This is a genomic window from Lysobacter niastensis (assembly GCF_031457115.1).
Classification (GTDB): Bacteria; Pseudomonadota; Gammaproteobacteria; order Xanthomonadales; family Xanthomonadaceae; genus Lysobacter_J; species Lysobacter_J niastensis_A.
Window position 1 is genome coordinate 1514847 of record NZ_JAVDVY010000001.1, and the last position, 114263, is coordinate 1629109.

Genomic DNA, 114263 nt, shown 5'->3' on the forward strand with positions numbered 1-114263 from the left:
CCTCCCTGGTCGGGAGACTGCCGCACCGGCCGGCTGCCGGTCCGATCCGGCTGTATGGAGCGACGTCGGAGGGCAGAGGTCATGCGCATGGGGCGGGTCGTCAGCGGCGATAGAACACGGTGATGAAGTAGGCGTTGTCTTCGTAGCTTCGGCCTGGGGCATTGCTGTCGCGCTCCAGGTAGCGTGCGTCAATGCGGCCGATCCAGTGGCGCGTGAACTGGTTCTCGAGGCCGAGGTTGAAGGTCGTGTTCTTGTCCTCGCGGTCGATGTCGTCGTAGTCGCGGTCCTCGTAACCGGCCACGAACGACAGGGTCAACAGCGGGCGCAACCGGTAGTCGATATCGAGCAGGGCACCGGTGCGGTTCTGGTCCTGGTTAAGCGTCGCGTCGTCGAAGTAGCGCAGACGCCGGTAGTACGGCTGCAGCCGCAGGCTGGTCCGCTCGCTGGTGTACTCATAGGCGAGCTTGGCCATGCGTTCGCGATAGACGTCGGGGTCGACCACGATGTCGGGGTAGTACAGGTAGACGATGTCGCGGTCGGCGAAATCGAAGGTCGGAGTGATCAGGTTCTGGGTGGCGTCGGTGAACTGGTAGCGCGCGGTCAGGCGCAACAGGCTGCGCGACGAGAAGCGCCAGTCGGCCCGCACGCGCGCGAGCGGATCATCGTCGTGGTCCGGGCTGGCCTCGCGGTCCAGTTGCGTGTAGCCCAGGTCCAGGTCGAAGCTGAGCTTGGGCCCCTTGCGCCCATAGCCGACGTACGCGTCGTAGCGCTTGTAATCGGAAGCCGCGCCTTCGCTGTCGTACTTGATGTCTGCTGCTTCCAGGTTGCCGCTGATCTTGGAGGTTGCATCGATCTCGTGCAGAACGCGGGCCGCAGCGCTGTAGCGATCGCCGTTGAACTCATCGCTTTCCTCGGCGTAGCTGTTGCCATAGCGTAGGTCGAACTGTCCGCGCGTCGCAGCGCCGAAGCGCGCATACAGCGTCGGGCCGGTCACGAACAGATTGACCTGCTGCTCGTTGTCGGGGGAGGAGGCGGCCAGTTCGTCGATCTGTTGTGGGCTCATGTAGTCCTGGAATACCCAGTCCAGGCGATCGGGCAACAGCGACCAGTCGACGTTGCCGGCGAACTTGCCGCGGAAGCGGTCGTCGAAGGTGTTGTCCAGGTACATCGGGTAGCGGAAATCGCCCCGTGCCTGCACCTTCACCCGTGGACCGTCCTGTTCGGCCGTGAAGCGCAACAGGGGAGTCACGATGGTGTCGCTGACCTCGTTGTCTTCGGTCAGGCTCAGGTTGTCGTCATATCCGACCGACAGGCCGACGTCGTATTCGAGATCGAGCGCTCCCGCCGTCCCCGGCAGTGCCGCCACCAGTGCCAGAATCAGCGGCGTCCTGGACGCGAAACGGTAGTAGCGATCGAACTGCCCCCTCTTGCGTGCGCTCGTCATGAGATCGGCCTCACACGCCCTGGTTGAATACGACACCGGCGAATTTGTTCGGGTCGAAGTTGGCCGCTGCCTGGGCGATCGCGGCAGGGTTGTCGCGGCCGTAGCCTGCGACCAGCACGACGATGTCGGCCAGGTCGGCCAGGATGCGGGCGTCAGGGCCCGAACTGACCGGCGGTCCGTCCAGCAGCAGGTATCGCGCCGGGTAGCGGTTGCGCAGCGTGTCCAGCAGCAGGTGCATGCGAAACGAGGAGAAGTACTCGCCGCCGAACTCGTCCGGAGTGCCGGCCGGGATCAGGCGCAGCCTGGGCACGCCGGTCTCGTAGACGATGTCGGCCAGATCGGTCTCGGCGTCGCGCAGGTAATCGGTCAGGCCGCCGCGCACCGGATCGATATGCATCGTCGTGTGCTGGCTGGGATGGTAGGGATTGCAGTCCAGGATCATCGCGCTGCGGGTGTCGTGGAAGGCGAATGCGGCTGCGAGGTTGCGGCACACGTAGCTGGCGCCGCTGCCGGGACTGACCGCAGCCACCAGCGTGACGAAATTGTGGCCGTCGGCGGTGGCCTGCAGGCGCGTGCGCAGGTCGCGGAACGCGTTGACCTCGGGGCGCGGCACCAGGCTGTTGCTGATGATCGAGCGCTCCTGCAACTGCGCCGGCGTCAGCGTGTGCCGCTCCACCACGGGGCTGACGGTGTGGTCGGGCTTGGGCCGTTCGAGCTCGTCGTTGTGGGACAGCGTGCGAGGTGCGGTCATTGGGCGAGTATCCATCGAGCGGATAGGGCCAGCCCGTAGGCCAGCGGCACCACCAGGATCAAGATGCATGCGATGCCGAGCTTGCGCTTGGAGTCTTCGCGGCGGCGCTGGGTGTTTTGCATCGGAATCGTGCCCAGCACCGGCAGGCCGGCCAGTTGCTCGACCTGCGCCGGTGAGCGCACGCGATTGTCCATCTTGAGCAGGCCGAACACGAACAGCAGCGGCGCGATCACCGCTAGGAACAGACCGATGCCGGCCACGTGCACCAGGCGCAGTCCGCCGCTGGGCTGCAACGGAATGGCGGCCGGTTCCAGCACGCGGAAGGTCAGTCCGCGCTTCTCGGTGTCCATGCTCATTGCGACTTGCGCGTTCTCGCGGCGCTTGAGCAGTTCCTTGTAGACATCGCGATTGACCTCGTAGTCGCGGGTCAGCTCGGTCATCACGCCGCTGGCGGACGCGACGCGCTCGCTGCGCGCCATCTCTTCCTCGAGCAACTCCCTGCCGAGCTTGATCCGCTCGCTTGAAGCGGCGGTGCGGCCGCTGGCATCGGCCAGGCGGGTGGAAATGTCGCCGTACACGGGGTTGAGCGATGCAGTGCCTGCGGACGCGCCGCGCGGCACCACCAGCGTCGATTCCGCCGCCGCTCTGCTGCGCACGCCACTTTGCAGGTCGCGGATCTGGCTATTGATGCGCACCACGTCCGGATGCTGGTCGGTGTAGCTCAGCAGCAACTTCGCGCGTTCGGCCTGCAGCTCGGCCATCTGTACCTGCATCATGCTGCCGCGGCTCTGCATCACGCCCAGTGGGCTTTGCCGCGACAGTTGCGAGCGCAATGCGCCTTGCGCTGCCTGCGCGTCGGCCAGGTCCAGCCGAGCGTCGTCGACTGCGCGTCGCAGTTCGGCGATACGGCGAATCACGTCGTCGTCCGACCCCGCGCGCGCATCGGGGTTGGCCTTGCGGAAGGCGGCCAGCTTGGCTTCGGCGTCGCGCAGACGGGTGTGGTAGCGCGCCACTTGCGCGCTGGTGAACTCGTAGGCGCTCTTGGCCTGGGCGGCACGGGCCGCCAGGCTTTCCTGGATGATCATTTCGCCGATCTTTCCGGCGACGCGGTACGCGCGCAGCGGACTGCTGTCGCTGTAACTGACCCGCACCAGGTTCGGCATCTGCTTGGACGAGCTGATATCGGTCCGGTTGGCGATCTGCTTGATCAGCTGTTCCTGTTCCAGCGCACTGGGATGGCTGTCCATCCAGCCGCCGACTTTCAGGACCTCGCGCATCACCTTGCGGCTGAACGCCACCTCGCGCGCGATCGCGGACCGGTCCACGACTTCGGCGTTGGCCGGGGACTTTCCGGTCGCCAGGGTGTTCTCGTCCACCATGATCGTGGTGGACGAGGTGTAGTTCTTCGACAGGGTCAGACCGAAGAACAACGCGCCCAGCGCGATCGTCGCGAAGATCGCGGCGAGGAACACCGGACGGCGACGCGTCTCCTCGAAGACGACGGGCAACAGCGTCGCCGTCGTCGGCAGGCGACTCTCGGGGGCGACCCATTCGACTAGCGCTGTATTCATAGGGCGCGTTCAGGCACGGTGATCACGTCGCCCGGGGCCACCGGATAGTTGGTCGCCAGGTCGCCGCTGTTGAGGATGCGGTCGAGCTTGACCGCGTAGCTCTGGGTTTCCTGCCCATTGCGGCGGTACAGACCGGAGCGGTCGGGTGCCGCGAACTCGGTAACGCCGCCGGCGGCCAGCACCGCGTCGAGCACGGTCATGCCCTGGCGATACGGGATGGACACCGGGGTCCGCACGGCGCCGGTGACGCGCACCCTGGAGAGGTACTCGTGGCTGCGCAGTTCGGTGAGGATCACCGTGACCTGGGGCTCGCGGACGTAGGTGGCGAGCTTGCTCTGCACTTCCTTGGCGACCTCATCCGGCATCCGGCCGGCCGCTGTCACATCGCCGACGAGCGGGACGGTGATGTTGCCGTCGGGTCGCACCGGAGCGGTGATGCTCAGCTCGGGGCTGCGCCACACCGACACCTGGACGACGTCGTCGACCCCGATGCGGTAGGCCGAGGCCGTGGTCGGCACATTGGCGGGGGGCGCGGTGGATAGGGCACCGCTGGAGCTCGCGCACGCGGCCAGCAGCAATGACACACAGACAGCCCACAAAGCGAACACGATGCGCATGGCGATTCTCCCTTCTAGCCCTGTTGCGAACGGGGGGGGCGGGGTAACCCGGCCAGCCGGACGCCGTAGCCATGCAACTACGGGGCCAACGTTGGACGGCGTTCAGCTCCCGTGGATCAACTCCCGTAAAAGCCGCGATACCACTCCACGAACCTGCGTACTCCTACCTCTACCGGTGTGGAGGGCGTGTATCCGGTGTCGCGCTGCAGCGCCTGGACGTCGGCGTAGGTGTCGGGCACGTCGCCAGGCTGCAGCGGCAGCATCCGCAGTTCGGCCTTGCGGCCCAGGCAGTCCTCCAGCACCTCGATGTATCGCAGCAACTGGATCGGCCGGTGACTGCCGATGTTGTAGACGCGGTACGGCGCCGTGGAACTGGCCGGGTTGGGGGCCAGCGGATCGAAATCCGGGTCCGGCCCGGGGATGCGGTCGAGCGTGCGGATCACGCCTTCGACGATGTCGTCGATGTAGGTGAAGTCGCGCGTGTGGTGGCCGTGGTTGAAGACATCCAGCGGCTCGCCGGACAGGATGCGGCGCGTGAACAGGAACAGCGCCATGTCCGGGCGGCCCCATGGACCATAGACCGTGAAAAAACGCAGGCCCGTGGTCGGCAGCGCGAACAGGTGGCTGTAGGTGTGCGCCATCAGCTCGTTGGCCTTCTTGGTCGCCGCGTACATGCTGACCGGGTGGTCGACGCTGTCGGCCACGTCGAACGGCAGCTTGCGGTTGGCGCCGTACACCGAGCTGGACGAGGCGTAGACCAGGTGCTCGACGCCGCGATGACGGCAGGCCTCGAGCACGTTCATGAAACCGACGATGTTGCTGTCGATGTAGGCGTGGGGGTTTTCCAGCGAGTAGCGCACGCCGGCCTGCGCGGCCAGATTGACGACGCGCTGGGGGGCGAACTGCGCGAACGCGGCATCCAGTGCCGGTCGATCCTCCAGCGCCGCCCGCACGAAGGTGAAGCCGGCGTGCGGCAGCAGCCGGTCCAGCCGCGCCGCTTTCAGCCGGGGGTCGTAGTAGGCGTTGAGGTTGTCGTAACCCAGCACTTCGTCGCCGCGTTCGAGCAGGCGTTCGCTGAGGCGCGATCCGATGAAGCCGGCGGCTCCCGTGACAAGTACGCGCATGCTTCCGGCCCCTACAGACAGCCGTCGACGCTGGCGCGGGGGAAAGCGCCCTTCACGTCGAACAACACCGCGTCCGGCGTGCCGAACGCGCGGATGCCGTCGATGCCAAGTTCGACGAACTCGCGGTGGGCGACGGCAAGGATGACCGCGTCGTACTGGCCCGGAACGGGGTCGGCCACCAGGTCGATGCCGTATTCGGCATGCGCATGCTCGGCGCTGACCCAGGGGTCGTGCACGTCCACCTTGGCGTTGAAACCGCGCAGCTCATTGACGATGTCCACCACCTTGGTGTTGCGCAGATCCGGGCAGTTTTCCTTGAACGCCAGTCCGAGCACCAGCACGCGCTTGGGCGCGGCCTTGCCGTTGCACTTGGACATCAGCCGCACCAGGCGGCGGGCGACATATCCGCCCATGCCATCGTTGATTCGCCGGCCGGCGAGGATCATGTCGGCGTGATGGCCGATCTGCTGCGCCTTGTGGGTCAGGTAATAGGGGTCCACGCCGATGCAGTGACCGCCGACCAGACCCGGGCGGAACGGCAGGAAATTCCACTTGGTGCCGGCCGCGCGCAGGACTTCATGCGTGTCCATGTCGAGCCGGTGGAAGATCATCGCCAGCTCGTTGATCAGCGCGATGTTGACGTCGCGCTGGATGTTCTCGATCACCTTGGCCGCTTCGGCGACGCGGATGCTGGAGGTCTTGTGCGTGCCCGCCGTGACGATGCGCCGATACAGCGCGTCGACGAAATCGGCCGCCTCGGGCGTCGATCCGGACGTCACCTTCTGGATGGTTTCGAGCCGGTGCTCGTGGTCGCCGGGGTTGATCCGCTCGGGGCTGTAACCGGCGTAGAAGTCCGCGTTGTAACGAAGGCCGGATTCGCGTTCGATGATCGGGACGCACACCTCTTCGGTGGCGCCCGGATAGACCGTGGACTCGTAGACCACGACGCCGCCCGGCGCGATTGCGCGCCCGACGGTGCGGCTTGCCGATTCCAGCGGGCGCAGGTCGGGGCGCTTGAACTCGTCGATAGGGGTCGGCACGGTGACGATGAATACGTTGCAGTCCGCCAGCGTCTCGGCATGGCTGGAGCAGGTGAGCATCGTGGCCGCGCGCAGTTCCTCGGACGAGACTTCGAGCGTGTGGTCGTGATGGCGGCCGAGTTCGGCCACGCGTTCAGCATTGATGTCGAACCCCAATGTCGGGAAGTGGCGACCGAATGCGACGGCCAGGGGAAGCCCGACATAGCCCAGGCCGATCACCGCAATCCTGATCCGATCCATGGAAGGCAGCGGGGCGGTCATCGCGTCACGTTCTCCGGTCTGGGGGGATGCTTCGAGGTCAGAGCACGCGATGCGTGCCCGAAGGCGGACATGGCCGGACACCGGAACGCAGTCCCCTGTACGAAATCAGAACGCAGAACGCCGCGATTACCGGCAAGCGGTGGTTTCTGCGTTGTGACTGTCGAAGGCGAACAACGGAGAGTCCGATGCGTATCCTGGTGACCGGAGGTGCAGGCTATATCGGCGGCCACACATGCGTGGTGCTGGCCGAACGCGGTCATCAGATCGTCATCGCGGACAACTTCAGCAACAGCTCGCCGTTGGTTCTGCAGCGCCTGAGCCGCCTGACCCACAAGGTGATCGCATCGCACCGGCTGGATCTGCGTGACCGCGACGCGTTGTCGTCGCTGCTGGAGACCTATCGTTTCGATGCCGTGATGCATTTCGCCGCATCCAAGGCGGTAGGCGAGTCGTGCGAGCGGCCGTTGGACTACTACGACAACAACGTCGGCGGCAGCGCCGCGCTGTTGCAGGCCATGAACCGCGCCAAGGTGCGCCGGCTGGTATTCAGTTCGTCGGCCACCGTATATGGCGACCCGCAGCGGGTTCCACTGGACGAGAGCGCCCCGCTGCAGCCCTGCAATCCCTACGGGCGCACCAAACTGATGACCGAGCAGATGATCGGCGACCTGTGCGCCGCCGATCCGATGTTCAACGCGGCCTGTCTGCGCTACTTCAATCCGGTGGGCGCGCATCCTTCCGGCATGATCGGCGAGGATCCCTCCGGCATCCCGAACAACCTGATGCCCTACATCTGCCAGGTGGCGGTGGGGCGGCACGAGCGCCTGAGCATCTTCGGCAACGACTATCCGACGGTGGACGGCACGGGCGTGCGCGATTACCTGCACGTCCTCGACCTGGCGCGCGCGCATGCCGATGCGCTGGAGTACCTGGCCGATACCGGTCGCAACCTCACCGTCAACCTGGGCACCGGCCGCGGCGTGAGCGTGCTGGAGCTGGTGCGCGCATTCGAGCGGGCATCGGGTCGCGAAATTCCGTACGACATCGTCGGTCGCCGGCCCGGCGACGTGGCGGCCATGTACGCCGACCCGTCACTGGCCCAGGCGGTGCTGGGTTGGCGAGCCGAGCTCGACCTGGAGGCCATGTGCCGCGATGCCTGGCACTGGCAGACGACGAACCCGGACGGTTACCGCGCCCTCGAACGCATTCGCCGGATTCCCGGGATCCGTCATCGTCGCCGGGGCATCGCGCAGGCGTGATATCGGCCGTCATCTGGCGACGGGTTTGACCGGTCCCCGGGTGGCGGTAGGCGGAATGCGCCGGGCCAGCAGCACGCGCCTGACCTGCAGCGCCGCGATGATCAGGAATACGAGGAACGCCAGGCCCACGGACGCCTGGACGACCTGGGCCTCCGGCCCGGCCGCCAGCGGCTGGGAGGGTGGCACGCGCGTGGCGGTTTCGGTGATGGCCGGGATCATGTGGAAGAACAGCGTCATCGAGTAGCCGACCACCGACACATAGGCGGACAGCCGGCCGAACCAGTTCCCCCGTTCGGCGCTGAACGCGATGGCCATCACCAGCAGGGTCAGGATGCCCAGCGCATGTGGCTTGCCGAAGCCCCCGTGCTGGAAGATGAAGAAGCCGGTCAGGCAGGTCAGGATCGTCATGATCAGATAGATGCGGCCCGACGTGATCCGGGAGTTGATCTCGCCGTAGCGGATCAGGCCGACCACGCCCGCGGCTACCGCGACCAGGCTGATGACCGTATGGACCATCCCGAAAGGGGTAATGCCCAGCATGGGTGCGCTCCTCGGTGCGGATGTCCGGTTCGAAGGGCCGATGAAATGGTCCGTGCCAAGGGGGGAACGTATTCGGGGGCCGCCAGCGGTCACGCGGCCTTCACATCGCCCAGCGCCTCCAGCAACTGGTCGGTGGTCAGCACCGCATGGGCGAATGCCGGCGCGTTGATGTCGTGCGCCGCGTGCATCGCCTCGGCGCTGAAGGCGGCGGTGGCGTCGCGCACCAGCGTGACGTGATAGCCCAGTTCGCTCGCGAAGCGGCCGGTGGACTCGATGCAGGTGTTGGCGATCAGGCCGACCAGGATCACGTGGCTGACGCGGCGCTGCTTGAGCAGCAAGTCCAGGTCGGTATTGGCGAAGCCACTGCCGCCCCAGTGTTCCTTGACGATCACGTCGCCAGGCCGCGGCGCGTAGTCGGGAAACCATTCTCCGCCCCAGCTGCCCCTCGCGAACACCTGGGCCCTGGCAGCGCCGAGCTGGTAGGGCGTCGGATGGTCCCAGCCGGTGAAGTCGTCCGGTTCGGCGCGATGGTGCGGCACGATGAACACCGGCAGCGCCGCCGCACGCACGCGGGCCAGGATCCGCTTGAGGTTGTCGTGCAGCCCCACTGATTGTGCGACCTGCGCGACACGCGGCCACAGCTTGCCGCCCTCGGCCAGGAAGTCGTTGTAGGGGTCGACGAACAGCAGCGCGGTATGGCCGGGGGGATAGGCGGGAAGGGGGATGGCTGACATGGGAACTCCGGCGGCATGCATCGGCGGGAGATGCGCCCCGATCGTCCGGCCGTCGACGGCGGCGGTCTTGTACGCCAGTGCGGCCGGCTCGTCGCGCGGCGATCACGCCGGACGACCCGCCACTTGTTGCTCACGCGGATCTCGCGTGCGCTTGGCGATGATCCTGCCGGGTGCTGCGCGTATTCAGTCGATGCCGAGTGGGAGGTCTTGTCGCAGGCGGGAGAGCGTCCTGACTGCGCTTCCTGGTTCGAAGCGAAGACCCGAGTGGGACTGGCAATCACCCGATGGAGGCAGTGGCAGCACCGGCTTTGCGGTGTTCACTGCAGTGGCAACAAACGCCGAGGCTGGAAGCGCGAGGTGACCATCAAGGAACGATCGGGCGCACACGCGCCGCTCGCTTACGAGGAGGCTGCGATGGACATGATCGAGGTTTCCATGATCGACGCTTCCTGGACTGCGCCGACCGAAGCGCGCGATGCGCTGCACGACAAGGCGCCGCGTGACGATGTGCCGGATGAGGTCGGCACCGCCCTACGCTGGGGACGCGGGCTGCCGCTTGGGACCGTGGCCCGCATCCGCGACTACATGCTCGCCCACATCGGCGAAAGCATCAGCCTGGAAGCGCTGGCTCGAGTGGCCTGCATGAGCCGCTTCCATTTCGCCCGGCGTTTCCGCCAGAGCACCGGATGCAGCCCGATGACGTTCCTGCTGCACGTGCGCATCCAGCGCGCCCGGAGCCTGCTTGAAGAAGGCGAAAGCAAGATCGCCGACATCGCCGCCGAACTCGGCTTCTTCGACCAGAGTCATTTCACCCGCACCTTCCGTCGCAACATCGGCATGAGTCCGCGTGCCTATGCGCGTTCGTGCGCGCGTTGCGCAAAACCGGTTCTCTCGTAAGAAACGATGCTTCCCGCGATCGCGATTTGAACAAAGCGCCTGCGCAGGTCAGCCGAGCAGGCTCGAAACCACCGCCTGCGGCTGCTTCATCCAGGTGTAATGGTCCGCACGGGCGCCAAGCCGCGACTCGTGAAAGACCTCCACGCGACGCGGTGCGTGGCGCATCTTCGCCAGCAGGAAGTTCAGCGAGGACTCCGGTCCGAGCCAGTCGCGGTCGAAGGCGATGGCGTGAGTGTCGACCACCAGGGCGCCCAACGCCGCCTCCAGGTCGATGTCCAGGCCGGCGGCCGCGTAGCGCCCGCTGAGGCCGCTGCGGCTCCAGTCCTCGATCAGTCCGCGGGCTTCCTTTCCGCCAAATCCGATGCGCCGACCGGGCAGGGCGCCTTCGACTCGCGCCAGCCAAGGCAGGAAACGGTAAGCCAGTGGCAGCCAGAGCTTGTTCGGCATCGGGAACACGCGCCAGTAGGGCGAGCCGCTGGCCACCAGCCACAGTCGTCCGGCCGAGTTGGGGGACAGGGCGAGGCGGCAACACGCGATCTGTCCACCGAGGCTGTGCCCGCCGACGATGCCCGGCAATCCGGGAACGTGCTTTTCGATCAGCGTTTCGCTGGCAGGCAGGTCGTGGGTCAGCAGCTCGCGATAGCCCCAGTTGTGGCGGCGGTCGGCGCGCAGGTTGCTTGAGCCGTGACCGCGCCATTCGTGGATGAATACCGCGATCCCCCGCGCCGCCAATGCTTCGGCGAAGGGCAGGTAATGCTTGGCGGCGATGCCGAGCGCCGGCAGCCACAGCAGGCTGGCGGCGGGTGCGGCCGGGATGCGCGCGAGCACGTGCCAGCGGTGGCCGTCGTCGGCCGCGACTTCGAGTTCGAGGGATTGCACGGCGTCAGACATGCGCAGCCGCACCAAGGTGATCGAGCACGACGATGTTGCTGCGACCCGGACGATAGCCACCGCGCAACGCGGCATGCACGTAGTCGGCGGCCACCATGCAACTGCTCTGAAGTGAACGGCCGAGGCACAGGTTGGCGGCCACGGCCGAGGCCAGCGTGCAGCCGGTGCCGTGCGCTTCCAGTTGCAGGCGGGGATGGGCGATGGTCGTCACCCGGGAACCCTCGGCGAACAGGTCGACGATGTCGCCGCTGCCGGGCATGTGGCCGCCCTTGAGCAGCACGCCACGCGCACCGAGGCGACGCAGTCCATCGATGGCTTCGTGCATCGCCGCGACATCGGCAATCGGGCGGTCCAGCAGCAGCTCTGCCTCGGGCAGGTTGGGCGTGATCAGCGTCGCCAGCGGCATCAGTCGGCCGCGCATCGCATCGAGTGCGCTGGTTTCCAGCAGGCGCGCGCCCGAGGTCGACACCATCACCGGATCGAGCACGACGTGCGCGGGACGGTGATGTTCGATCGCCTCCGCCACGGCTTCGATGACCTCGGCGTTGGCCAGCATGCCCAGCTTGACCGCGCCGATGTCGAAATCGTCGAAGCAGGCGTCGATCTGCGCGCGCAGGAAGCCCACGTCGGGCACGTTCACCGCCGTCACGCCGCGCGTGTGCTGCGCGGTGAGCGCGGCGATCGCGCTGAGTCCGTGCACGCGATGCGCGGCGAAGGTCTTCAGGTCGGCCTGGATGCCGGCGCCGCCGCCGGAGTCGGAGCCGGCGATGGTCAGGGCGGACAGGGGGGCAATATTGGCCAGCGGCATGTCGGTCATGACGACAGTGTGCCCGCCGGGCCCCTCCACATGCGATAGCCGAAATAGGCGATGCCGGTGCTGCCGGTCAGGACCGCGGGCAGATAAAGCGTCCGGTATCCGTAATGCGGAAACAGCAACGCGCCGATCACCCCACCGAGCAGGAACCCGCAGATGATCAGCGTGCACAACCACAACCGGCGCTGGTCCACGGCCATGCCACGCAGGCGGTGGCCCAGGAACACGCCCAGGTCGGTGAACATTCCGGTCAGGTGCGAAGTTCGCACCAGTGCGCCGCTATAGGTGGCCGTCATCGCGTTCTGCAAACCACAGGCCATCGCGGCCAACGCCGCACCGGCGATCTGCTGACGTTCGAACAACGGCACGGAGAAGGCGAGCAACACGGCTTCGATCGCCAGCGCGACGCCATAGCGTCGCCCGAGCCGCAAGGTGCTGTCCTGGATGAGCATGCCGCTCAAGGCCGCGCCGCCGACGAAGGCCAGGATCATCACCAGCAGGTGAAAAGAAGCGCGCGACTGCCCTTGGGCGATGCTCGCGCCGAGCAGGCTGGTGGTGCCGGTCAGGTGGGTGACCGCCTGGTGCTCGAAGCCGAGATAGCCGACCACGTTGACCATGCCCGCGACCACGGCCAGGCTGGCGGCACCGCTCCAGACCCAGGTCGGCAATCGCGATATCACGGCGGTCCCCTCATGGCATGGCAACCGCCAGCGGGGCGGTCATCAGTACGTCCCTTTGCGACTCCGGCCCGGACCGAAGTCCGGGCGGAGCAAACGGCTTCCAGCGTTACAGCACTTCCGACGCGTAATCGGCCAGGCGCGAGCGCTCGCCGCGACGCAGCGTGACGTGGCCGCTGTGGTCCCAGTTCTTGAACCGGTCCACCGCGTAGGTCAGGCCGGAGGTGGTTTCGGTGAGGTAGGGCGTGTCGATCTGCTCGACGTTGCCCAGGCACACGATCTTGGTGCCGGGGCCGGCGCGCGTGATCAGCGTCTTCATCTGCTTGGGCGTGAGGTTCTGCGCCTCGTCCAGGATCAGCCAGCGGTTGAGGAAGGTGCGGCCGCGCATGAAGTTGAGCGAGCGGATCTTGATGCGGCTGGCGAGCAGGTCGTTGGTCGCCGCGCGGCCCCAGCTGCCGCCGTCCTGGTTGTGGGTGAGCACTTCCAGGTTGTCGGTCAGCGCGCCCATCCACGGCGTCATCTTTTCCTCTTCGGTGCCGGGCAGGAAGCCGATGTCCTCGCCGACGCTGACGGTGGCGCGGGTCATGATGATCTCGCGATAGCGCTGCTGGTCCATGGTCTGGGCCAGGCCCGCCGCCAGCGCCAGCAGCGTCTTGCCGCTGCCTGCGGTGCCGAGCAGGCTGACGAAGTCGATCTCTGGATCCATCAGAGCGTTGAGCGCGAAATTCTGCTCGCGGTTGCGCGCGGTGATGCCCCACACGGCATGCTGGTTGTGGCGGTAGTCGTCGACGATCTGCAACGTCACGCGGCTGTCGGTGAGCCGAGCGACCTTGAGCTCGGATTCGTCGTCGCCGGGCATGTACAGGAACTGGTTCGGATGCCAGTCGTCGTCCTCGTGGCGCGCGATCTCGTAGAAGGTGCGGCCCTTTTCGGTCCAGGACTTCAGGTCCTTGCCGTGGCGCTGCCAGAAATCCTCCGGCAGTGCGGTGGCACCGCTGTAGAGCAGGCTGAAGTCGTCGAGCGCGCGGTCGTTCTCGTAGTCCTCCGACACGATCCCCGCGATCGATGCCTTGATGCGCAGGTTGATGTCCTTGGAAACGAACACCACCGGCACGCCGGGGTCGGTTTCCTTCAGCGACAGGATCGAGCCGAGGATGTGGTTGTCCGGGATCACCGCGCCGAAGCGCTTGCCGGAGTCGAAGTCGCGCGTCTGGAAGCGCAGCTTGCCGATGCTCTGCTCGCCGCGCAGTTGCAGCCCCTGCGGACGGGCGAGGGTGATGCCGTCGTGGATCCTGGAGGTGCCATCGACCTCGATCAGTTCATTGAGAAAGCGGCTGACCTGGCGGGCGTTGCGACTGGCTTCGGACGTGCCTTTCTTGGCGTTGTCGAGTTCCTCGATGACCTGCATCGGCAGGAAGACGTCGTGTTCCTCGAATTTGAACAGCGCGGTCGGGTCGTGCATCAGGACGTTGGTATCTAGCACGTAGATCCGCTTGCTTCTGGTCATCTAACGCTCCGATGCGGGTTGAACCTGTTGACGGACGGGCACGGCAGCGCCGCCGTGGCCCGCGGGGCGGGACGGCGGTGCGGTTGGAAATACAGGATGGTCACTGCGTTGCGGCAGCCTTGAGCGTGTCGTGGACGGCTTGGGCATGGCCGGTCACTTTCACCGGTCGCCATGACTGTGCGATGACGCCATTGGGGTCTATCAGGAACGTGCTGCGCTCGATGCCCAGCACCTTGCGGCCGTACATGTTCTTTTCCTTGATCACGCCGAAGGCCTGGCACAGGGCTTCGTCGGCGTCGCTGACCAGGTCGAACTTGAAGCCCTGCTTGGTGCAGAAGTTCTGGTGGGACTTGATCGAGTCGCGCGAGACGCCCAGCACGGTCGCGCCGAGTTTCTTGAACTTCGGCAGCAGGGCGTTGAAGTCCACGCCCTCGGTGGTGCAGCCGGGCGTGCTGTCCTTCGGATAGAAGTACAGCACCAGCCACTGGCCGGCGTAGTCCTTCAGGTGCGCGGTTTCGCCGCTGGACAGCGCCAGGGGCAGGGTGGAGACGTTCTTGGGAATTCGGTCGCCGGTGTCGAGCATGGTTCGCTTCGCGCTGCTTGGCTCCGAGTGTGCCGGTAATCCGATGTCCGTGACAAGGTGTCGCGGCAACATGCCGCGACAAGACGAATCAGAACTTCATCGGGTCCATGATGGCGTCGAGGTTGAGGTGGTCGCAGAACTCGAGGAAGTCGTCGCGCAACGCGGCGATGTGCATGCTCGACGGCACGCCGATGGTGACCTGGGCCGAGAACATGTCGGCGCCGGTCTGCATGGCGCGGTAGCGCGAGCAGTGCAGGCTTTCGATGGTGATGCCCTGGCGGTCGAAGAAATCGGCCAGTTGGAACAGGATCCCCGGCTTGTCGGCGGCGACCACTTCGACTATGTACGGCAGCAGGTTGGACTGTACCTGCTTGGCGCCGGTGCGGTACCAGACCAGCTTGAGGCCCTCCTCGCGCTCCAGGCGAGTCAGCATGGCCTCGAGCTTGGCGACCGAATCCCACGAGCCCACCGCCAGCGCGGTCACCGAGACGTCGCGGCCGACCGTGGACAGGCGGGCGTCGACCAGGTTGCAGCCCGAATCGGTGATCCGGCGCGTCACCGACAGCAGCGGCGACTCCGGATGCGTCGTGTAGGCATTGATCAGGAGGTGGTTTTCGTTCGGCGACGGCCGGGCAGCGGGATCGGTCAAGGCGGCGCCTGCTTGGGGGAGCGTCGAGCTCTGATACTGAATGGCGGCCCGCCGGGCGGGACGCAGTTGCCGGGCAGCATACTTGCCCGCGCTTTCGGGCCGCAAGTAACATCCCCGCGTCGTCCCACGCACGAGCGGACGCCAGGCGCGCTGCGCGATGGTGCTAGTGTTGTGCGGCTCGAGCGGACTCCCACGGAACCATCACCTTGCAACTTTTCGGCAGCATCACCGCGCTGGCGACGCCGTTCAACGCGGCCGGCGACATCGATTTCGACGCCTGGCACCGGCTGCTGGCGCAGCAGTTGGAAGGCGGAACCCATGCGGTCGTCGTGGCCGGTTCCACCGGCGAGGCGGCCGCGCTTACCGACGCCGAGTACGATGACCTGCTGAAAAGCGCGGTCGATTACGTCGCGGCGCACGCCGGTGAGCGGTGCGTCCCGGTCATCGCCGGTACCGGCCTGTCCAATACCACCAAGACCATCGCGCTGACCCGCCGCGTCGCCGAACTCGGCGCGCAAGCCGCGCTGGTGGTGACCCCGCCTTACGTCCGGCCGACCCAGGCCGGCCTGATCGCCCACTACCGCGCCATCGCCGACGACGGCGCGCTGCCGGTCGTGCTGTACAACGTGCCCGGCCGGACCGGCTGCGACCTGCTGCCGGAGACCGTGGCCGAACTCGCCCCGCACCCGAGCATCATCGCGATCAAGGAAGCGCGCAGCGAACCCGAGCGCATGGATGCCCTGCTGGCGCTGAAGAGCGACACCTTCGCCATCCTCAGCGGCGACGACCCGACCGCCTGCCGCGCCATGCTGGCCGGCGCCGACGGCGTCATTTCGGTGGCCTCCAACGTGTTGCCGCGCTCGTTCCGCCGCCTCGTCGACCTGGCCCGGTCCGGCCAGCGCGCCCAGGCCGAGGCCTGGAACTCGCGAATGCAGGCGGCCTGCGATTTCATGGGCGTGGAGCCCAATCCGATTCCCGTCAAGGCGATACTCGCGCGCCAGGGGATCGGTCACGGCCTGCGCCTGCCGCTGCTGTCCTTGTCCGCCGCCCACTCCCAAACCGCTGTGACGGTCGATGCCGACGTCCGCGCCCTCGAACTCGAATGCCGCGATACGCTCGCGGCCTGAACCAGCAGGAGATGTCCATGCGTTCCACCGCTTTCTTGTCCCGTGCCGGTGCCGGTCTGTTGCTGGTCGGCCTGGCCGCTACCTCCGGCTGCAGCTGGTTCCACAAGACCAACGACCTGTATGCGCAGGCCCCCGAGGCGCGTCCGCTGGAGGTGCCGCCGGACCTCGACCAGCCCAACGTGGCCAATGCCGTGAACATTCCGGTTCCGGCCGCGTCGTCGGGCGCCCAGGCCAGCGCCGTGGGCTTCACCACGACCGGCACGCGCGACGATGTCTATGCGAAGGTCGGCGAAGCGCTCGGCGCGGTGGAGGGGGTGAACATCGCCAGTCGCGCCGAGGCATTGGGCGTCTATGACGTCAACTACGAGGGCAGCAACTTCCTGGTGCGCGTGGTTGGTGGCGCTGAAGGCGTCTATGTGTCCGCGGTCGATCCGCGCGGCATGCCCGCCAGCGGCGATGCGCCGCGCAAGCTGATCGACTCGCTGCGCACGGTTTTCACCGGCCAGTAAGGCCGGTTCCGGCGCAAACGAAACGGGCGCCAGCGGCGCCCGTTTTTCTTTGGCGGCCGCGAAGGCCTGTGTTGCCCGCCGTCGGGCTCAGCGCTCCAACTGGTCGAGCTTGCCGGTCTTGCCTTCCCAGTCCTTGGCATCGGGCAGCGGGTCTTTGCGCGCGGTGATGACCGGCCAGGCCTTGGACAGTTCGGCGTTGAGGGCCACGAATGCTTCCTGGCCGGCCGGCACGTCGTCCTCGGGATAGATCGCGTTGATCGGGCATTCCGGCTCGCACAGCGTGCAATCGATGCACTCGTCCGGATCGATCACCAGGAAATTCGGGCCCTCGTGGAAACAGTCGACCGGGCACACCTCCACGCAGTCGGTGTACTTGCACTTGATGCAGTTCTCGGTGACGACGAAGGGCATGGCGATATTCCGTGGGGGGCAGCCCGCTGCGGGCAACGGTTAAGTGTAGCGATTTACGGCAGTCGGCCCCAAGTCGCCGTCCGGCACCGGCAGTGGCGGCAGGGGCGTCGGCCATAAAACAGAAGGCCCGCACCGTTGCGCGGGGGCATCCGTCAGAAAGCAGAAGGCCCGCGCATTGCTGCGCGGGCCTTCGGAATTGGTACTCCCAACGGGATTCGAACCCGTGTTACTGCCTTGAGAGGGCGGTGTCCTAGGCCTCTAGACGATGGGAGCATTTGGAGCGGTGAACCCCGCGCTGGGCTCTCAACGCAACGCGGCTTGCTAGTATATGGGCCGCTGTTGCCTCCGGCAATGGCTTTCACGATTCCACGGAAGGCTGCGAACGCCGGCTCGATGCGACCCAATACCCCAAACCTCCAATTGCAGATCATCCCACGCGACCAGCACAACGTCTCGCGCAAGGAGATCAGCCCCAACGCCCTGCGCGTGCTCTATCGGCTGCGCGAGGGCGGCTTTGCCGCGTACCTGGTCGGTGGCGCGGTGCGCGACCTGCTGATCGGCGGCCACCCCAAGGATTTCGACGTCGCCACCGACGCGACGCCGGAGCAGGTCAAGGGCCTGTTCCGAAACTGTCGCCTGATCGGCCGCCGTTTCCGCCTCGCGCACGTGGTCTACGGCCGCGAGATCATCGAGGTCGCGACATTCCGCGCCAACAGCGACGACGGCAGCGGCGACCGCGAACTGCATGAAGGCGGGCGCGTGCTGCGCGACAACGTCTACGGCAGCATCGAGGAAGATGCGGTCCGTCGCGACTTCACCGCCAATGCGCTGTATTACGCGATCGAGGATTTCTCGGTGCGCGATTACCTCGGCGGCTTCGAGGACGTGCGCAACCGCCTGATGCGCCTGATCGGCGATCCGGAAACGCGTTATCGAGAGGATCCGGTGCGCATGCTGCGCGCGGTGCGCCTGGCGGCCAAGCTCGACTTCGAGATCGAGCCGGCGACTGCCGCGCCGATCCCGCACCTGGCGCCGCTGCTGTCCGAAGCCGCGCCGGCCCGGTTGTTCGAGGAATGCCTGAAGCTGTTCCTGTCCGGGCATGCCGTCGCCAGCTTCCTCGGCCTGGAGCGTCATGGCCTGTTGTCGGCGTTGTTGCCGGAAACGGCCGCGGCACTGAAATCCAACCGCAGCGGCGCATTGCGTCGCATGGTGCTGGAAGGGCTGAAGGGCACCGATGCCCGCGTCGCCAACGACGAGCCGGTGTCTCCGGCGTTCCTGTTTGCCTTGCTGTTGTGGCCTGCGTACTGCCGCGCGTTGATGGAGCTGCAGGCCCACGGCGTGCACGAAGCCGAAGCGCAGCGTCGAGCCGCCGACCGCGTCACCGTGCACCAGCTCAACATGATCGCGTTGCCGCGCCGTTTCTCGCTGCCGATGCAGGAGATCTGGCTGCTGCAATCGCGCTTCTCGCAACGCCAGCGCAAGCGCGTGTTCCGCCTGCTCGCGCATCCGCGCTTCCGGGCGGCGTTCGACTTCCTGGTGCTGCGCATGTCGGCATCGGACGAGCATGCCGATGACGTCGCGTTCTGGCGCGAGGTGCAGGACAAGCCGGGCGACGAGCTCGCCGCGCAACTGGACGCCCATGTGGCCCACGAGGACGCCGCGCAGGCGCCCCGCAAGCGCCGGCGTCGGCGGCGGGGACCTCCGGCCAACGGCGAATGAATGCCGCGGTCGATGCGTTCGTAGGCCTGGGCAGCAACCTCGGTGAGAGCGTCGCCACGCTGCGCGCGGCGTTGGCCGCGCTCGATGCGGTCGCCGACACCAGGGTGCTGCGGGCTTCGCACTTCTATCGAACGCCGGCCTGGGGTGTCACCGAGCAGCCCGACTTCCTCAACGCGGTGGCGATGCTGCGCACGAGCCTGCCGCCGACCCGGTTGCTCGCCGCGATGCTCGACATCGAGCGCGCGGCCGGCCGCGACCGCAGTGCCGACGGCAGCGACCGTTGGGGCCCGCGCACGCTCGATCTCGATCTGCTGCTGTACGGTGAGCGGGTCGTCGTCGAGCCCGGCCTGCGCGTACCGCATCCGCACCTGCATGAGCGCGCTTTCGCGCTGGTGCCGCTGGTCGAGATCGCCGCCGATGCCGTCATTCCCGGCATTGGTTCGGCCCGCGATGCCTTGGCCAGGATGGAAACGGCGGACATCCAGGCGTTAACGTATACCGATCCCCCGGCAGACGCCTGAGCCTGCGCACGCAGGTCGGCCAGCCCTTCCAGGTCAGTCCAGCCCATGTACAGCGGAACCCCCCACGACAAGCCCTGGACGGTGCCGGCGCTGGCCGATGCCAAGCGCGACGGGCGCAAACTGGTGATGCTGACCTGCTACGACGCGGGCTTCGCGCGGACCATGGACGCCGCCGGCGTCGACCTGGTGCTGGTCGGCGACTCGCTGGGCATGGTCGTGCAGGGACACGACAGCACGTTGCCGGTGAGCACGGCCGATATCGCCTACCACACCGCCTGCGTCGCACGCGGACTGGACAAGGCGCTGCTGATCGCCGACCTGCCGTTCCAGGCCGACGCCACGCCCGAGCGCGCGCTGGATGCCTCCACGCGACTGCTCCAGGCGGGCGCGGCGATGGTCAAGCTGGAAGGGGCAGGCCACAAGCTGGAGGTGATCCGCTTCCTGGTCGAGCGCGAGATCCCGGTTTGCGCGCATCTTGGCCTGACCCCGCAGTCGGTGCTGCGCCTGGGCGGTTACAAGGTGCAGGGGCGCGACGAGGCCGCCGCAGCGCGGCTGCGTCAGGACGCCCGGGCGGTGGCCGAGGCCGGCGCCAGTCTGCTGGTGCTCGAATGCGTGCCCACGCCGGTCGCCGCGGCGATCACGGCCGACCTGTCCATTCCCACCATCGGCATTGGCGCAGGCCCGCAATGCGACGGCCAGGTGCTGGTGTTGCACGATCTGCTGGGCGTCAACTCGGGCCATCGCCGGCCGCGCTTCGTCAAGGATTTCCTCGCCGAAGGCGGGTCGATCGCCGGTGCCGTGCAGGCTTATGCGCAGGCCGTGCGCGACGGCAGCTTCCCTGACGCCGACCATTCCTACGCCTGATCGACGGCGGTCCTAGCGAGTCACTCGTTGCAATGATCGAAACCATTTCCGAATTGGCCGCGCTGCGTGAACGCGTCTCGCAGTGGCATCGCGAAGGCTTGCGCGTGGGCTTCGTGCCGACCATGGGCAACCTGCACGAGGGCCACTTCTCGCTGGTGAGTCTGGCGCGCCAGCATGCCGACCGCGTGGTGGCGAGCGTGTTCGTCAATCCGACGCAGTTCGGCCCGAACGAGGACTTCGCGCGCTATCCGCGTACGCCCGAGGCCGATGCCAAGGGGTTGGGGGCGGCCGGTTGCGACGTGATGTGGCTGCCGTCGGTGGAGACGATGTATCCCTATGGCGTCGAGGCGACCGTCCACGTGCAGGTGCCGGCGGTAAGCGAAACGCTGGAAGGCGCCCACCGCCCCGGACACTTCGATGGTGTGGCGACGGTGGTGTCGCGGCTGTTCAACCAGGTGCAGCCGGACGTGGCCGTGTTCGGTCGCAAGGATTACCAGCAGCTTGCGGTGATCCGGTACATGGTCCGTGACCTGGCGTTCCCGGTCGAGCTGATCGGCGCCGACATCGTCCGCGAGGCCAACGGCCTGGCGATGAGTTCACGCAATCAGTACCTGTCTCCGCAGGAGCGCGAACAGGCCGCCGCCATCCACCGCTGCCTGCAGGCGATGCGCGAGTCGGTTCAGGCCGGCCGGACCCGGGAGGCCGTGGAGGCGCAGGCGCGAGAGACCCTCGTTACCGCGGGTTTCGAGCCCGACTACGCCGTGGTCCGTCGCCCGGACCTGACCGAGCCCGGGGCCGGAGAGGGCGGGGCGCAGGTCGCGCTGATTGCCGCCCGGCTGGGCCGCACCCGGCTGATCGACAACCTCGAATTCATGGTCTGAACCGTTCCACAGCCGTCGTCAATGGCCGGTCCGGGGTGATGTTGCAGTGCGCCATGCGCTGCTAGACTTTCCACTTCGAACGCCCTCACTCCGCGGGCGGAGCCACCCCCCATGCAACTGAACGTCCTCAAGGCCAAGATCCATCGCGCTACCGTGACCCATGCCGAACTGCACTACGAAGGTTCGTGCGCGATTGACGGCCGTCTGCTCGACATCTCAGGTATCCGCGAGTACGAACAGATCCACATCTACAACGTCAACAACGGTCATCGCTTCGTCACCTATGCGATCCGTGGTGAGGAAGGCAGTGGGGTGATCTCGGTCAACGGCGCCGCCGCGCACTGCGCGCAGCCGGGCGACCTGGTCATCATCTGCGCCTACGGCGTCTGCGACGAGGCCGAGGCGGCCAAGTACAAGCCCACCCTGGTTTACGTCGACCGCCACAACGCGCTGACGCACACCAACCGTTCGATGCCGGCACAGGCAGCCTGACCGGTCTATGGATGCCGATGCCCGTCTGAGCCATCTGCGCGCCCAGGCCGGGCGCGTCGTCCGCCACCCGCTGCAGGAACTGATCGCCGTTGATCCGGCACGCGCTCAGGATTTCTCCCTGCGCGTCGGCCCGATCTACGTCAACTTCGCGCGCCAGCACTACGACCGCGAGGCACTTGCCGCGCTGTTCGCCACGGCGGACCAGGCCGGCGCACGTGCCAGGCTGCAGGCGCAGTTCGACGGCCAGAAGATCAACCTCACCGAGGATCGCGCGGTGCTGCATACCTCGCTGCGCAGCGACCTGTCGTCAGCGCCGGTCGCGCGCGATGCGCACGCGCAGGCGCTGCAGGCGCGGGTCCGAATGCGCGAACTGATCGATGCGCTGACGGCGAGTGAAATCACCGACATCGTCAGCGTCGGCATCGGCGGTTCCGACCTCGGGCCGCGGCTGGCGGTCGATGCGCTGAGCGGCCCTTCGCCGGGCCGTTTCCGTGTGCATTTCCTTTCCAATGTCGACGGCCACGCCGCGCAGCGCGTGCTCGCCGGGCTCGACCCGCGCCGTACCGCCGCGGTGCTGATCTCCAAGACCTTCGGTACCCAGGAAACGCTGCTCAACGGCATGATCCTGCGCGATTGGCTGGGTGGTACCGAGCGCTTGTACGCAGTGTCGGCCAACACGCAGCGTGCCGCCGAGACCTTCGCCATTCCCGCCGATCGCATCCTGCCGATGTGGGATTGGGTGGGTGGGCGCTATTCGCTGTGGTCCGCGGTCGGTTTCCCGATTGCACTGGCGATCGGCATGGATGCGTTCGAGCAGATGCTGGCCGGTGCCGCCGAAATGGACGAGCACGTGCTGCACACGCCGCTCGAACGCAACCTCGCGGCCTGGCATGCGCTGACCGCCGTGTGGAACCGCAATGCATTGGGCTATGCCACGCAGGCCGTGCACGCCTACGACGAGCGGTTGAAGCTACTGTCGAACTACCTGCAGCAACTGGTGATGGAAAGCCTGGGCAAGTCGGTGCGTACCGATGGCTCGCCCGTCGGCGTCGAGACCGTGCCAGTGTGGTGGGGCGGGGCGGGCACAGATACGCAGCACAGCTTCTTCCAGGCGCTGCACCAGGGCACCTCGATCGTGCCGTCGGACTTCATCGGCGTGGTGCGCTCCGATGCGCCGTTTGCCGAAAACAACAGGGCGCTGCAGGCCAACCTGCTGGCGCAGACCGAGGCATTCGCCAACGGCCAGGCCAGCGACGATCCGCATCGCGCCTATGCCGGCGGCCGCCCGAGCACGACGATCCTGCTCGATGCGCTGACGCCGTATTCGTTCGGCGCCCTGCTCGCGCTGTACGAGCACAGCGTGTTCCTGCAGTCGGTGGTGTGGGGCATCAATGCCTTCGACCAGTTCGGCGTGGAGCTCGGAAAGCAGGTCGCCAGCCGCTTGTTGCCAGCATTGGCCGGCGAAGCACAGGCCGACGATCCGGTGACGCGCGAGTTGCTGCAACAGCTGCGGTAGGGCGGGCGTGGGGCGGGCTTAAGCCCCGCCGAATTCGCCCCTCCGGGCGACGCGCAATGGTGGGCCAAGGCCCAGCTTATGAACTGCGTTGAGTACGTTGCATCGCCAGGTGTCTCCCCCGTTCACCCTTCGACTTCGCGGCTACGCCGCTACGCTCAGGGCGAACGGGGATTGGCTTCGCGGCCGCCAGATCCAGAACCGGTGTCTTGGCCCTCACTGCCCATTCGAAACCGGATTGGCCTCACGCATCCCTATTCCGCGAAGAGCTCACACCGTTCGCCCTGAGCGTAGCTCCGCAGGAGCGAAGTCGAAGGGCGGGGCGGGTATGTCGAAGGGTGTGAGGCGAGCCGAGCCTCATGCCGCGTCGTGCCGCCGCAGGGCCCACTCGATGTGCTCGCGCACCATCGGGCTGGCCGACTCGCGACGAGCGCGCAGTGCGTCGATGACCTCGGGCGTGCCGGGCGCATTGCCCAAAGCGACCGCGATGTTGCGCAACCAGCGCTCGTGGCCGCTACGGCGGATCGCCGTGCCTTCGGTGCGCTGCAGGAACTCATGCTCGTCCCACGCGAACAACTCCACCAGCGTTGCCTTGTCCAGATTGTTTCGCGCACGGAAATCCGGCTCGTCGGTACGCTTGGCGAATTTGTTCCAGGGGCAGATCAGTTGGCAGTCGTCGCAACCGAAGATGCGGTTGCCGATCGGCTCGCGCAGGTCCTCGGGAATCGCACCCTCATGTTCGATCGTCAGATAGGCGATGCAGCGACGCGCATCGAGCCGGTAGGGCGCGGTGATCGCCTGGGTCGGGCAGATGTCGATGCAGCGACGGCAGGTGCCGCAATGCTCGCTGGCCGGCTTGTCGACAGGCAGCGGCAGGTCGACGTAGATCTCCCCAAGGAAGAAAAACGAACCGCCGTCCTTGTCGATCAGGCAGGTGTGCTTGCCGATCCAGCCCAGGCCGGCATTGCGCGCCAACGCGCGTTCCAGCACCGGCGCCGAGTCGACGAAAACGCGATGTCCGAACGGGCCCACCACCTCGGCGATGCGGTCGGCGAGGCGTTGCAGGCGCTGGCGCATCAGTTTGTGATAGTCGCGACCCAGTGCGTAACGGGCGACGTAGGCGCGCTCGCCATCGTCGAGCGTCGCCCAGGCTTCGTCGCTGTCGCGTCCGTAATCCAGGCCCACCGAGATCACGCGGACCGTGCCGGGGTGCAGTTCCTCGGGGCGCCCACGCATTTCTCCATGCCGGGCCATCCAGTCCATCGAGCCGTACAAGCCCTGCGCCAGCCAGTCGCGCAGGTGGGCTTCGTCCGGGGCCAGGTCGATGCCGGTGATGCCGCAGCGCTGGAAGCCGAATTCCTGCGCGAGCGCGCGGATGCGGCCGGCCAGTGCGACGTAGTCGGGCGTCGTGGCGGGCAAGGATTGGGACGGGGCGGGCGAGGCGGGTTTCACGATATGGCAAGTATAGAATCGCGCGATGCCCCACGATGCCGAGCCTTTCGCCTCCACCCTGTATGACTCAGCCGCATTGCGCGAAGTCGAGGCGCGGGCGGCCACGGCGCTGGGCGATGCCTTTGGACTGATGCGGCGCGCCGGACAGGCCGCCTGGCGCGAATTGCTGCGGCAATGGCCGCAGGCGCAGCGCATCGTCGTGGTCTGCGGACCGGGCAACAACGGCGGCGACGGTTACGTGCTGGCCCGCCACGCTCATGAATCGGGGAGGCAGGTTCGCGTCGTGCGACTGCCCGGTCATGCGCCCCAAGGCGAACTGGCGCGGCGCGCGGAGCACGAATATGCCGCCAGCGGAGGTGCGGTCTCTTCGTTCGAGGAAGTGTTTCCGCCGGCCGACGTGGTGGTCGACGCGCTGTTCGGGATCGGCTTGTCGCGTCCGCCCGACGACACGACGGCGGTGATCATCGAAGCGATGAATGCACAGGCGGCGCCGATATTCGCACTCGATGTGCCCAGCGGCGTCGATGCCGACCGTGGCGCTTCGTACCAACCGGCGGTCATCGCGACGCGCACCATCGAGTTCATGGCCTGCAAGGCCGGATTGCGCACGGGTGCGGCCCTGGATCATGCCGGCGCGACTTCCCTCGCCGCGCTGGACTTGCCGGCGTCGACCTTCGACGGCAGCCGTGCGGCGGCGCTGCGACTGTCGGCGATGGACCTGTCGCGCTGGCTGCCACCGCGTCGGCGCGACAGTCACAAGGGCAGCAACGGACGCGTGCTCTGCATCGGAGGAGAACACGGCAGCGGCGGTGCGATCATGCTTTGCGCGCAAGCCGCCCTGCGCACTGGTGCCGGGCTGGTCGAAGTCGCCACGCGCGAACGCCATGTCGCGCCGTTGCTGTCGCGACTGCCCGAAGCGATGGTGCATGAAGTCGAAGACGGCGCTTCGTTGCAGGCTGCGCTCGATCGCGCCGATGCGATCGCACTGGGGCCCGGGCTCGGACAGCAGCCATGGGGCCTGGCGCTTTACGAACGTGCCATCGCCAGCGCCAAGCCTTTGCTGCTGGATGCCGATGCGTTGAACCTGCTGGCCGCGCATCCGTTCGCTTTGCCGGCCGACGCGGTCATCACTCCGCATCCTGGCGAAGCGGCGCGCCTGCTGGGCATCAGCACGGCGCAGGTGCAGCAGGACCGTTTTTCGGCGGCGAAGGCGCTATGCGAGCGGTATGCGTGTGTCGTTGTGCTTAAAGGCGCCGGCAGCATCGTGGCCGCTGCGCACGAAACGCCGCGCGTGATTGCAGCGGGTAATCCTGGCATGGCGGTGGGAGGAATGGGCGACGTGCTCAGTGGCGTCATCACCGCATTGCGGGCGCAGGGTGTGGATGCATTCGAAGCCGCGAGTTGTGGCGCGCTGCTGCACGCGTGTGCAGGCGATGCGGCCGCGCATGAGGGCGGCGAACGCGGGCTTCTGCCCAGCGATCTGATGCCATGGTTGCGCCATTACGCGAACCCGGAGCATGTGCAATGAAGGCGCTTTTATTGGCCGATGCCGATGCGACGGACGCTTTGGGCGCGGCGCTCGCACGCACGCGCCCGCCGCGCGCGGTCGTGCACCTGCATGGCGATCTCGGCGCCGGCAAGTCGACGCTCGCGCGTGCGTTGCTGCGTGCGCTGGGCGTGCGTGGCGCGATACGCAGCCCGACCTACACGCTGGTGGAGCGTTATCCGCTCGATGACGGCGGCGAAGCCTGGCACCTGGATCTGTACCGGATCGCCGATGCGGGCGAGTTGGAATTCCTCGGCCTGGATGGCGACGAGCCGACTTTGTGGCTGGTCGAGTGGCCCGAGCGGGGCGCCGGAGCGCTGCCCAAGCCGGATCTGGTCGTGGACCTGTCCATCGAGGGGGCGGGGCGACGGGCAGGGCTGATTCCCGGCACTCCCGCCGGGCAGGCCTGGGTAACCGCTGTCACCGCCGGCCATGGGGTTGCAGGCCATTCCTGAACGTTCCAGCAGGAAAGGGCGGCAGGTACCGGATTTGTAAAGAAAAAATACTTGCAATCCTCGGGCGCTGGTGCTTGACTACGGCCCATGCGCGTCAAGGCCGCCACCGTCCAGAAAGTTCTGCTCGGCTCAGCCCTGCTGGCTGCGCTGGCGTGGAATCTGGCCCAGGCCTCCGAAATCAACGGCTTGGCGCTGAGCAACGGCGCCACCGGGACCCGCGCCGAGATCGCACTGGACCAGGAAGCCGAGTTCAAGGTGATCAGCCTGCAAGGCCCGGATCGACTGGTCGTCGATCTGCAGACTTCGCGCCTGGCTTCGAACGTCCGCCTGCCGGCGCCGACCGGACTGATCAAGTCGGTGCGCACCGGACAGCCGAGCCCCGGCACGACCCGCATCGTGTTCGACCTGGCGCAGCCGGTCGCCGTGCTCAAGCCGCATCTCGAACCCGGCGCTACCGGCCCGCGGCTGGTGCTGGAGTGGCCCGGCGATGGCGCTGAAAGCGCCAGCGCGCCGGTCCGCCTGGCTTCGACTCCCGCAGCACCGGCTCCCGGTCCGACATCGGCACCCGGTAATGCGGCAGATTCCGTGACTCCGTCGGCGACGCCGGAGGCAGACGCGGCGGCCTCCGCTGCGGCCACCACCCGCCTCATTTCCGAAATCGCCGCGCGCTCCACGGGCTCGTCATCCGCCATGCCTGCGTATGGACCGGCGGGCGCGCCTGCAGGCACCGCGCCGCCGGCCACCGGCACCACGCCCCCTTCGTTGACGACTGCCACAATGGCCGGCAACGCACCCGTCAAGGTCACGGGGCCGTCGTCGATCCCGCCGGCGACGTCCATGACGGCGCCTGCGACCACTATCGCCACCGGCGTTCCGACCCGGATCGCCACGGGCCAGCCCGCCATGCCGCCGTCGGCGATGCCGTCCGGCAACGCAGGCGTACCGGACGCCGTTGGTGGGACTATGCCCCCCGCCGGTGCGGTCAAGACCCTGAAGGACGTTCGCGGCCGTGGCATGCGCCCGCTGGTGATCGCCATCGATGCCGGCCATGGCGGCCAGGACTCGGGCGCCATCGGCCCGAACGGCAACAAGGAAAAGGACGTGACCTTGGCGATCGCGCGCGAATTGGCGCGTCAGGTCAACGCAACGCCCGGCCTGAAGGCCTACCTGACCCGCGACAGCGACTTCTACATCCCCCTGAACAACCGCGCCAAGCTGGCGCGCACCGCCAAGGCCGACATCTTCGTCTCGATCCATGCCGACGCCGCCGAGAACCGCGGCGCCAAGGGCTCGTCCGTGTACGTGCTGTCGCTGAAGGGCGCGTCTTCGCAGCGCGCGCGCTGGCTGGCGGACAAGGAAAACGCCTCGGACATGATCGGCGGCGTGCGCCTGGAGAAGACCAGCAACACGCTGGCTTCGGTGCTGCTCGACCTGACCCAGAGCGGGCACATGAAGGCATCAGAGGATGCGGCCAACCATGTGCTCGACGGTCTCAAGCGTGTGGGCAACAACCACAAGCCGGGCATCGAACGCGCCAACTTCGCCGTCCTGCGCACCTCGGACATGCCGGCGATGCTGGTCGAGACCGCCTTCATCTCCAATCCGGACGAAGAGCGCCGGCTGGTCGATCCGTCCTACCAGCGCACGCTGGCGCGCGCGGTGCTGGATGGCGTCGATACCTATTTCACCCGCCAGCCGCCGCCGGGCACGATGTACGCGGCCAAGGCCGAAGCGAACTATTCGGCTTCTCTGGGCGGGGCCGGCGGCGCGCCCTGAGACAAACCGGCAGGTCCTGGTCGCTGCTCGGCTATCATCACGGCTGAATTCCCCGTGCGGCGCCGACCTGGCGCCGACTGCGGGCCTGGTCCATACGCATCAGCAGGCCCTCGTGACGATCCGCCAGCTTCCCGACACCCTCATCAACCAGATCGCCGCGGGCGAGGTCGTCGAACGGCCTGCCTCGGTCGTCAAGGAACTGGTGGAAAACGCCCTCGATGCCGGGGCGCGACGCATCGACATCGACCTGGAAGAAGGCGGGGTCCGCCTGATCCGCATCCGCGACGACGGCGCCGGCATCCCCGCCGATGAATTGCCGCTGGCGATCTCGCGCCACGCCACCAGCAAGATCGCCTCGCTCGATGACCTGGAGGGCGTGGCCACGCTCGGTTTCCGTGGCGAAGCGCTGCCGTCGATCGCTTCGGTCAGCCGCTTCGCGCTGATGTCGCGTCGCCAGGGCGCCGAGCACGGCGCATCGCTGGAAGTCGATGGCGGACGTGTCGGCACTGTGGCGCCCAAGCCGCATCCGCAGGGCACCACGGTTGAAGTCCGCGACCTGTTCTTCAACGTGCCGGCGCGGCGCAAGTTCCTGAAGGCCGAGCGCACCGAGCTGGGTCACATCGAGGAATGGCTGCGGCAGCTGGCGCTGGCGAGGCCGGACGTGGAACTGCGCGTATCGCACAACGGCAAGCCGTCGCGGCGCTGGAAAGGCGAGGGCGAGCTGCTGTCCGACGTGCGCCTGCACGAAGCGCTGGGCGAGGAATTCGCCCGCAATGCGTTGCATGTGGATCACTTCGGCGCGGTCCACTCGACGGGCTCGGGGCAGGGCCTGCGCCTGCATGGCTGGATCGCCCAGCCGGCCTACAACCGGGCCAGCGCGGACCAGCAGTACTTCTACGTCAACGGTCGCGCGGTGCGCGACCGCAGCGTGGCGCATGCGGTCAAGCAGGCCTATGCCGATGTGCTGTTCCATGGCCGGCAGCCTGCTTACGTGCTGTTCCTCGAACTCGATCCGCGCCGCGTCGATGTCAACGTGCATCCGGCCAAGCACGAGGTGCGTTTCCGCGACGCGCGGCTGATCCACGATTTCGTCTATCGCACCCTGCAGGGAGCGTTGGCCGAGACTCGCGCGGGCGTGTCGATGGGCGTGACGGATGGAGCGCCGAGTCCGGCTTCGCCGACCCGTTTCGCGACCGAAGCCCCGCCCGCATACATCGACTACCGGACACAGTCGCCACTGCCGATGCAGGTCGCCGAAACACGCGTCGGCTATGCAGCGCTGTATGGCGCGCCTGCGCCTGCGATGTCGCCCCCGCCATCGCCATTGCCGGCAAGCGAAGAGGCCACGTTGCCGCCGCTCGGCTACGCGGTCGCGCAGCTGCACGGCATCTACATCCTGGCCGAAAGCGCGCAAGGCCTGATCGTCGTCGACATGCACGCCGCGCACGAGCGCATCGGCTACGAGAAACTCAAGAACGCGCACGATGGCGAGGGTCTGCGCACGCAACCGCTGCTGGTGCCGGCGACGCTGGCCGTGTCCGAGCGTGAGGCCGAGGTCGCCGAACGCGAATCGGCGACGCTGGCGGAACTGGGCTTCGAAGTCACCCGCAGCGGCCCGCAATCGCTGACCCTTCGCAGCGTGCCGGCGCTGCTGGCGCACGGCGATGTCGAAGCCTTGCTGCGCGACGTGCTGGCCGACCTGCGCGAGCACGGCGAGTCCCGCCGCGTGGCAGCGGCGCGCGACGAACTGCTGGCGACGATGGCCTGCCATGGCGCGGTGCGGGCGAACCGCCGTCTCACTTTGCCGGAAATGAACGCACTGCTGCGCGAAATGGAAGTGACCGAGCGCTCCGGCCAGTGCAATCATGGACGTCCGACCTGGGCGCGATTCAGCCTGGCCGATATCGACCGTTGGTTCCTGCGGGGACGTTGAAGCATGTCTATCCGATTCGCCGTTGCATCGATTACCCGGGCACAGCCCCTTCGCCTGGCGGCATTGGCGCTGGTGTTCGCGCTCGCTGCCTGCGGCAAGTCCGCCTCCGACGACGCGCAGGAGCGCAAGATGGCCGAACAGGCAGCCGCCCGTGAGGCGGCATTCGCCGCCGAGCAGAAGGCCTGGCGCGATGACCGCGTGTCCAAGCTGACGCAACCTGAGGGTTGGACCAGCCTGATCGGCCTGCACTGGATCGATCCGGGTTCACATTACCTGGGCAGCGACGCCGACAACGGCATCCGCCTGGCAATGGGGCCGGCGCACCTGGGCCTGCTGCACATGAAGAGCGGCCATGTGCGTTTCGTGCCCGAACGCGGCGCGGCGGTCACCGTCGATGGCACACCGCTGACCGGAAGCGCCACGCTTCGCGTCGACGACGATCCGGCCGGCCCCAGCAAGCTCGGCTTCGACGAAGGCAAGGGCGTCGCGACGGTGATCAAGCGCGGCGACCGTTACGCATTGCGCGTCAAGCATGCCGATGCGCCGACCCGCACGGGTTTCAAGGGCATCGACTATTGGCCGCTCGATGCGAAGTGGAAGATCGACGGACGCTTCATCGCGCACCCGCCGGGCAAGACCATCGCCATTGCCAACATCATCGGCACCACCGACGAGGTGCCCAACCCGGGCGTCGTGGAATTCGAGCGCGACGGCAAGACCTTCCGCCTGGAAGCGCTCGACGAAGGCGACCAACAGTTGTTCCTGGTGTTTGCCGACCGCACCAGCGGGCACGGCAGCTACGGCGCCGGCCGCTTCCTCTATGCGGCACTGCCCGATGCACAGGGCCGGGTGAAGCTCGACTTCAACCACAGCTACAACCCGCCGTGTGCGTTCACGTCGTTCGCGACCTGTCCGTTGCCGCCGCCGGAGAACCGCCTGGACCTGGCGGTCAACGCCGGTGAAAAGAGTTATTCCCACTCCACGCCATGATCCGCATTCCCGAGGCCGCGATGTCGCTCCCCTTCAAGAAGCTGGGCCTGACCGCACTGGTCGTCGCCGCGTTGTCTTCGGCCGCGGCGCTGGCAGTGACGCAGGAAGGCGCTGCGCCCTCCGCGCCGGTGGCCGTTGCGACCGCCGCCAAGGCGCCGCCGGTGCCGCTGCTGTGGAAAGTCTCCGATCGCGACAATGCCGTGTACCTGCTCGGCTCGTTCCATCTGCTCAAGGCCGACGACTATCCGCTGTCGAGCGACATCGATACCGCGTTCACTGCCGTCGACAAGGTGGTGTTCGAGGTGCCGCCGGAGCAGATGACCGATCCGGCCACGCAGGCGAAGTTCCTGGACGCGGCAGGCTTTGGCGATGACCGCAACCTGAGCCAGGTGCTGCCGGCCGACCTGCGCGAGAAGCTGTCGCGCCTGATGGCGAAGAGCGGCTCGTCGATCGACATGGTCGACGGTTACGAACCGTGGTTCGTCAACCTGTCGTTGCTGATCGGCGTGTCGCAGTCGTTGGGCTTCAGCCCAGACAAGGGCCTGGACCAGTACCTGATGCAGCAGGCGGCGGCGACCAACAAGCCGACCGGCGGGCTGGAGACGATGGACCTGCAATTGCAGGTACTTGATGCCTCGCCGATGGCCGAGCAGATCACTTCGCTGCGCGAGTTTCTCGACCGCCCGCAGGACATGCCGGGCCTGCTGACCGACCTGCACCAGGCCTGGCGCGACGGCGACGTTGCCAAGCTCGACCAGTTGACCCGCGAGGAGATGCGCGAGAAGACGCCGCAGACCTATCGCATGGTCAATGTCGAGCGCAACGACGCCTGGGTGCCGCAGATCGGCAAGATGCTCGACGCGAAGAAGGGCGACACCATGGTGGTCGTCGGTGCGCTGCACCTGCTGGGCGAGGATGGCGTGGTCGAGAAGCTGCGCGGCAAGGGCTACAAGGTCGAGCGGGTGTGCTCGGCCTGTGCAGGCGCAGGCGAACAGTCCGCGCAGTCGAAGTAGACCTCGACTCGCGACCGCAGCGTAGGGCTGGCCTTGGCCCGCCGAACTTAGCAGCGGCGTATCGCGGCGGCGCTTGGATAGCATCGCCCGTCCATCCCCTCGACTTCAGCGCTGCGCGCTAACGCTCAGGACGAACGGTGACGCGACGGCTGGGGTGACGGGCCAAGGCCCGCCTACGGGCTGACCGGAGTGGCGGACCGAGGCCCGCCTTACGGCTCCACCAGCACGATGCAGTCGACCGGGCAGGCCGGGACGCACAGCTCGCAACCGGTGCACAGCGGTTCGATGACCGTGTGCATGTGCTTGGCGCCGCCGATGATGGCGTCGACCGGGCAGGCCTGGATGCATTTCGTGCAGCCGATGCAGTCGGCCTCGACGATCAACGCAACTTGCGCGGGCTTGTGCTCGCCACGCGAGCGATCGAACGGCTTGGCCTCCACGCCGAGCGCCCGCGCCAGCGCGCGCGCGCCGGCGTCGCCACCGGGCGGGCAACGATCGATGTCGGCTTCGCCGGCCGCCATCGCCTCGGCATACGGGCGACAACCGGCGTAACCGCATTGGCCGCATTGGGTCTGCGGCAGGATGCGATCGAGGCGTTCGGTCAGGTCGGTGGTCACGTGCTTGCCATGCCGGTCACTCCCGCATTCACGCGAGCGACGTCATCCGGTCACCGGACCGGCATGCCCGGTTGCACGCCGCTGTCCGCATCGAGCAGGTGCAACGTGCCGCCGTCGAAGCCGGCCGACAGGATCATGCCTTCGCTGATGCCGAAGCGCATCTTGCGCGGCGCCAGGTTGGCGATGAACACCACGCTGCGGCCGACCAGCTGATCGGGCTGTGCATAGGACGCGCGGATGCCGGAGAAGATCTGGCGCTTGCCCAGCGGGCCGGCATCGAGTTCGAAGCGCAGCAGCTTGTCCGATCCATCGACGAACTCGCAGGCCAGCACCTTGCCCACGCGCAGGTCGAGCTTGGCGAAGTCGTCGATGCCGATGTGGGCGGCTGCGGGATGCGCATCGGGAGCCGGCGGTTCGGCGCCGCTCTTGTCGGCCGGGACGACGGCCGGGGCCGCGGTCGTGTCGGCGGGCTTCAGTGATTCCTTGGAGGATTCGATCATGGTGTCGATCTGCTTGGTGTCGATGCGGGTGAACAGCGGCGCGTAGCTGGCGATGCGATGGCCCAGCAGCGGCTCGGCCAGATCGTTCCAGCCCGCTACCGGAGCGGCGAGGAAGGCTTCGGCCTGCTCGGCCACGCGCGGCAGCACCGGCTTGAGCGCGGTATTGAGCACGCGGAACAGGTTCAGGCCCTGCGTGCACACGGCCTGCAGTTGCGCATCGGCGCCCTCCTGCTTGGCCAGCACCCACGGCTTGTGCTCGTCGATGTACTTGTTGGCCTCGTCGGCGAGGGCCATCGTCAGGCGCAGCGCGGTGGCGGCCTCGTTGCGCTCGTAGGCCTGCGCGATCGGCGCCAGTTGCTCGGTGAAGCGCGTGTACATCGCCGGGTCCGGCAGTTCCGCGGACAGTTGGCCGTCGAAGCGCTTCTCGATGAAGCCGGCGCAGCGGCTGGCGAGGTTGACGAACTTACCGACCAGGTCGGAGTTCACGCGCGCGGTGAAGTCTGCGAAGTTGAGATCGACGTCGTCGACGCCGCCGGCGGTCTTGGTCGCGAAGTAATAGCGCAGCGCCTCGGGCGCGATGCCTTGGTCGAGATAGGTGCGCGCCATGATGAAGGTGCCGCGCGATTTCGACATCTTCTCGCCGTTGACCATCAGGTAGCCATTGACGTGCAGGCGCGTCGGCGCGCGGAAACCCGCGCCGTGCAGCACCGCCGGCCAGAACAGGCCGTGGAAGTTGACGATGTCCTTGCCGATGAAGTGGTGCATCTGCGCGGTGCTGTGGGGCGTGAGGTAGCTGAAGAAATCCAGGCCTTCGCGCTCGCACAGCACCTTGAAGCTCGCCAGATAGCCGATCGGCGCATCCAGCCACACGTACAGGAACTTGCCCGGGTGGCCCGGGATCTCGAAACCGAAGTAGGGCGCGTCGCGCGAGATGTCCCATGCGCGCAGGCCGCCCTCGGCGTCCAGCCATTCCAGCAGCTTGGCCTTGACGCCCGGCGTGGCGACGTCGCCGGCGAGCCATTGCCGCAGGAAATCGGTGAAATCGCCGACCTCGAAGAAGAAGTGTTCCGACTCGCGCACCTCCGGCGTGGCGCCACTGAGCACCGAGCGCGGCTCCTTGAGTTCGCTGGGGGAATACGTGGCTCCGCAGTTCTCGCAGTTGTCGCCGTACTGGTCGGGCGTGCCGCAGTTCGGGCAGATGCCTTTGACGTAACGGTCGGGCAGGAACATGCCCTTGACCGGGTCGAACAGCTGCGCCACTGCGCGGCGGCGGATATGGCCGTTGTTGTCGAGCTTGGTGTAGATCGCCTGGGTCAGCTCGCGGTTGTGCGCGGAGTTGGTCGAGTCGTAATGGTCGACGACCACGCCGAAGTCGCGCAGGTCGCGTTCATGCGACGACTGCATGCCGGCAATGAACGCCTCAGGCGTAACTCCGGCTTTTTCGGCCGCCAGCATGATCGGCGTGCCATGGGTGTCGTCGGCGCTGACGAAGCGCACCTCGTCGCCGGCCATTCGCCGTGCCCGCACCCAGATGTCGGCCTGGATATAACCGACCAGGTGGCCCAGGTGGAGCGCGCCGTTGGCGTAGGGCAGGGCAAAGGTGACGAGGAGTTCGCGGGACATGGGGGGGATCGGTGCCGAAAGAACGGGGAATTATCGCATGCACTCATGCGAGCCCTCGAACCGGGCAAAAGCCGGCCCGAAAACGACGACGCCCCGGCAGGGCCGGGGCGTCGGAATGAATGATGGCGGCGAAACCGTCAGCGACGCACCCACGTCTGCGTGCGGCCGAGCATCGAGAAACCCATGAAGCCGCGCACGTCGAGCTTCTTGCCGCCTTCGACCGGCGTCACCTTGACCGAGTACGTCTTGCCGTTCTTCGGATCCAGGATCTGGCCGCCTTCCCAGGTATCGCCCTTCTGGCGGATGCCCCACAGGATCACCATGCCCTTGACCGGCTTGTCCTTGCGGTCGCCTTCGCACTTATCGCAGATCGGATTGGGGCCGCGATCGGACTGCAGGATTTCGGTGACGCGGCCGGCGAGGCTGCCGTCCTTGGCCTGGTAGATCTCCACCACCGACTTGGGCTTCTGCGTCTTGTCGTCGATCGTGGTCCAGGTGCCCACCGGCGTGTTCTGCGCGGCCATATTCTGTGAAATCGCGCTCAGCGGCAGGGCCAGCAACAGCAGGGCAAGCAGTTTCGTACGCATGTTTCCCCTCCCAGGGATTTTCGTATGGGCCACGCGCTGTTCGCGCGGTTGCGGCCTGTTATACCAGCATCCGCTTGCGTACGGAGTCGCGTCCGGTCGCATGTTGCGCAGTTGGCCGTTGTATCCGGTCCGACGCGCGGTCCCCTTGGGAAACGTAAAATAAGGGCCCCTGCGCATCGCCAGCCCCTGCAAGGCCCCTTTCGTGACCGAGTCGCTGCAAACCCGTATCGCCGCCCTGACGGTGCCGGAAACCGATATTTCATTGGGCGAGACCAAGGCCCGCATCCGCGTCGTCGAGACCGCCGGGCGGGTCGTCGTCGAACTGGTCCTGGGATTCCCCTGTCAGAGCCTGAAGCCGTGGCTGCAGGCCGAGATCGCGCGCATCGTCGCGGCCGACGGCGGAGAACTGGCGCATCTGGATATCCAGCAGCGCATCGCCACCCACGCGGTGCAGCCGAACGTGTCGCCGCTGCCGAACGTACGCAACCTCGTCGCGATCGCTTCGGGCAAGGGTGGTGTCGGCAAGTCGACGACGGCGGTCAACCTGGCGCTGGCACTGGCGGCCGAGGGCGCGCGCGTGGGCGTGCTGGATGCCGATATCTACGGCCCCAGCATTCCGATGATGCTGGGACTGAGCGGCCGTCCCGACAGCCCGGACGGCAAGTCCATCGAGCCGATGCGCGCACACGGCATCCAGGCGATGTCGATCGGCCTGCTGATCGAACAGGACACGCCGATGATCTGGCGCGGCCCGATGGCGACGTCGGCGCTGACGCAGTTGCTCAACGACACCCGCTGGGACGACCTGGACTACCTGATCGTCGATCTGCCGCCGGGCACCGGCGACATCCAGCTGACACTGGCGCAGAAGATTCCGGTCGCCGGCGCGGTGATCGTGACGACGCCACAGGACGTGGCCACGCTCGACGCGCGCAAGGCGCTGAAGATGTTCGAGAAGGTGGAGGTTCCGGTGCTCGGCCTGGTCGAGAACATGGCCGTCCACGTCTGCTCGAACTGCGGTCACGCCGAGCACATCTTCGGCGAGGGCGGCGGCAGTCGCATGGCCGCCCAGTACGGCGTGCCTTTGCTGGGCAGCCTCCCACTGGAAATCGCGATCCGCGAGCAGGGCGATCTCGGCGCACCGATTGTGACGTCTTCGCCTGAGTCGGTTGCCGCTCACGCCTATAGGACGACCGCCCGTCGTCTGACGGTCGGGCTTGCAATTCGTGCGCATGTCGCACAACCGCTGTCTGTCTCGCTTATAGGGTCCTGAGCCCCCATTTTTCTGCTGCGTCGCAACATGCGAATGGCTGATTGCGCAAATTAGATTCGGATCGCGCGACCACCCGGTCGCGCTCTTTTATCTATTTGTCCATTTGCCGAGGGGTTTTTCTGCATGAAGCACCCGTACCGTACTGCGGCGCTCGCCAGCGCCGTGCTCGTCTCGCTTGGTCTCTCCTCCGCCGCATTCGCCGGCGGCCGTCCCGATCTCGCCATCGCAGGCCTCAAGGCCGGTCGCGCCCATGAGGCGGACCAGCTACTGGTGAAGTACCGCGATGGTTCCACCGCCGCGCAGCAGGCTGCCGTCCGTAACGGCCTGGGCGCGCAGAAGCTCGAAACCGTACGTGGCGGCAAGGGCGAAATCGCCCTGCTGCGCATGCCGGCCGGGCGCGACCTGGCCTCGGCCATCAGCACGCTGAGCAGCAACCCGGCCGTCGAATACGCCGAGCCGAACTGGACCTACCAGCACAACGCCACCTCGAACGACACCTACGCCACCAACGGTTCGCTGTGGGGCATGTACGGCGATGCGTCGTCGCCGGCCAACCAGTACGGCTCGCAGGCCGCTGAGGCCTGGGGCGCCGGCCACACCGACTGCAGCAACGTCTATGTCGGCGTGATCGACGAAGGCATCTACTACAACCACGAAGACCTGACCAACGTCGTGTGGACGAATCCGTACGATCCAGTGGATGGCGTCGACAACGACGGCAACGGTTACGCCGACGACACCCGCGGCTGGGACTTCGACGGCAATAGCAGCAACATCAACTCCGGCGGCGCCAACGACGACCACGGTACGCACGTGACCGGCACGATCGCCGGCGTCGGCGGCAACGGCAAGGGCGTGGCCGGCGTGTGCTGGAGCGGCGCCAAGGTCATCAGCGCCAAGTTCCTCGGCCGTCGCGGCGGCACCACCGCCAACGCGATCAAGGCGGTGGACTACATCACCGACCTGAAGACCCGTCATGGCCTGAACATCGTCGCCACGAACAACTCGTGGGGCGGCGGCGGCTTCTCGCAGGGCCTGCAGGATGCGATCGGTCGCGCCAACACCGCGAACATCCTGTTCATCGCCGCTGCCGGCAACGACGCGTACAACAACGACGCCACCGCCAGCTATCCGTCGGGCTACCCGAACGCCAACGTCATCGCAGTCGCCTCGATCACCAGCACCGGTGGCCTGTCGAGCTTCTCGCAGTGGGGCGCGACCACGGTCGACATCGGTGCGCCGGGTTCGGGCATCTGGTCGACGGTGCCGGTGAGCTCCAAGGGCAACGTCGTGTCGGGTTATGCCAGCTACAACGGCACCTCGATGGCCACCCCGCACGTGACCGGCGCGGCGGCGCTGTACAAGTCCTCGCATTCGGGCGCGACCGCTGCCGACGTCAAGGCCGCGATCCTGGGCTCGGCGGTACCGACGCCGTCGCTGCAGGGCAAAGTGCTGACCAATGGCCGCCTGAACGTCAGCGGCTTCTGATCCCGTCGGTCCGAAAGGCCGATCCGAAGGCCCGGCACGCGCCGGGCCTTCGTGTTTTCTGACCAGGGCGCCGCCCGAGCCAACCGGCGAGCCGTTAGAATCGCGCTCTCCGACCCGCTGGATAGCCAGACCGCATGAGCATCAAGTCCGACCTTTGGATCCGTCGCATGGCCGAGCAGAAGGGCATGATCGAGCCGTTCGAACCGGGCCAGGTCAAGACCGCTGCCGATGGCCAGCGCATCGTCAGCTACGGCACCTCCAGCTACGGATACGACGTGCGCTGCTCGCGCGAGTTCAAGGTGTTCACCAACATCAACTCGACGATCGTCGATCCCAAGCATTTCGACAGCGGCAGCTTCGTCGACATCGAATCCGATGTCTGCATCATCCCGCCCAATTCGTTCGCGCTGGCGCGCACGGTCGAGTACTTCCGCATCCCGCGCGACACGCTGGTGGTGTGCCTGGGCAAGAGTACCTACGCGCGCTGCGGCATCATCGTCAACGTGACGCCGCTGGAACCTGAGTGGGAAGGCCACGTCACGCTCGAATTCAGCAACACCACGCCGCTGCCGGCGCGCATCTACGCCAACGAGGGCGTGGCGCAGATGCTGTTCTTCCAGTCCGACGAGGTCTGCGCGACGTCGTACAAGGATCGCGGCGGCAAGTACCAGGGGCAGGTGGGCGTCACGCTGCCTCGGACCTGAGCTTATTGTCGTTCCGGCGTGAAAAAGGCCCGCGCGAGCGGGCCTTTTGTTTGCAGCAGGAGTGTTCCCTCAGCGACGCACGTAGGTAACGAAGAACCCCTGCAAGTCCCCGTTCTCGGTGTAGCCGACCACGTCGATCACCTGGTAGCCGTTGGCGTTGAAGGCCTGGTGGGCCTGGTTCAGTTCGCCCGCGGAGCCGGACTTGCGCGCACCCCAGTCGACGTCGACGTAGATGCTGACCGTCTGCTGGCCCGAGCGCGCGGCCTCGGCGGCCTTCTTGTCGTACTGGCCCTGGGTGGCGGCGATGGCGGAACCGGTGGCGAGGGCCACGGTCAGCATCAGGGCGGTGGCGAGGGATTTACGCATCGATGGCTTCCTAATGGGTGGCGCCCGCGGCCAGGCGGACATCGTGTTTCACGGTCAGTGCGGTCGCGATCGCCAGGCGCAGTGCCTGGGTCGCCACCGACGGGGGCAGGCTCGGCGCTCCCGGATGGTGCGTCGCCTGCGCTGGAGAATACGGAATGTGGATGAACCCGCCCCGGACGGCGGGCACGTTTCGCAACGCGTGCATCAGCCCGTAGAAGACGTGGTTGCACACGAAGGTGCCCGCGGTCTGCGAGATCTCGGCGGGAATGCCCGCCGCACGCAGCGCCGCGAGCATCGCCTTGATCGGTAGATCGGTGAAATAGGCAGCAGGGCCGTCGTCGGTCACCGGTGTGTCCACCGGCTGCGCCCCGGCGTTGTCGGGGATGCGGGCATCGTCGACGTTGATCGCCACGCGTTCCAGCGAGATCTGGGCGCGTCCTCCGGCCTGGCCGACGCAAAGCACGAGGTCCGGCTGCAGGTCATCGATCGCCGCGCGCAATGCCTCCAGCGACGCGCCGAATTCCACCGGCAGGCAACGCGCGACCACGCGGCGGCCTTCGATGTGCTCGCCATCGAGCACCTGCACGCAATCCCAGCTGGGATTGCAGCTTTCGCCTCCGAACGGAACGAAGCCGGTCAGCAGTACGACGGGGTCTTCGCGGTTCATCGGAACGCCAGCCAGTACATCAGCGCCAGGTTGACCAGCAGCAACGGAATCGCGGTCGGCAGTTGCGCGCGGATCACGGCGTTGGGATCGTCCAGCTCCAGCAGCGCCGCCGGCACCAGGTTGAAGTTGGCCGCCATCGGCGTCATGAGCGTCCCGCAATAGCCGGTCAGCATGCCGAGCGAACCCAGTACGGCTGGCGCCGCCCCGTGCTGCTGGATCAACAGCGGCAGGCCAATGCCGGCCGTCATCACCGGGAACGCCGCAAAGGCATTGCCCATGATCATCGTGAACAACACCATGCCCAGGCCGTAGGCGAGCACGCAGGCCAGGCGGCTGTCGGCGGGAATCACCGAGGACACGATCGCGGCGACCGCATCGCCCACGCCGCTGGCGGCGAACACGCCGCCCAGCGTGGCCAGCACCAGCGGCAACAGCGCCGCCCAGCCCATGGTGTCGAGCAGGCGGCGGCCTTCGTCGGCCGCCTGCAGCGGTCGTTGTCGGGTGACCACGATGGCGGCGATGGCCGACACGACGCAGGCCAGCGCCAGGCCCATCAGCGTCAGGCTGCCCTTGCCGAACAACGCGACGCCGCCGATGACGATGTGGTCGCCGAACAGCACCACCAGCACGGTCAGCAGCGGAATCACCAGCGCCGGCAGGAACAGCCGGTGGCCCAGCCGCTGCGCCGATGCCAGCCGCTCGGATTCCGGCGCTTCGGCGATGTGCTCGCGGCGCATCCGCGTGGCGAGCAGCGCCAGCGCGATCACGCCGGCGCCCGCCCATTGCGAGGGCAGGGGATTGCCGGCTTTGCTTGCGCTCAGCACCGTCTGGCCAGATGCGAACAGCAGGGCGATCAGTCCCCAGAACGCCGCGTGCGCGTAGCGTCGTTCGCGCAGGTTGCGCCAGCCGGCGTAGGCCAGGAACGCGGCCAGCAGCAGGTAGAAATGCTCAATCGACAGCATCGGCGCGCTCCGGTGCGAATGCGGCGCGCCGGTCGAGCGCACGCTGGAACAGCACGATGCGCACGGCGTGAATCACGAACGCAGCGATCGCCGTCGGGATCGCCCAAAGCGCGATCTGCAGCGGTTCCAGCGCGATGCCGTGTTCGGCGTAGAAGCCCTGGATCAGCAGCACCGCGCCAAAGGCGAGGAAGACGTCCTCGCCGAAGAAACGCCCGACGTTGTCGGTGGCGGCGGCCAGCGCATGCACGCGCTGGATCTCGTCGCGGGGCAGGGTGCCGTGGGGTTTCTCCGCCGCCGATTCGGCCATCGGCGCAAGCAGCGGGCGCACCGTCTGCGCATGGCCGGCGATGTCGATCAGGCCGACCGTGCTCAACCCCTGGCGCAGGGCGAGATATCCGGTCAGCAATCGCGCCAGGGTCAGCCCACGCAACTGCGCGATCCAGCGCAGCGCATGCTCGCGCAGGCCGGCGCGCTCCAGCAGCCCGATGGTCGGCAACGTCATCACGAACATCAGCAGGGCGCGGTTGGAGACAAAACTCTCGCCGAGCAAGGCCAGCAGTTCCGGAATCGTCTTGTCGGCGGCGATACCGCTGACCAGCCCGGCACTCACCACCACGATCACCGGGTTCATGCGCAGCACGAAGCCCACGACGACCCACGCCACGCCCAGCAACGGCCAGTAGTTGAGTGCCTCGCTCATGCGTCGGTTCCCACGGGGAGGATGGCGACGCCGTCGGCCTCCAGCGCGCTTCGCACCGCCTGCGCGAACGTTGCCGCGTCGCCGCGGTCGCCGTGCAGACACAGCGTGTCGGCGCGCACGGCGACGACGAAACCATCGTCGGCGACGACCTCGCCACGCGTGGCCAGGCGATGCACCTGCGCGATGGCGTCGTCCAGCGACTCGATCACTGCGCCCGGCGTCCCGCGCGGCAACAGCCGGCCACGGTGGTCGTAGCCGCGTTCGGCGAACACTTCGTGGGCGACACGCAGGCCGTGCGCTTCGCCCGCGGCGGGCAATGCCGAGCCCGACAGGCCGAACAGCACCAGCGACGGATCGAAGGCCGCCACCGTCGCCGCGATGGCGTCGGCCACGGCGCGATCGTCGGCGGCGACGTTGTAGAGGGCGCCGTGCGGCTTCACGTGCGACAGGTGCATGCCTTCCTCGGCCGCGATCGCGGCCAGCAGGGCCAACTGCGCATGCACCATGCGGGCGATGACGTCGGTGCCCATCGGCATGATGCGCCGGCCGAAGTGCTCGCGATCCTCGAACGAGGGATGCGCGCCCGCGGCCACGCCGAACTGGCGGCACAGCCGCAGTGTCGCCCGCATCGTCGCCTCGTCGCCAGCATGGCCGCCGCAGGCGATGTTGGCGGAACTGACCAGCGGCAGGATGGCGGCATCATCGCCGCAGCCTTCGCCAAGATCGCAGTTGAAGTCGATGCTTGCTTTTGGTTGCTCGGTTTTCACTTGCTTGCCCGTCCGCGTGGGGTGGGCGTCAGCCTCGCTTGAACAGCATGCCCAGGCCGACCACGATCAGGATCGCCGGCCACCAGGTCATCAGCATCTTGCCCAGGCTCATGTCGGTGTAGCCCAGGTTGTTGAGCAGGAACAGGGTGCCGATTACGACCAGCACCAGCGCGCCGATGACATTGGATTTCATGGGACTCCGGAAAGGTAAGGCTGACTGAGGAAATTCAGACCGCGGGCAGGCGCGCGTCGATCATCACGCCGATTCTGGCGATCCGGGCCCGTGCCGCGCAAGCCAAACGATGGGCCGTCGCTGCATCGCATGTCTCAAAGTGCAGCCGCTGTCCCGGGACGCACTGCGCCAGGCGCGGCAGATCGGCGGCGATGACATGCCCGAGGCGGGGGTAGCCGCCCACTGTCTGCGCGTCGGCCAGCAGCACGATCGGGCGACCGTCCGGCGGCAACTGGATCGTGCCGGGCGCCACCGGCTCGGAAATGCCGTCCGCGGACGGAGCAGGCAGTGCCTCGCCCTGAAGGCGCAGCCCCTGGCGATTGCTGCTGGGGCTGACCTGCCAGGCTCGAGTCGCGAGCGCGGCCGCCAGCGGATGCGCAGACGCCCGATAGCGGATCGGCGCGCGCGGATCGACGTCGTGGTGCAGGTCGATCCACCAGCCGACGGAGCGGGGCAAGATGGCATCGACGGGGACTGCCACCATTTCGCCCAGCCGAATCGTGTCGTTGGCGCCGAGCGCGCGCCCCGCCAGTCCGCCGAAGCCACCGCGCAGGTCGGTGCTTCTGCTGCCCAGTACCGGCGGCACGTCGAAGCCGCCCGCCACGGCCAGCCAGGCGCGCGCGCCGCGCTGGATCGCGCCGAGTTCGAGCACGCCCGCGGGCAGTTCGACCGGACGGCCCATGGCCACCGGCGTGCCTTCGAAACGCGCAGAGACGGCGGCGCCGGTGATCGCGACGCGCACCGGCACGTCGAATCGCAGTGTCGGTCCGCGCAACACGAGTTCCAGCACCGCGGCGTCGCCGGGATTGCCGACCAGCCGGTTGGCCAGTCGCATCTGGTCGGGATCGAGCGCACCGGCATGGGCGACGCCGAGATGACGCCAACCGCTGCGGCCCAGGTCCTGCACGGTGGTAGACAGGCCCGGCTGGACGACGATCACGCGACTCATGCCGCGAACCCGTCGGCATCGATGGCGACGGCATCGATGGCTATGAAGCGCACGCGATCACCTGGTTGCAGCAGCGTGGGCGGGTCGCGTTGCGGATCGAACAGGACCAGTGGCGTGCGCCCGAGGATGCGCCAGCCGCCGGGACTCTCGCGCGGATAGATGCCGGTCTGCGCACCGCCGATGGCGACGCTTCCGGCGGCCACGCGGGCACGCGGCGTGGCAAGCCGAGGGAGTGCCAGTGCTGGATCGAGGCCCGACAGATAGGGAAAACCGGGCGCAAAACCGATCATCGCCACGGTGTATTCACCGGCCGTGTGCCGTGCGACCAGTTGCGACGATGAAAAACCCAACTCGTCCGCGGCGGACTCCAGATCGGGGCCGTACTCGCCTCCGTAGACGACCGGAATCTCCACTGTGTTGCCGGTCCGCTGCGCGGTCTGCGCGACATCGGCGGCATCCATCATCGCTTCGAGTTCCGCGCGAACCCGCTGCGGATCCGCAGACGGATCAAAGAACACGCCCAGGCTCGCGAATGCCGGCACAAGGTCGCGCAGCCAATGCGGCGCCATCGCGCGGATGCGCGCGGCCACGGCGTGGACATGATGGTTCAGCGCGGGATCGAGCGTATCGCCGAAGCGCAGCAGCCAGGCGTCGTCGGCCAGCGCCTCGATGCCGCAGGCAGGCGAGGTCACGGCGACAGCACGGCCTGCAGCTGCTCGATGCGGTGCACCAGCGCCTCGGTCGTGTAGGGCTGGGCGGAGGCCATGCCCCAGACCGGTTTCGGCCAGGCGATGTCGTCCTGGAAACGGGCGATCACGTGCACGTGCAATTGCGGCACCATGTTGCCGAGCGCGGCGACGTTGAGTTTTTGCGGCTTGAACGTGCGCTTCATCACGTGGCTGACGATCGCGATCTCGTGCATCAGCTCGGCCTGCTGGGCGGGATCGAGGTCGATCAGTTCGACCGCATCGGCCACGCGCGGCACCAGGATCAGCCAGGGATGGTTGGCATCGTCCATCAGCAGCAGATCGCACAGCGCCAGATGAGCGATCGGATGGGTGTCGTCGGCCAGTTGCGGGTGCAACTGCCAGCTGCCGGGAGAATGACCGGGCCGGTTCATCGCAGGTTCTCCCCGAGGAAATCCAGGGTTCGGCGCCAGGCCTGTTCAGCGCTGGCCGGGTCATGGACGTGGTTGTCGACATCGCGATTGAACGCGTGGTCCGCGCCGGGGTAGACATGGACGCGTGCGGTCGGCTGCCTGATGCGGTGCTGCTCGACGACCTCCGGCGGGATGCTGGCGTCGCGCTCGCCGAAGTGGAACATCATCGGTGCACGCAACGGTTCGTCCAGGAACGGCGCCGTGCGCGCGCCGTAGTACGACACGGCCGGCAGGCCCAACCGCGTGTTGGCCAGGAAGCTGACGCTGCCGCCCCAGCAGAAGCCGACCACGCCAACGAGCAGGCCTTCGTTGTGCAGCGCCTCGGCGGCGCTGGCGACGATGTCGATGGCACGGTCGAAGCCGAGCTCGGTGCGCAGGGCGGCGCCGCGTTGGGTGTCGTCCTCGGTATAGGCCAGTTCGACGCCGGGCGCGATCGGGTCGTACAGCGACGGAGCCAGGGCCACGAAGCCGGCCGCGGCGAAGCGTTCAGCCACGCTGCGGATATGGGCGTTGGCGCCGAAGATCTCCTGCAGCACGATCACAGCGCTGTGAGACGGGCCCGTGGGATCGGCGCGCCAGGCGCGGACGGGGCCGTGCGGGGTGTCCAGTTCGGTCCAGTGGGCCATGGCGGTTCGTTCAGCTGGGGGGACGGGAGGATTCTAGCCCCGACGCTATAATCCGCAGCCCTCCCGGACCCCAAGTGGGCCGTCTCCTTGACGGTCGGTCCGGGGTGTTTCCCGTTTTCGCGTCCCTGGTCCGTTCAATGTCCCTTGCCAATCCCAAAGTCGGTTTCGTCAGCCTCGGTTGCCCGAAGGCCCTGGTCGATTCCGAGCGCATCCTCACCCAGCTGCGCGTGGAGGGCTACGACATCGTCCAGAGCTACGACGACGCCGACCTGGTGGTGGTCAACACCTGCGGCTTCATCGACTCGGCCGTGACCGAGTCGCTCGACGCGATCGGCGAGGCCATCGCCGAGAACGGCAAGGTCATCGTCACCGGCTGCCTGGGCAAGAAGCCCGAGCAGATCCGCGAGGCGCATCCGGGCGTGCTGTCGATCAGCGGCCCGCAGGACTATGGCAGCGTGATGACCGCGGTGCACGCGGCTCTGCCGCCCAAGCACGATCCATTCCTGGACCTGGTTCCCGACACCGGCATCAAGCTCACGCCCAAGCATTACGCCTACCTGAAGATCTCAGAAGGCTGCAATCACCGCTGCAGCTTCTGCATCATCCCGTCGATGCGCGGCGACCTGGTGAGCCGCCCGGTCGACCAGGTGCTGCGCGAAGCCGAGAAGCTGGCAATGGGCGGCGTCAAGGAACTGCTGGTGATCTCGCAGGACACCTCGGCCTACGGCGTCGATGTGAAGTATGCCGAGCGCGAGTGGCGCGGCAAGGCCTACCAGACCCGCATGAAGGCGCTGTGCGAAGGCTTGAGCGAGCTGGGCATCTGGACGCGCCTGCACTACGTGTATCCGTATCCGCACGTCGACGACATCATCCCGTTGATGGCGGAGACCGGTGCTCATGGCATGCCCAAGCTGCTGCCGTACCTGGACATTCCGTTCCAGCATGCCAGCCCGCGCGTGCTCAAGCTGATGAAGCGCCCAGGTGCCGTCGACAAGACGCTCGAGCGCATCCAGCGCTGGCGTTCGATCGCGCCGGACATCGCCATCCGCTCGACCTTCATTGTCGGTTTCCCGGGCGAGACCGAAGCCGAGTTCGAGGAGTTGCTCGATTTCCTCGACGAAGCGCAGCTCGACCGCGTCGGTGCGTTCGCCTACTCGCCGGTCGAAGGCGCCAGTGCCAACGCGCTGCCCGATCCGGTGCCGGAAGAGGTCAAGCAGGAGCGCCTGGCCCGTTTCATGGAGCGTCAGGCCGAGATCTCGGCGGCCAAGCTCGAAGCCAAGGTCGGTACCACGCAGCGTTGCCTGGTCGACACGCTCGACGGCGAGCTGGCGATTGCCCGTTCGATGGCCGATGCGCCGGAGATCGACGGCCTGGTGCAGATCCAGAACGGCTTCATGGCCGGCCTGAAGGCGGGCGAGTTCGTCGATGTCGAGATCATGGGCAGCGACGAGCACGACCTGTTCGGCGAAGTGGCATTCGACGACTGAACCCGGCGCTCGCATCGGGGCGATGTCAGTACATCGCCCGCGTCGCCGGCGGGTAAGCAGCCGCAATGCCGGGCCCACGCCGACCGCTGAGTCGGCCTATACGGGAAGGTAACGCACGTCGTGGTGTCATGAATGCGCGCGACGCGCTGATCGATTCGAGATCGGGTAATTCGCGCCCGGTCGTCGCGGATTGTCGCGCGAGGAGGGCTTATGCCTAACAGCGTTGCCGACCGCTTTCACAACCTCCACTTCACCGTCCCCGGTTCGCACATCTCGGGCAAGGCGGTCCTGTACGCAGGACTGGCTGCCGGCGTGGTGTTCCTGGTGCTGGAGTTGATCTTCGCGCCCTTGTTCATGGGCCTGAGCAGCTGGGTTCCGGTGCGGATGATCGCCGCCATCACGATGGGCCCCAGCGCGCTGTTGCCGCCCAACACCATCGACACCGGTGCGCTGATCGCCGCCACGATCATCCACTTCGCATTGTCGCTGCTCTACGCGCTGGTCTTCGCATTCATCGCCAAGGGGCGCTCGCGGCTGACCGACACGATGCTCGGCGCGGGTTTTGGACTGGTGGTGTACCTGGTGAACTTCTACGGGTTCGTGTACCTGTTCCCGTGGTTCGCCGAGGGGCGTCACTGGGCCTCGATCGTCTCGCACCTGGCGTTCGGCGCGGTACTGGGCTACGTCTACGCCATGTATGCCAAGCGCTACGCGAAGTGGGATCACCTTACCCACCCGTAGCCAGGACATTGCGGGAGCGGCGCCGGATCGCGCCGCTCCGCTGCGGGATCCTGCCTTGGATCAGCGGCTGTCGTCGTTGCCGTAGCGGATGTCGACGATCACGAAGCGGACCACGCCCCCGGGCAGGGTCGCATCGAACTCGTCGTCGATCCGCTTTTTCAGCATCGCCCGTGCCAGCGGTGAGTCGATGCTGATCCAGCCGGACCTGGCGTCGGTTTCGTCTGGGCCGACGATGCGGTAGCGCTGGCAGTCGCCGCTGGCGGCGTTCTCGATCTCCACCTGCGCGCCGAAGAACACCGCGTCAGGATCGCTCGGTGTCGTGTCGACCACGCGCAATGCCGGTACACGCTTGCTCAGGTAGCGCACTCGCCGGTCGATCTCGGCGAGTTGTTTCTTGCGGTAGGTGTATTCCGCGTTTTCGGAGCGGTCGCCCTCGGCCGCGGCGGCGGCGAGTGCCTTGACCACCTCCGGTCGCCTGACGCGCCACAGCTCGTCCAACTCGGCCTTGAGGCGATCGTGGCCGGCGCGCGTGATCAGGGCGGTGCTCTTTTCGGGCGGTGGACGCCAGCGGGACATGCAGTGAGAGCCAGGGACGGGTCGTCGTTATCGCAGACAGACCGCCGTCACTCAAGCGGCGGCCGACCGACGTCGGAGGCAGCCATGTTCCATGCACCCCGCTTGTTCGTCGCATCCCTGCTGGGCGCGTGGCTCGCTCTGGCGCCTGCGTGCACGAAGAACGAACCGTCCGCCCCGGCGTCGACGACTGCGGCTCCCGCCGCGACAAAGCACGCACCGGCACCTGCCGCCACGCCTGCGCCTGCTGCAGCCGAGCCAGCCGCCACACCTGTCCCGCCTTCCGCATCGTCCCCGGCCGCGGCCGCGGCGGCGGAAACGCCGGAAAGCCCAGCTATCGCCGAAACCACGACGCGGCAACTCAATCTCGAGAACAAGCCGTGGACCGGCGACTTCGACGCGATCCTCGAGCGCCGGATGATCCGCGCGCTGGTGCCTTACAGCCGAACCCTGTATTTCACCGACAAGGGACGCGAGCGCGGGCTGAGCGCCGAACTGCTGCGGGACTTCGAGCGCTACCTCAACCAGAAATACGCCAAGTCGCTGGGCAAGCGCCCGATCACCCTGTACCTCATACCGACGACGCGCGACCGGCTGCTGCCGGACCTGGCGGCCGGCCTGGGCGACATTGCCGCGGGCAACCTGACCGAGACACCGGCGCGGCTGAAGATCGTCGACTTCGTCACGCCCCGCGACCGCAAGCCGGTACGCGAACTGCTCATCACCGGGCCGCAATCGGCTCCGATCACGCGCCTGGAGGACCTGGCCGGTCGCCGCGTGCACGTGCGGCCCGCCACCAGCTATTACGAAAGCGTCCATGTGCTGAGCGGGAAGCTGGTGCGGGCCGGCAAGCCGGCCATCCGGATCGTGCCGCTGCCGGACGCGTTGGAGGACGAAGACATCCTGGAGATGCTAAACGCAGGCCTTCTCGAATATGTCGTCGTCGACGACTGGAAGGCGCGCATCTGGGCGCAGGTGCTGCCTGCAATCCGGGTGCACGAGGACCTTGCGCTGCGCGAAGGTGGCTACATCGGGTGGGCGACGCGCAAGAACAGTCCGCAACTTGACGCGGCGATCAACGACTTCTACGCCAACTACGCAAGGAAGCAGGGCGTCATCGACTACCGCGTGGCCCAGTTCAACAAGCAGGTGAAGCAGATCACCAACAATACCGGCGACGCGGATTGGCAGCGTTTCCAGACGGTGGTCGAACTCTTCAGGAAATACGGAACCCAATACGACTTCGATCCGGTGATGCTGGCCGCGCAGGGCTACCAGGAGTCCCGCCTGCGGCAGGACGCAAAGAGCCATGTCGGCGCCATCGGCGTGATGCAGGTGATGCCTGCCACCGGCAAGGAGCTGAGGGTGGGCGACATCCGCGAGGTCGAGCCGAACATCCATGCCGGCGCCAAGTACATGGACCAGCTGATGACGCGCTACTTCCAGGACGCGCATTTCAGCGAGGACGTGCGTCCGCTGTTTGCCTTCGCCGCGTATAACGCCGGGCCGGGCAACATCGCCAAGATGCGCCGCGAGGCAGCCGCCCGCGGGCTAAACCCGGACAAGTGGTTCAACAATGTCGAGATTGTCACGGCCGAAAAGATCGGCATCGAGACGACCACCTACGTGCGCAACATCTACAAGTACTACTGCGCCTACAAGCTCGCCCTGCAGCAGGTCGAAGCGCGCCGGCGCGCGCGCGAGCAGGTAGCGGCGTCCGCGCCCGCCGACGACTGATCGGCGGGCACGCCGGTGCCAACGCGGAACAGCGCTTACGGCTTGCTCGCGCGGTCCACCATCTGCGCCGCCGTCAACGGGCCGGCCGCCAGGGTGTCCGTGTGCGAGGCGACCATTGCACGGAATTCCAGCCCGCCCTGTGGTCCGGCCTTAAGACCGCGCTTGCGCGTCATTTCATCGATCTTGTCTGAAGTGGCGTCGTCGACGTCCGGCGAGATCGCGACGTAGTCCCAGCTGTCGCCGCTCATGTGCGCGTACCACTGCGTCGCACCGACGCCGGCTTCGCGATCGATGGCTTCGCGTGTGGCCATCCACTTCAGGAATTCCATTTGCTTGCCCGGAGCGACGCGGTAAATCGCGACGACGACGTGGCCGGGGTCCTGGGCGTAGACCGGCGCGGCGAAGGTCAACGCCGCGGCGGCAGCGAGCGACAGCAGCAAGGGGGAACGAGACATGACGGTCTCCTGGGCGCCGCAAAGCGGCGCGACGGCCTACGGGGACGCATCGCCGCCCGGCCACGACGTCGACACGCTGCACGGAGCCCCCGTCCTGGCGCGCGCTTGGGATAACGCGCCGCGGGGCCGCGGGCGGTCAGCCGCGCAATCGGGTCGAGCGTGTCGCGCTGGTCATCGCGAGCGTTGCGACGCAGCAGTCAACGGCGGCCGCCGAAGATGCTGCCCAGCAATCCGCGCACGATCTGCTGGCCGATGCGATTACCGACGGTGCGTGCGGTTTGCTTGGCCATGGTCTCGACCATGCCCTGGCGGCGCCGGGTGCCGAACACCGCGTCCTTGACCGACTGGCTGAAACCGCCTTCCTCGGCCTCGTCCTGCTCGCGGGTGCGCGCGGGCGGGGCCTTGGCCTGCTCGGCGACCGCTTCGACCTTCTTCGCCAGCATCTCCGCGGCGGAGTCGCGATCGATGCGCTGGTCGTACTTGCCGCCGACCGGGCTGCCGGCTCGCACCTGAGCGCGCTCGGCCTCGGTGATCGCGCCCATGCGGCAGCGCGGCGGCGCGATCAGCGTCTTCTCCACCGGCATCGGAATGCCTTTGTCCTGCAGCGTGGAGACCAACGCCTCGCCGGTGCCGAGCTTGGAGATGGCCTGGGCGACATCGAGCGCGGGGTTGGGCACGAAGGTCTCGGCCGCGGTCTTCACCGCTTTCTGGTCGCGCGGGGTGAACGCGCGCAATGCGTGCTGCACGCGATTGCCGAGCTGGCCGAGGATGTCATCGGGCACGTCATCGGGGAACTGCGAACAAAAATACACGCCCACGCCCTTGGAGCGGATCAGGCGCACCACCTGCTCGACGCGCTGCTGCAGCGCAGGCGGCGCATCGTCGAACAGCAGGTGCGCCTCGTCGAACACGAACACCAGCTTGGGCTTGTCGAGGTCGCCGACTTCCGGAAGCGCCTCGAACAGCTCCGACAGCAACCACAGCAGGAAACTCGAATACAGCCGCGGCTTCAGGATCAGCTGCTCGGCGGCGAGGACGTTGATGACGCCGCGCCCGTCGGTATTGGTGCGCATGAGATCAGCCAACTGCAGCGCCGGTTCGCCGAAGAACATCTCACCGCCTTCCTGCTCCAGCCGAAGCAGGGCGCGCTGGATCGCGCCGATCGACTGCGCGCTGACCAGGCCGTAGGACGTGGAAATGTCCTTGCGTTCTTCCGCGACCAGGCCGAGCAGGGCGCGCAGGTCCTCCAGGTCGAGTAGCAGCAGGCCGCGGTCGTCGGCCAGCTTGAAGACGATGTCGAGCACGCCCGATTGGGTGTCATTGAGCTCCAGCACGCGGGCCAGCAACGTCGGCCCCATCTCGCTGACGGTCGTGCGCACCGGATGGCCGAGCTTGCCGAACAGGTCCCAGAACACGGTCGGGTTGGCCTCGCAGCGGTAGTCGGCGATGCCGATCTCGGCGATGCGCGCCTGCAGCTTGTCGCCGGCGGTGCCGGCGATCGCCAGGCCCGCCACGTCGCCCTTCACGTCGGCCAGGAACACCGGAACGCCCATCCGCGAGAAGCCCTCGGCCACCGTCATCAGGGTGACCGTCTTGCCGGTGCCGGTGGCGCCGGCGACCAGCCCGTGGCGGTTGCCGAATTTCGGGAGCAGGACCACTTGGCCCTGGCTTTCGGGAAGCGAAGTGGGGGTGGTGACGGCCTTGCCGATCAGGATCGCGTGGGTCGGGTCCATGTATGGGGAGCTTCCAGTGAACGTGGGTCGATTCTATGCGCGATTCGGAACGATGTAGCGCGCATGGGGCTCACTGTTTCGGTGGCGGTGTGAAGTCGCATTCATGCTTCGTCGCACCTGCGGCGGCGCACACGGCCGACGCTGCATGAATGCGGACCGCGCGAACGTTGGCGCAATTCGTGCTTGCCGGCCTTTGCATGACACCGCTAATCTGCGGTTTCCCCCTTGCTCCGCTGTGGTTTATGCCCGCATTTGCCCGTGCCTCCGTTGCGCTGCTCGCGCTCGGCTTCGCCTTCTCTCCTGAAGCCCTAGCGCTGTCCAAGCGCGACCAGGCCGCGGTCGATTCCCTCAACCAGCGCATGCAGGCGGCCGAGGCGCGCTATCGCCAGGGTGTCGTCAAGATCGGCAACGCCGACCCCAGCGGCAAGGGCGAGGTCGATGCATCGCTGGAGGACATGGAAGACGTGATGGCCGACTGCGTGAAGCAGAAGGGTTGCTCGGCCACGACCATGCTCACCGCCTACAAGCGCCTGCTCAAGCAGAACGCCGACCTTGCCGCTGGCGACGAGGTGCCCGAGGACGGCGCCGCCGACGATGGCGACATGCTGGGCGCCGACGTGCCGGAGGCCGCCCGTGCCGCTGCGCTGCTCAGTGCCGACGGCGAGCGCTTCGTGAAGATGGTGCAGTACAACCCGGCGGTGCAGGCCAGCATCCGCCGCTGGCTGACCGACATGCGCGGCCCGCTGGTCGACACCTACGAGAACTACCAGTACATGCGCCAACTGATGTGGCCGCAGTTCGAACGCGCCGGGTTGCCGGAAGCGTTGCTGTTCGGCGTGATGGCCAAGGAATCCAACGGCAAGGTGCATTCGACCTCGCGGGCCGGCGCTGCCGGCCCGTTGCAGTTCATGTACGCCACCGGCCAGCGCTTCGGATTGGGCGACGACGGCAGCGGCTTCGATACCCGCTACGACGCGCGCGCCTCGGCGCAGGCGGCCGCGACGTATTTCAACGAGCGCCTGGGCCAGCTCAACCGCAGCATCGAATTGTCGCTGGCCGCGTACAACGGCGGCGAAGGACGCGCGCTGCGCGTCTACAACGGTTCCGGTGGACGCAACTTCTGGGACGAGTCGGTCTACAACCAGTTCCCGGCGGAAACGCGCGACTACGTGCCGATGGTGATCGCCGCCGCCTGGCTGTTCCTGCATCCCAAGGAATACGGCCTGACCTTCCCGAAGGTCGATGCGCATCCGGCGATGCTGCGATTGAACAAGCCAAGTTCGATCTACGAGTTGACCATCTGCCTGGGCAACGGCGGGTCTCGCGACGGCTACATGCGGGCGCTGCGCAACCTCAATCCGCGCTACAAGGCCGAAAGCTGGCTGCCGGCCGGCACCACGCTGAGCGCCACCACGCGGATCGTCGGCCTGTACAACCGCTGGTGCCTGCAGGGACCGCGTGCGGAGCTGGCAAGCACGCTGGTGCGCAGCGACGCAAGTTCCGCCATTGTCCGCACCGGCCCGGTGACGCCGCTCAACGACGACGAGGGCGAGATCGAGGGCGGCGGCGTGGGGACGACGGGCGTGTCGATGCCGCAGGCATCGGCCACGAAGGCCTCCCGGGACAAACCGCGCAAGCCGACCTCCTATACGGTGAAGCGCGGCGAAACCCTCACCGCCATCGCGCAGAAGTTCCAGTGCGACATGGGCGACCTGGCCAAGGCCAACAAGCTCAAGGCGCCGCGCTATTCGATCCGTCCCGGACAGAAGCTCAAGTTGAACGGCTGCGAGGGCTGATCGCTCTCGCCCATCTTCGCCCCGCGCAGGGCGCCCCAAGGAAGGAGGAGTCATGGTGAGCATCGCGGGCAAGCAAGGCGGCAGGCAGCCGGCGTTGGTGGTGGCGGCCTGTGCTGCGCTCGCCATCGCCGGTGCGTACTGGCCCGCGACGCCGTGGCTGCACTGGCTGTTCAAGCCGCTGGCCACGCTGGTCATCGCCTGGACCGTTTGGCGGGCAGACACCTCGCTGCCGCGTTATCGGCGCTGGCTGCTCGCTGGGCTGCTGCTGTCGACCGCAGGCGACGTGTTCCTGATGCTGCCGGTCGATGCCTTCGTGCCTGGACTGGCCAGCTTCCTGCTCGCGCACCTGGCCTATCTGCTGGCGTTGCGCCAGCGCGCGCCGTGGTTCGCCGTGGCCTGGCCGTTGCTGGTGTACGCACTGGTCGCCAGCGTCGTGCTGGGCCAGCTCTGGCCCGGCTTGCCAACGCCGCTGCGGGTCCCCGTGGTCGTCTACGTAGTTGTGCTGGCGGCGATGGCTGCCCAGGCGTTGGTGGCGTGGTGGCGGCATCGCGACGCCGCCAGCGCCAGCGCTGCCTGGGGTGGCGCGTGTTTCGTGTTGTCCGACGCACTGCTGGCGTGGGACCGGTTCGTCACGCCGTTCGCCGCGGCGGCGGCGGCGGTGCTGGCCAGCTACTGGCTGGCGCAGTGGGGGCTGGCGCGATCGCTGCCGCGAGCCGGCGCTCGCGACTGACTGCCTTCGATCAGGCGCGCAGCAGCGTGGCCAGCTTCTGGCCCAACCGCACCGGCGATTCGGAGCCCAATGACGGCTCCAGCGCAGCCACGCCCGGCGGTAGCAGCACGATCACGGTCGAGCCGTAATTGAAGCGCGCCATCTCGGCGAAGCGCTCCAGCGTGATGCCGCCGCTGCGGAAATCCTTGATGTTCACGTCATCGCGGTAGTGCGGAATCTCCACGCCGCTCCACACGGTTTCCACGCCCGAAACCAGCATCGCGCCGACCATCACCATCGCCATCGGGCCGAAGTCGGTGTCGAAATGGCAGACCAGCCTTTCATTGCGCGCGAACAGGCGCGGCACGTGGCGCACCGCCGCCGGGCCGACGCTGAAGAGACGACCCGGCACATGCACGGTCTCGCGCAGCGTGCCGGTCCAGGGTATGTGCACGCGGTGGTAATCCTTCGGCGACAGGTACACGGTCGCGAACACGCCGTTGCGGAACGGCTCGGCCGCGGCTTCATCGCCCAGCAACTCGGCGGCGGTGAACGACTGGCCCTTGGCCTGGAAGATGCGGCCGTTGTCGATTGGACCGCACTGGCTTATGCGGCCGTCCGCCGGCATCAGTAGCGCGCGCGGATCGGGATCGGGCACGCGCGCGCCGGGTTTCAGTGCGCGGGTGAAGAAGGCATTGAAGGTCGGATAGGCAGTCGGATCGGGCTCGGCGGCCTCGGCGAGGTTGACGCCGAACTTGCGGGTGACGGTATCGATCAGCCACTGCTTGACCGCGGGCGAGCGCGAATAAGCCAACTTGCGCGCCATCGTCGAGAGCGCACGGTGCGGAACGATGTAGGTGAGGGCGGTGATCAGGCTCATGCGTTGTGGCTCGTCGTAGGTGCTCGTCATTCCCGCGAAGGCGGGAATCCATCCCTGAGGTGGCTCGACTCCCGCCTTTGCGGGAGTGACGAAAGGTTTGTTGTTATCGGCTGCCGGCCTGCGTCAGCGCCGTCATGTCGGCCGCAATGGCCAGCGCGTCGAACGGGGGCTGGACGATGCCGGCCATGCGTCCCTGCGGGTCGAGCACCGCCATCGAGGCGCTGTGGTCGACGCTGTACTGGTCGGCCGGAACACCCTCCGGCGGCGGCACCTTGGCGAAGACCATGCTCAGCGAGCGGGCAAGGGATTCCAGCGCCGGAACGTCGGCCGTAGCGGCCAAGGTGTCGCGGTGGAAAGCGTGGGCGTACTCGCCGATGCGGTCGGGCGTGTCACGCTCGGGATCGACCGAAACGAACAGCAGGCGCGGGCGCGTCGCCTCAGGCAACTGCGCCCACTGCTTCTGCGACTTGGCCATCTCGGCCAGCGTGGTCGGGCAGACGTCCGGGCAGTGCGTGAAGCCCAGGAATACCAGCGTCCAGTGCCCCTTCAGCTCGCCCGGCACCAGCTGTGTGCCGTCGGACTGGCGCAGCGAGAACGCCGGCAGCTGGCGTGCCGGCTCGAACAGGCGCACGGCCTGGGTCTGCGGCCACTTCGACTCGGCGGCATGGCCGAAATACCGCTGGGAGGCCCACAGGCCAAGGGCCGCTGCGAAGGCGGCGATGAGGACGTAGACCGTGGTGCGGTTGAACATGAGGGTTCCGGCTGGATGTCCCGAAGGCGCGGGCATGATACCGGGCCGCGGCCGGTATAATCGCCGCCCCCACTGCAAGGCCCCGACATGACTGCCGATCCGGTCAATTTTGAGCAGGTCTCGATCATCGACCTGATCCGCTACGGCGGCAGCCGCTTCAACGAGGCCGGGCTGACCTTCGGGCACAGCTACGACAACGCCCTCGACGAGGCCACCCAGCTGGTCCTGCATGCGTTGCATCTGCCGCACGACCTCAGCCCGGTCTACGGCAACTCGCGCGTCACCGGCGCAGAGAAAGCCCGCGTGCTGGCGTTGTTCGAACGCCGCATCGCCGAGCGCGTCCCGGCGGCGTACCTGACCGGGGAGGCCTGGTTCGCCGACCTGAGCTTCAAGAGCGACCGTCGCGCGCTGGTGCCGCGTTCGCCGATTGCCGAGCTGATCACCACCGGGTTCGAGCCCTGGCTCGGCGGCCGCGAGGTCGAGCGCGTGCTCGACCTGTGCACCGGCTCGGGCTGCATCGCCATCGCCACGGCGCACTACCACCCGCACTGGGAGGTCGACGGCGTCGACATCAACGACGAGGCGCTGTCGCTGGCGCAGGAAAACAAGGCGCGCCTGCACGCCGACAACGTCACCCTGCGCAAGTCGGACCTGTTCAACGACCTGGGTGGGCAGGTGTACGACCTGATCGTCACCAACCCGCCTTACGTCACCAACGACGAGACCGATGCGCTGCCGAAGGAGTACTCCTACGAGCCGGAACTCGGACTGCGTGCGGGCGACGATGGCCTGGACCTGGCGCTGAAGATCCTGCGCGACGCGCCGCAGCACCTGAGCGAGCACGGCCTGCTGATCTGCGAGGTCGGCGAAGCCGAGCGGGCGCTGGTCGAGCTGCTGCCGGAGCTGCCGATGGCCTGGGTGGAGTTCAAGGTCGGGCAGATGGGCATCTTCGTGGTCGAGCGCGGCGATCTGGTCGAGCATCACGCGAAGATCAAGGCGCTGGCCGACGCGCGAGGCTGATTCTCGTCCCTTCTCCCGCGGGCGGGAGCAGGGGGGCGAAGGCCGGATGAGGGCGCTTCTGATCCAGCGCGACGCTTACCCCAACCCTCTGCGTGGCATCAGGAGGGGCGAGGAACTCGGAAGAACAAGCGCATGACGGCTCGTTCCACTGGCAACCATTTTTGATTGCTAGAGTGCGACGCTTACCGACTCCAAGGACCCCCAGTGTCCAGCAACACCTTCGGCAAACTGTTTTCGGTGACGACCTTCGGCGAAAGCCATGGACCGGCGATCGGCTGCGTGATCGACGGGTGTCCTCCCGGCATCGCCATCGCCCCGGATGACTTCCGCCACGACCTGGACCGCCGCGCCACTGGCCGCACGCGCCATACCTCGCAGCGCAACGAGTCCGACGAGGTCGAGATCCTCAGCGGCGTCTACGAGAGCGTGACCACCGGAACCCCGATCGCGCTGCTGATCCGCAACACCGACCAGCGCAGCAAGGACTACGCGAAGATCGCCGAGCAGTTCCGCCCGGGCCACGCCGACTACACCTACTGGCAGAAATACGGCATCCGCGACCCGCGCGGCGGCGGGCGCTCTTCCGCGCGCGAGACCACGATGCGCGTGGCGGCGGGAGTGATCGCCAAGAAGTGGCTGGCACAGCATTTCGGCGTGCGCGTGCAGGGCTTTCTGTCGCAGATCGGCGAGATCGTGCCGCACGGCATCGACCTGTCCGTGATCGAGGACAATCCGTTCTTCTGGCCCGACGCGCATCAGGTGGGCGAGCTGGAGCAATACATGGACGCGCTGCGCAAGTCAGGCGATTCGGTCGGCGCGCGCGTGGACGTGGTCGCCACCGGCCTGCCACCCGGCTGGGGCGAGCCGATCTACGGCAAGCTCGACGGCGAGCTCGCGTCGGCGCTGATGAGCATCAACGCAGTCAAGGGCGTGGAGATCGGCGACGGTTTCGCGGTCGTGGCGCAGAAGGGCAGCGAACATCGCGATCACATGGCGCCGGGCGGTTTCGCGTCGAACCATGCCGGCGGCATCCTCGGCGGCATCAGCACCGGCCAGCCGCTGCGCTGCTCGGTCGCGTTCAAGCCGACCTCCAGCCTGCGCCTGCCGGTGGACAGCCTCGACGTCCATGGCAATGTCGTGGAAGTGGTGACCACCGGTCGCCACGATCCCTGCGTCGGCATCCGCGCCACGCCGATCTGCGAGGCGATGGTCGCGCTGGTGCTGATGGACCAGGCGTTGCGTCATCGCGCGCAGTGCGGCGATGTCGGCAGCGTGACGCCGCGCATTCCGGGTTCAGAACCCGGTGGCTGAGACCCGCCCACGCGTGTGGGTGTCGCAGCCGCTGTTCGCCGATATCGTCGGTCGGCTGCACGAATACTTCGACGTCGCCGCCACGGAGCAGGTCACGCAGCACTCGCCACAGGCCATCGCGGCAGCGCTGCGCGAGGTCGACGGCGCGCTGGTGACGCTCAACGATCCCATCGGCGCGGCCGAGATCGCCGGTGCGACGCGTCTGCGCGCGATCGCCAACGTCGCGGTCGGCTATAACAACCTGGATGTGCGCGCGATGAGCGATGCCGGCATCCTGGTCACCAACACGCCGGACGTGCTGACGGAAACCACCGCGGATTTCGGCTTCGCCCTGATGATGGCGGCCGCGCGCCGCATCACCGAGGCCGAGCGATGGTTGCGCGACGGCCACTGGCGGCAATGGAATTTCGAATCGCTGCTCGGCGGCGACATCCACCGGGCCACGCTCGGCATCCTCGGCATGGGCCGGATCGGGCAGGGCATCGCCCGGCGCGCCGCGGGTTTCGACATGCGCGTGCTCTACCACAATCGCAACCGGTTGCCGGAGGCGGTGGAACGCGAGTGCCGTGCCGAGTACACCGATCTCGATGGGCTGCTCGCGCGCGCCGATCATCTGGTGCTGGTGCTGCCGTATTCGTTGCAGGTGCACCACCTGATCGACTCGACCGCGCTGGCGAAGATGAAGCGCACCGCCACGCTGACCAACATTGCGCGCGGCGGGCTCGTCGACGAGGACGCACTGGCCGATGCGCTGGAAGGCGGACGCCTGGCTGCCGCGGGCCTGGACGTGTTCGAGGGCGAGCCGGCGGTGAATCCGCGCCTGCTGGCGCTGCGCAACGTCGTGCTGACGCCGCACATCGCCAGCGGCAGCCTGGCCACGCGCCGGGCGATGGTGTCGCTGGCGGTGGGCAATCTGATCGCCGCGCTGGGCCATGGTCCGCATGCTGGTCGTCCGCCGTCGCCGGTGAACGCGGCCGCGCTGGGATCGAAGCCTCTCCCGCAAGCCGGAGAGGGGTTGGGGTGAGGGAGAGCGGTCGAGTATCTGCTGGGAGCCCGCTGCGAGCCGCCCTCATCCGGCCCTTCGGGTCCACCTTCTCCCGCAGACGGGAGAAGGGAAAAAACGCCACCAGAGCCACGGTTGCCGGATAATCGCAGCGGTGAACGCCGAGGTTCGCAACATCCGCCGGAACGGTTCCGGCGTTTCCCTCCAACCAGGACCATCCAAGGACCAATGAACGCCAAGAACTCCTGCAACGTAGCCATCGTCGGTGCAACCGGCGCCGTCGGCGAGACCATGCTCAAGATCCTCGCCGAGCGCAAATTCCCCATTGGCACCTTGCACGTGCTGGCCAGCGAGCGCTCGGCCGGTGAGAAAATCGAGTTCGGCGCGAAAAAACTGGTGGTCGAGGACCTGGCCACGTTCGATCCGACCGGCGTGGACATCGCGCTGTTCTCGGCAGGTGGCAGCATCTCCAAGGAGTACGCCCCCAAGTTCGCTGCCGCCGGTGCGGTGGTGATCGATAACTCGTCGGCCTTCCGCTACGACGACGACGTGCCGCTGGTGGTGTCGGAAGTGAACCCCGAGCAGGTGAAGAACCGCCCGCGCGGCATCATCGCCAACCCCAACTGCTCGACGATGCAGATGGTGGTCGCGCTGGCGCCGATCCATCGCAAGGTCGGCATCGAGCGCATCAACGTGGCGACCTACCAGTCGGTGTCGGGCGGTGGCCGCTCGGCGCTGGAGGAACTCGGTCGCCAGACCGCCGCGCTGCTGAACTTCCAGGAAGCCGAGCCCAAGCGCTTCCCGGTACAGATCGCCTTCAACCTGATCCCGCACATCGACGACTTCCAGGACAACGGCTACACCAAGGAAGAGATGAAGCTGGTCTGGGAGACCCGCAAGATCCTCGGCGACGACAGCATCCAGGTAAACCCCACCGCAGTGCGCGTACCGGTGTTCTACGGCCACTCCGAGGCGGTCAACGTCGAGACGAGGGAGAAGATCACCGCCGCCGAAGTCCGCCAGATGCTGCTCAAGGCGCCGGGCGTGGAAGTGGTCGACGAGCCCGAGGCCGGCGGTTATCCGACTCCGGTGACCCACGCTTCGGGCACCGATCCGGTCTATGTCGGCCGCATCCGCGACGACTACTCGCACCCGCGCGCGGTCAACCTGTGGATCGTCTCGGACAACATCCGCAAGGGCGCGGCGCTGAACGCCGTGCAGGTGGCCGAACTGGTGCTGGCCGAGCGCGACGGCGGCTGATTTTCGCGTTCCCGTTGGCCAATCGAAAGATTCGCATTGCGCCCCAACCCCGGCGACGGCTAGAGTCGCGCCGGGGAACAGGCATCGAGACCGGCTGTGAAGCGATACGCGCGAACTGCATTGGCATTGGCGCTGGCACTGTCCAGCGGCTCCGCGGCGGCGCTCGGTCTGGGACAGATCGAGGTCCGATCCAGGGTTGGCCAGCCTTTCCTGGCCGAAATTCCCGTCATCTCGAGCGATCCGGCCGAACTGGAGAACCTCCAGGCGGAGCTGGCCTCGCCGATTACATTTGCCCGCATCGGCCTGCAACCGCCGATGGGCGTCGTGGCCGATCTCCAGTTCACTTCGGCGCTGGATGCCTCCGGCAACCCGGTGATCCGGGTCACCAGCCAGCAACCCGTCAACGAACCGCTGCTGACCTTCCTGGTCTCGGTCGACTGGGGGCAAGGCCGTCTGGTGCGCGAATACTCGGCGCTGCTGGACACGCCGCGCACGGTCTCCGCGCCGCTGCAGCCCCAGGTCGAAGAGGCGATGGTATCGGCGCCGAACATCGTCGAGCGCGCTCCGGTAGCCGCTCCCGCGCCGGAACCGGAACCGCAGGAAGCGGACCCGGCGCCGGTCGATCAGGCCCCGAACAATGCCATCGCGGCCACGCCCGAGCCCCGGCCCGAGCCCCGGCCCGAGCCTGTGGCCGTTGCGCCGCCGCCGCCGATGCCCGCACCGGCGCCTGCCGCCGCTGCGCCTGAAGGCGAGCTGCGCGTTCGCTCGGGCGACACGCTGTCGGAGATCGCCCGCCAGGTCGATACGCCGGCTTACTCGCTCGACCAGACCATGATCGCGTTGCTGCGGGCGAACCCCGACGCCTTCATAGGTGGCAACATCAACCGGCTTCGCCAGGGCGCGGTGCTGCGCGTGCCCACGGGCAATGAGCTGTCCAGCGTCGAAGCCGCGCAGGCCAGCCGGCTGATCAGCAGCCAGATGCAGCAGTGGCAGGCCGCACGCCGGCCCATGCCGCAGCCGGCCAGCGCCAGCGCAACCACCGCGACCGCAGGCGCCGTGGGCGCACCCGCAAAACCGGCTTCGGCCGCGCCGGTTGCATCTGCATCGCGCACGGCCGAGGCGCGTCTGGAAATCGTCCCGCCCGGCGCCAGTCGCGCCACGCAGGCGGGTACACAGTCCGGCATCAACGCCGGTGGTGAGGGCGAAATGCTGCGACAAGAACTGCAACAGACCCAGGAATCGCTGGCGGCGCGCGACGCCGAGCTGCGGGAACTCAAGGGGCGCGTGGCCGAACTGGAACAACTGCAGACCAAGCAGCAGCAGCTGATCACGATGAAGGACAGCGAGCTGGCCGCCTCGCAGCAGCGCCTGGCGCAGGCGCAGCAGCGGGCGGGCGAGGGCGGTGGCGCGATGTGGCCCTGGCTGGCCGGCGGCGGCGTGATCCTGCTGGCGCTTGGCGCCGGATGGCTGCTGCGCCGTCGTCCCGCCAAGCCGGTATTCCGTGCACCGGGAGCGACGCCTTCGATTGCCGACGCATTCGCGGCAGGTCCGGCCGCCATGGCCGAGCCTGAGGAGACCTCACCTGCCGCCAAGGGCGCTGAGATCGCGGCCGCGGCCGTGGCGCAGGCGCCGGCCTGGCATGTCCAGGCTGCCGGACAGGGCCGCCAGGAGCCATTGCTGGGCGCCCAGCCGGGTGAGGAGCGCCTGGAGCTGGCGCGCGCCTACCTGGATCTGGGCGATCACGACAGCGCCCGCCAGTTGCTCAGCGACATCGTCATCAACGGCGACCTGATCGCGCGCCAGCAAGCGGCCCGGATGCTGCAAGAGCTGGAATAACGCGTCATGGAACAGCAGTCCGCCGTCGACGCGCCGCCGTCGCGGCGTCATGCGCTGGGCGTCGAGTACGACGGCAGCGAATTCTCCGGCTGGCAGCGCCTGACCAAGCATGGCGAGCCCGAGCGGCCCGGCGAGGAAACGATCCAGGGCGCGCTGGAACAGGCCCTGTCGTTCGTTGCCGGGCATCCGGTCGAAACGGTCTGCGCCGGCCGCACCGATGCCGGCGTCCACGCCTCCTGCCAGGTCGTGCATTTCGACAGCCACGCCCTGCGCGACCCGCGCGGCTGGATGCTGGGTGTCACCAGCCGACTGCCGCCGTCGGTATCCGTGCGCTGGTGCCAGCCGGTGCCGGCGGACTTCCATGCGCGCTTTTCGGCGCGTGCCCGTCGCTACCGCTACCGCATCCTCAATCGCCCGGTGCGCCCGGCATTGGGACGCCAGTACCTGAGCTGGGATCGACGCCCGCTCGACGCCGATGCCATGCACCGCGCCGCGCAGGCGTTGCTGGGCGAAAACGACTTCTCCGCTTTCCGCACCGTGCACTGCCAGGCGCCGCACGCCCGCCGTGACCTGCAGCAGATACAGGTCCGTCGCGACGGCGAGATCGTCGAGGTCGAGGTGCAGGCCAACGCGTTCCTGCACCACATGGTCCGCAACATCGTCGGCAGCCTGCTGATGGTCGGCAGCGGCGAGCAGCCCGAAGCCTGGATCGCGCAGCTGCTGGCTGGACGGGACCGCACCGTGGCCGGGCCGACTGCGCCGTCGGCGGGCCTGGTATTCCTGGGGCCCCGATATCCTGCAGAATGGGGCCTCCCGGCCGAGATATCCCAGTGAACGTCGCCAAGGGGCGGGTTCTGTTCCGCACCCGCATCAAGTTCTGCGGAATGACCCGACCGGGCGACATCCGCCTGGCCGGCGAACTGGGCGCTGATGCGATCGGCCTGATATTCGCTCCAGACAGTTCGCGCCGGATCGAACCCGAGCAGGCCCGCGCCATGCGCGAGGCCCTGTTGCCGATGGTGGATGCGGTGGCGTTGTTCATGGACAACCCGCTCGACGATGTACGCGAGGTCGTGCGCCACGTGCGGCCCAACCTGCTGCAGTTCCATGGCAGCGAGGACGACGCCTTCTGCCGCAGCTTCGGCGTGCCCTACATCAAGGCCATTCCCATGGGCGATGCGGTCACGCAATCGGCCATGTCGCTCCAGGCAAAATATCCCGCCGCCGCCGGCTTCCTGTTCGACAGCCATGGCGCGGGCGGTTCCGGCGGCAGTGGCAAAACGTTCGACTGGTCGCGCATCCCCGACCCGCTGGAAAAACCCTTCGTGCTGGCCGGCGGCCTCACCGCCGACAATGTGTTCGATGCGATCCTGGCAACGCGCCCCTGGGGCGTGGACGTGTCCAGCGGCATCGAAGCCGAGCCGGGCGTGAAGGACGGCGAGTGCATGCGCCGCTTCGTCGAGGAAGTCAGGCGCGCCGATTGTCATCAGTAGATCGCCATCAGTAAGCGCCACACTCCCGCCCGGCACGGGCCGATGTCCTACACTGGCGGCCACGTCGCGCTCGCGGCGCTCCCCCCGCACTGATTCGCGCTGATGGCTTCCGCAGATATCGTCGATTTCCACGCCTACCCGGATGCAGCCGGGCATTTCGGCCGCTTTGGTGGCCGCTTCGTAGCCGAGACCCTGATGGGGCCGCTGGAGGAACTGGCGGCGGCCTACGACACGGCCCGCCAGGATCCGGCCTTCATCGCCGAATTCGATTACGAGCTGGCCCATTACGTCGGCCGTCCCAGCCCGATCTACCACGCCCGCCATCTCAGCGACGAGGTCGGCGGCGCGCGCATCCTGCTCAAGCGCGAGGACCTGAACCACACCGGCGCGCACAAGATCAACAACACCATCGGCCAGGCACTGCTCGCCAGCCGCATGGGCAAGAAACGCATCATCGCCGAGACCGGCGCGGGCCAGCACGGCGTCGCAAGCGCCACGGTCGCCGCGCGCCTGGGCCTGGAATGCGTCGTGTACATGGGCGCCACCGACATCGAGCGCCAGAAGATCAACGTCTACCGGATGAAGCTGCTGGGTGCGACGGTGGTGCCGGTTACCAGCGGTTCGGCGACGCTCAAGGACGCGCTGAACGAGGCGATGCGCGACTGGGTGACGAACGTGCGCGACACGTTCTACATCATCGGCACCGTGGCCGGTCCCGATCCGTATCCGCGCATGGTCCGCGACTTCAATGCCGTGGTCGGCCGCGAGGCGCGCGCGCAGATGCTGGCCGAGTACGGCCGCTTGCCCGACGCGGTGACCGCCTGCGTCGGCGGCGGCAGCAATGCGATCGGCATCTTCCACGCCTTCCTCAACGACCGCGCCGTGCGCATCGTCGGCGCCGAGGCGGCGGGCGAGGGCATCGCCACGGGTCACCATGCCGCCTCGCTGGCGGCGGGCCGACCGGGCGTGCTGCACGGCAACCGCACCTACGTGCTGTGCGACGACGACGGCCAGATCATCGAGACGCATTCGGTCTCGGCGGGGCTGGACTACCCCGGTGTCGGGCCCGAGCACGCCTTCCTGAAGGACACCGGACGCGCCGAGTACCTGGGCATCACCGACGACGAGGCGCTGCACGCTTTCCACACGCTGGCGCGCACCGAAGGCATCCTGCCGGCGCTGGAATCCAGCCACGCGATCGCGCAGGCGATAAAGCTGGCGCGGGAGCTGCCGAAAGACGCGCTGGTGCTGTGCAACCTGTCCGGCCGTGGCGACAAGGACGTGCACACCATCGCCGCGCGTGAAGGCTTGTCGCTGTGAAGTACTCCCTTCTCCCGCTCGCGGGAGAAGGGGCTCAAAGGCCAAGAAAAATCCCGATGAACCGCATCAATACCCGCTTCGCCTCGCTCAAGGCCCAAGGCCGCAAGGCCCTGGTCCCATTCGTCACCGCAGGCGATCCGTCGCTGGAAGCCACCGTGCCGGTGATGCACGCGCTGGCGGCGGCCGGCGCCGACGTCATCGAGCTCGGCGTACCGTTCTCCGATCCGATGGCCGACGGCCCGGTCATCCAGCGCAGCTCCGAACGCGCCCTGGCGCGCGGAGCCGGCCTGGCCTTCGTGTTCGATAGCGTGCGCCGCTTCCGCGAGCGCGATGCCGATACACCGGTGGTGCTGATGGGCTACCTCAACCCGGTCGAGATCCGCGGCGCCGAGCGCTTCGCCCGGGAGGCCGTGGCGGCCGGCGTGGATGGTGTGCTGCTGGTCGACCTGCCACCGGAGGAGGCGGCCGAGTTCCGCACGGCCTTCGTCGCTCACGGCCTGGCGTTGATCCTGCTGGCTTCGCCGACCACCGGCGAGGCCCGCCTGCGCCAGCTCTGCGAGGGCGCGCAGGGTTACCTGTACTACGTCAGCTTCGCCGGCGTGACCGGCGCCGACCGGCTCGATACCCAGGCCGCGGGCGAACGCCTGCACGCCATCCGCGCACAGTGCCCGGTTCCGGTGATGGCCGGCTTCGGTATCAAGGACGCCGCCAGCGCCGCTGCGATGGGCAGTCAGGCCGATGGCGTGGTCGTGGGCAGCGCGCTGGTCGCGGCGCTGGGCGATGCTGCCGATCCGGTGGCCCAGGCGGGCGCCTTCCTGGCGCCGCTGCGGGCGGCCCTGGACGCGCTCCCAGCGTAGACGGCGGCCTGCGCTAAACTGACCCGCTCGGCCGGAACCGTCCGGCCCCAACGAACAAGCCTGAACGGGAACCACCCTAAGCATGTCCTGGCTCAAGAAACTGATGCCCTCCGGTATCCGTACCGAATCCGGAGCGGCCAAGCGTCGCAGCGTCCCTGAGGGTCTTTGGGAAAAGTGCGACCGTTGCGGCGCGGTGCTCTACCGCCCCGAGCTCGAGGAAAACCTCGAGGTCTGCCCGAAGTGCAACTTCCACATGGCGATCCGCGCGCGTGTGCGCCTGACCGCGCTGTTCGACGCCAACAGCACCCACGAGATCGGGGCCGAACTGGGCCCGACGGACGTGCTGAAGTTCAAGGACCAGAAGCGCTACGCCGACCGCATCAAGGCCGCGCAAAAGTCCACCGGCGAGCGTGACGCGCTGATCGCGATGAAGGGCACGCTCAAGCAGCGTCCGCTGGTGGCCTGCGCGTTCGACTTCGCCTTCATGGGCGGCTCGATGGGCTCGGTCGTCGGCGAACGCTTCGCCCGCGCCGCGGAAACCGCGGTCGAACTGGGCTGCCCGATGGTGTGCTTCACCGCCACCGGCGGCGCGCGCATGCAGGAAAGCCTGTTCTCGCTGATGCAGATGGCCAAGACCTCGGCTGCGCTGGGCCGCATGCGCGCCAAGGGGTTGCCGTTCGTTTCGGTGATGACGCATCCAACCACCGGTGGCGTGTCGGCTTCGTTCGCGATGCTGGGCGATCTCAACCTGGCCGAGCCGGAAGCACTGATCGGCTTCGCCGGTCCGCGCGTCATCGAGCAGACCGTGCGCGAGACACTGCCGGAGGGCTTCCAGCGTTCGGAGTTCCTGCTCGAGCACGGCGCTATCGACCAGATCTGCGACCGCCGCGAGATGCGTGATCGTCTTGCTCACCTGCTGGCGCTGATGATGAACCAGCCGCAGCCCGAGGACGACGCCGAGGTGACCGCTTGAGTCGCAAGTATTTCGGAACCGACGGTATCCGCGGCCGGGTGGGGGAAGGCCCGATCTCGGCGGATTTCGTACTTCGCCTCGGCAATGCCTACGGCCACGCGCTGCCGCGACGCGACTGGCGCAACCCGGTGGTGATCATCGGCAAGGACACGCGCATCTCGAACTACATGTTCGAGGCTGCGCTCGAGGCCGGCCTGGTCGCCGCGGGCGTGGATGTGCAGTTGATGGGCCCGATGCCGACTCCGGCCGTTGCCCATCTCACGCATTCAATGCGCGCCGACGGCGGCATCGTGATTTCCGCGTCGCACAACCCGCATCACGACAACGGCATCAAGTTCTTCTCGGCCGAGGGCGAGAAGCTCGACGACGAGACGGAACTGGCGATCGAAGCCGCGCTGGAGCAGCCGTTCTTCACCGTGTCGTCCGAAAAGCTCGGCAAGGCGATCCGCACCCGCGACGCGCTGGGTCGCTACATCGAGGCCTGCAAGGGCTCGGTGCCCAAGGGCTTCGACCTGGGCGGCATGCGCATCGCAATGGACTGCGCCAATGGCGCAACCTACCAGCTCGGCCCGCTGGTGCTGCGCGAACTGGGCGCGCGCGTCGATGCGATCGGCATCGATCCCAATGGCATCAACATCAATGACGGCGTCGGTTCCACCCACCCGGAAACCCTGGCGGCGCACGTGCGCGCCACCGAGTCCGACCTCGGCATCGCCTTCGACGGCGACGGCGACCGTGTGTTGTTCGTCGACGGTGAAGGCGTGGTCTGCGATGGCGACGACCTGTTGTACGTGCTCGCCACCGACTGGCAGCAAAGCGGTCGCCTGCAAGGCCCGGTGGTCGGCACGCTGATGACCAACTACGCCCTGGAGCAGGCGTTCCAGCAGCGCGGCATCGGTTTCTTGCGCGCCCAGGTCGGCGACCGCTACGTTCACCAGCAATTGATCGCCAACGACGGCATGCTCGGCGGTGAGGCCTCCGGGCACCTGCTGTGCCTGGACCGCGCCAGCACCGGCGATGGCATCGTCAGCGCGCTGCAGGTGCTGGAAGTGATCAAGCGTCGCGGTCAGTCGCTGCGCCAGGCACTGGAAGGATTCCGCAAGGTGCCGCAGAAGACCGTCAACGTGCGCTTCGAAGGCGGCGCGCGTCCGGTCGAGGCGCCGGGCGTGCAGGCGGCGCTGGCCGACGCCCAGGCCGCAGTGGCCGGTCGCGGCCGCGCGTTCCTGCGCCCCTCGGGAACCGAGCCGGTCGTGCGCGTTACCGTCGAAGCCGACGATGCCTCCCTGATGCAGGCCACGCTGGATACGCTGGCTGCGGCGGTGCGTGCCGCGGTCTGAGCGGCACGCCTGCAGGTCGATGCCAGGCGGGCTTGAGTCCGCCGCTTTCGACGATGGCGAGCCAAGGCCCGCCTACGGCAAATTCCGGAAAGGATCCGTATCCCCATCGCGCCGGTTACTCCGGCGCGATCGCTCAATGCTTCTGGAACCGCGTCAACATCTCCCATGAGCGCCTGACTGCTCCTGGATCGACCTTCGCGTCCGGGACGGGGCGATAGCGGTGGTCCACCACGCTCGCCGCGCCCAGGTTGTCGAACAGGTAGGTGCGTTCACCGTCGCGAATACCTCTGCTCGACCAGCTCTCCACCAGCAACGGCCGCGATGCCGGCGCCGCATCGAACAGGTCATAGCCTGTGCTGTAGTCGGCGATGTCGCCGTCGCAACCCAGTGCATGGCGCATCAGCGTTGGCACGAAGTCCTCGTGCGAGCTGACCCGGTCGTAGCGTTGGGGCGCCTTGCCAGGCCAGAACACTACGAACGGCGTGTGCAACTGATAGTCGGAGAAGTTGCCGTTGTGGCCCCAGTAGTTCTGCCGCAGGTCGTTGAACTCCTCGCCGTGATCGCCAGTGACCAGCACGACGGTGTTGTCGGCCAGTGCACTGTCCTTCAGCGTCGCCAGCAGATCTCCGATCAGCCCATCGCTGTAGTGCACCGCGGCCAGATAGCGGTTGTGTTCCGGCGTGGGGTCGTGGTCGGGACCCAGTTTCAGGAAGTTCACTTCCTCGGCCATCGGCTGGAACGGCGAAACGAAACCGTGCGGCAGGTGATACGGCGCATGTGGAGAGTCGAGGAAGGCGAATCCGAAGAAGCGCTGGCCGCGCGGATGGGCGCGGATGTCGGCGCGCAGGCGGTCGATCACGTATCGGTCGCGTTCTTCGCGGGGAAGGTCGGCCGGAGCGTTCACGATCTTCTCGCGCACCTGCTCGAACACGGTGCGGTCGAATTCCGGGCTGTATAGCGGCGCGCTGCCGTAGACGTGCATGCGGTAACCGGTCTGCCGCATCCGGTCGACCAGCACCGGGCCGCGTTCCTCGGCCAGCATCGAATGCCAGTAGCCGCCCGGCAATCCGTACATCAATCCGAACAACCCGAACCGCGTGGCATTGCCGCTGCTGTAGTGGTTCGTGAACTGCTGTGCCTGGCGCGCGTACTGCCACGTGTTCGGCATGACGCGCGGATCCAGCGCGTCCGCCCGCAGCGACTCGACCAGCACCACCAGCACGTTCAGCGACGGCGTGCGCGCGCATTGGAGCGGCTGGCGCGGGTAACCCAGGACGCCTTCTCCGACGGAGGGCGGGTCGGAAGCCTGCGCGGTCTGCACGCCGAAGCGGTGCAGGGCGTCCTTCAGCGTGATCGGCTGCGCCCAGGGAATGTAGGTCACCTGCGACACCACCGAGCGGTCGCCGCGCGCATCGTAGTAGGCGAACATGCCCTGGCTCAGCACTAGCAACAGCCCGGCCGCCCACCAGATGTGCTTGACGCGGGAGAGTCCGGGGCACTGCCCCAGTGCGCGCCACCACAACCACGCCACGGCCACTTCCAGCGCCAGCAGCAGGCCCGCCGCCATCGCGATCAGCGCCCACATCGCCGGCGAGAAAGTGACCTGGTCCTGCAGGGCGCCGCCGAACAGCATGTTCAGCACCATGGCATTGAGGTGGAAGCGGTAGAGCGCGAACACCTTGGCATCGGACAGCAGCAGGCAGATCCAGAACGTCTGCAGGACAACCGCGCTGGCGATCATCCAGCGCTCGCTCCGCAGCATTCGACCCAGCATCAGCGCCGGCAGGCCCAGCAGGGCGCCGAAAAAGATGAAGTGGCCGGGAAGCGCCGTAAGCAGGAACAGCACCGAGCGCCCTTCCCAGCGCGTCTGCGCAAAAGGAATGTTGGTGGCGGTGATCAGAATGGCCAGGGCCACATTGACCAGCACGAAGCCGGTCAGCCAAGCCAGGGCGCGCCGCTTGCGGGCGGATGGGGCAGCGACATCCATAAGGCGAACATCTTCCATGGGGCGTAACTCCGGTGTTGGGGGGATGCCGGAATCACCAGATAGGGGTGATATTGCGCGGTAACAATCCCCCCACCTCCGGGATGAAGCGTTCCGTACGGGGCCAGGCTCGGCGGTATCATGTGAAGTTCCCAGATTCGACGCCGACAGGACCCCGTGAGCCAGATTCCGACCCTAGATATCCGCCGCTTCGATACCGATCGCGACGCTTTCGTCGCCGAACTCGGTGCGGCCTACCGTGAATGGGGCTTTGCCGGCATCCGGGGGCACGGCATCGGCAGCGATCAGATCGACGCCTCCTATAACGTGTTCAAGCGCTTCTTCGAACTGCCCGAAGAGATCAAGGGCAAATACCACGTGCCCGGTGGCGGCGGCGCCCGCGGTTACACGCCGTTCGGCATCGAGACGGCCAAGGGTGCCCAGTACTCCGATCTCAAGGAGTTCTGGCACGTGGGCCGGGAGATTCCGCGCGACTCCGTGTACGCCGACGTGATGCCGCCGAACCTGTGGCCCGAGGAGATCCCCGAGTTCCGTTCGCTGGCCTATGGCCTGTACCAGTCGCTCGACGAACTCGGCTCGCGCGTGCTCAGCGCGCTGGCGCTGCACATCGGGTTGCCGGAGAGCTACTTCGCCGACAAGACCGACTTTGGCAATTCGATCCTGCGCCCGATCCACTATCCGCCGATCACCACCGACGACATCCCCAACGTGCGCGCTGGTGCCCACGAGGACATCAACCTGATCACGTTGCTGGTCGGCGCCAGCGCCGCGGGCCTGGAAGTGCGATCGCGCAAGGGCGATTGGGTGCCTTTCACCGCCGACGCCGACACTATCGTGGTCAACATCGGCGACATGCTGCAGCGCCTGACCAACCACGCCTATCCGTCGACGACGCACCGCGTGGTCAACCCCAAGGGCGAGAAGGCCCGCCAGCCGCGTTATTCCACGCCGTTCTTCCTGCATCCGAATCCGGACTTCCTGATCGACGTGCTGCCGTCGACGATCAGCGCGGACAACCCGAACCGCTACCCCGAGGCGATCACCGCGCAGGGTTACCTCGAAGAGCGCCTGCGCGAGATCAAGCTGAAGTGAGCGCGTTGAAGTAAAGCGCACTCAGCGGGCGGTCGCGATGCCGGCCGCCCGCAATGCCTCGCGCCAGGCCTGGCGCTTTTGCTCCGCCCGCAACGAGGCATGGGCCGGGCTGGTCGAGGGCAGGCGCACACAGGCGAATTCCTGGACCGCCAGCGTCGGCAACACGATGCGTCTGAAGCTCTGTTCGGCCTTGCCGCCGTTGAGCAGCACCGTGCGTATGCCCGGCTGGGAAGCGAAAAAACCGGCAAAGTCGTTGGCGATCGCAGTGTCATCGCGTATGCGCGCATCGAGGCTGCCTTCGCGTTCGCATCGCGCCAACACGTCCCACAGCGCGATCCCGGCCGCGGTCAGGCGATCCAGCCGTTGCGCGTAGGGCAGGGCGGGATCTGCACCGACCAGTTCGCCCATGATCGGCCAGAACTGGTTGCGCGGATGCGCGTAGTACTGCGCCGCAAGCAGCGATGCGGCGCCCGGCATGCTGCCGAGGATCAGCACGCGGGCATGTTGTCCCACGACGGGGGCGAAACCCTGCAGCATCGGTTCGTTGGCAGAACTGGGGAGCCGATTTTATGGGCTCTGCGTTAAACTGCCGCCCTTTGAATGGAAGGGCAGGTCATGCGTCGCAAAATCGTCGCCGGAAACTGGAAGCTTCATGGCGATCGCCAGTTCGCACTGGATCTGATGGAGGCGCTGGCCTCGCACCAGGTTCCGGCGGGCGTGGAGCGCATCATCCTGCCGCCGCTGCCCTACCTGGGTGAGCTGGTCGAGCATTTCGGCGAACGCGGCTTCGAGTTCGGCGCCCAGGACGTGAGCGCGCGTGAAAAGGGCGCATACACCGGCGAGGTGTCGGCGGCGATGCTGAAGGACGTCGGCGCCCGTTACGGGCTGGTCGGGCATTCCGAGCGCCGCCAATACCACGGCGAGGGCAGCGAGCTGGTCGCGCGCAAGTTCCTGGCCGCCAGGGAGGCCGGGCTGGTGCCGATCCTGTGCATCGGCGAGACCCTGAGCCATCGCGAGGACGGCCAGACCGAATGGCGCCTGCAGGCGCAGCTGGCGCCGCTGTTCGAACTGGGCGGCGACCAGGTGTTCGAGGGCGCGATCGTCGCCTATGAGCCGGTCTGGGCGATCGGCACCGGCAAGACCGCGACTCCAGAGCAGGCGCAGGCGGCTCACGCATTCATCCGTAGCGAAATCGCTTCCCGCGATGCTAGAATCGCTGGCTCGCTGCCGATCCTTTACGGCGGAAGCGTGAAAGCCGACAATGCCGCCGCGCTGTTCACCCAGCCGGACGTCGATGGCGGTCTTATCGGCGGCGCCTCGCTGGTCGCAGCCGATTTCAACGCCATCGCCGATGCGGCGGCACCCTGACGATTCCGGTTAGCCGGATTCGTCGAACCGGAAAGTAGAGTCTGCCGATGCTGTTGTTCCTCAACGTCATCTATGTGCTGATCGCAATCGCGATGGTCGCACTGATCCTGATGCAGCGTGGCGCGGGTGCGCAGGCGGGCTCGGGCTTCGGCGCGGGCGCGTCGGCGACGGTGTTCGGTGCGCGCGGCGCTTCGAACTTCCTGTCCAAGTCGACCAAGTGGCTGGCGATCGCGTTCTTCGCGATCAGCCTGTTCATGGCCTGGCAGGCCACGCGCAATGCCGGCGGCACCGCGACGCAGGCGCAGGACCTGGGCCTGATGTCGAAGGTCCCGGTGGCTCCGGCCCCCGCGACTGGCAACACCTCGGTTCCGACGGCTCCGGCGGCGGTTCCGGCAGCGCCGGCATCGACCGTGCCGCAGGCTCCGGCGCAACAGGCTCCGGCCCCGGCGACCACGCAGCCGGCGCCGACGCAGCCGGCTCCGGCCGAGCAGGCGCCGCAGCCGGCGCAACCGCCCAAGCCGGCAACGGGCGGCTGACGCCACGCGGGATATCATTCGAGTTACAGCGTCCGGCATGGATGGCCGGGCACCGACGAGGTTGGTCGGGGCGGCTTCGCCGGTAGCGGCGGAGGCGCGGCCAGGAAGGCAAAGGTTTGACAAGCCCAGGTGGCGGAATTGGTAGACGCACTACCTTGAGGTGGTAGCGACGTAAGTCGTGGGGGTTCGAGTCCCCCCTTGGGCACCAGACCTGCAACATCCAGCAACACCCTTTATCGAAGCACGGCCATTACGACGTGCCGTGCGAACGGCGCAACAGATCGCCGAGCCAAGGCCGCTGCGAGCGGCTCAGTAGCTAACACGAAGCCGAGAGAACATCGAGTGCTGGCCGAATATCTGCCGACCCTGCTGTTCCTGATCGTCGCCGGCGGTATCGGCGTCGCCTTGCTGGTGGTGGGCAAAGTGCTCGGCCCCCAGCGCCCGACCCTCGAAAAGCTCTCGCCGTACGAATGCGGTTTCGAGGCGTTCGAGGATGCGCGCATGCAGTTCGACGTGCGCTATTACCTGATCGCCATCCAGTTCATCATCTTTGACCTGGAAATCATCTTCATCGTGCCCTGGGCCACCGTGTTCCGCGAACTCGGTGTCGTCGGCCTGATCGAAATGGGCACCTTCGCCGGCATGCTGCTGCTCGGCTTCGTCTACATCTGGAAGAAGGGAGCGCTCGAATGGGAGTGATCCAGAGCGTTTCGGAATTGATGCACAACCCGCTGCCGGAAGGGCGGCTGGACGACATCCTGCGCCCGGAAGGCGACAACCCGCTGCTGCAGCAGGGTTTCGTCACCACCAGCATGGACGCGCTGTGGAACTGGGCGCGCACCGGCTCGATGTGGCCGATGACCTTCGGCCTGGCCTGCTGCGCGGTCGAGATGATGCACGCCGGCGCCGCGCGCCTGGACCTGGACCGCTACGGCGTGGTGTTCCGCCCGTCGCCGCGCCAGTCCGACGTGATGATCGTGGCCGGCACCCTGGTCAACAAGATGGCCCCGGCGCTGCGCAAGGTCTACGACCAGATGCCCGACCCGAAGTGGGTGATCTCGATGGGCAGCTGCGCCAACGGCGGCGGCTACTACCACTACTCGTATTCCGTCGTGCGCGGCTGCGATCGGATCGTGCCGGTCGACATCTACGTGCCGGGCTGCCCGCCGACCGCCGAAGCGCTGGTCTACGGCATCCTGCAATTGCAGAAGAAGATCCGCCGCGGCACCAATTTCGGCGAGAACATCCAGGGTGTGCGCTGACATGGTCGAGAGTGCTCAGGCTTTCGCAGACCGCCTGACCGCGCGCTTCGAAGGCGCGATGGTCGTCGTGGCGCAGCCGCGTGGCGAAGTGACCATCGACGTGGCTCCGGACCAGTGGCTGTCGACCGCGCTGGCGTTGCGCGACGAGTTCGGCTTCGAGCAATGCGTCGATGTCAGTGGCGTGGACTACCTCAGCTACGGCAGCGACGAGTGGGATACCGACGTGTCGTCGGAAGGCTTCTCGCGCGGCGTGGAAGGCAAGGGCGCCGGCCGCTTCGCCTGGGGCGAGCAGCCCAACGGCGCTGCCGCCGTGCCAGAGCGCCGCTTCGCCGCGGTTGCGCACCTGTTGTCGGTGCAGCACAACCGCCGCGTGCGCCTGCGCACATTCGCCGACAACGACGACCTGCCGGTGGTGGCTTCGCTGACCTCGGTACACCCGGGCGTCAACTGGTTCGAGCGCGAGGCGTTCGACCTGTACGGCATCGTGTTCGAAGGCCATCCGGACCTGCGCCGCATCCTGACCGACTACGGTTTCGTCGGTCATCCGTTCCGTAAGGACTTCCCGCTGATCGGCAACGTCGAGGTCCGCTACGACGCCGACAAGAAGCGCGTGGTCTACGAACCGGTCTCGATCGAGCCGCGCGTGCTGGTGCCGCGCGTGATCCGCGACGACGCGCGCTACCAGACCGCCGAAGGCGAGGCAGCCCAGCGTGCGGAGGTGAAGAAGTGAGCTCCGTGTCCTCCATCCAGATCAGCAACACCTCGGGCCTGCACAACACCGAGATCCGCAACTACACACTGAACTTCGGCCCGCAGCACCCGGCCGCGCACGGCGTGCTGCGCCTCATCCTCGAGATGGACGGCGAAGTCGTGCAGCGTGCCGACCCGCACATCGGTCTGCTGCATCGCGGCACCGAGAAGCTGGCCGAGTCCAAGCCGTACAACCAGTCGATCGGCTACATGGATCGCCTGGACTACGTGTCGATGATGTGCAACGAGCACGCCTACGTGCGCGCCATCGAGACCCTGATGGGGATCGAGGCGCCCGAGCGCGCGCAGTACATCCGCACGATGTTCGACGAGATCACCCGCATCCTGAATCATCTGATGTGGGTGGGCTCCAACGCGCTCGACCTGGGCGCGATGGCGGTGTTCCTGTACGCGTTCCGCGAGCGCGAAGAGCTGATGGACTGCTACGAGGCGGTGTCGGGCGCGCGCATGCATGCCACGTACTACCGTCCCGGCGGCGTGTACCGCGACCTGCCGGACCGCATGTCGAAGTACAAGGAATCGCCGTGGCGCAAGGGCGCCAAGCTCAAGCGCTTCAACGAGTGGCGCGAAGGCTCGCTGCTGGATTACCTGGAAGCGTTCACCAACGACTTCCCCAAGCGCGTCGACGAGTACGAGACGCTGCTGACCGAGAACCGCATCTGGAAACAGCGCACCGTCGGCATCGGCGTGGTCTCGCCGGAGCAGGCGCTGGCCTGGGGCATGACCGGCCCGATGATCCGCGGCTCGGGCATCGCCTGGGACCTGCGCAAGAAGCAGCCGTACGCGAAGTACGACGTCGTGGATTTCGACATCCCGGTCGGCGTCAACGGCGACTGCTACGACCGTTACCTGGTCCGCGTGGCGGAAATGCGTCAGTCCACCCGCATCATCCAGCAGTGCGTGAAGTGGCTGAAGGCCAACCCCGGCCCGGTGATCGTCGACAACTTCAAGGTCGCTCCGCCCAAGCGCGAGGACATGAAGGACGACATGGAAGCGCTGATCCACCACTTCAAGCTGTTCTCCGAAGGCTATTGCGTGCCCGCCGGCGAAACCTACGCCGCGGTCGAGGCGCCCAAGGGCGAGTTCGGCTGTTACCTGGTGTCCGACGGCGCCAACAAGCCCTTCCGCGTGAAGCTGCGCGCGCCGGGCTTTGCGCATCTGTCGTCGATGGACGAGATCGTGAAGGGCCACATGCTGGCCGACGTGGTGGCGATGATCGGCACCTATGACGTCGTGTTCGGCGAGATCGACCGCTGACGGCCCGTTGAGGCCAGGCGATCGTTGAGGAATTAGAGCGAATGAAGGCGACCGGAAATTTCGAGGCCTGTCTGCACGTCGACCCGATGGTCGCGTTGTCCGACCAGACCCGTGCGCATATCGACCACTGGCTGGGCAAGTTCCCGCCGGACCGCAAGCGTTCGGCGGTGCTGCAGGGCCTGCACGCGGCCCAGGAGCAGAACGGCGGCTGGCTAAGCGACGAACTGATCGCCGCGGTCGCCAAGTACCTGGGGCTGCCGCCGGTGTGGGCCTACGAGGTCGCGAGCTTCTACTCGATGTTCGAGACCGAGAAGGTCGGCCGCAACAACGTCGCCTTCTGCACCAACATCAGTTGCTGGCTCAACGGCGCCGAAGACCTGGTCAAGCACGCCGAGAAGAAGCTCGGCTGCAGGCTGGGCGAGTCCAGCGCCGACGGCCGCGTCTTCCTCAAGCGCGAGGAAGAGTGCCTGGCCGCGTGCTGCGGCGCGCCGGTGGTCGTGATCAATGGCCATTACCACGAGAACCTGGACGCCGCGCGCGTCGACGAGTTGCTCGACGAGTTGAAGTGAGGCGATCACCCATGGCGCATCAGCATCACGACTACTCCAGGGGTTACGGCCCGGTCGGCCCGGCTCCGCAGGAACACAACGTCGTCTACACGACGCTGCATTACGACACCCCGTGGTCGTACGAGAATTACCTGAAGACCGGCGGCTACGCCGCGCTGCGCAAGATTCTCTCCGAGAAGATCGAGCCGGCGGCGGTGATCGACATGGTCAAGGCTTCGGGCCTGCGCGGCCGCGGCGGCGCGGGCTTCCCGACCGGCCTGAAGTGGAGCTTCATGCCCAAGGGCAGCGGCACACAGAAGTACATCCTGTGCAACTCGGACGAGTCCGAGCCGGGCACGGCCAAGGACCGCGACATCCTGCGCTTCAACCCGCATTCGGTGGTCGAGGGCATGGCGATCGCCTGCTACGCGACCGGTTCGACGGTGGCCTACAACTACCTGCGTGGCGAGTTCCATCATGAGCCGTTCGAGCATTTCGAGCAGGCGCTGAAGGAAGCCTATGAGCACGGCTGGCTGGGCAAGAACGTGCTCGGCAGCGGTGTCGATATCGACATCTACGGTGCGCTGGGCGCCGGCGCCTACATCTGCGGTGAAGAAACCGCGCTGATGGAGTCGCTGGAGGGCAAGAAGGGCCAGCCGCGCTACAAGCCGCCGTTCCCGGCCAATTTCGGCCTGTTCGGCAAGCCGACCACGATCAACAACACCGAGACCTACGCGTCGGTGCCGGCGATCATCCGCAATGGCGCCGAGTGGTTCCTCAACCTGGGCAAACCGAACAACGGCGGTCCGAAGGTGTTCTCGGTGTCCGGCCATGTCGCACGTCCGGGCAACTACGAGATCCGCCTGGGCACCTCGTTTGCCGACCTGCTGCAGATGGCCGGCGGCATGCGCGACGGCCGCAAGCTCAAGGCGGTGATCCCGGGCGGTTCCTCGATGCCGGTGCTGCCGGGCGAGGTCATGATGGGCCTGACGATGGACTATGACTCGATCCAGAAAGCCGGTTCCGGCCTGGGTTCGGGCGCGGTCATCGTCATGGACGAGACCGCATGCATGGTGCGCGCCTGCCAGCGCATCGCCCGTTTCTACTTCAAGGAAAGCTGCGGCCAGTGCACACCGTGCCGCGAAGGCACCGGCTGGATGTACCGCATGCTCACGCGCATCGTCGAGAAGCAGGCCACGCTGGACGACCTGCAGATGCTGCGCGCCGCGGCCGGCCAGATCGAAGGCCACACCATCTGCGCGTTCGGCGAAGCCGCCGCGTGGCCGGTGCAGGGCTTCCTGCGCCATTACTGGAACGAGTTCGAGTACGCGATCGTGAACAAGCGCTTCCTGGTCGACGACCAGCGCGACGGCGTCGTCGTCGAGAAGGTGGCCGCATGAGTGCGCAGCCGGTAAACCCGAACCTGCCTCCGGATCACGTCACCGTCTTCATCGACGGCGTCGAGATGGCCGCGCCCAAGGGCTCGATGATCATCCAGGCCGCCGACAAGGCCGGCATCCCGATCCCGCGTTTCTGCTACCACGACAAGCTTGCCATCGCGGCCAACTGCCGCATGTGCCTGGTCGAGGTCGAGAAGATGCCCAAGCCGGCGCCGGCCTGCGCCACGCCGGTCATGGACGGCATGAAGGTCACCACGCGCAGCGAGAAGGCGCTGAAGTCGCAGCGCAACGTGATGGAGTTCCTGCTGATCAACCATCCGCTCGACTGCCCAATCTGCGACCAGGGCGGCGAGTGCGAACTGCAGGACCTGTCGTTGGGCTACGGCCGGTCGGTCAGCCGTTTTGCCGAGCGCAAACGCGTGGTGCCGGACGAGGACATGGGCCCGCTGGTCGCCACCGAGATGACCCGCTGCATCCAGTGCACGCGCTGCGTGCGCTTCACGGCGGAAATCGCCGGCACCTACGAACTCGGCGGCATGTACCGCGGCGAGAACCTGCAGATCGGCACCTACGACGGCAAGCCGCTGACGACCGAGTTGTCCGGCAACGTCATCGACGTCTGCCCGGTCGGCGCGCTGACCAACAAGGTGTTCCAGTTCAAGGCGCGCCCCTGGGAACTGACCGCGCGCGAGTCGCTGGGTTACCACGACGCGCTGGGCAGCAACCTGTTCCTGCACGTGCGCCGCGGCGACGTGCTGCGCACCGTGCCGCGCGACAACGAAGCGGTCAACGAGTGCTGGCTGTCGGACCGCGACCGTTACTCGCACCAGGGCCTGTACGCGCAGGACCGCGCCGACGCGCCGTTGATCAAGGAGAACGGCGAGTGGCGCGAGGCGTCGTGGGACGAAGCGCTGGCCAAGGCCGCGAAGATCCTGCGCGACAACGGCGCCGACGCGCTCGGCGTGCTCGCCCATCCGGCGACCTCGAACGAGGAGGGCGTGCTGCTTGCGCGCCTGGCCGAGGCGCTGGGCACCGGCAACATCGACCATCGCATCGCCCAGCACGACCTGAGCGACGCCGCCACCGCCACGACCTTCGCGATGCCGGTCGCCGACATCGATCAGGCCGACGTGATCGTCATCGTCGGTTCCAACCTGCGTCACGAGCTGCCGCTGGTGCACCAGCGCGTGCGCAAGGCCTGGACCCGCGGCGCCAAGGTGCATGTCGTCAATCCGGTCGATTTCGACTTCACCTTCGACATCGCCGGCAAGCACATCGTCGCGCCGTCGCAGATTGCCGCCACGCTGGCTGATGCCGCGCTGACGGAGGCTGCGAAGGCGGGCACGCGCGCAGTTGTCATCGTCGGCGCGCTGGCCGAAAACGGTCCGCACGCCGCCGCGATCCGCAAGGCCGCGGCCGATTTTGCTGCCGCCACGGGCGCCGCGCTCAATCGCATCCCGCAGGGCGCCAACGCCGTCGGCCTGTCCGACTACGGCGTGCTGCCGACCGCGCGCGATGCGCAGTCGATGCTGGCCGATGCGCGCTCCGCCTACATTCTCTACGGCATCGAGCCGGGCATGGACTTCGCCGACACCGCGGTCGCGCTGAAGGCGCTCAATGCCGCGCAGGTCGTGGCGTTCAGCACCTTCGCCTGCCGCTCGACGCGTTCCGTCGCCGACGTGATCCTGCCAATCGGCCTGCTGCCTGAGATCGAAGCGACGCTGACCAATCTCGACGGCCGCCAGCAGCAGGCCGTCGCCGGTGGCAAGCTGCCGGGCCAGGCGCGTGCCGGCTGGCGCGTGCTGCGCGCGCTCGCGGGCGAACTGGGCGCCAAGGGCTTCGAGTTCACCGACCTGGCCGGCCTGCGCGCCGGCATGCAGATGCGCGAGACCCAGGTCGCCGCGGGCAAGGCGCCGGCGAATTCGGGCGAAGGCCTCGAGGTCGCCGCCAGCATCGCGATCTACCGCAGCGATGCGGTCGTGCGTCGCGCGCCCGCGCTGCAGGCGCATCCACTCAACGTCGAACCCAAGGCCACGCTGCATCCGCTCGATGCGGCCGCGCTCGGCCTGGCCGAAGGCGTGGTGGGCAAGTTCAGCACCCATGCGGGCACTGCAACGCTGCCGGTCGCTGTCAGCGACAAGGTCGCGCGCGGCACGGTTTGGGTCGAGTCCGGCCACGGCGCCACCGCGCCGCTCGGCGCCGGTCGCGTGCAGGCGGGGAGGGCATAAGCGATGTTTGATCCGTTCCGCGATTGGTTGCTGTCGTTCGGCAATGTCGGCGCCCTGGCCTGGATCATCCTGAAGATCCTGGTCATCGCCATGCCGGTGATCATCACCGTGGCGTTCTATGTGGTCTGGGAGCGCAAGCTCATCGGCTGGATGCACGTGCGCCACGGACCGATGTACGTGGGCCGCGGCATCCTCCAGGCCTTCGCCGACGTCTTCAAGCTGCTGTTCAAGGAAGTGATCCAGCCGACCCGGGCTGAGGCGTTCCTGTTCAAACTGGCGCCGCTGCTGACGCTTATTCCCGCCTTCGCCGCCTGGGCGGTGGTGCCGTTCGACGCCAAGCTCGTGCTGTCCAACGCCAACGCCGGTCTGCTGTACCTGCTGGCGATGACCTCTCTGGGCGTATACGGCATCATCCTGGCCGGCTGGGCCTCCAACTCGAAGTACGCCTTCCTCGGCGCGATGCGCGCCGCGGCGCAGGTGATTTCGTACGAAATCGCGATGGGTTTCGCGATGGTAGGCGTGATGCTCGGCGCGGGCAGCCTCAACCTCACCGACATCGTGATGGCGCAGGCCGGTAACGCCGGCGCGCTGGAATGGTTCTGGGTGCCGATGCTGCCGCTGTTCGTCGTCTACTTCATCTCGGGCGTGGCCGAAACCAACCGCGCGCCGTTCGACGTGGTCGAGGGCGAGTCGGAAATCGTGGCCGGCCACATGGTCGAGTATTCGGGTTCGGCGTTCGCGCTGTTCTTCCTGGCCGAATACGCGAACATGATCCTGATCAGCTTCCTGGTCTCGATCTTCTTCGTCGGCGGCTGGCTGAGCCCGTTCCACGGCCTGGGCATCCCGGTGCTGTCGGTCGACGGCTGGTGGTGGCTGCTGCTCAAGGTCTTCTTCTTCGCCAGCTGCTTCATCTGGTTCCGCGCCTCGTTCCCGCGCTACCGCTACGACCAGATCATGCGACTGGGCTGGAAGGTGTTCATTCCGATCACCATCGCCTGGATCTGCGTGGTCGCGTTGATGGCGTACTTCAAAATCTTCGAGCCCGGCGTGTAAGGGTCAACAGGCATGAATCGCATCGTTTCCTATTTCAAGAGCCTGCTGCTCATCGAGCTGGCGCAGGGCCTTGGGCTGACGCTCAAGTACCTGTTCAAGCCGAAGTACACGCTGATGTACCCGATGGAGAAGACGCCGCAGTCGCCGCGCTTCCGCGGCGTGCACGCGCTGCGCCGCTACCCGAACGGGGAAGAACGCTGCATCGCCTGCAAGCTGTGCGAAGCGGTGTGTCCGGCGCTGGCGATCACCATCGACTCGGAAAAGCGCGAAGACGGCACCCGCCGCACCACGCGCTACGACATCGACCTGTTCAAGTGCATCTTCTGCGGCTTCTGCGAGGAGTCCTGCCCGGTCGACTCGATCGTGGAGACGCACATCCATGAGTACCACTTCGACAAGCGCGGACAGAACATCGTGACCAAGCCGCAATTGCTGGCGATCGGCGACCGTCTCGAAGCCGAGATCGCCGAGCGTCGCGCCGCCGATGCCCCCTTCCGCTGAGGCCTGACGACATGGATCTCGCCCAGATTTCTTTCTTCGTCTTCGCTGCCGTCGCCACGGCCGCGGCCGTCGGCGTCATCAGCGTCAAGAACCCCGTGCATGCGGTGTTGTTGCTGGTGCTGACCTTCTTCTCGGTCGCCTGCACGTGGATCATCGCCGGCGCCGAGTTCCTCGGCGTGGCCCTGATCCTGGTCTACGTCGGCGCGGTGATGGTGCTGCTGCTGTTCGTGGTGATGATGCTCGACATCGACGTCGCCCCATTGCGCGAAGGCTACGTGCGCTATTTGCCGCTCGGCCTGGTGGTCGCGGTCGTGATGCTGGTCGAGATGCTGACGCTGATCGGCGTCAGGGCGAGCGTCGCCACGCCGCTGACGGGCGACCCGGCGCCCGGCGGCAACACCGCCTGGATCGCCCGCGCACTGTTCACCGATTTCATGCTGCCGTTCGAAGTGGCCGCCGTGATCCTGACGGTCGCCGTGATCGCCGCCGTGACGCTGACCCTGCGTCGCCGCGTCGGCGCCAAGCACCAGAACCCGTCGTGGCAGGCGCGCGTCCGCCCGGGAGACCGCCTGCGCATGATCAAGATGGACGCGGTCAAGCCGGTCGCGCCTGCGCCCGTCGAGACCCCTGCCGAGGAGGGCAAGCCGTGAGCGAGTTCTTTGGAACCGGCCTGGCCCTGGGCCATTACCTCACGCTGGGCGCGGTGCTGTTCTGCATCAGCGTTGCCGGCATTTTCCTCAACCGCAAGAACGTGATCTTGTTGCTGATGTCGCTGGAGCTGCTGCTGCTGGCGGTCAACATCAACTTCGTCGCGTTCTCGCGCCAGCTGGCCGATCCGGCCGGTCAGGTGTTCGTGTTCTTCATCCTGACCGTGGCCGCGGCCGAGGCTGCGATCGGTCTGGCCATCCTGGTCACGCTGTTCCGTAACAGGCGCACGATCAACGTCGCCGAAATCGACACGATGAAGGGCTGATCCGATGCCGGGCATGGAACACGTCATCTCCAAGACCGTCCTTCTGGCGATCGTGCTGGCCCCGTTGCTGGGCGCGATCATCGCCGGTCTTTTCCGCCGCCAGGTCGGCCGCGCCGGCGCCCATTGGGTGACCATCCTGGGCGTGGCCGCCAGCTTCGCGATGTCGGCCTACGTGCTGTGGCAGCTGGTCGGGCAGGGCGCCGCACCGTTCAACGAGAATGTCTACACCTGGTTCCAGGTCGGCGGCATCGAGGCCCATGTCGGCTTCATGATCGACAAGCTGACCGCGATGATGATGGTGGTCGTCACCTTCGTGTCGCTGCTGGTGCACATCTACACCATCGGCTACATGGAAGAAGACCCCGGTTACCAGCGCTTCTTCAGCTACATCTCGCTGTTCACCTTCTCGATGTTGATGCTCGTGATGAGCAACAACTTCCTGCAGTTGTTCTTCGGCTGGGAAGCGGTGGGCCTGGTCTCGTACCTGCTGATCGGTTTCTGGTTCAAGCGTCCGACCGCGGTGTTCGCCAACCTCAAGGCGTTCCTGGTCAATCGCGTCGGCGACTTCGGCTTCCTGCTCGGCATCGCCGGCGTACTGCTGGTGTTCGGTTCGCTCGACTACGCGACCGTGTTCGCCAACGCGCCGACCATCGCCGGGCTGACGTGGTCGATCATCAACGGCCACGAGTGGTCGGTCGCGACGGTGATCTGTATCTGCCTGTTCATCGGCGCCATGGGCAAGTCGGCGCAGGTGCCGCTGCACGTGTGGCTGCCGGACTCGATGGAAGGCCCGACCCCGATCTCGGCGCTGATCCACGCCGCGACGATGGTGACCGCGGGCATCTTCATGGTGGCGCGCATGTCGCCGCTGTTCGAGCTGTCGGAAACGGCGCTCAACTTCGTGCTGTTCATCGGCGCCACCACGGCGTTCTTCACCGGCCTGATCGGCATCGTCCAGAACGACATCAAGCGCGTGGTCGCGTATTCGACCCTGTCGCAGCTGGGCTACATGACCGTCGCACTGGGCGTGTCGGCCTACAGTGCAGGCGTCTACCACCTGATGACGCACGCCTTCTTCAAGGCGCTGCTGTTCCTGGGTGCCGGCTCGGTCATCATCGGCATGCACCACGAGCAGGACATGCGCCGCATGGGCGGCCTGAAAAAGTACATGCCCATCACCTACTGGACGATGCTCATCGGCACGCTGGCGCTGGTCGGCACACCGTTCTTCGCCGGCTTCTACTCGAAGGACACCATCATCGAGGCCGCCGCCGAGCACGCCCACGAGGCCCACAATTGGGTCGCCAGCTATGCCTACTGGGCGGTACTGCTGGGCGCGTTCGTGACCTCGTTCTACAGCTTCCGCCTGCTGTACCTGACCTTCCACGGCAAGGAGCGCTTCCACGATCCGGTGCCGGACCACTACGTGGCCCCGGAGGCGGACTCGACCGAACATGAGGAAGCGCTGTCGCACGAGCACGATGCGCACGATGTCCATGATCACGGCCACGGCCACGGTCATGACGACCACGCGCACACGCCGCACGAATCGCCGTGGGTGGTTACCGTGCCGCTGATCCTGCTGGCGATCCCGTCGATCCTGATCGGCTTCTTCACCGTCGGCCCGATGCTGTTCGGCACCGACATGCTGGGGCACGCCAAGCAGTTGCCGTACTTCCTGGGCTCGATCGACGTGGCGCCTGCGCACGACGTCATCGGCAAGCTCGCCGAGGAGTTCCACGGTCCGGTCGCGTTCGCGCTGCACGGGTTCCAGGCGCCGGCGTTCTGGCTGGCCCTCGCGGGCTTCGTGCTGGCCACGATCATGTACTGCTGGAAGCCGGATCTGCCGGACAAGGCGCGCAAGGCGCTGGCCTGGCCAGTGCGCGTGCTCGAGAACAAGTACGGTTTCGACAACCTGTGGATCGATGGCTTCGCCGGAGGCGGCCTGATCCTGGGCAAGGCCTCGCGCGCGATCGACACCCACGTGATCGACGGCGCCGCGGTCAACGGCAGCGCCCGCATCGTCGACTTCGTCGCCCACCTGACGCGCCGCGTGCAGTCCGGTTACCTCTACCACTATGCCTTCGCGATGATCCTCGGCCTGATCGTTCTTCTCGCCGCCCTCATCCGTTACTGGCACTAAACAAGGACCCGCGACGTGAGCCCCGAGCCCTTGCAGAACATGCAAAGCCCTTCCTTCCTGCTCAGCCTGCTGATCTGGCTGCCGATCCTGGGTGGTTTCGCCACCCTGGCGTTCGGCAATGCCCGAGCCAACGGCGCCCGCTGGTTCTCCACCGGCGTCGCGCTGGTGACCGTGGTGGCCAGCGTGCTGCTGCTGACCGGCTTCGACTTCGCCAACCCCGGCATGCAGTTCGTCGAAGACAAGATGTGGATCGCGGTGTACAACATCCGCTACCACCTCGGCGCCGACGGCATTTCGGTGTCGCTGATCGTGCTGACCACGCTGACCACGCTGCTGGCGATGATTGGCGCCTGGACCTCGATCGACAAGCGCGTCAGCCAATACTACGCAGCGTTCCTGATCCTCGAAGGCCTGATGGTGGGCGTGTTCTCCGCGCTCGACGTCATGCTGTTCTACGTGTTCTTCGAGGGCATGCTGATCCCGATGTTCCTCATCATCGGCGTCTGGGGCGGCCCGCGTCGCATCTACGCTGCGATCAAGTTCTTCCTCTACACCTTCCTCGGCTCGCTGTTCATGCTGGTCGGGTTGATCTACCTGTACCTGAAGGGCGGCAGCTGGCAGCTCAGCGACCTGTACGCGATGCCGCTGACGGCGACCGAGCAGATGTGGTTGTTCTTCGCCTTCCTGGTCTCCTTCGCGGTCAAGGTGCCGATGTTCCCGGTGCACACCTGGTTGCCGGATGCGCACGTGGAGGCGCCGACCGCCGGTTCGGTGATCCTGGCCGCGATCATGCTGAAGATCGGCGGGTACGGCTTCCTGCGCTTCGTCCTGCCGATCGTGCCTGACGCCGGTACCGAGTGGGCCTGGCTGGTGATCGCGCTGAGCCTGATCGCGGTGATCTACGTCGGCCTGGTCGCGCTCGCCCAGGACGACATGAAGAAGCTGATCGCGTACTCGTCGGTCTCGCACATGGGCTTCGTCACCCTGGGCACCTTCATCGCCTTCGGCCTGGTGCGCGACTTCGGAAACGGCGATGCCGCGCGCCTTGGCCTGCAGGGCGCGATGGTGCAGATGATCAGCCATGGCTTCATCTCGGGCGCGATGTTCTCCTGCGTCGGCGTGCTGTACGACCGCATGCACAGCCGCATGATCAAGGACTACGGCGGCGTCGCCAACGTGATGCCGTGGTTCGCGGCGCTGTTCGTGCTGTTCGCGATGGCCAACTCGGGCCTGCCGGGCACGTCGGGTTTCGTCGGCGAGTTCATGGTCATCCTGGCCAGCTTCCAGAAGCATCCGCTGATCGGCTTCGCTGCCGCCACCACGCTGATCGTCGGCGCCGCTTACACGCTGTGGCTGGTCAAGCGCGTGCTGTGGGGCGAAGTGGGCAACGCGCACGTCGCCGAGCTTGAGGACATCAACGCGCGCGAAGCCTTCGTGCTGGGCACGTTCGCCGCCGGCGTGCTGTTCCTGGGCATCTGGCCCAAGCCGCTGACGGATCTGATGGAACCGTCGATCGCGAATCTGGCGATGCAGATCGCCTCGTCGAAGCTTTGAGGTTGCACAGCATGATCATGCCCGTCCTCACCTCCGCGGACCTGATGCCGCTGCTCCCCGAGATCGTGGTGGTCCTCGGCGCGTTCGCGCTGCTGATGCTCGACCTGTTCGTCGACGAGCGCCGCCGTTTCCTCGTCCATGCCGGCGGCATCGCCGTGCTGGCCGTCGCCACCGTCATGATCGCCACGGGCGTGGGCGGGCAGGGCACGGTGCTCAACGGCATGTTCGTTCGCGACATCGCCGCCGACGTGATGAAGGTGGCCATCGGCGTCGTCAGCATGCTGTCGATGGTATATGCCTGGTCGTACCTGCGCGCCCGTGAGCTGTACAAGGGCGAGGTCGCGGTGCTGATGCTGTTCGCCACCGCCGGCATGATGCTGCTGGTGTCGGCCGGCAGCCTGGTGATGGTCTACCTGGGCCTGGAAATGCTGGCGCTGTCGTCCTACGCGCTGGTCGCGATCGACCGCGACGGGCCGGTCGCCTCCGAGGCGGCGATCAAGTACTTCGTGCTGGGTGCGCTGGCCTCGGGCCTGCTGCTGTACGGCATGTCGCTGGTCTATGGCGCCACCGGCTCGCTCGACCTGAACCGGATCGCGGAAGTAGCGCGTTCGTCCGACATGTCGCTGATGCTGATCACCGGCGTGGTGTTCATGATCGCCGGCATCGCGTTCAAGTTCGGCGCCGCGCCTTTCCACATGTGGCTGCCGGACGTCTACAGCGGCGCGCCCACCGCCATCACCATCTTCATCGGCGCCGCGCCGAGCCTGGCGTCGTTCGGCATGGCGTACCGCCTGCTCGAAGTGGCCGCCGGCCCGCTCAGCGACCAGTGGCGTGTCGCACTGGCCGCGATCGCGGTGATCTCGCTGGTGATCGGCAACCTCAGTGCGATGGTGCAGAGCAACCTCAAGCGACTGCTGGCGTATTCGACCGTGTCGCACGTGGGCTTCCTGTTCATGGGCCTGGCCGGTGGCGGCCCGCAGGGTTTCTCGGCGGCGATGTTTTATTCGATCAACTACGCCGTGACCACGGCCGCGGCATTCGGCGCGATCGTGGTGCTGTCGAGCCGCGGCTTCGAGGCGGACCGCGTCGACGACTTCAAGGGTCTTAACGCCCGCAGCCCGTGGCTGGCCGGCCTGGTGCTGTGCGTGATGGCGTCGCTGGCCGGCGTGCCGCCGTTCCTGGGCTTCTGGGCCAAGCTGGCGGTGCTTCGTGCGGCCCTGCAGGGCGACATGCTGTGGCTGGCCCTGGTCGGCGTCGTGTTCGCGGTGATTGGTGCGTTCTATTACCTGCGCGTGATCAAGGCCATGTATTTCGAGGAGCCCGAAGGCCACGTGCCGGCGGCACCGCAGGACCGCCCGCTGCGCGTGGTGTTCGGCGTCAACGCGCTGGCGCTGCTGGCCTTGGGCCTAGCCTGGAGTCCGATCATGGCGTGGTGCCAGAGGGCGTTCGCGGGCTGAAGTTTTTGTTAGAATCCGCGGCCCCTTCGATCGGTTTATGATCGATTTGATAAATCGGGGTTGCGGAAGTTTTAGTCGGCCGTTATGATGGTCGGCCTGATGCGGGGTGGAGCAGTCTGGCAGCTCGTCGGGCTCATAACCCGAAGGTCGCAGGTTCAAATCCTGCCCCCGCTACCATGTTTAGAAGTACGGCCCTACTGCTCAGCCGTACTGGTGTAAGAAAGTTGGACCCGTAGTGTGCGAGTTTGCTCCGGCATGTCACCGCCGAAGCACGCCCCCGCTACCAGCTTCGGCCTGAGCGAATAGCTCAGGGAAAAGCCTGAAATTCAGGCGTTTCCTGGCCAAAGGCTCGGGCTTGGTGATCGTGCTCTGCTCGCACGGTCACGCCGAAATCCAGTTGTACGGACAAGGGGCCCACCGGGCCCCTTGTTGTTTCTTGCGTCCGGAAAACCGGGTGCGTTGTAGGAAGCCTTTTTGGCAACACGTTTTTCTACTGCAGGCTTTTTAGCAGCAGGCTTGTTAGCAACACGCTTTCGGTCACCGTGTCGGGGCATCGGATCGCCAGATTCTGATCGTCGTTCGCATGGCGGTGGCATCGCGTGTTCGATATCGCAGGAGTCGTGCGTATGACGGACAAAGCAGTCGAAATCGCCAATCTGCTGACCCCGACGGTAGCGTCGCTGGGCGTGGAGTTGCTGGGCGCGGAATATCTTCCGGCGCCGGGCAGCGCGGTGCTGCGCCTGTACATCGACGTGCCGGCCGATGCCGGCGTCGGTGCCGACGGCACGCCGCGCTCGGTGACGATCGAAGATTGCGAGGCCGTGAGTCGCGAGGTGTCCGCGCAGCTCGATGTCGAGGACCCGATCAGCGGGCAGTACACGCTGGAAGTGTCCTCGCCGGGCATCGACCGTCCGTTGTTCACGCTCGAGCACTACGCGCGCTTCGTCGGCGAGAACGCGAAGGTCACCCTGAAGCTGCCGCAGGATGGCCGTCGCCGCCTGCACGGCCGGATCAATCGCGTCGACGCCGACAGCGTCGCTTTCGAGATCGAGGGCGCCGACGGCAAGCCGTTCGAGCTGCTCGTGGCGTTCGGCAACATCGACAAGGCGCGCCTGGTCCCGGACTGGGCCGCGCTGGGATTTGCCAAGCCCAAGCCGGGCAAAGACAAGTCTTCGAAGGCATCGCCTTCGAAGAGCAAGAAGTAAACCACCTAGTAACCACCAAGCAGCCCGGCGGCCACGAGCCGACCGTGCGGAGTCAAACGAATGAGCAAGGAACTTTTGCTGGTCGTGGATGCGGTCGCCAACGAGAAGGGCGTGCCGCGCGAAGTCATCTTCGAAGCCATCGAGGCTGCCCTCGCATCGGCCGCCAAGAAGCGCTATCACGACGAGGACGTGCTGGTGCGCGTTTCGATCGACCAGAAGGACGGTAGTTACGAGACCTTCCGTCGTATGGAAGTCGTCGCCGACGACGTCGTCATGGAGTCGCCCGACCGCCAGGTCCGCCTGATGGATGCGATCGACGAGGTCGAAGGCGTCGAGGTCGGCGACTACATCGAAGAACAGATCGAGAATCCCGAATTCGGCCGCATCGCCGCACAGGCTGCCAAGCAGGTGATCGTGCAGCGCGTGCGCGAGGCCGAGCGCCAGCAGGTCGTGGACGCGTGGAAGGATCGCGTCGGCGAGCTGGTGACGGGCGTGGTCAAGCGCGTGGAGCGCGGCAACATCTACGTCGACCTGGGCGGCAATGCCGAGGCGATCATCCCCAAGGACAAGGGCATCCCGCGCGACGTGCTGCGCGCCGGCGACCGCGTCCGCGGCTACCTGTTCGACGTGCGTTCCGAGCCGCGCGGCCCGCAGCTGTTCATCAGCCGCGCCGCCCCGGAATTCATGATGGAGCTATTCAAGCTGGAAGTGCCGGAAGTCGGCCAGGGCCTGGTCTCGATCAGGGCCTGCGCACGCGATCCGGGCGACCGCGCCAAGATCGCGGTGCTCGCCCACGACAATCGCACCGATCCGATCGGCGCCTGCATCGGCATGCGCGGTTCGCGCGTCCAGGCCGTGAGCAACGAGCTCAACGGCGAGCGTGTCGATATCGTGCTGTGGTCGGACAACCCGGCGCAGTTCGTCATCAACGCGATGGCGCCGGCCGAAGTGCAGTCGATCATCGTCGATGAAGAAAAGCATTCGATGGACCTGGCCGTGGCCGAGGACCGTCTGGCCCAGGCGATCGGCAAGGGCGGCCAGAACGTCCGCCTGGCCAGCCGCCTGTCGGGCTGGCAGCTCAACGTGATGACCCAGGACCAGGTCACCGCCAAGTCGGAGGCCGAGCAGACCACCGCGCGCCAGCTGTTCCAGGACAGGCTCGAGGTCGACGAGGAAATCGCCGGCATCCTGGTCTCGGAAGGCTTCAGCACGGTCGAGGAAATCGCCTACGTGCCGGTCGGCGAGCTGCTCGCCGTCGAGGGCTTCGACGAGGACATCGTCGAGGAGCTGCGTTCGCGAGCCCGCGACGCGCTGCTGAACGAGGCGCTGGCCGCCGAGGAAGAGCTCGACGAACACCAGCCGGCCGCCGACCTGCTCGAACTGGACGGCATGGACGAGGGCACCGCGTTCGCGCTGGCCGCGCGTGGCGTGGTCACCCGCGAGGACCTGGCCGACATGGCGACCGACGAGCTGACCGATATCGAGGGTATCGACGCCGAGCGCGCCGCCGCCCTGATCATGGAAGCCCGCAAGCACTGGTTCGAGTAAGCAACAAACCGTAGGGCGGGCCTCGGCCCGCCGATGCGGCGGGTTCAGGCCCGCCATTTGCAAAGTGCGGCGGGCCATGGCTCGCCCTACAATCGCCATCTTGGGATGCCCCTTGGTGGCCAAACGGAACCGGAAACCGAATGTCGCAGCAAACCACCATCCGCAAGCTGGCCGAACTGGTGAACACACCGGTCGAGAAGTTGCTGGAGCAGCTGGCCGAGGCCGGCATGAGCTTCAGCGGCCCCGACCAGGTCGTGACCAGCATCGAGAAAGTCAAGCTGCTCGGCTTCCTCAAGCGTGCCCACGGCAAGGCCGAACCGGCCGCCGAGGTAGGCGAAGCGCCTAAGAAGATCACGCTGAATCGAAGCCGCAAGCAGGAGCTCACCGTAGGTGGCGGCAAGAACCGCTCGACGGTGGACGTCGTCGTGCGCAAGAAGGTCACGCTGGTCAAGCCGGCCGAGGCGGGCTCGACCGACGAGCGCTCCGAGATACTGCGCAAGCTGGAGGAATCCAAGCAGCGCAACCTCGCCGAGCAGGAAAAGCTGGCCGCCGACGATCGTCGTCGCGCCGAAACGATCCAGGCGGCGCGCCGGGAAGCCGAAGAGGCCGCGCGCCTCAAGGCCGAAGAGGAAGCCAAGGCCAAGGCGGCCGATGCCAGCGTACTGGTCGCGGATGACGACGAGAAGGCGGTTCGCAAGCCGGCCACCACGCATGGCCACGGCCATCCGAAGCCGGCACCGGCACGCGCACCCGAGCCGGCGCGCGGCGCCCCGGCGCACAAGACCCGCGGCTCGCATGCGATGGTCACGACCGTCGAGGACGACGACCGCACCAACCGTTTCGCCGGCCAGATGCATCTGAGCGCGTCCGACCGTGCACGCCGTTCGACCAGTGCACGTGGCAAGCCCAAGCCGCGCCGTCAGTCCGAACAGGCCCGCTCCGGCAGCGGCTTTACCCGTCCGACCGCACCGATCGTGCGCGAAGTCGCCATCGGCGAAACCATCACCGTCGCCGACCTGGCGCAGAAGATGGCGCTCAAGGGCGGCGACGTGGTCAAGGCGCTGTTCAAGATGGGCGTGATGGCCACGATCAACCAGGCCATCGACTACGACACCGCCGCGCTGGTGACCGAAGAACTCGGCCACACCGTCGTCAAGGCCGGTGCCGAGACCGCGGAAGACGCACTGCTGGCCCACGTCGAAGAGACGCAGGGCGACAAGCTCGCGCGTCCGCCGGTGGTCACCATCATGGGTCACGTCGACCACGGCAAGACCTCGCTGCTGGATTACATCCGCCGCACCAAGGTCGCCTCTGGCGAAGCCGGCGGCATCACCCAGCACATCGGCGCCTACCACGTCGAAACGCCCAAGGGCGTCATCAGCTTCCTCGATACGCCGGGCCACTCCGCGTTCACGTCGATGCGTGCACGCGGCGCCAAGCTCACCGACATCGTGGTGCTGGTCGTGGCCGCCGACGACGGCGTCATGCCGCAGACGAAGGAAGCCATCCATCACGCGAAGGCGGCCGGCGTGCCGCTGATCGTGGCGATCAACAAGATCGACAAGTCCGACGCCGACCCGCTGCGGGTCAAGAACGAACTGCTCAGCGAGCAGGTCGTGGCCGAAGACTTCGGCGGCGAAACCCAGATGGTCGAGCTGTCGGCCAAGACCGGCGCCGGCGTGGACGATCTGCTCGACGCGATCTCGCTGCAGGCCGAAGTGCTCGAACTCAAAGCCGTACCGACCGGCCGCGCCACCGGCGTGGTCATCGAGTCCGCGCTCGACAAGGGCCGTGGCCCGGTGGCGACCGTGCTGGTCCAGCAGGGCGAGCTCAAGAAGGGCGACTTCCTGGTGTGCGGCATCCAGTACGGCCGCGTGCGTGCGCTGTTCGACGAAACCGGTTCGCAGGTCCCCAGCGCCGGCCCGTCGATCCCGGTGCAGGTGCTAGGCCTGTCGGGCGTGCCCGATGCCGGCGACGATTTCGTCGTCGTCGACGACGAGCGCCTGGCCAAGGACGTCGCCCAGCAGCGCGACACCAAGCGTCGCGAATCGCGCCTGGTCGCCGCTGCCGGCAACCGCATGGAAGACATCATGGCGCAGATGGGCAAGGGCGAGGGCCAGCTGAGCCTCAACCTGGTCATCAAGGCCGACGTGCAGGGTTCGGTCGAAGCGCTGCGCCAGTCGCTGACCGCGCTGTCCAACGACCAGATCCGCATCAACGTCATCACCTCGGGCGTGGGCGGCATCACCGAGTCCGACGCCAACGCCGCAGCCACCGCCAAGGCGACGGTCATCGGCTTCAATGTCCGTGCCGACGCATCGGCGCGCAGGGTGATCGAGGGCAACGGCGTCGACCTGCGCTACTTCTCGATCATCTATGACGTGATCGACCAGGTGAAGCAGGTGGCGTCGGGCATCCTGGGCGTGGAGATCCGCGAAGAGATCATCGGCACCGCCGAGGTTCGCGACGTGTTCCGCAGCTCCAAGTTCGGTGCGGTCGCCGGCTGCATGGTGGTCGAGGGCGTGGTCAAGCGTCACAAGCCGATCCGCGTGCTGCGCGACAACGCCGTCGTCTTCGAGGGCGAGCTGGAATCGCTGCGTCGCTTCAAGGAGAACGTCGACGAGGTCCGCAACGGTACCGAGTGCGGTATCGGCGTGAAGGCCTACAACGACGTCAAGCCGGGCGACCAGATCGAGTGCTTCGAGCGCATCGAAGTCCAGCGCACGCTGTAATCCGGTAAGACGAAATGCCGACCAAGTCGTTCCATCGCACTGACCGCGTTTCCGCCCAGCTCCGTCGCGAGCTGGGCACGCTGGTGCGCGAGGCCGTGCGCGAGCACGGCCTGCCTTCGGTCAGCGTGTCCGACGTCGAAGTGACGCGCGACCTGGCCCACGCCAAGGTGTTCGTCACCGCGCTGCAGGCCGAGCGCTCCAAGGAAGCCGTCAAGGCCCTCAAGGAGCTGTCGCGCGAGCTGCGCTTCCAGTTGGGCAAGGCGATGAAGCTGCGCCACGTGCCGGAGCTGCATTTCCATTACGACGATTCCGTCGACCGGGGAGAGCGCATCGACAATCTGCTGCGCGACAATCCGCCCGGCGAGGACACGCCGGACTGATCACAGGTTCCGGTAATGAAAGGCGGCGGTTTCGCCGCCTTTTTGTTGTCCAGATTTTGTTGTCCGGAACGATCGACACACAATGGCCAGATGAGCAAGAAACCCCGCACCGTGTTCCGCCCGCTGGACGGGCTGCTACTGCTAGACAAGCCGCTCGGGCTCAGCTCCAACCAGGCGCTGCAGCAGGCGCGGCATCTGTTCCGCGCCGAGAAGGCTGGCCATACCGGCAGCCTGGATCCGCTCGCCACCGGGCTTTTGCCGATCTGTTTCGGCGAGGCGACCAAGATCGCCGGCCTGCTGCTCGGTTCGCGCAAGGCCTACGAGACCATGGCGATCCTCGGCGTCACCACCGATACCGACGACGCTGACGGCGCGACCTTGCTCGAGCGGCCGGTGCCCTCACTGGACGACGCCGACATCGAGACCGCGCTGGCGCCGCTGCGCGGGCCGATCCGCCAGCGCGCTCCGATCTATTCCGCACTCAAGCAGGGCGGGGAGCCGCTCTACGCCCGCGCTCGCCGCGGCGAAACCATCGAGGCGCCGGTGCGCGAGGTCCAGGTGCATCAGTTGGAGTTGCTCGAGCGCGAGGGCTCGCACCTGCGGCTTCACGTCGAGTGCGGTTCGGGCACCTATGTGCGTAGCCTGGTCCGGGACCTGGGTGAGACGCTGGGCTGCGGCGCCCATGTCGCCACGCTGCGGCGGCTGTGGGTCGATCCGTTCGCGACTCCGCGCATGTACACGCTGGACGAATTACGTGCCATCGCGGAGCGGGGTGAGACTGCGCTGGATGCCTGCCTGCTCCCGATTGAGGACGGTCTGTCCGGGTACGAGCGGGTGGTCCTGGACGAGGACGGTGAACGCCGCCTGGGTTTCGGCCAGACCGTGCCCTGCGGGGGCGGGGCGGATGGATTGGTGGTGGCGTTCGGCGCATCCGGGCGTTGCCTGGGGCTGGGCCAACGCAACGACGGGCGGTTGTCGCCGCAGCGTCTGTTCCGCTGGGCGGGCCAGCCGGTGGTCGGTGTGCCGCATTCAGGCGACCACGCATAGTGCGACGCCGTTCCCGATGATGGGCTAACGCCTTGTCTGGACAGGGTTCGGCCGCTACAATTCGCGGGCTTTTCCAAGCACTCTCGGCACCGACAGGTGCCATTCCTTCAAGCAAACGGCGGGCCAGGCGGTGCGTCGGCGCGGAGATGACGCGACCGATCCGCTTCTGCAGGCCCCGCATCTAAGAGGCAATACGATGTCCATCGACACCAGCAAGATCATCGAAGAAAACAAGCGCGGCGCCGCCGACACCGGTTCGCCGGAAGTCCAGGTCGCCCTGCTGACCGCTCGCATCGAGCAGCTGACCGGCCACTTCAAGGTCCACAAGCAGGATCACCACAGCCGTCGCGGCCTGCTGCAGATGGTCAACCGTCGCCGCAGCCTGCTCGACTACCTCAAGCGCAAGGACAACGAGCGCTACAAGGCCCTGATCGAGAAACTCGGTCTGCGTCGCTAAGCGAAACACCCACCGCGGCGCAGTGATGCGCCGCGGTTCGTTTTTGAGCTGCACACGAAACACAGGCCACCCCCACGGCCAACCCGGACAAGGCAAGGGCTTTGACCGGAACGCACCGAACCGATAGGAAACCACCGTGGCAAAAATTACCAAGACCTTCCAGTACGGCAACCACACCGTAACGCTGGAGACCGGCGAGATCGCTCGCCAGGCCAGCGGCGCCGTCATCGTCAAGATGGACGACACCGTACTGCTGGTGACCGCCGTTGCCGCCAAGAGCGCGCGTGAAGGGCAGGACTTCTTCCCGCTGACGGTCGACTACCAGGAGAAGTTCTACGCCGGCGGCCGCATCCCGGGTGGCTTCTTCAAGCGCGAAGGCCGTGCGACCGAGAAGGAAACGCTGATCTCGCGCCTGATCGATCGCCCGATCCGTCCTCTGTTCCCCGAGGACTACAAGAACGAAGTCCAGATCATCGCCACGGTGATGTCGCTGAACCCGGAAATCGACGGTGACATCCCGGCGCTGATCGGCGCGTCCGCCGCGCTCGCGCTGGCCGGCACCCCGTTCCAGGGCCCGATCGGCGCCGCCAAGGTCGGTTACAAGAACGGCCAGTACCTGCTGAACCCGACCGCCGCCGAGCTGGCCGACTCCGATCTGGAGCTGGTCGTCGCCGGTACCGCCAATGCGGTGCTGATGGTCGAGTCCGAAGCCGAGATGCTGTCCGAGGAAGTGATGCTCGGCGCCGTGATGTTCGGCCATCGCGAGATGCAGAAGGTGATCAACGCGATCAACGAGCTGACCGTCGAAGCCGGCACCAAGCCGTCCGAATGGCAGGCCCCGGCCAAGAACGAGGCGATGATCGCCGCGCTGAAGGAAACCATCGGCGGCCAGCTGGCCGACGCCTTCAAGGTGCGCGACAAGCTGCAGCGCCGCGACGCCATCGGCGCGATCAAGAAGGACACGATGCAGGCCCTGGCCGGTCGCGCCGAAGCCGACGGCTGGAACGCCGGCGAGATGGCCAAGGAATTCGGCGAGCTCGAATACCAGACCATGCGCGGCTCGGTGCTGGACACCAAGGTCCGCATCGACGGCCGTGCGCTCGACACCGTGCGTCCGATCAGCTCCAAGGTCAGCGTGCTGCCGCGCACCCACGGCTCCTCGCTGTTCACCCGCGGCGAGACGCAGGCGATTGTCGTGGCGACGCTGGGCACCGCCCGCGACGGCCAGATCATCGACGCCGTCTCCGGCGAGTACAAGGAACACTTCCTGTTCCACTACAACTTCCCCCCGTTCTCGGTCGGTGAAGCCGGCCGCATGATGGGCCCGAAGCGTCGCGAAATCGGCCATGGCCGCCTCGCCAAGCGCGGCGTGCTCGCCGTCATGCCGACGGTCGAGGAGTTCCCGTACACGATCCGCGTGGTCTCGGAGATCACCGAGTCGAACGGCTCCTCGTCGATGGCGTCGGTCTGCGGTTCCTCGCTGGCGCTGATGGACGCGGGCGTGCCGATCAAGGCACCGGTCGCCGGCATCGCGATGGGCCTGGTGAAGGAAGGCGACAACTTCGTCGTGCTGAGCGACATCCTGGGCGACGAGGATCACCTCGGCGACATGGACTTCAAGGTCGCCGGTACTTCCGAAGGCGTGACCGCCCTGCAGATGGACATCAAGATCCAGGGCATCACCGAGGAAATCATGAAGACCGCGCTGGCCCAGGCCAAGGCCGGTCGCCTGCACATCCTCGGCGAGATGGCGCATGCCCTCACGACCCCGCGCAGCGAGCTGAGCGAGTACGCCCCGCGCCTGCTGACGATGAAGATCCACCCGGACAAGATCCGCGAAGTGATCGGCAAGGGTGGCTCGACCATCCAGGCCATCACCAAGGAGACCGGCACGCAGATCGACATCCAGGACGACGGCACCATCGTCATCGCCTCGGTGAACGCCGCTGCCGCCCAGGCCGCCAAGTCGCGCATCGAGCAGATCACCTCGGACGTCGAGCCGGGCCGCATCTACGAAGGCAAGGTCGCCAAGATCATGGACTTCGGTGCGTTCGTCACGATCCTGCCGGGCAAGGACGGCCTGGTGCACGTCTCGCAGATCTCCAGCGAGCGCGTGGAGAAGGTCTCCGACAAGCTCAAGGAAGGCGACACCGTGAAGGTCAAGGTGCTGGAAGTCGACAAGCAGGGCCGCATCCGCCTGTCGATGAAGGCCGTCGAGGAAGGCGAGGGCGTGCCGGCCGAATAAGCCGCTGCCTCATGCTTCAAGCGACACGGAAAAGCGGGCCTCGGCCCGCTTTTTCTTTGTCCACGTGTGCCTCCAATCGCCAGCCACGCATGGAAGGTGATGCGCGAAGTCTTACAACAGCGCGTCCGCCAGGAATTCCCGGCCGCTTCGAAGCGGCATGCGCGCGCCGACGGCCGCCGCCATCAGCGGCGTGATCGCCGCGACCGCATCGTCCGCAGCCGCCGGAGCAGCGGTGGTTTCCGGGATCGCCTCCAGCTTCGCATGCTCACGACAGACCGCTTCCCACTGTTCCTGCAGGCAACGCAGGCTGGCATGGGTCGATCGGGCGATTTCCGCGCGGGCGTGGAGTGAATCGTCCCCAGTGCGCTGGGCTTGCTCCATGGCGCGCTGGAGGGCACTGGCCACCTGGCCCTCTCCCGACAACGGCAAGGCGACGAAGTACGCGGATACGGCACGCAGGAAGGGATACGCGTCGGAACCGAACATGTCGGCCAGCAACAGGCGCGTGTGCGCGAGTACTGCGGTGCGCTCGCTGGCTTCTTCAGGGCTCCGCAGGAGCAGGGTTTGCGCGATGTCCCGGACCGGCTCGCCCGCGACTATCGCCCGACGGACCATGTCGAACATCCCGACGTAGTCCGAATGCACCGCTTCGAGTGTCGTGAACACCGCCGCGACTTCACGTTCCATCGGTCCGGACCGGCCGGTGGCCATTCCATTGGTCCTTGCGAGCAGTTCGACGACGCTATCGAGCATGACGGGCCTGCGCGGTGGTGGTGTTGATCCACTAAAGCAAGCGCGGCGTGATGGCGGCGTGGGGGCGGCCCGCAGTTATCTGAACATTTCAGCGTTGGCGAACTTCGATCAACCGGCTGGTGGAACCGATTCGTCCTTGCGTTGGAACCGCAGGGTCGTCGTGGTGCCTCTTCCATGACTCGAGGCGATGTCCAGCTGCCATCCCAGGTGCTCGCACAGCCGCGAAATCAGGTCCAGGCCGATGCCGCTGCCGCCGCGATCACCGCCACCGCGGGCGACGCGCGCGTAGATGGCGCTGATTTCCTCTGGTGTCATGCCGTGTCCCGGATCGTCGATCACCACGGTCGCCGGATTTTCCAGGCGAACCGTTATTTCGCCACGATCGCTGTGCTCGATCGCGTTGCGCAGGAGGTTTCCGACGGCGGCCTGCACGATCGGCAGCGGCGCGACGATCTCTATGGCCGGCATCGGCGCCAGGGTGACGGTCAGGTCCTTGTCGCGGGTGAGGTAACGATGGTCCTCGACGATCTCCGGGAGCAACTGGTCGAGCGCCACGTGGTCGCTGCTGCGAGCCAGTCGCGCGGGGTCGCGAGCGAGCACCAACAGCAGCGAGATCAGATGCTCGACGTCACGGGCGGTGCGGCGGATGCGCATCAGCTGGCCGCGCGTCGCGGCGGGCATCTCGTGTTGCAACGCGATCTCGCTGGCGCCGGCGATCACCGCGATCGGCGTGCGCAACTCGTGGCTGGCGCTGTCGATGAACACGCGTTCGCGCTCGACGTAGCGGTCGTTGCGCTGCAGGTAATCGTTGAGCGCATCGGCGATGACCACCAGTTCGGCGCTGGCCGTGTCGGGCACTTCGATGCGCTGTCCCGACTGGTCCGGTTGCAGCCCGGCGATCTTGTGGGCCATGTTGCTGAGCGGACGCACCAGTCGGTTCACGCTCCAGGCGATGGCCAGGCCGAGCAGCACGATCAGCGTGATCGCCGAGCCGATCACGGTCAGCCCCATGTCGAATTCGCGCTGCTCCAGGTCGGTGATGTCCAGCGCCAGCATCAGCGGCCGGCCTTCGGCCTGGCGCACCAGCACGACACGCTCGACGCCGTCGACCATGACGTCGTCGTATACGCCGGGTTTCAGGCCGCGCAGCGCCGGGGGCAGGGTGTCGGGCCGGTGGCCGTCGTAGAAAGCGATGTTCCGGGTGTCGACCCAGCGAAAGTTCGGGTCCTCGCGCTGTCGTTCCAGCAGGTGGTCGAGTTCGGAATCGAGCAGGGTCTGCCAGACCAGCTGTTCGGCATGTTCGTTGACGATGAACCCATGCAGGATCACCGCGATCGACAGCACCACCACGTAGCCGATCAGGCCGAGCAGGATGCGCCGGCGCAGGCCGGATCTAGTCGCTGCCATCGGCGGTCGCCTCCCGATCGTCGGTGTCGGTGTCGGTGACGTTGGCCAGCCGATAGCCCACGCGGGGCAACGTGTGTATCAGCTTCACCGGGAACGGGCCATCGACGCTTCGGCGCAGTTCGTAGACATGCGAGCGCAGCATGTCGCCGTCGGGCGGACTATCGCCCCACAGCGCATGTTCCAGGCGCTCGCGGGTGACCGCGGCAGGGCTCGATTGCATCAGCACCTCCAGCAGCTTGCGGCAAGCCGGGTAGAGATGCAGCGTGCGGCCGCCGCGGGTGGCCTCCAGCGTGGTGAGGTCGAGCCTGAGGTCGGCCACCTGCAACAGTTTGCTGCGTCCGCGTCCGCTGGCGCGGGTGACCAGCGCTTCCAGCCGCACCTCGAGTTCGGGCAGGTCGAAAGGCTTGGTGAGGTAGTCGTCGGCGCCGGCGCGAAAGCCGGCGATCTTGTCGGGCAGTTCATCGCGGGCGGTCAGCATCAGCACGGGCACGTCGGCGCCGGAATCGCGAAGACGACTGAGTACTTCGCGTCCGTCCATCCGCGGCAGCATCCAGTCCAGCACGATCGCGTCGTAATGCTGGGTGACAGCCAGGTGCAGGCCCGTGGGGCCATCGGGTGCGGCGTCGAGGACGTGGCCGCGCGCCTCGAAATAATCGAACAGGTTCGCGACCAGGCTGCGGTTGTCCTCCACTACCAGCACGCGCATCGACGATGGCCCCTCATCCGGAAACAGGTGATGCGCGAACGCGCAGCCATTCAGTTTCGATGCGCATGCGTCGGAAACCGGTCGGAACGATGCGGCGATATTCCCGCGACGAGGGCGCATCGGCAAGGCTCCGGCCCGGAACGGCGCAAACATGAACGCCGAGCCGCAGTGTGCCGCCGATGGCGAGCGTCTTAACGGGCATCGAAGGCCGTTCCTACCGGTCTCCGACACGACGGACCCGATCATCGCCCGGCCCGATATGCAGCCGATGCCCCGCGACCGCCGATGACCAGCCCCCCCTCGATGAAAAGCAGTGCCAGGAGTGGCAGCACATGGTGGCTCACGCCGAATCTGTTCCCAGCCGATAGCGCCAGCGGTTTCCCCGAGACCAGCCCGCGTCAGCCCGTTCGTCATGACACTCGCTTCTTCGTGCTCCATGCCTGGTTGCCGCTGGCGGCGTTCGCGGTGCTGGCCTTCGCCTCGATGGCCCTGCACGGCGACCAGTGGCTGGCCGACCGGCTGTACGCATGGCAGGGCCATCGCTGGTCGCTGCGCCACGCTTTCCTGACCGAGGACGTGATCCACTTGCTGGGGCGCGATCTGAGCACGATGGCGTGGCTGGGCGTGCTGGCGGCGTGGATCGTCGCGCGCTCGCGGGACAGCCTCACGGCGCTGCGCAGGCCGCTGGCCTACCTGGCGCTCGCGACGCTGCTGTCCACGGCGCTGGTGGCCTGGGTCAAGACCTGGTCGAACATGGATTGCCCCTGGGACCTGCTGGGCTACGGCGGCGAGCGTCCCTACATCGGCCTGTTCGCGATGCGTCCGATCGGCCTCTCGCGCGGCGCCTGCTTCCCGGCCGGCCATTCGAGCGGCGGCTATGCCTGGCTGGCCCTGTATTTCTTCCTGCTGGTCGTGCGTCCGCAATGGCGTTGGCTGGGCCTGGTTGTCGGTGGCGGGCTGGGCCTGCTGTTCGGCATTTCGCAGCAGCTGCGTGGCGCGCATTTCCTGTCGCACGACGTCTGGACCGCGGGCATCTGCTGGGCGACCGCGTTGTTGGCCTATCTGCTGTTCCTGCGCAGGGCCGCCTCAGCATGAGCACGATCGTACGCAGCCGCCCCGCCGGCATCGCTTCTGTGTGGCCGGCGTTGCGCCGGTTGGCGGACTTCAGGCCGGAAATGACCGTGGAGAGGCTGGCGCTGATCGCGGCCGGGTTCTTCACGTTGTTCTGCAACGGCGCGTTCTTCCGGGCGGTATCCGGGACGGGCGCGTTGCACGGACATTGGTCCACTGCTGTCAGCCTGGTGGCCATGGTGGGGTCGCTCAATGTTCTGCTGCTGTGCCTGCTGCTCAATCGCTGGACGGCCAAGCCGCTGCTGATCGCGCTGCTGCTGGTGACCTCGGTCGCGGCGCACTTCATGAGCCAGTACACCGTGTACCTGGATGCGGACATGATCCGCAACATCCTGCACACCGACGGAAAGGAATCGGGCGAACTGGTTTCGGCCGGCATGCTGCCTTCGCTGCTGACCCTGGGCGTGCTGCCGTCGCTGATGGTGTGGCGCGTGCGTCTTCGCCATCGCGCGATGGGCCGTGCCGTGATGGTGCGCGGCGCCTGGGTGCTGCTCGCGGTGATGGTCGCCAGCGGTGCTGCGCTGGGGTCGTTCCAGAACCTGTCGGCGCTGATGCGCAACCATCGCGAACTGCGCCACCTCGTCACGCCCGGCAACTACCTGGTATCGCTGGGCCGCGTGCTGGCCGACGACCAGGCCGGCAAGCATCGTCCGCGCACGCCGCTGGGCATCAATGCGCATATCGCCGGGCGTCCGATGGAGGCCAGGCCTCGCCTGCTGGTGCTGGTGGTGGGCGAAACCGTGCGCGCGCAAAACTGGGGCCTCAACGGCTACGCGCGCCAGACCACGCCCGAGCTCAGCCGGCTGGCGCCGATCAACTTCACGCAGGTCAGCTCCTGCGGCTCGGCCACCGAGGTGTCGGTGCCGTGCATGTTCTCGCCGTGGGGCCGCGCGCACTACGACAAGGACCGGGTCAAGCATTCCGAATCGCTGCTGCACGTGCTCGAGCACGCCGGCATCCACACGCTGTGGCGCGACAACCAGACCGGTTGCAAAGGGGTCTGCGACGGCCTCGCATTCGAGTCCTTCGAGCACGCCAGTGTGCCGAAGGTATGCGATGCGGAAGGCTGCATGGATGAGGTGATGCTGCAGGGCCTGGCCGGCGCGGTCGATCGCCGCAACGGCGACGTCGTGGTCGTGCTGCATCAGCTCGGCAACCACGGTCCGGCCTACTACAAGCGCTATCCGACGCACCTGCGCCGCTTCACACCGGTCTGCGAAACCTCCGAACTGGGCGATTGCAGCCAACAGCAGATCGTCAACGCCTACGACAACGCCGTGTTGCACACCGACGAGTTCCTGGCGAGCACGATCCGCATGCTGGCCGCGCAGACCGATCGCGATACCGCACTGATCTACCTGTCGGACCACGGCGAATCGCTCGGCGAGAACGGCCTCTACCTGCATGGCGTGCCCTATGCCATCGCGCCGGAAACACAGACCCGCGTGCCGATGGTGATGTGGCTGTCCTCAGGGTTTGCGGCGTCGCGCGGCATCGACATGCAATGCATGAAGCGCGAAGCCCAGGCGCCGGCCAGCCAGGACAACCTGTTCCATTCGGTGTTGGGGCTGATGCAGGTCAGCACGCCGGAGTACGACGGGCAGCGCGACCTGTTCCGTGCCTGCTCGTCCGCCGCGGGTTGAACCGAAGCAGGTCAGCCGAACAGATCGCTCTGCGCGTCGCCGCCATCCTCGTCGACGAAGCCCGACAGGCCCACGCCGACCAGTCGGTAGCGCGTGGTCGCCGGCAGCGGTACCCGCGCGCGCAGATCGCAGGCGATGCGCGCCAGTGCGTCCAGCGATGCCGGCCGTTCGGTCGGCGTCAGGCTGCGGGTGAGGATGCGGAAGTCGCTGGTCTTGAGCTTGAGCACGACCGTACGCGCGATACGGGCGTGGTCGCCGGCACGCTCACGCTCGTAGCCGGACCAGGTTTTCTCGGCAAGGCGATGGATGTGCGGTTCCAGTTCGTCCAGCGGCAGGTCGCGTTCGAAGGTGTCCTCGGACGAGATCTGCAGCGTGGGGCGTTCGGGCTCCACCGGATTTTCGTCGATGCCGAACGACAGTTCGTGCAGGCGCCTGCCCCAACGGCCTAAACGCAGTTCGAGTTCGGCCAGTCCGAGCGTGCGCAGGTCGTCGACGGTCGTGATGCCCAACTCCTGCAGGCGCGCTTCGGTGACCTTGCCGACGCCTGGCAAGCGACCAACCGGTAGCGGCGCCAGGAACGCCTCGATCTGGTGCGGGCGGATCACGAACAGGCCATCGGGCTTGCGCCAGTCCGAGGCGATCTTGGCCAGGAACTTGTTGGGAGCGACCCCGGCCGAAGCCGTCAGTTGGGTCTCCTCGCGGATCGCGGCGCGGATCGCCTCGGCCGTTGCGGTGGCGGTAGGCAGGCCGGTCCTGGTCGTGGTGACGTCGAGGTAGGCCTCGTCGAGCGACAACGGCTCGATCAGATCGGTATGGCGGGCGAAGATCTCGCGCACCTGCCGCGACACCGCCTTGTAGCGCACGAAATCCGGCGGCACGAACACCGCCTGCGGGCACAGCCGCTCGGCCCGAATCGCCGGCATCGCCGAGCGCACGCCGAACTTGCGCGCCTCGTAGCTGGCCGCGCACACCACCGAGCGAGCGCCACGCCAGGCGACCACGACCGGACGGCCCCGCAGGCTGGGGTCGTCGCGCTGCTCGACCGACGCGTAGAAGGCGTCCATGTCGACGTGGAGGATCTTTCGAAGGGCTGACAACGTGGAGCGGGGATCCGGCCGGTGCGTGTCGGCCTGTTAGTCAAAATACTAAATCAGCCCGGTCGCGACGGCTAGGCTCAGATCAGGCCGATCAAGCGGGCGACCGCTTGGCTTGCGATTCCAGGACGGCATAGGTCGCAACCCCCACCAGCAGCGGCACCAGGTAGAAGCAGGCGCGAAATGCCAGCAGCGTCGCCAGCAACGCGGGGGCGGTGGCGAGGTGGCCGAGCAGCGCCAGGAACACGGCCTCGAGCACGCCAATTCCCGCGGGAATGTGCGTGATCGCGGCGGCCACGGCGGAGACCAGTAATGCACCGAAGACCGCGGTATAGCCGATGCCCTCGGGCATCAGCACCAGCAGCAGTGCCGCGATCACCACCCAGTTGCTGACCGATATGACCAGTTGCAGCATTGCGAGCAGCGGCGAGGGCAGGCGGAAGTGGCGGCCGCGCAAATGGAGTACGCGACCGTGCGTCAGATGGCAGGCGAGCAGATAGGCCGCCACGGCAGCCAGCATCGCCCAGCCCAGCCACGACGCAACCGTGCCGGTAAGTCCCCAGTGTGGCGGCGGAACGATCCGACGGCTGGCGAACAGCAGGCCTGCCAGCAACAGATAGCCCAGCCAGTTGGTGGCGATGCTGAAGGCGACGATGCGGCTGATCGTGCCGACCGCCAGCCCGGCGTGCGCGTACAAGCGGTAACGGAATCCGACGCCGCCTACCAGCGCGCCGATGTTGAGGCCGAAGGCATAGCTGGTGAAGGCGATGGCCATCACCCGTCCTGTCGGCAGCGTGTGGTGGCTGTAGCGTCGTGCCGCCAGGTCGTACGCGCAAAACAGCAGATAGCTTGCCGCGACGAGCACCATGGCCAACAGCAACGTCGATGCGCCGTAGCGGGCCAGGGCCTGCGCCACCTGCGGCCAGTCCACGGTGAGGGCGTAACGGACCAGCAGGACGCCCGCGATCACCAGGAACACCGCGAACGCGACGCGCCGCACACGCCGCATGCGCGACCGATGCGCGGTCACGGCTTTTGTTCCGGCGCCGCGGTGCCTTCGGGCGCACCCGCTTCGGTCGCATCGGCATCGGGCGCTGGGGCGGGTGGTGTCGCGAGCTCGGTCCTGGGCGCGTGTGCCGGCACCCAGCCGGCCCAATCCGGAAACTTGCGCAGGCAGTGGAACAGCAGCGGGCGGGTCAGCACCTGCCAGAAGCGGCCGCGTGGAACGCTGGCGGAATCCACCTTGCGGCAGTCCTGTTGCAGCAGTCCGTCCAGGCGTGCGCGCAGGTGCTCGGCGAACTCGCGGTCGCGGATGAAGACGTTCGCCTCCAGGTTCAGGGACAGGCTCAACGGATCCAGGTTGCTCGAACCCACCGTGCTCCATTCGTCGTCGATCACCGCCACCTTGCCGTGGAACGGGCGTTTGCAGTACTCGTGGATGTGGACGCCGGCATCGAGCAGGTGACGGTAGAGGCTGCGCGCGGCCAGTCGCGCCAGTTGCGTATCGGGCTCGCCCTGGAAGATCAGCGACACCTTCACGCCGCGCCGCGCCGCCCGGCGCAGGTCGCGCAGGAATCCGTAGCCCGGGAAGAAATACGCATTGGCGATCACCACCTCGCGCCGGGCCGCGCGGATGGCCTGGCGGTACTCCAACTCGATGCTGCGCGTATGGCGTGCATTGTCTCGGGGCAGAAGCAGCACCTCTGCCTTGCCGGCAGGCGGCGAAGTGGTCGTCGCGGCGGGGCGCCACGGCGCGCCGGTTCCCTTCGACGGGATGGCCGAGCGTGTGAAGGCGGCGAGATCTTCCACGACAGGTCCCTCCACTTCGACGGCGTAATCCTGCTTGGCGGTCGGTCCGAAGTCGGCGAGGTGATCGGCCGAATAATTGATGCCGCCCACGAACGCCAGGTGGCCATCGGTCACCACGATCTTGCGGTGCATCCGCCGGAACACGTGCAGGCGGATGCCGAGCCAGGACGGATGCTGGTCGTAGACGCGCATGCGGATGCCGGCGTCGGTCAGCGCCTGCAGGAAATCGTCGGAAAAGCCGGGCGATCCGAAGCCATCGACCAGTACCTCCACGCGCACGCCGCGTCGGGCGGCGTCGATCAGGTGCCGATGGAGTTCAAGCCCCACCTTGTCCTCGAACAGGATGAAGGTTTCCAGTAGGACTTCCTGCCGCGCGGCGTCGATGGCCTCAAACACGCGCGCGAAGAATTCCTCGCCGTTTTCCAGCAGTTGCACTCGATTGCCGCCGCGCCAACGGTCGATCGGGGTGCCACGCCATCTCAAGGCACACGCTCCGGAGCCGGCTCGTCCAGCTCGATGCGGGCCAGCAGGGGCAGGTGGTCGGACAGGTGCGACCAGGGGTGTATCGACAGGACCTCCATCCCGCTGGCGCGCGCTTGCCGCACGTAGATGCGGTCGAGCGCCAGCAGCGGCCAGCGCGAGGGGAAGGTCCGGGGCAGGCGACCGGTGGCGCGTTCGAACACCTCTTCCAGCCCGCACTCGCGCATCAGCGCATGCCCGCGTGCACGCCAGTCGTTGAAGTCGCCGGCTACGACGACCGGCGCGTCCCCGGGAATTTCATCGCGGACAATCCCGCACAGCAGGCCGATCTGCTCGCGACGGTGCGATTCGCGAAGTCCCAGGTGCACGCAGATCGTGTGCACCTGGCCGGGATGGCCGGGAATTCGCACGATCGCGTGCAGCAGGCCGCGTTGCTCGTGGCCGTGAACCGATACATCGCGATTGGCGAACGAGACGATGGGGAATTTGCAGAGCAGGGCATTGCCGTGATGACCGTGCGGATACACCGCATTGCGGCCGTAGGCGAACTGCGGCCATAACGTGTCGGCCAGGTATTCGTACTGGGAGTTCGATGGCCAGTTGGCGTGACGGCGGGCGTGATGCGCGTGCTCGCCCAGCACTTCCTGCAGGAACACCACGTCCGCCGCCACCTGGCCGATGGCGTCGCGCAGTTCGGGCAGGACGAAGCGTCGGTTCAGAAGGTTGAAGCCCATGTGCACGTTCACGGTCAGCACGTTGAACGAAGCCATGCGGCAGCCTTTTGGAAGCCCGGTGGAAGCTGGCTTCCGATTCTGCCGAGCCACCATGGGTCGCGGCGTGAGGATGCGCCCGGGACGGCGCCGGAAAACACGGCCTTCACGCGAACCGCCAGCATCGCTGCGCCACACTGTTCGCCAGCGAGCCAGCCGATGTAAGCCCACAGGAGTCATGCCATGTCGCAAAGCGACGCTCAACCCTCTGGTCCCGATTTCAGCCTGGGCGTGTCGCTGGTCAGCATTCCGTATGCGGGCGTGCTGGCGGGCCATGTCGATGGCACGGCGGTGCTGCTGGCGCGAACGGACGGCGAGATCCATGCGCTTGGCGGGACCTGCACGCATTACGGAGCGCCGCTGGCGGAAGGGCTGGTGGTCGGCGACGAGATCCGGTGTCCGTGGCACCACGCCTGTTTCAGCCTGCGCACCGGCCGCGCGCGGCATGCCCCGGCGTTTGCCGCGTTGGCGACATGGCAGGTGGACATCATCGACGACATGGTCTTCGTGCGCGGGGAAGCCGCGCCCACGGACATGACCTCGACGCGGCCGCTGGAGGAACCCCGACGCATCGTCATCATTGGCGGCGGTGCCGCCGGATATGCGGCAGCGCTGCGGTTGCGGGAACTGGGCTACACGGGAAGCCTGACGATGCTGAGCGCCGACGATGCCGCCCCCTACGACCGCCCCAATCTGTCCAAGGACTACCTCGCGGGCTCGGCGCCTGAAGACTGGATTCCGCTGCAGGGAGCGGATTTCTATACCGGGCATGGAATCGATCTGAAGCTGGACTGCCAGGTCGCCGGCATCGATACGGCGGGCAGGCAGGTATCGACCACGACAGGCGAGCGCCATGCCTTTGATGCGCTGCTGATCGCCACTGGTGCCGAGCCACGCCGCTTGCCTCTACCCGGGTTCGACCTGCCCAACGTGTTCCTGTTGCGGTCGCTGGCCGATGCGACGGCGATCATCGCCGCGAGCGGCAAGGCGAAATCGGTCGCCCTGGTCGGTGGCGGTTTCATCGGTATGGAAGCAGCAGGCGCACTGCGTGCCCGCGGGCTCGAGGTGCACGTGGTGGAGCGCGACGAGGTGCCGATGGCACGCGTGCTGGGCCCCGACATCGGTGGCTTCCTCACCGGCCTGCATCGGGAGCAGGGTGTGGTGTTCCACCTCGACGTGGAAGCCAACGGCTACGACGGCAGCGTGCTGACGCTGAGTGATGGCAGTCGCGTGCCGGCGGACCTGCTGATCGTCGGGGCGGGCGTTGCACCGCGCACCGAACTGGCCGCCGCAGCCGGGTTGGCTGTCGACAACGGCATCGTCGTCGACGACACCCTGCAGACCTCCGTTGCAGGCATCTTCGCCGCCGGCGATGTCGCCCGTTATCGATACGACGGCGAGCTGATCCGGGTGGAGCACTGGGTGCATGCGCAGCGGCAAGGTCAGGCCGCCGCGGCGAACATGCTCGGCGCCGGCAAGGCGTTTACCGACGTGCCGTACTTCTGGACCCACCATTACGGCCACGATCTGCGCGTCACCGGGCATGCGGCAGGTTGGGACGAAGTCCGGGTCGATGGCGATCCCGCCACGCACGATTTCATCGCCAGGTATTTCCGGGCCGGCAAGCTGATCGCGGCCGCGTCGCTAGGACGCGACCTGGAGAACCTGTCCGTCGAGGCGGAGCTTGGCACCAACCGCAGCGTCACTTGATCTGCATGAGCCAGCGCATTGGCTTGTCTGCAACGCAGGGCAGGGCTTTCTAAACCAGCCCGGTCGCGTAGAACGTGCCGATGACGACGAACACCGCGGCCGTCTTGATCAGCGTGATCGCGAAAATGTCCTTGTAGGCCTGGCGATGGGTCAGGCCGGTGACGGCGAGCAGCGTGATCACCGCGCCGTTGTGCGGCAGCGTGTCCATGCCCCCGGAGGCCATCGAGGCGACGCGGTGCAGTACTTCCATCGGGATGCCCGCCGCGTTGGCATTCGCCATGAAGGTCTCGGCCATCGCCGCCAGCGCGATGCTCATGCCACCTGAGGCCGAGCCGGTGATGCCGGCCAGCGCGGTCACGGTGACCGCCTCGTTGACCAGCGGATTGGGGATTGCGCTCAGCGCATTGGCGACGACCAGGAAGCCCGGCAGCGCCGCGATGACCGCACCGAAGCCGTACTCGGAGGCTGTGTTCATCGCGGCCAGCAACGCGCCGCCGATGGCTGACTTGCTGCCCTCGGCGAAGGTGGCCATCACCGGTTTCCAGGCAAACACCAGCACCGTGGCGATGCCGAGCAGCAGCGCGCCCTGCACGGCCCAGATCGCGGCGACTTTGGACACTTCCTGCACTACCGGCGTGGCGCTGCCGATGACCGCCGGGTCGAAGCTGTGGCTGCTGCCGTAGAAGCGCGGAATCCAGCCGGTCAATAGCTTGTTGGCCACGCCCACCAGCACCAGCGGTGCGATGGCGATGGCGGGGTGGGCGAGTCGGCCGCCGGTGAACGGCGCCGGCTCGTTGACCAGCTGATCGCCGTAGCCTTCGCCTGCCTTGAGCGCGGCGCGGCGGCGCCAGTCGAGATAGGCCAGGCCGACGGCCAGGATGAAGACGCCGCCTGTCGTACCGAGTATCGGCGCGGCCCAGGTGTCGGTGCCGAAGAACGTGGTCGGGATGATGTTCTGGATCTGCGGCGTGCCCGGCAGCGCGTCCATCGTGAAGGTGAAGGCACCCAGCGCGATCGTGCCGGGGATCAGCCGCTTGGGAATGTGGCTCTGGCGGAACAGTTCGGCGGCGAAGGGATACACCGCGAACACCACGACGAACAGCGACACGCCGCCATAGGTCAGCAGCGCGCACACCGCCACGATCGACAGCATCGCGCGACCGGCGCCGAACAGGCGGATGGTCGCTGCCACGATCGACTTGGAAAAGCCCGACAGTTCGATCACCTTGCCGAACACGGCGCCGAGCAGGAACACCGGGAAATACAGTTTGAGGAAGCCGACCATCTTGTCCATGAACAAGCCGGTGAACATCGGCGCGACCAGCGACGGGTCTGTCAGCAGCACCGCACCCAGCGCGGCCACTGGCGCGAACAGGATCACGCTGTAGCCGCGGTAGGCCACGAACATCAGGAAGCACAGCGCGGCCAGCACGATCAGGAAATCCATCTACGTCCCCGGGTACGGATGTCTGGCTCGTCGTCCCGGGAAAGGGCATCCATGCACCCGGATGTCCGGCTCCGCCAGGTGAGCGGAGCCCGCCTCACGGGAACGACGAGCTAAAGCTATGACGACAGAGTCTCCGCGCCGGGGCCATGCGCCGGCATTGTCCAAAGGTACAGATGCGGCCGGGGGTGGCTGCCTCCTAGTCTGTCGGTCATGACGGGGGAGGGCCCGTCGGTCATTGCGTATTCCGGCCATGAGGAACAGCGGACCGGAGCGCTTCATCGAACGGGACTGGGGGAGGAGCGTCACCATGAATCACGGCAACAAGACCAGGGGCACCAAGGCAAGGAGCGGCCTGAGCGTCGCCATCGCCTGCGCGCTGCTCGCGCCAGCCGCCTGGGCGCAGGACGTGTCCTCGCAGACCGAGGCCAGCGCCGACGCCACCACGCTCACCTCGGTCACGGTGACCGCGCGCAAGCGCGAGGAGACCCTGCAGGAAGTGCCCGTGGCGGTGACCGCGTTCACCGCACAGGCGCTGGACAAGCTCAACGTCGAGGACCTCGCCGACCTCGACGGCCTGGTGCCCAACCTGACCATCTATGCCGCGCGCGGCTCCAGCAGCACCGTCACCGCCTACATCCGCGGCATCGGCCAGTCCGATCCGTTGTGGGGCGTGGACCCCGGCGTCGGCATCTACATGGACGACGTCTATATTGCCCGCCCGCAAGGCGCGCTGCTGGACGTGTTCGACGTGGAGCGCATCGAAGTGTTGCGCGGCCCGCAGGGCACGCTGTACGGCAAGAACACCATCGGCGGTGCAATCAAGTACATCTCGCGCGGCCTGACGGTCGAGCCGGAAGGGTTCGGCTCGATCACCATCGGCAACTACAACCAGCTCGACGCCCGTGCCGCGATTTCCAGTTCGGTCGGCGACGGCGCGCTGCGCGGCCGCCTGGCCGTGGCCAGCCTCAACCGCGATGGGTTCGGCGACAACCTAACCTCGGGACAGGAGGTCAGCGACAAGGAAATCCTGGCGGCTCGCGGCCAGCTCGGTGCCTATGTCAGCGACGACCTCAACATCCAGTTCGCGTTCGACTGGATGGACGATCAGTCCGGCGTGCGCGGCGCCAAGATGCTGGCGCCCAACCGTTTCGCTCCGGGCCTGCTGCCGCTGGACGACCGCTACGACGTGCGCAACGGCATGCCCAACGTCAACGACACGGATATGAAGGGTGCCTCGGCCACGGTCAACTGGCGCATCAACGAGGACTGGAGCGCGAAGTACATCCTGGCCAAGCGCGAGTCCGACACCGAGACCAACATCGACTTCGACACGCTGCCCAACAAGATCGCCGACGTGAAGGCGTTCTACAGCGACGAGCAGATCAGCAACGAACTGCAGGTCAACTACGATGCCGGCGGCCGTGCGCGCGGCGTGATGGGCATCTACGCCTTCGACGGCCAGGCCGGCGGCCAGGTGCTCAACAACTTCTTCAACCTGTCCTTCGGCGACACCCAGGGCACGGTCTACACCGACAGCGTCGCCGGCTATGCCGACTGGACGTTCGACCTGACGCAGAAGCTCAAGCTCGACGTCGGCGTGCGCTACACCGATGAGAAGAAGCATGCGGTCGTCCTCAACCGTTGCTACCGCGACGCTACCTTCGCCCAGCTGGCAGTGCGATGCGCGGCCAATAACCCGACCCCGGTCGCCGCCAACTTCGACAAGCGCATCGGCTTTGAGAACACGTCGCCCAAGATCTCGCTGGACTACCAGATCACGCCGGACATCATGGTCTACGGCCTGGCGACGCGCGGCTTCAAGTCGGGCGGCTTTAACATCCGCGCCCAGGCCACCGCGGTGCCGCGCTCGGCCGAGCCGTTCGACGACGAGACCGTCGACAGCTACGAGATCGGCAGCAAGATGGCGTTCTTCGACCAGACGATGTTCCTCAACGTGGCCGCGTTCCACAACAAGTACGAGGACATCCAGCTGTCGGTCTTCACCGCCTTCGACAGCAATGGCGACGGCACCAATGATGCGTTCTTCGGCGACTTCACCAACGCCGGCAAGGGCACGGTGGAAGGCGCCGAAGTCGAGTACCAGTGGCTGCCGACCCCGCACTGGCTGATCGTAGGCAACCTGGCGTGGCTCGACGCGAAGTACGACGAGTTCCTGTATGCCGGCGTGGATATCGCCGACGAGCAGGAATTCACCAACGCTCCGGAGTTCTCGGGCGCGATCAACGTCGAGTACCGCACCGATCTGTCCGGTGGCGGCAACCTGGCGGCGCGGCTGGGCTACAGCTACCAGAGCGAGGTGGTCGCCACCACCGAGATCGTCCGTACCGGCGCACAGCCGATCACCCAGGACGGCTATGGCCTGGTCAACGCCGGCGTGATCTGGACGATCGACGATGCCTGGTCGCTGTCGCTGCAGGGCACCAACCTGGCCGACGAGGAATACCGCACCACCGGTTACAACCTGAATGCGGCGCTGG

105 protein-coding genes, 3 tRNA genes and 4 pseudogenes (1 of these 112 only partly in view) are annotated in these 114263 nt (G+C 66.9%); 66 read left to right on the forward strand and 46 right to left on the reverse strand.

Annotation, left to right across the window (positions count from 1 at the left end):
• Positions 1-100 precede the first annotated feature (100 nt).
• From J2X06_RS06870 to J2X06_RS06895, 6 genes are all read right to left on the reverse strand, one after another.
• Positions 101-1444, reverse strand: a complete 1344-nt coding sequence (locus J2X06_RS06870) for an outer membrane beta-barrel protein (RefSeq protein WP_310060009.1) — start codon at positions 1442-1444, stop codon at positions 101-103.
• Positions 1445-1454: 10 nt separating this feature from the next.
• The gene (locus J2X06_RS06875; RefSeq protein WP_310060013.1) at positions 1455-2195 is read right to left on the reverse strand and encodes a polysaccharide biosynthesis protein; all 741 of its coding nucleotides are present in this window, start codon (positions 2193-2195) and stop codon (positions 1455-1457) included.
• Positions 2192-3766 carry an XrtA system polysaccharide chain length determinant gene (locus J2X06_RS06880; protein WP_310060015.1) on the reverse strand — a complete coding sequence of 525 codons (1575 nt, stop codon included), beginning with the start codon at positions 3764-3766 and terminating at the stop codon, positions 2192-2194. The genes J2X06_RS06875 and J2X06_RS06880 overlap by 4 nt, the downstream gene beginning before the upstream one ends.
• The gene (locus tag J2X06_RS06885) at positions 3763-4383 is read right to left on the reverse strand and encodes an XrtA/PEP-CTERM system exopolysaccharide export protein (RefSeq protein ID WP_310060018.1); all 621 of its coding nucleotides are present in this window, start codon (positions 4381-4383) and stop codon (positions 3763-3765) included. The genes J2X06_RS06880 and J2X06_RS06885 overlap by 4 nt, the downstream gene beginning before the upstream one ends.
• 116 nt (positions 4384-4499) lie before the next feature.
• Positions 4500-5507 carry an NAD-dependent epimerase gene (locus J2X06_RS06890; RefSeq protein ID WP_310060020.1) on the reverse strand — a complete coding sequence of 336 codons (1008 nt, stop codon included), beginning with the start codon at positions 5505-5507 and terminating at the stop codon, positions 4500-4502.
• Positions 5508-5518: 11 nt separating this feature from the next.
• The gene (locus tag J2X06_RS06895) at positions 5519-6808 is read right to left on the reverse strand and encodes a nucleotide sugar dehydrogenase (protein WP_310060023.1); all 1290 of its coding nucleotides are present in this window, start codon (positions 6806-6808) and stop codon (positions 5519-5521) included.
• Between the two features lie 185 nt (positions 6809-6993).
• On the opposite strand from J2X06_RS06895, the gene galE reads away from it, so the two are divergent.
• Positions 6994-8067 carry a UDP-glucose 4-epimerase GalE gene (gene galE / locus J2X06_RS06900; protein WP_310060027.1) on the forward strand — a complete coding sequence of 358 codons (1074 nt, stop codon included), beginning with the start codon at positions 6994-6996 and terminating at the stop codon, positions 8065-8067.
• 9 nt (positions 8068-8076) lie between these two features.
• Here galE and J2X06_RS06905 read toward each other — a convergent pair whose 3' ends face one another.
• On the reverse strand, positions 8077-8607 hold the full coding sequence (locus J2X06_RS06905; protein WP_310060030.1) for a hypothetical protein: 531 nt from the start codon (positions 8605-8607) through the stop codon (positions 8077-8079).
• An 89-nt stretch (positions 8608-8696) separates the two neighbouring features.
• Complete coding sequence (locus J2X06_RS06910) at positions 8697-9341, reverse strand: isochorismatase family cysteine hydrolase (protein WP_310060033.1); 645 nt, start codon at positions 9339-9341, stop codon at positions 8697-8699.
• A gap of 357 nt (positions 9342-9698) precedes the next feature.
• On the opposite strand from J2X06_RS06910, the gene J2X06_RS06915 reads away from it, so the two are divergent.
• A complete protein-coding gene (locus J2X06_RS06915; RefSeq protein WP_310060035.1) occupies positions 9699-10238 on the forward strand; it encodes an AraC family transcriptional regulator in 540 nt (179 codons plus the stop codon).
• Between the two features lie 48 nt (positions 10239-10286).
• On the opposite strand, the gene J2X06_RS06920 is transcribed toward J2X06_RS06915, so the two are convergent.
• The 6 genes from J2X06_RS06920 to J2X06_RS06945 form a co-directional block, all read right to left on the reverse strand.
• Positions 10287-11129, reverse strand: a complete 843-nt coding sequence (locus tag J2X06_RS06920) for an alpha/beta hydrolase family protein (RefSeq protein ID WP_310060038.1) — start codon at positions 11127-11129, stop codon at positions 10287-10289.
• Positions 11122-11931, reverse strand: coding sequence for a bifunctional hydroxymethylpyrimidine kinase/phosphomethylpyrimidine kinase (gene thiD / locus J2X06_RS06925; RefSeq protein WP_430539544.1), 810 nt, complete (start codon positions 11929-11931; stop codon positions 11122-11124). Before thiD ends, J2X06_RS06920 begins: the two co-directional genes overlap by 8 nt.
• An 11-nt stretch (positions 11932-11942) precedes the next feature.
• The gene (locus J2X06_RS06930) at positions 11943-12623 is read right to left on the reverse strand and encodes a YoaK family protein (protein ID WP_310060043.1); all 681 of its coding nucleotides are present in this window, start codon (positions 12621-12623) and stop codon (positions 11943-11945) included.
• A gap of 106 nt (positions 12624-12729) precedes the next feature.
• On the reverse strand, positions 12730-14127 hold the full coding sequence (locus J2X06_RS06935) for a PhoH family protein (RefSeq protein ID WP_310060046.1): 1398 nt from the start codon (positions 14125-14127) through the stop codon (positions 12730-12732).
• Between the two features lie 100 nt (positions 14128-14227).
• Positions 14228-14710: a peroxiredoxin gene (locus J2X06_RS06940; RefSeq protein ID WP_310060049.1), complete on the reverse strand. Its 483-nt coding sequence runs from the start codon at positions 14708-14710 to the stop codon at positions 14228-14230.
• An 88-nt stretch (positions 14711-14798) separates the two neighbouring features.
• A complete protein-coding gene (locus tag J2X06_RS06945; RefSeq protein WP_430539545.1) occupies positions 14799-15401 on the reverse strand; it encodes a glycine cleavage system protein R in 603 nt (200 codons plus the stop codon).
• 164 nt (positions 15402-15565) lie between these two features.
• Here J2X06_RS06945 and dapA point away from each other — a divergent pair, with 164 nt between their 5' ends.
• On the forward strand, positions 15566-16486 hold the full coding sequence (dapA, locus tag J2X06_RS06950) for a 4-hydroxy-tetrahydrodipicolinate synthase (RefSeq protein ID WP_310060052.1): 921 nt from the start codon (positions 15566-15568) through the stop codon (positions 16484-16486).
• Between the two features lie 17 nt (positions 16487-16503).
• Positions 16504-16995, forward strand: coding sequence for a hypothetical protein (locus tag J2X06_RS06955; protein WP_310060054.1), 492 nt, complete (start codon positions 16504-16506; stop codon positions 16993-16995).
• An 87-nt stretch (positions 16996-17082) separates the two neighbouring features.
• Here J2X06_RS06955 and fdxA read toward each other — a convergent pair whose 3' ends face one another.
• Positions 17083-17406 carry a ferredoxin FdxA gene (fdxA, locus tag J2X06_RS06960; protein ID WP_310060058.1) on the reverse strand — a complete coding sequence of 108 codons (324 nt, stop codon included), beginning with the start codon at positions 17404-17406 and terminating at the stop codon, positions 17083-17085.
• A 197-nt stretch (positions 17407-17603) separates the two neighbouring features.
• Positions 17604-17679 (reverse strand) — tRNA-Glu (locus J2X06_RS06965).
• 147 nt (positions 17680-17826) lie between these two features.
• On the opposite strand from J2X06_RS06965, the pseudogene pcnB reads away from it, so the two are divergent.
• From pcnB to pgi, 6 genes and pseudogenes are all read left to right on the forward strand, one after another.
• A pseudogene (pcnB, locus tag J2X06_RS06970) lies at positions 17827-19125 on the forward strand (polynucleotide adenylyltransferase PcnB); the annotation flags it as partial.
• Positions 19122-19646, forward strand: a complete 525-nt coding sequence (folK, locus tag J2X06_RS06975) for a 2-amino-4-hydroxy-6-hydroxymethyldihydropteridine diphosphokinase (protein ID WP_310060061.1) — start codon at positions 19122-19124, stop codon at positions 19644-19646. The pseudogene pcnB and the gene folK, both read left to right, overlap by 4 nt.
• Positions 19647-19691: 45 nt before the next feature.
• Positions 19692-20510, forward strand: a complete 819-nt coding sequence (gene panB, locus J2X06_RS06980) for a 3-methyl-2-oxobutanoate hydroxymethyltransferase (protein WP_310060063.1) — start codon at positions 19692-19694, stop codon at positions 20508-20510.
• 32 nt (positions 20511-20542) lie between these two features.
• Positions 20543-21391, forward strand: coding sequence for a pantoate--beta-alanine ligase (gene panC / locus J2X06_RS06985; protein WP_310060066.1), 849 nt, complete (start codon positions 20543-20545; stop codon positions 21389-21391).
• 111 nt (positions 21392-21502) lie between these two features.
• Positions 21503-21883, forward strand: coding sequence for an aspartate 1-decarboxylase (panD, locus tag J2X06_RS06990; protein ID WP_310060069.1), 381 nt, complete (start codon positions 21503-21505; stop codon positions 21881-21883).
• A 7-nt stretch (positions 21884-21890) separates the two neighbouring features.
• Entirely contained in the window at positions 21891-23399 is a 1509-nt protein-coding gene (gene pgi, locus J2X06_RS06995) for a glucose-6-phosphate isomerase (RefSeq protein WP_310060072.1), read from the forward strand.
• 354 nt (positions 23400-23753) lie between these two features.
• Here pgi and queG read toward each other — a convergent pair whose 3' ends face one another.
• The gene (gene queG, locus J2X06_RS07000; RefSeq protein WP_310060075.1) at positions 23754-24815 is read right to left on the reverse strand and encodes a tRNA epoxyqueuosine(34) reductase QueG; all 1062 of its coding nucleotides are present in this window, start codon (positions 24813-24815) and stop codon (positions 23754-23756) included.
• A gap of 58 nt (positions 24816-24873) precedes the next feature.
• On the opposite strand from queG, the gene J2X06_RS07005 reads away from it, so the two are divergent.
• From J2X06_RS07005 to J2X06_RS07030, 6 genes are all read left to right on the forward strand, one after another.
• On the forward strand, positions 24874-26376 hold the full coding sequence (locus tag J2X06_RS07005; protein WP_310060078.1) for an NAD(P)H-hydrate dehydratase: 1503 nt from the start codon (positions 24874-24876) through the stop codon (positions 26374-26376).
• Complete coding sequence (gene tsaE, locus J2X06_RS07010; RefSeq protein WP_310060081.1) at positions 26373-26849, forward strand: tRNA (adenosine(37)-N6)-threonylcarbamoyltransferase complex ATPase subunit type 1 TsaE; 477 nt, start codon at positions 26373-26375, stop codon at positions 26847-26849. Before J2X06_RS07005 ends, tsaE begins: the two co-directional genes overlap by 4 nt.
• Before the next feature lie 87 nt (positions 26850-26936).
• A complete protein-coding gene (locus J2X06_RS07015; protein WP_310060084.1) occupies positions 26937-28625 on the forward strand; it encodes an N-acetylmuramoyl-L-alanine amidase in 1689 nt (562 codons plus the stop codon).
• Between the two features lie 112 nt (positions 28626-28737).
• Entirely contained in the window at positions 28738-30558 is a 1821-nt protein-coding gene (gene mutL, locus J2X06_RS07020) for a DNA mismatch repair endonuclease MutL (protein ID WP_310060087.1), read from the forward strand.
• 3 nt (positions 30559-30561) lie between these two features.
• The gene (locus J2X06_RS07025; RefSeq protein ID WP_430539515.1) at positions 30562-31548 is read left to right on the forward strand and encodes a DUF1684 domain-containing protein; all 987 of its coding nucleotides are present in this window, start codon (positions 30562-30564) and stop codon (positions 31546-31548) included.
• A 20-nt stretch (positions 31549-31568) separates the two neighbouring features.
• Entirely contained in the window at positions 31569-32561 is a 993-nt protein-coding gene (locus J2X06_RS07030; RefSeq protein WP_310060090.1) for a TraB/GumN family protein, read from the forward strand.
• A gap of 209 nt (positions 32562-32770) precedes the next feature.
• On the opposite strand, the gene rnfB is transcribed toward J2X06_RS07030, so the two are convergent.
• The 3 genes from rnfB to J2X06_RS07045 form a co-directional block, all read right to left on the reverse strand.
• Positions 32771-33178: an Rnf electron transport complex subunit RnfB gene (gene rnfB / locus J2X06_RS07035; RefSeq protein WP_310060094.1), complete on the reverse strand. Its 408-nt coding sequence runs from the start codon at positions 33176-33178 to the stop codon at positions 32771-32773.
• Between the two features lie 50 nt (positions 33179-33228).
• Positions 33229-35301, reverse strand: a complete 2073-nt coding sequence (gene metG, locus J2X06_RS07040) for a methionine--tRNA ligase (protein ID WP_310060097.1) — start codon at positions 35299-35301, stop codon at positions 33229-33231.
• Positions 35302-35438: 137 nt separating this feature from the next.
• Positions 35439-35888, reverse strand: coding sequence for a DUF2147 domain-containing protein (locus tag J2X06_RS07045; protein ID WP_310060100.1), 450 nt, complete (start codon positions 35886-35888; stop codon positions 35439-35441).
• Between the two features lie 202 nt (positions 35889-36090).
• Between J2X06_RS07045 and apbC the strand changes: the two genes are divergently transcribed.
• From apbC to dcd, 3 genes are all read left to right on the forward strand, one after another.
• The gene (apbC, locus tag J2X06_RS07050) at positions 36091-37161 is read left to right on the forward strand and encodes an iron-sulfur cluster carrier protein ApbC (protein ID WP_310060102.1); all 1071 of its coding nucleotides are present in this window, start codon (positions 36091-36093) and stop codon (positions 37159-37161) included.
• 123 nt (positions 37162-37284) lie between these two features.
• Positions 37285-38649: a S8 family peptidase gene (locus J2X06_RS07055; protein ID WP_310060105.1), complete on the forward strand. Its 1365-nt coding sequence runs from the start codon at positions 37285-37287 to the stop codon at positions 38647-38649.
• Positions 38650-38783: 134 nt separating this feature from the next.
• Complete coding sequence (gene dcd / locus J2X06_RS07060; protein ID WP_310060107.1) at positions 38784-39353, forward strand: dCTP deaminase; 570 nt, start codon at positions 38784-38786, stop codon at positions 39351-39353.
• Between the two features lie 69 nt (positions 39354-39422).
• On the opposite strand, the gene J2X06_RS07065 is transcribed toward dcd, so the two are convergent.
• Genes J2X06_RS07065 through J2X06_RS07110 form a run of 10 tightly spaced genes read right to left on the reverse strand, consistent with a single transcriptional unit; the run spans position 39423 to position 45781 of the window.
• On the reverse strand, positions 39423-39719 hold the full coding sequence (locus J2X06_RS07065; RefSeq protein ID WP_310060109.1) for a hypothetical protein: 297 nt from the start codon (positions 39717-39719) through the stop codon (positions 39423-39425).
• A 10-nt stretch (positions 39720-39729) separates the two neighbouring features.
• Positions 39730-40386, reverse strand: coding sequence for a pyroglutamyl-peptidase I (gene pcp, locus J2X06_RS07070; RefSeq protein ID WP_310060112.1), 657 nt, complete (start codon positions 40384-40386; stop codon positions 39730-39732).
• Positions 40383-41348 (reverse strand): DUF979 domain-containing protein, encoded by a 966-nt coding sequence (locus J2X06_RS07075; RefSeq protein WP_310060115.1) that lies wholly within the window; start codon positions 41346-41348, stop codon positions 40383-40385. Before J2X06_RS07075 ends, pcp begins: the two co-directional genes overlap by 4 nt.
• Complete coding sequence (locus J2X06_RS07080; protein ID WP_310060118.1) at positions 41335-42048, reverse strand: DUF969 domain-containing protein; 714 nt, start codon at positions 42046-42048, stop codon at positions 41335-41337. Before J2X06_RS07080 ends, J2X06_RS07075 begins: the two co-directional genes overlap by 14 nt.
• Positions 42045-42815, reverse strand: coding sequence for a 5-oxoprolinase subunit PxpA (locus tag J2X06_RS07085; protein WP_310060121.1), 771 nt, complete (start codon positions 42813-42815; stop codon positions 42045-42047). The genes J2X06_RS07080 and J2X06_RS07085 overlap by 4 nt, the downstream gene beginning before the upstream one ends.
• Before the next feature lie 28 nt (positions 42816-42843).
• On the reverse strand, positions 42844-43008 hold the full coding sequence (locus J2X06_RS07090; RefSeq protein WP_310060123.1) for a LiaI-LiaF-like domain-containing protein: 165 nt from the start codon (positions 43006-43008) through the stop codon (positions 42844-42846).
• A gap of 34 nt (positions 43009-43042) precedes the next feature.
• Positions 43043-43996, reverse strand: a complete 954-nt coding sequence (locus J2X06_RS07095) for a biotin-dependent carboxyltransferase family protein (RefSeq protein WP_310060125.1) — start codon at positions 43994-43996, stop codon at positions 43043-43045.
• Positions 43993-44688, reverse strand: coding sequence for a 5-oxoprolinase subunit PxpB (gene pxpB, locus J2X06_RS07100; protein WP_310060128.1), 696 nt, complete (start codon positions 44686-44688; stop codon positions 43993-43995). The genes J2X06_RS07095 and pxpB overlap by 4 nt, the downstream gene beginning before the upstream one ends.
• Positions 44685-45116: an HIT family protein gene (locus tag J2X06_RS07105; RefSeq protein ID WP_310060130.1), complete on the reverse strand. Its 432-nt coding sequence runs from the start codon at positions 45114-45116 to the stop codon at positions 44685-44687. Before J2X06_RS07105 ends, pxpB begins: the two co-directional genes overlap by 4 nt.
• Positions 45113-45781, reverse strand: coding sequence for a dienelactone hydrolase family protein (locus tag J2X06_RS07110; protein ID WP_310060132.1), 669 nt, complete (start codon positions 45779-45781; stop codon positions 45113-45115). Before J2X06_RS07110 ends, J2X06_RS07105 begins: the two co-directional genes overlap by 4 nt.
• A gap of 137 nt (positions 45782-45918) precedes the next feature.
• On the opposite strand from J2X06_RS07110, the gene rimO reads away from it, so the two are divergent.
• On the forward strand, positions 45919-47268 hold the full coding sequence (gene rimO / locus J2X06_RS07115) for a 30S ribosomal protein S12 methylthiotransferase RimO (protein WP_310060135.1): 1350 nt from the start codon (positions 45919-45921) through the stop codon (positions 47266-47268).
• 210 nt (positions 47269-47478) lie between these two features.
• Positions 47479-48009, forward strand: coding sequence for a hypothetical protein (locus J2X06_RS07120; RefSeq protein ID WP_310060137.1), 531 nt, complete (start codon positions 47479-47481; stop codon positions 48007-48009).
• A 60-nt stretch (positions 48010-48069) separates the two neighbouring features.
• On the opposite strand, the gene greB is transcribed toward J2X06_RS07120, so the two are convergent.
• Complete coding sequence (gene greB, locus J2X06_RS07125) at positions 48070-48585, reverse strand: transcription elongation factor GreB (RefSeq protein ID WP_310060143.1); 516 nt, start codon at positions 48583-48585, stop codon at positions 48070-48072.
• Between the two features lie 84 nt (positions 48586-48669).
• On the opposite strand from greB, the gene J2X06_RS07130 reads away from it, so the two are divergent.
• Positions 48670-50319, forward strand: coding sequence for a transglycosylase SLT domain-containing protein (locus J2X06_RS07130; RefSeq protein WP_310060145.1), 1650 nt, complete (start codon positions 48670-48672; stop codon positions 50317-50319).
• Between the two features lie 35 nt (positions 50320-50354).
• Here J2X06_RS07130 and J2X06_RS07135 read toward each other — a convergent pair whose 3' ends face one another.
• Together J2X06_RS07135 and J2X06_RS07140 are read right to left on the reverse strand one after the other, a co-directional pair.
• Entirely contained in the window at positions 50355-50774 is a 420-nt protein-coding gene (locus J2X06_RS07135; RefSeq protein ID WP_310060147.1) for a hypothetical protein, read from the reverse strand.
• Positions 50775-50971: 197 nt separating this feature from the next.
• Positions 50972-52507, reverse strand: coding sequence for a helicase HerA-like domain-containing protein (locus J2X06_RS07140; protein WP_310060150.1), 1536 nt, complete (start codon positions 52505-52507; stop codon positions 50972-50974).
• Between the two features lie 197 nt (positions 52508-52704).
• On the opposite strand from J2X06_RS07140, the gene J2X06_RS07145 reads away from it, so the two are divergent.
• Positions 52705-54303, forward strand: coding sequence for a transglycosylase SLT domain-containing protein (locus tag J2X06_RS07145; RefSeq protein ID WP_430539516.1), 1599 nt, complete (start codon positions 52705-52707; stop codon positions 54301-54303).
• A 52-nt stretch (positions 54304-54355) separates the two neighbouring features.
• The gene (locus J2X06_RS07150; protein ID WP_310060155.1) at positions 54356-55033 is read left to right on the forward strand and encodes a lysoplasmalogenase; all 678 of its coding nucleotides are present in this window, start codon (positions 54356-54358) and stop codon (positions 55031-55033) included.
• A gap of 10 nt (positions 55034-55043) precedes the next feature.
• On the opposite strand, the gene asd is transcribed toward J2X06_RS07150, so the two are convergent.
• On the reverse strand, positions 55044-55892 hold the full coding sequence (asd, locus tag J2X06_RS07155; protein ID WP_310060156.1) for an archaetidylserine decarboxylase: 849 nt from the start codon (positions 55890-55892) through the stop codon (positions 55044-55046).
• A 103-nt stretch (positions 55893-55995) separates the two neighbouring features.
• Entirely contained in the window at positions 55996-56643 is a 648-nt protein-coding gene (locus J2X06_RS07160; protein WP_310060160.1) for an SCO family protein, read from the reverse strand.
• 87 nt (positions 56644-56730) lie between these two features.
• On the opposite strand from J2X06_RS07160, the gene prmB reads away from it, so the two are divergent.
• The 11 genes from prmB to glmM all read left to right on the forward strand — a co-directional run bounded on the left by prmB (position 56731) and on the right by glmM (position 69053).
• Positions 56731-57663 carry a 50S ribosomal protein L3 N(5)-glutamine methyltransferase gene (gene prmB / locus J2X06_RS07165; RefSeq protein WP_310060163.1) on the forward strand — a complete coding sequence of 311 codons (933 nt, stop codon included), beginning with the start codon at positions 56731-56733 and terminating at the stop codon, positions 57661-57663.
• A 204-nt stretch (positions 57664-57867) separates the two neighbouring features.
• Positions 57868-58974 carry a chorismate synthase gene (aroC, locus tag J2X06_RS07170; RefSeq protein ID WP_310060166.1) on the forward strand — a complete coding sequence of 369 codons (1107 nt, stop codon included), beginning with the start codon at positions 57868-57870 and terminating at the stop codon, positions 58972-58974.
• Positions 58967-59998, forward strand: a complete 1032-nt coding sequence (locus J2X06_RS07175; protein ID WP_310060168.1) for a 2-hydroxyacid dehydrogenase — start codon at positions 58967-58969, stop codon at positions 59996-59998. Before aroC ends, J2X06_RS07175 begins: the two co-directional genes overlap by 8 nt.
• 207 nt (positions 59999-60205) lie before the next feature.
• Positions 60206-61237: an aspartate-semialdehyde dehydrogenase gene (locus J2X06_RS07180; RefSeq protein WP_310060171.1), complete on the forward strand. Its 1032-nt coding sequence runs from the start codon at positions 60206-60208 to the stop codon at positions 61235-61237.
• Between the two features lie 96 nt (positions 61238-61333).
• Positions 61334-63073, forward strand: a complete 1740-nt coding sequence (locus J2X06_RS07185; protein WP_310060174.1) for a FimV/HubP family polar landmark protein — start codon at positions 61334-61336, stop codon at positions 63071-63073.
• A gap of 6 nt (positions 63074-63079) precedes the next feature.
• Positions 63080-63907, forward strand: coding sequence for a tRNA pseudouridine(38-40) synthase TruA (truA, locus tag J2X06_RS07190; protein ID WP_310060177.1), 828 nt, complete (start codon positions 63080-63082; stop codon positions 63905-63907).
• Positions 63904-64566, forward strand: a complete 663-nt coding sequence (locus J2X06_RS07195) for a phosphoribosylanthranilate isomerase (RefSeq protein WP_310060179.1) — start codon at positions 63904-63906, stop codon at positions 64564-64566. The genes truA and J2X06_RS07195 overlap by 4 nt, the downstream gene beginning before the upstream one ends.
• A 102-nt stretch (positions 64567-64668) precedes the next feature.
• On the forward strand, positions 64669-65886 hold the full coding sequence (gene trpB, locus J2X06_RS07200; RefSeq protein ID WP_310060182.1) for a tryptophan synthase subunit beta: 1218 nt from the start codon (positions 64669-64671) through the stop codon (positions 65884-65886).
• 56 nt (positions 65887-65942) lie between these two features.
• Positions 65943-66743, forward strand: a complete 801-nt coding sequence (gene trpA, locus J2X06_RS07205; RefSeq protein WP_310060184.1) for a tryptophan synthase subunit alpha — start codon at positions 65943-65945, stop codon at positions 66741-66743.
• 82 nt (positions 66744-66825) lie between these two features.
• Positions 66826-67716 carry an acetyl-CoA carboxylase, carboxyltransferase subunit beta gene (accD, locus tag J2X06_RS07210; RefSeq protein ID WP_310060186.1) on the forward strand — a complete coding sequence of 297 codons (891 nt, stop codon included), beginning with the start codon at positions 66826-66828 and terminating at the stop codon, positions 67714-67716.
• Complete coding sequence (gene glmM / locus J2X06_RS07215; protein ID WP_310060188.1) at positions 67713-69053, forward strand: phosphoglucosamine mutase; 1341 nt, start codon at positions 67713-67715, stop codon at positions 69051-69053. The genes accD and glmM overlap by 4 nt, the downstream gene beginning before the upstream one ends.
• 133 nt (positions 69054-69186) lie before the next feature.
• Here the strand turns inward: glmM and J2X06_RS07220 are convergent, their stop codons facing one another.
• Positions 69187-71058 carry a DUF3413 domain-containing protein gene (locus J2X06_RS07220; RefSeq protein WP_310060191.1) on the reverse strand — a complete coding sequence of 624 codons (1872 nt, stop codon included), beginning with the start codon at positions 71056-71058 and terminating at the stop codon, positions 69187-69189.
• Between the two features lie 156 nt (positions 71059-71214).
• Here J2X06_RS07220 and J2X06_RS07225 point away from each other — a divergent pair, with 156 nt between their 5' ends.
• Positions 71215-72150: an isopenicillin N synthase family dioxygenase gene (locus J2X06_RS07225; protein WP_310060194.1), complete on the forward strand. Its 936-nt coding sequence runs from the start codon at positions 71215-71217 to the stop codon at positions 72148-72150.
• A gap of 21 nt (positions 72151-72171) precedes the next feature.
• Here J2X06_RS07225 and J2X06_RS07230 read toward each other — a convergent pair whose 3' ends face one another.
• Entirely contained in the window at positions 72172-72687 is a 516-nt protein-coding gene (locus tag J2X06_RS07230; RefSeq protein ID WP_310060197.1) for a DNA-deoxyinosine glycosylase, read from the reverse strand.
• Positions 72688-72765: 78 nt separating this feature from the next.
• Here J2X06_RS07230 and tpiA point away from each other — a divergent pair, with 78 nt between their 5' ends.
• From tpiA to pnp, 26 genes and pseudogenes are all read left to right on the forward strand, one after another.
• The gene (gene tpiA / locus J2X06_RS07235) at positions 72766-73518 is read left to right on the forward strand and encodes a triose-phosphate isomerase (RefSeq protein ID WP_310060199.1); all 753 of its coding nucleotides are present in this window, start codon (positions 72766-72768) and stop codon (positions 73516-73518) included.
• A gap of 47 nt (positions 73519-73565) precedes the next feature.
• Entirely contained in the window at positions 73566-74054 is a 489-nt protein-coding gene (gene secG / locus J2X06_RS07240) for a preprotein translocase subunit SecG (protein WP_310060201.1), read from the forward strand.
• A gap of 123 nt (positions 74055-74177) precedes the next feature.
• Positions 74178-74262, forward strand: a tRNA-Leu gene (locus J2X06_RS07245).
• A gap of 134 nt (positions 74263-74396) precedes the next feature.
• Positions 74397-74753 carry an NADH-quinone oxidoreductase subunit A gene (locus J2X06_RS07250; RefSeq protein WP_310060204.1) on the forward strand — a complete coding sequence of 119 codons (357 nt, stop codon included), beginning with the start codon at positions 74397-74399 and terminating at the stop codon, positions 74751-74753.
• Complete coding sequence (locus J2X06_RS07255; RefSeq protein ID WP_310060207.1) at positions 74744-75316, forward strand: NuoB/complex I 20 kDa subunit family protein; 573 nt, start codon at positions 74744-74746, stop codon at positions 75314-75316. Before J2X06_RS07250 ends, J2X06_RS07255 begins: the two co-directional genes overlap by 10 nt.
• 1 nt (position 75317) lies before the next feature.
• Positions 75318-76046, forward strand: a complete 729-nt coding sequence (locus J2X06_RS07260; RefSeq protein WP_310060210.1) for an NADH-quinone oxidoreductase subunit C — start codon at positions 75318-75320, stop codon at positions 76044-76046.
• A 5-nt stretch (positions 76047-76051) separates the two neighbouring features.
• Positions 76052-77344, forward strand: coding sequence for an NADH-quinone oxidoreductase subunit D (locus J2X06_RS07265; RefSeq protein ID WP_310060212.1), 1293 nt, complete (start codon positions 76052-76054; stop codon positions 77342-77344).
• Between the two features lie 41 nt (positions 77345-77385).
• Positions 77386-77913 (forward strand): NADH-quinone oxidoreductase subunit NuoE, encoded by a 528-nt coding sequence (gene nuoE, locus J2X06_RS07270; RefSeq protein ID WP_310060216.1) that lies wholly within the window; start codon positions 77386-77388, stop codon positions 77911-77913.
• Positions 77914-77924: 11 nt separating this feature from the next.
• On the forward strand, positions 77925-79292 hold the full coding sequence (gene nuoF / locus J2X06_RS07275) for an NADH-quinone oxidoreductase subunit NuoF (RefSeq protein WP_310060218.1): 1368 nt from the start codon (positions 77925-77927) through the stop codon (positions 79290-79292).
• A complete protein-coding gene (gene nuoG / locus J2X06_RS07280) occupies positions 79289-81520 on the forward strand; it encodes an NADH-quinone oxidoreductase subunit NuoG (protein WP_310060222.1) in 2232 nt (743 codons plus the stop codon). Before nuoF ends, nuoG begins: the two co-directional genes overlap by 4 nt.
• A 3-nt stretch (positions 81521-81523) precedes the next feature.
• A complete protein-coding gene (nuoH, locus tag J2X06_RS07285; protein WP_310060224.1) occupies positions 81524-82573 on the forward strand; it encodes an NADH-quinone oxidoreductase subunit NuoH in 1050 nt (349 codons plus the stop codon).
• Between the two features lie 12 nt (positions 82574-82585).
• On the forward strand, positions 82586-83074 hold the full coding sequence (gene nuoI / locus J2X06_RS07290; protein WP_310060227.1) for an NADH-quinone oxidoreductase subunit NuoI: 489 nt from the start codon (positions 82586-82588) through the stop codon (positions 83072-83074).
• Between the two features lie 11 nt (positions 83075-83085).
• Positions 83086-83724, forward strand: coding sequence for an NADH-quinone oxidoreductase subunit J (locus J2X06_RS07295; protein WP_310060229.1), 639 nt, complete (start codon positions 83086-83088; stop codon positions 83722-83724).
• Positions 83725-83744: 20 nt separating this feature from the next.
• Positions 83745-84047 carry an NADH-quinone oxidoreductase subunit NuoK gene (gene nuoK / locus J2X06_RS07300; protein WP_430539546.1) on the forward strand — a complete coding sequence of 101 codons (303 nt, stop codon included), beginning with the start codon at positions 83745-83747 and terminating at the stop codon, positions 84045-84047.
• A 13-nt stretch (positions 84048-84060) separates the two neighbouring features.
• The gene (gene nuoL / locus J2X06_RS07305; RefSeq protein WP_310060234.1) at positions 84061-86190 is read left to right on the forward strand and encodes an NADH-quinone oxidoreductase subunit L; all 2130 of its coding nucleotides are present in this window, start codon (positions 84061-84063) and stop codon (positions 86188-86190) included.
• A 39-nt stretch (positions 86191-86229) separates the two neighbouring features.
• Positions 86230-87744, forward strand: a complete 1515-nt coding sequence (locus J2X06_RS07310; protein ID WP_310061316.1) for an NADH-quinone oxidoreductase subunit M — start codon at positions 86230-86232, stop codon at positions 87742-87744.
• An 11-nt stretch (positions 87745-87755) separates the two neighbouring features.
• Positions 87756-89201 (forward strand): NADH-quinone oxidoreductase subunit NuoN, encoded by a 1446-nt coding sequence (gene nuoN, locus J2X06_RS07315; RefSeq protein ID WP_310060238.1) that lies wholly within the window; start codon positions 87756-87758, stop codon positions 89199-89201.
• Between the two features lie 100 nt (positions 89202-89301).
• Positions 89302-89378, forward strand: a tRNA-Met gene (locus J2X06_RS07320).
• Between the two features lie 449 nt (positions 89379-89827).
• Positions 89828-90470, forward strand: a pseudogene (rimP, locus tag J2X06_RS07325) (ribosome maturation factor RimP).
• Complete coding sequence (gene nusA, locus J2X06_RS07330) at positions 90467-91954, forward strand: transcription termination factor NusA (RefSeq protein ID WP_310060245.1); 1488 nt, start codon at positions 90467-90469, stop codon at positions 91952-91954. Before rimP ends, nusA begins: the two are co-directional and overlap by 4 nt.
• A 140-nt stretch (positions 91955-92094) precedes the next feature.
• Positions 92095-92628 (forward strand): annotated as a pseudogene (locus tag J2X06_RS18025) (translation initiation factor IF-2); the annotation flags it as partial.
• 57 nt (positions 92629-92685) lie between these two features.
• Positions 92686-94686 (forward strand): annotated as a pseudogene (infB, locus tag J2X06_RS07335) (translation initiation factor IF-2); the annotation flags it as partial.
• A 14-nt stretch (positions 94687-94700) separates the two neighbouring features.
• On the forward strand, positions 94701-95066 hold the full coding sequence (gene rbfA / locus J2X06_RS07340) for a 30S ribosome-binding factor RbfA (protein WP_310060249.1): 366 nt from the start codon (positions 94701-94703) through the stop codon (positions 95064-95066).
• 90 nt (positions 95067-95156) lie between these two features.
• Positions 95157-96113 (forward strand): tRNA pseudouridine(55) synthase TruB, encoded by a 957-nt coding sequence (gene truB / locus J2X06_RS07345; protein WP_310060251.1) that lies wholly within the window; start codon positions 95157-95159, stop codon positions 96111-96113.
• Positions 96114-96309: 196 nt separating this feature from the next.
• Positions 96310-96570: a 30S ribosomal protein S15 gene (gene rpsO / locus J2X06_RS07350; protein ID WP_310060255.1), complete on the forward strand. Its 261-nt coding sequence runs from the start codon at positions 96310-96312 to the stop codon at positions 96568-96570.
• Between the two features lie 136 nt (positions 96571-96706).
• Complete coding sequence (gene pnp / locus J2X06_RS07355; RefSeq protein WP_310060258.1) at positions 96707-98815, forward strand: polyribonucleotide nucleotidyltransferase; 2109 nt, start codon at positions 96707-96709, stop codon at positions 98813-98815.
• Between the two features lie 111 nt (positions 98816-98926).
• Here the strand turns inward: pnp and J2X06_RS07360 are convergent, their stop codons facing one another.
• From J2X06_RS07360 to J2X06_RS07375, 4 genes are all read right to left on the reverse strand, one after another.
• A complete protein-coding gene (locus J2X06_RS07360; protein ID WP_310060260.1) occupies positions 98927-99526 on the reverse strand; it encodes a hypothetical protein in 600 nt (199 codons plus the stop codon).
• A 150-nt stretch (positions 99527-99676) separates the two neighbouring features.
• Positions 99677-100975 (reverse strand): sensor histidine kinase, encoded by a 1299-nt coding sequence (locus tag J2X06_RS07365; RefSeq protein WP_310060263.1) that lies wholly within the window; start codon positions 100973-100975, stop codon positions 99677-99679.
• Positions 100962-101681: a response regulator transcription factor gene (locus J2X06_RS07370; RefSeq protein ID WP_310060265.1), complete on the reverse strand. Its 720-nt coding sequence runs from the start codon at positions 101679-101681 to the stop codon at positions 100962-100964. The genes J2X06_RS07365 and J2X06_RS07370 overlap by 14 nt, the downstream gene beginning before the upstream one ends.
• Before the next feature lie 13 nt (positions 101682-101694).
• A complete protein-coding gene (locus J2X06_RS07375; RefSeq protein ID WP_310060267.1) occupies positions 101695-101883 on the reverse strand; it encodes a hypothetical protein in 189 nt (62 codons plus the stop codon).
• 83 nt (positions 101884-101966) lie between these two features.
• Between J2X06_RS07375 and J2X06_RS07380 the strand changes: the two genes are divergently transcribed.
• Both J2X06_RS07380 and J2X06_RS07385 read left to right on the forward strand, forming a co-directional pair.
• Positions 101967-102776, forward strand: a complete 810-nt coding sequence (locus J2X06_RS07380; protein ID WP_310060270.1) for a phosphatase PAP2 family protein — start codon at positions 101967-101969, stop codon at positions 102774-102776.
• Positions 102773-104455 (forward strand): phosphoethanolamine transferase, encoded by a 1683-nt coding sequence (locus J2X06_RS07385; RefSeq protein WP_310060272.1) that lies wholly within the window; start codon positions 102773-102775, stop codon positions 104453-104455. Before J2X06_RS07380 ends, J2X06_RS07385 begins: the two co-directional genes overlap by 4 nt.
• An 11-nt stretch (positions 104456-104466) precedes the next feature.
• On the opposite strand, the gene dinB is transcribed toward J2X06_RS07385, so the two are convergent.
• The 4 genes from dinB to J2X06_RS07405 all read right to left on the reverse strand — a co-directional run bounded on the left by dinB (position 104467) and on the right by J2X06_RS07405 (position 108608).
• Positions 104467-105552, reverse strand: coding sequence for a DNA polymerase IV (gene dinB, locus J2X06_RS07390; protein ID WP_310060274.1), 1086 nt, complete (start codon positions 105550-105552; stop codon positions 104467-104469).
• A gap of 91 nt (positions 105553-105643) precedes the next feature.
• The gene (locus J2X06_RS07395; RefSeq protein WP_310060277.1) at positions 105644-106579 is read right to left on the reverse strand and encodes a lysylphosphatidylglycerol synthase transmembrane domain-containing protein; all 936 of its coding nucleotides are present in this window, start codon (positions 106577-106579) and stop codon (positions 105644-105646) included.
• Complete coding sequence (clsB, locus tag J2X06_RS07400) at positions 106576-107841, reverse strand: cardiolipin synthase ClsB (RefSeq protein ID WP_310060279.1); 1266 nt, start codon at positions 107839-107841, stop codon at positions 106576-106578. Before clsB ends, J2X06_RS07395 begins: the two co-directional genes overlap by 4 nt.
• Positions 107838-108608: an endonuclease/exonuclease/phosphatase family protein gene (locus J2X06_RS07405; RefSeq protein ID WP_310060281.1), complete on the reverse strand. Its 771-nt coding sequence runs from the start codon at positions 108606-108608 to the stop codon at positions 107838-107840. Before J2X06_RS07405 ends, clsB begins: the two co-directional genes overlap by 4 nt.
• Positions 108609-108791: 183 nt before the next feature.
• Between J2X06_RS07405 and J2X06_RS07410 the strand changes: the two genes are divergently transcribed.
• Positions 108792-110318: an FAD-dependent oxidoreductase gene (locus J2X06_RS07410; RefSeq protein WP_310060285.1), complete on the forward strand. Its 1527-nt coding sequence runs from the start codon at positions 108792-108794 to the stop codon at positions 110316-110318.
• A 49-nt stretch (positions 110319-110367) separates the two neighbouring features.
• On the opposite strand, the gene J2X06_RS07415 is transcribed toward J2X06_RS07410, so the two are convergent.
• Positions 110368-111765, reverse strand: coding sequence for a GntP family permease (locus tag J2X06_RS07415; protein WP_310060288.1), 1398 nt, complete (start codon positions 111763-111765; stop codon positions 110368-110370).
• Between the two features lie 307 nt (positions 111766-112072).
• Between J2X06_RS07415 and J2X06_RS07420 the strand changes: the two genes are divergently transcribed.
• Positions 112073-114263, forward strand: the 5' portion of a protein-coding gene (locus J2X06_RS07420; RefSeq protein ID WP_310060290.1) for a TonB-dependent receptor. It continues 65 nt past the right edge of the window; 2191 of the gene's 2256 nt are visible here — the first part of the coding sequence; its start codon is at positions 112073-112075; its stop codon lies off the right edge, out of view.

Coding starts and splice junctions, on each gene's coding strand:
- J2X06_RS06870 (WP_310060009.1), bottom strand. CDS start 1,444: ATGACGAGCGCACGCAAGAGGGGGCAGTTCGATCGCTACTACCGTTTC.
- J2X06_RS06875 (WP_310060013.1), bottom strand. CDS start 2,195: ATGACCGCACCTCGCACGCTGTCCCACAACGACGAGCTCGAACGGCCC.
- J2X06_RS06880 (WP_310060015.1), bottom strand. CDS start 3,766: ATGAATACAGCGCTAGTCGAATGGGTCGCCCCCGAGAGTCGCCTGCCG.
- J2X06_RS06885 (WP_310060018.1), bottom strand. CDS start 4,383: ATGCGCATCGTGTTCGCTTTGTGGGCTGTCTGTGTGTCATTGCTGCTG.
- J2X06_RS06890 (WP_310060020.1), bottom strand. CDS start 5,507: ATGCGCGTACTTGTCACGGGAGCCGCCGGCTTCATCGGATCGCGCCTC.
- J2X06_RS06895 (WP_310060023.1), bottom strand. CDS start 6,808: ATGACCGCCCCGCTGCCTTCCATGGATCGGATCAGGATTGCGGTGATC.
- galE (WP_310060027.1), top strand. CDS start 6,994: ATGCGTATCCTGGTGACCGGAGGTGCAGGCTATATCGGCGGCCACACA.
- J2X06_RS06905 (WP_310060030.1), bottom strand. CDS start 8,607: ATGCTGGGCATTACCCCTTTCGGGATGGTCCATACGGTCATCAGCCTG.
- J2X06_RS06910 (WP_310060033.1), bottom strand. CDS start 9,341: ATGTCAGCCATCCCCCTTCCCGCCTATCCCCCCGGCCATACCGCGCTG.
- J2X06_RS06920 (WP_310060038.1), bottom strand. CDS start 11,129: ATGTCTGACGCCGTGCAATCCCTCGAACTCGAAGTCGCGGCCGACGAC.
- J2X06_RS06935 (WP_310060046.1), bottom strand. CDS start 14,127: ATGACCAGAAGCAAGCGGATCTACGTGCTAGATACCAACGTCCTGATG.
- J2X06_RS06940 (WP_310060049.1), bottom strand. CDS start 14,710: ATGCTCGACACCGGCGACCGAATTCCCAAGAACGTCTCCACCCTGCCC.
- J2X06_RS06955 (WP_310060054.1), top strand. CDS start 16,504: ATGCGTTCCACCGCTTTCTTGTCCCGTGCCGGTGCCGGTCTGTTGCTG.
- fdxA (WP_310060058.1), bottom strand. CDS start 17,406: ATGCCCTTCGTCGTCACCGAGAACTGCATCAAGTGCAAGTACACCGAC.
- folK (WP_310060061.1), top strand. CDS start 19,122: ATGAATGCCGCGGTCGATGCGTTCGTAGGCCTGGGCAGCAACCTCGGT.
- panB (WP_310060063.1), top strand. CDS start 19,692: ATGTACAGCGGAACCCCCCACGACAAGCCCTGGACGGTGCCGGCGCTG.
- panC (WP_310060066.1), top strand. CDS start 20,543: ATGATCGAAACCATTTCCGAATTGGCCGCGCTGCGTGAACGCGTCTCG.
- panD (WP_310060069.1), top strand. CDS start 21,503: ATGCAACTGAACGTCCTCAAGGCCAAGATCCATCGCGCTACCGTGACC.
- pgi (WP_310060072.1), top strand. CDS start 21,891: ATGGATGCCGATGCCCGTCTGAGCCATCTGCGCGCCCAGGCCGGGCGC.
- J2X06_RS07005 (WP_310060078.1), top strand. CDS start 24,874: ATGCCCCACGATGCCGAGCCTTTCGCCTCCACCCTGTATGACTCAGCC.
- tsaE (WP_310060081.1), top strand. CDS start 26,373: ATGAAGGCGCTTTTATTGGCCGATGCCGATGCGACGGACGCTTTGGGC.
- J2X06_RS07015 (WP_310060084.1), top strand. CDS start 26,937: ATGCGCGTCAAGGCCGCCACCGTCCAGAAAGTTCTGCTCGGCTCAGCC.
- J2X06_RS07025 (WP_430539515.1), top strand. CDS start 30,562: ATGTCTATCCGATTCGCCGTTGCATCGATTACCCGGGCACAGCCCCTT.
- J2X06_RS07030 (WP_310060090.1), top strand. CDS start 31,569: ATGTCGCTCCCCTTCAAGAAGCTGGGCCTGACCGCACTGGTCGTCGCC.
- metG (WP_310060097.1), bottom strand. CDS start 35,301: ATGTCCCGCGAACTCCTCGTCACCTTTGCCCTGCCCTACGCCAACGGC.
- J2X06_RS07045 (WP_310060100.1), bottom strand. CDS start 35,888: ATGCGTACGAAACTGCTTGCCCTGCTGTTGCTGGCCCTGCCGCTGAGC.
- J2X06_RS07055 (WP_310060105.1), top strand. CDS start 37,285: ATGAAGCACCCGTACCGTACTGCGGCGCTCGCCAGCGCCGTGCTCGTC.
- dcd (WP_310060107.1), top strand. CDS start 38,784: ATGAGCATCAAGTCCGACCTTTGGATCCGTCGCATGGCCGAGCAGAAG.
- J2X06_RS07065 (WP_310060109.1), bottom strand. CDS start 39,719: ATGCGTAAATCCCTCGCCACCGCCCTGATGCTGACCGTGGCCCTCGCC.
- pcp (WP_310060112.1), bottom strand. CDS start 40,386: ATGAACCGCGAAGACCCCGTCGTACTGCTGACCGGCTTCGTTCCGTTC.
- J2X06_RS07075 (WP_310060115.1), bottom strand. CDS start 41,348: ATGCTGTCGATTGAGCATTTCTACCTGCTGCTGGCCGCGTTCCTGGCC.
- J2X06_RS07080 (WP_310060118.1), bottom strand. CDS start 42,048: ATGAGCGAGGCACTCAACTACTGGCCGTTGCTGGGCGTGGCGTGGGTC.
- J2X06_RS07090 (WP_310060123.1), bottom strand. CDS start 43,008: ATGAAATCCAATGTCATCGGCGCGCTGGTGCTGGTCGTAATCGGCACC.
- J2X06_RS07095 (WP_310060125.1), bottom strand. CDS start 43,996: ATGAGTCGCGTGATCGTCGTCCAGCCGGGCCTGTCTACCACCGTGCAG.
- J2X06_RS07105 (WP_310060130.1), bottom strand. CDS start 45,116: ATGAACCGGCCCGGTCATTCTCCCGGCAGCTGGCAGTTGCACCCGCAA.
- J2X06_RS07110 (WP_310060132.1), bottom strand. CDS start 45,781: ATGGCCCACTGGACCGAACTGGACACCCCGCACGGCCCCGTCCGCGCC.
- rimO (WP_310060135.1), top strand. CDS start 45,919: ATGTCCCTTGCCAATCCCAAAGTCGGTTTCGTCAGCCTCGGTTGCCCG.
- J2X06_RS07120 (WP_310060137.1), top strand. CDS start 47,479: ATGCCTAACAGCGTTGCCGACCGCTTTCACAACCTCCACTTCACCGTC.
- greB (WP_310060143.1), bottom strand. CDS start 48,585: ATGTCCCGCTGGCGTCCACCGCCCGAAAAGAGCACCGCCCTGATCACG.
- J2X06_RS07130 (WP_310060145.1), top strand. CDS start 48,670: ATGTTCCATGCACCCCGCTTGTTCGTCGCATCCCTGCTGGGCGCGTGG.
- J2X06_RS07135 (WP_310060147.1), bottom strand. CDS start 50,774: ATGTCTCGTTCCCCCTTGCTGCTGTCGCTCGCTGCCGCCGCGGCGTTG.
- J2X06_RS07140 (WP_310060150.1), bottom strand. CDS start 52,507: ATGGACCCGACCCACGCGATCCTGATCGGCAAGGCCGTCACCACCCCC.
- J2X06_RS07145 (WP_430539516.1), top strand. CDS start 52,705: ATGACACCGCTAATCTGCGGTTTCCCCCTTGCTCCGCTGTGGTTTATG.
- J2X06_RS07150 (WP_310060155.1), top strand. CDS start 54,356: ATGGTGAGCATCGCGGGCAAGCAAGGCGGCAGGCAGCCGGCGTTGGTG.
- asd (WP_310060156.1), bottom strand. CDS start 55,892: ATGAGCCTGATCACCGCCCTCACCTACATCGTTCCGCACCGTGCGCTC.
- J2X06_RS07160 (WP_310060160.1), bottom strand. CDS start 56,643: ATGTTCAACCGCACCACGGTCTACGTCCTCATCGCCGCCTTCGCAGCG.
- prmB (WP_310060163.1), top strand. CDS start 56,731: ATGACTGCCGATCCGGTCAATTTTGAGCAGGTCTCGATCATCGACCTG.
- J2X06_RS07180 (WP_310060171.1), top strand. CDS start 60,206: ATGAACGCCAAGAACTCCTGCAACGTAGCCATCGTCGGTGCAACCGGC.
- truA (WP_310060177.1), top strand. CDS start 63,080: ATGGAACAGCAGTCCGCCGTCGACGCGCCGCCGTCGCGGCGTCATGCG.
- trpB (WP_310060182.1), top strand. CDS start 64,669: ATGGCTTCCGCAGATATCGTCGATTTCCACGCCTACCCGGATGCAGCC.
- trpA (WP_310060184.1), top strand. CDS start 65,943: ATGAACCGCATCAATACCCGCTTCGCCTCGCTCAAGGCCCAAGGCCGC.
- accD (WP_310060186.1), top strand. CDS start 66,826: ATGTCCTGGCTCAAGAAACTGATGCCCTCCGGTATCCGTACCGAATCC.
- J2X06_RS07220 (WP_310060191.1), bottom strand. CDS start 71,058: ATGGAAGATGTTCGCCTTATGGATGTCGCTGCCCCATCCGCCCGCAAG.
- J2X06_RS07230 (WP_310060197.1), bottom strand. CDS start 72,687: ATGCTGCAGGGTTTCGCCCCCGTCGTGGGACAACATGCCCGCGTGCTG.
- tpiA (WP_310060199.1), top strand. CDS start 72,766: ATGCGTCGCAAAATCGTCGCCGGAAACTGGAAGCTTCATGGCGATCGC.
- secG (WP_310060201.1), top strand. CDS start 73,566: ATGCTGTTGTTCCTCAACGTCATCTATGTGCTGATCGCAATCGCGATG.
- J2X06_RS07255 (WP_310060207.1), top strand. CDS start 74,744: ATGGGAGTGATCCAGAGCGTTTCGGAATTGATGCACAACCCGCTGCCG.
- J2X06_RS07260 (WP_310060210.1), top strand. CDS start 75,318: ATGGTCGAGAGTGCTCAGGCTTTCGCAGACCGCCTGACCGCGCGCTTC.
- nuoE (WP_310060216.1), top strand. CDS start 77,386: ATGAAGGCGACCGGAAATTTCGAGGCCTGTCTGCACGTCGACCCGATG.
- nuoF (WP_310060218.1), top strand. CDS start 77,925: ATGGCGCATCAGCATCACGACTACTCCAGGGGTTACGGCCCGGTCGGC.
- nuoG (WP_310060222.1), top strand. CDS start 79,289: ATGAGTGCGCAGCCGGTAAACCCGAACCTGCCTCCGGATCACGTCACC.
- nuoH (WP_310060224.1), top strand. CDS start 81,524: ATGTTTGATCCGTTCCGCGATTGGTTGCTGTCGTTCGGCAATGTCGGC.
- nuoI (WP_310060227.1), top strand. CDS start 82,586: ATGAATCGCATCGTTTCCTATTTCAAGAGCCTGCTGCTCATCGAGCTG.
- J2X06_RS07295 (WP_310060229.1), top strand. CDS start 83,086: ATGGATCTCGCCCAGATTTCTTTCTTCGTCTTCGCTGCCGTCGCCACG.
- nuoL (WP_310060234.1), top strand. CDS start 84,061: ATGGAACACGTCATCTCCAAGACCGTCCTTCTGGCGATCGTGCTGGCC.
- J2X06_RS07310 (WP_310061316.1), top strand. CDS start 86,230: ATGCAAAGCCCTTCCTTCCTGCTCAGCCTGCTGATCTGGCTGCCGATC.
- nuoN (WP_310060238.1), top strand. CDS start 87,756: ATGATCATGCCCGTCCTCACCTCCGCGGACCTGATGCCGCTGCTCCCC.
- nusA (WP_310060245.1), top strand. CDS start 90,467: ATGAGCAAGGAACTTTTGCTGGTCGTGGATGCGGTCGCCAACGAGAAG.
- rbfA (WP_310060249.1), top strand. CDS start 94,701: ATGCCGACCAAGTCGTTCCATCGCACTGACCGCGTTTCCGCCCAGCTC.
- truB (WP_310060251.1), top strand. CDS start 95,157: ATGAGCAAGAAACCCCGCACCGTGTTCCGCCCGCTGGACGGGCTGCTA.
- rpsO (WP_310060255.1), top strand. CDS start 96,310: ATGTCCATCGACACCAGCAAGATCATCGAAGAAAACAAGCGCGGCGCC.
- J2X06_RS07360 (WP_310060260.1), bottom strand. CDS start 99,526: ATGGCCACCGGCCGGTCCGGACCGATGGAACGTGAAGTCGCGGCGGTG.
- J2X06_RS07365 (WP_310060263.1), bottom strand. CDS start 100,975: ATGGCAGCGACTAGATCCGGCCTGCGCCGGCGCATCCTGCTCGGCCTG.
- J2X06_RS07370 (WP_310060265.1), bottom strand. CDS start 101,681: ATGCGCGTGCTGGTAGTGGAGGACAACCGCAGCCTGGTCGCGAACCTG.
- J2X06_RS07375 (WP_310060267.1), bottom strand. CDS start 101,883: ATGCCCGTTAAGACGCTCGCCATCGGCGGCACACTGCGGCTCGGCGTT.
- J2X06_RS07380 (WP_310060270.1), top strand. CDS start 101,967: ATGACCAGCCCCCCCTCGATGAAAAGCAGTGCCAGGAGTGGCAGCACA.
- J2X06_RS07385 (WP_310060272.1), top strand. CDS start 102,773: ATGAGCACGATCGTACGCAGCCGCCCCGCCGGCATCGCTTCTGTGTGG.
- J2X06_RS07405 (WP_310060281.1), bottom strand. CDS start 108,608: ATGGCTTCGTTCAACGTGCTGACCGTGAACGTGCACATGGGCTTCAAC.
- J2X06_RS07410 (WP_310060285.1), top strand. CDS start 108,792: ATGTCGCAAAGCGACGCTCAACCCTCTGGTCCCGATTTCAGCCTGGGC.
- J2X06_RS07415 (WP_310060288.1), bottom strand. CDS start 111,765: ATGGATTTCCTGATCGTGCTGGCCGCGCTGTGCTTCCTGATGTTCGTG.